Source organism: Streptomyces sp. NPDC088785 (assembly GCF_044750685.1).
Classification (GTDB): Bacteria; Actinomycetota; Actinomycetes; order Streptomycetales; family Streptomycetaceae; genus Streptomyces.
Genome location: NZ_JBIVKH010000004.1, coordinates 113,744 through 227,112, shown reverse-complemented (window position 1 = coordinate 227,112; position 113,369 = coordinate 113,744). Strand labels below are relative to the sequence as shown.

Below are 113,369 nucleotides of genomic sequence, written 5' to 3'. Positions count from 1 at the left end.
GCCCGGTGCACGAGGGGCCCGGACAGGAGGCGGACGACGACGCGTTGTTCCACATCGTCTACACCTCCGGCACCACCGGGAACCCCAAGGGCGTGCGGATCAGCCACCGTTCCGTGCGCGGCCGGCTGGAGTGGATGTGGAAGGACCACCCGTTCCCCGGGAACGCGGTGCTGGCGGTGCAGAAGTCGCCCGCGCTCGTCGCCTCGCCGTGGGAGCTGCTCGGCGGCCTGCTCCAAGGCGTCCCGTCGGTCGCGCTCAGCACCGAGGAACTCCTCGACCCGGTGCTGTTCGCCGGTGTCGTCGCCGAGGAGCGGATCACCCATCTCTTCCTCACCCCGCAGCTGATCGGCGGACTCCTGGAGGAGAGCGCGAAGCTCCCCGGCTCCCACCGGCCGGTGCTGGTGACCAGCGGTGCCGACAGCCTGCCGGTGCGGACCGTGCACCGCTTCCGGGAGGTCTGGCCCGACGCCACGCTCCTCAATCTGTACGGCATGACGGAGACCGCCTCCAACGTCGCCTCGTACGACACCGCCGCCCTGCCCGGGGACGCCGAACGCGTACCGGTCGGCAGCGCGGTGGCGGGCGCGTCCATCACCATCCGCGACCGGCACGGCCGCCGGCTGCCGCCCGGTGTCACGGGTGAGGTGTGGGTCTGCGGGCCGCCGCTGGCCCTCGGCTATGTCGGCGGCGACGGCGAGGACCGCTTCACCGTCGACGACCAGGGGGTGCGCCACTACCGGACGGGCGACCGGGGCCGCCATCTCCCGGACGGGGCGCTGGAGATCACCGGCCGCGCCGACAACCAGATCAAGGTGCGCGGCTACCGCGTGGAGCTGGAGGAGATCGAGTCCACCCTCCGCAAGGCGCCCGGCGTCACCGAGGCCGGGGCGTACGCGGACCTCGACGACGGCGAGCCGCGGATCGTCGCCTGCGTCACGGCCGATGAGGAGGTGAGCGTCGCGGCCCTGCGCGGATATCTGCGCGACCGGCTCCCCGACTACATGCTGCCGACGCGCATCCAGCAGCTGCCGCGGCTTCCGCTGGGCCCCAACGGCAAGCTGGACCGCGCCGGGCTGCGCACACTCGTGGCCGACATCGGACAGGAGCGGACGACGGGCTTCACGCCGTCCGACGCCACCGAGGCCGCCGTCGCGGCCCTCTGGGAGGAACTGCTGGGCGCTCCGCCCGCCGCGGCCGACCAGAACTTCTTCGACGCCGGAGGGCACTCGCTGCTCGCCGTCCGGCTCGCCAACCGGCTGGCGAAGACCGCCGGCCGGCGCGTCCCCCTGCGCCGCATCCTCGGCGCGCCCACCGTCGGCGCGATCGCCGCACTCTGCCGCGAGGCCAAGGAGGAGGAGCGAGGATGAGCACGTCCTGGCTGAGGATCCGCGACGAGAACCCGCACGGCGACCCGGCCGACACGCTGGTGGTCTGCTTCGCACCCACCGGCGCGCACGGTTCGACCTTCGCGGGCTGGCACGGGCGGCTGCCGCACGGCATGGCTCTGGTGCTGGTCACACCGCCCGGCAGGGGCATGCGGGTGGACGAGGAGCCCGTCGTCGACATGGCCGGGTACGCGGACGCGGTGGCCGCCGAACTGCGGGCGGTCGCGGCGGGCAGGCGGCTGGTCCTGATCGGGGTGAGTCTCGGCGCGCTGCTGGCGTTCGAGGTCTGCCGTCGGCTGCCGGATGCCGAGGTGCCGGTGGCGCGGCTGTGCGTGGTGGCCGGGCAGTCCCCGGGCGACTTCGCCGGTTCGGGCGGTGAGGTGACGCTCGACGACGCCCGCGCCTTCGCGACCGGGACCGGGCTGACGGACCCCGAGCTGCTGGCCGATCCGGAGTTCGAGGAGGTGCTGCTGCCGCCCGTCCAGGCCGATCTGATGCTCGCCGCCCACTACGCGGGCCGCGCGAGCGCCCCCCAGCACGTCCCGCTGCGCGCGGTGTGGGCCGTCGACGATCCGCACGTGCCGGAGGCCGCCGTCCGGCGGTGGCGCGAGTGGACCACCGCGGACTGCACGGTGCTGTCCGTGGAGGGCGGCCACTACGCCCACCAGGAGAATCCGGCGGCGGTCCTGTCCGCCTGCCTGGACGGCCTGTCCGGGGCCGCCGGTCCGTCCAGACGGGCCGTGCTCGGCAGCGGTGCGGCGGTCGTCTCGGGCACCGTGCTCGCCCTCGGGGCGACGGCGGCCACCGCCCCGAAGGCCGCTGCCGCCCAGCGGACGGCGGCACCGGCGGCGGGCGGCGGCGCCGGAGGCCGCGCCTTCGACGGCGATCCCACCGATCCGGTGGAGCTCGCCGTCGCGATGATCCGGCAGAACACGAGCAACCCCGGGGACGGCGCGATCACGCTGCCGTACGCGCGGATGCTGGAAGGGATCTTCCGCGCGGCCGGGGTCGCCACGGAGATCGTGCCCACCCCCAAGGAGGGCAACGTCCACTTCTTCGCCCGCGTCCCCGCCGCCGGCCGCGCGCGCGAGAAGCCCCTGGTCCTGCTCGGCCACTCGGACGTGGTCCCCGCGATCGGGGACGCGTGGACGCGGGAGCCGTTCGCCGGGGAGATCGTGGACGGCAGGCTGTACGGCCGGGGCGCCCTCGACATGAAGGGGGTCAACGCCGCGTTCGTCGCCGCCCTGTTGCGCCATGTCCGGCAGGGCACCCGGTTCGACCGGGACATCGTCTTCTGGTCCGACTGCGACGAGGAGCAGGGGCCGTACGGCGTCCGCTGGCTCCTGACCGAACACCCGGACACGGTGGAGGCCGGCGCGGTCCTCACCGAGGGCGGCTGGGTGCTCGACCAGCGGGACGGCAGAACGCCGATGATCGCCACGCTCACCTGCAACGACAAGCGCTCCCTGCTGTTGCGGCTGGAAGCGGACTCATACGCCACCCACACCTCCAAGCCGTTCGGCGGGCAGGCCGTGATCCGGCTGGGCGAGGTGCTGGAACAGCTCGGCGGCTGGCGGGCCGGCATCCGCCCGAACGCGCTGTCCCGGCTGTACTTCGCCGAGCTCGCCCGGGCGACCGCGGACCCGGCCCTGGCCGCCGCCGTACGGGAGATGCTCGACGCCCGCACCGAGGCGCGGCGCAACCGGGCGGGCAATACGGTCGTGCGGCTCAGCGACACGCCCGAGCTGCACAACGCGATGCTCCGCACCACCCTGGCGTTCACCTCGGCCAAGGCCGGCTACTACCCGAGCATCGTGCCGGGCACGGCGACGGCGGAGTTCCGGGCGGCGTTCCTGCCCGGTGGCGACGACCCCGGGCGGATCGTCGCCGAACTGCGCTCCCTGATCGGCAACCGGGCCACGCTGACGGTGGTCGGCAATCCCGGCGAGAGCGAGGAGCAGGCGGTCGACCGGCTGCGCGGCTATCTGGCGGTCCCGGACTCCCGCCACGACACGGACGTCTTCCGCGCCTGGCAGCAGGCGGTGCGCCGGACCCATCCCGGGGTGCGGGCCACCGCCTGCCAGTTCGAGGCGGTGACCAGCGCGGTGCCGTTCCGCGAGCAGAACGTGCCGGTCTACGGCATGTACCCGTTCACCGTGAACCGGGACATGCTCAAGCGGATGCACGGCACGGACGAGTACATCGGCGTCGAGGCCCTGCGGCAGGGAACGGAGACGGTCTACCAGCTCCTGGCGGGGCTGCGCGCCGGATCCTGAATCACCCGGTCCGGCGCGGGAGCGCGACGTACGCCGCGCTCCCGCGCCGTCCCGGCCGCTGCCGAGGACCGCACGGCCGACATCGTCCGCACGGGCAGCGAACGCGAGCAGGCGCTGGTCCGAGCGGACGAGGTGTTCGCAGGCTTCAGTCACGTGCTGGACGAGCCGCTCACCCGCACCCGCGCCGCGCGATCCCCGGCGACTGAGGACCGGAGCGCCGTATCGGCGGGCCACGGCGACCCTCCGGCCTTGACCGTCCGACCACCGCGCGCCATCGACCCCGCCCACAGCGCACCCGATCGGAGAACTGATGGACCTGTCGCTCGCGAGTCCTGCCCTGAAGATCCGTGCCACTGACGGGGACCTGCACGACCAGGCCGTTCAGCTCCGCGCGGTGGGTCCGTTGGTCCCGGTGGAACTTCCCGACGGTATTCCGGCCTGGGTGGTGACCTCGGACCGGCTGGGCCGCTCCCTGCTCAAGGACGCCCGGTTCGTGAAGGACATCAACGTCTGGGGTGCCTGGCAGCGAGGTGAAGTCCCGGACGACTGGCCGCTGTTGTCGGTGGTCGACACGCCGCGCAGCATGATCACCGTGGACGGCGCCGAGCACCGCCGGCTGCGCACACCGCTCGCCCGGACCCTGACCCCGGCCCGGGTCGCCGGGCTCCGCGACCAGGTGACCGCCATCGTCGCCGAACAGCTCGACCAGCTCGCCGCGGCCGCCGCGGGCGACGCGGACGGAACGGCCGACTACCGCACCGCCTACGCGTTTCCGATCCCGATGAGGGTGATCGGCACCCTGCTCGGCATCCCCACCGCATGGCACGACCTCCTCCGCGTCCGGTTCGAGGACTTCTTCAGTGAGACCGTCTCGCCCGACCGCAAGAGCGCCGCGGTCCTCGGGATCCGATCGATGATCGCCGAGCTCGTTACCCTCAAGCGCGCCGAACCCAGGGACGATCTGGTCAGCGCCCTGCTGGCGCAGGAGGGCGAGGAGTCGTACACCGAGGAGGAGATGGTCGGCACGCTGCTGGTGATGATCGGGGCCGGCCACGAGACCACCGTGCACGTCCTCGTCCACGGCCTGCGGGCCCTGCTGAACCACCCCGGCCAACGCCGGCTGCTGCACGAGCGGCCCGAGCTGTGGCCCGGTGCGATCGAGGAACTTCTGCGCTACGACGCTCCCGTCGCCACCTTCTTCGCCCGCTACGCCACCGAGGACGCCCGGATCGGCGACGCCGCCGTGCGTCGCGGCGATCCCGTGCTGCTCAACTACCTCGCCATGGGCCGCGATCCCGACCGCTACGGCCCGGACGCCGACACCTTCGACGTCACCCGCCGTCCCCAGGGCGGTCACACCAGCTTCGGGCACGGCCCCCACATGTGTCTCGGCGCTCCGCTCGCCCGCCTGGAAGCGTCCCTCGCGCTCCCCGCCCTCTTCACCCGCTTCCCCGACATCTCCCTCGCGGTCCCGGACGACGCCTTGGAGCGTTTTCCGTCACTGATGCTCAACGGCAGGATCGATGTACCGGTGCGGCTCGACCGGGGACCGGCGTGACTCCGGGCCACCCCGGTCCCCCATAGCGACAGCGCGCAGCGAACGGTGTGCATGCCCCAGCGGATCGACCGCCTGCGCGCCGAGGTTCAGCCTGTGGATCGCCGTGCTGACCCCGCACATCCGCGCAGGCGGCCGAACGCGATGTCACCCTCCACGGACTCCACGGCCTCCACGGGCTCCACGGGCTCCACGGGCTCCACGGGCCCGTACGAAATCCCTCAGTGGGTGTTCCAGTAGGAGACGGTGTCGGTCATGGCGCCGCGCAGGGCGCTGCCGGGCAGGCCGCCGGTCTGCGGGCAGCGGCGCAGGTTGTTCCGGTTGACCGCCTTGACCCAGCCGGCGCCGACCGAGGCGAATTGGTCGGTGCACCGTTCCGTGATGGTCCGGCACGCCCGGGGGGTGCCGGAGTCGGCGCACAGCTCGACGGCGAAGGCCTGCTTGTCGTCGATGCGGATGCGGTGCTCGTCGGGGAGGTTGACCCATGCGGCCGTTCCCTCCTGCGGCGCGGCGGGGGCGGCAGCGGCGGCGTGCCCGCCCAGAACGGCGGTCAGGCACAGCAGGCCAACGGCGGCGGAACGAGCGGCTTTTCCGAACATGGAGACCATCCAGTCGTAGTGGGGGGCGATAGCGGCGGACATCGCACCTTTGAGTACTGAATGTCCGCATTCGCTGTTCTAGCAGGATGCCGGATGGCGCGGAACGACGCTCGTCACGTGTCCGCGCTGCTCCCCGAGATCGTCGACGTCCTGGTCCGGCAGCTGCGGGACGGGGCGGCATCTGCTGTGGCGCCCCGAAGCAGTGGCGTGCAGCCGAACGCCGGTCACGCCGGTCGACGCCGGCGGCAAATCGGCGGTCAGTGCGCCGCGCCCGTGCGGTGTGGGCCGTTCGGGGACACCACCGGCCGCGACACGTCCGGACCTTTGATCACTATGCGTCATATGTGCTGCATTGATTGCTGATCGGTTGCGCGTCCGGCAGCCGGACCGGCCCCAGCGTCCGAGAGGAACTCCCATGCGTCTACGCCGTATCACCTGGCCACTGGCAATCGCGGTGGCAGCCGCGCTGCCCTCCGTCGCCCTGGCCTCACCCGCCGCGCCGGCGGCGCCCACCGACCCCGTGGACCCCTTCCAGGTGGTCTGCGCGGGCAGCCTAAGCAGCACCGCGGGCTCGGAGGCGTACGTGTGGAGCGCCACCCCCGGAACGGATCCCACCACGCTCCAGCGCTTCCACTACGCGAGCATCGGCGGTTGCAGCACCGGCCCCAAAACGGCCATCGGCGCCGAGGCGAAGACCGCGACCGAGGCGGTCACGGCCACCTGCGCAACCCCGTATCCCCTCACCGCCACGGAGACCATCACCTACGAGTGGAGCACCGGCCAGAAGTCCACCATCGCCTTCGACAGGGTGCTCAGCAGCGACGCGGTCTACCGCAACGGGCGCGCCATCAAGCAGGAGAGCAGGGGCACCGTCATCGACGGCGCCGGCAAGGGCAGGACCGCGGAGCGCCTGACCTACTTCACCCGCATCGCGGCCAAGACCTGCGGCGCCAAGGGCAGGTTCCAGCACCACGGGGACGTGGCGAGCTTCCGTATCAAGTGACCCCGTGGCCGGTCTCCGCCGATGCGCAGGGCGCTGACGACAGAGACAGCGGCCGGCATCGGCGCCGGTCGCCGTGAACGCCACCAGGTGCCGTCCGGCTCCCGCCGGCAGGCGGGATCGCCCGTGCCGCGGCGCAACACCCGCGGCGTGCGGGGGCGGGCCGTAGGGGGCGGGTCGTAGGGGGCGGGCGGCGCCCGGGTGCGGCAGGCCATGCCTGCCAGGTCGGGCCGTTCGCCCCCAGGCGCTGGTTGCCGTACACGGGAATACCCCCGGCCCGCTTGAGGAGACAGCGGTCCGGCCGGTGAAGAGCCGGCGCTGGTGCCGTGCGACGAGGTACGCACGGCACCGGACGCGGCCGAACGGATCCTCCGGGTCTACGACAGCGCCTCCGCCGCGGTGGCCGGGTGGCCGGGTGGCCCGTGGAACGGCTCTGCTCGGACGGGGTGACCGATCCGCACGCCCGCTCCTCCCGAGATCGTCTTTGCCCGTCCGTCGGTCCGGCGCCCGCCGCGGGCTGCCGCACTCCGCCGGACGGCCGTGTCCCGTGCCGGTCACCGGGTGATCCACCGGGCGGCGAGATCGGCGTTCGCCAGGTTCGTCTCGATGGCGTTGGTGTAGAAGTGCACGCCGTTGGTCAGGGGGCCGAGGAACAGCACGCGGTCGTTGTGCCGTCCGTCGGCACCGCGTACCCGCATGCTGGTGGGGTCGACATCGATGCCGCCCAGGGGGTGCGGGCTCAGCAGTCCCTGGTGGAGGCAGTCCTTGACCAGGTCGGATTCCAGGGTCCAGGCGGAGGTGCCGGGGCCAGAGGCGTTGACGAGATACGTGGGGTGGTGCACGGCGGTGCCGCTGTGCGTGCGGCGCAGCACGTCGAAGCCGCCGTCGGTCGCCGGCCGGATGTCGTAGGTGCCGCGCAGCGTTCGCAGGCGCCCGCTGCTGAGGAGGTCGGCCAGGAAACGGGCGTTGGGCACGGGCATGGGGTGCCGCAGCACGGCCCACCGGCCCATGTGGGCGCGCAGGAAGCGGGCCTTGTCGGCGAACCGGGCCCTGCGCCAGATGTCGGGCGCCAGCGGTGAGGTGGCGTCGAGCACCTCGTACCAGTGCGGGCGCGGTTGCCGGGCGCGCGCGAGATCGGCCAGCAGGGTCGGCACGACGTCTCCGCGGTCGGCGCTGAGCAGATCGTGCACCTCGTCCCGGCCCACCCGGTCGGTGAGTTCGTCGCGCAGGAGGCCCGCGAAGCGGGCGAGCGGCACGTCCTCGCCCAGGGCGTGCACGGCGCGCGCCGTGAGCAGGTAGGGCGTGTGCGGACGCAGGCGGCTGGGCTGGACGGCGGGCCAGCCCCTGCGGCGGGCGAAGGCGTAGAGCGGGCCGCGGTGTCCGGCGGCGCGCAGCGACAGGAGCGCGTCCACGGCGGTCAGTCCGGTCCCGATGACTCCGACGGCGGCGTCCTCGGGAACCGCGTCGGGGAAGCCGTCGACCCAGGGGCTCGGGGCGTAGTGCGGATGGCCCAGCAGATACCGGTAGGAGGTGGGGGGCAGGTCGCCGACGCACAGGACCGCGTGGGTGCAGGCGGGGACTGCCGGGCCCGGTCCCTCGGTGTCGACCTGGACGCCGGTGGGGGCGGGAGCGAGCCGGACGGCTTCACGGCGGTGGTACTCGACCCGCGCTCCGCTGCCGGCGGTGGCCGTGAGGGCGTCGGTGAGGCAACGGGCGAGGTAGGCGCCGTAGACGCGGCGTGGGACGTAACTGGCCGCCAGGGCTTCCGCGTCCGGATGGTCGGTCGCGGTCGCAGGCGGGGCCGAGGCCGGCGGATCGTCGGCGAGCAGGCCGGGAAGGGCGCGCAGGAAGTGGTCCGGGTCCCCGGGGTACAGACTCATGGTCTTGGCCTGCATGTTGAGGATGTGATCGCGCAGCGGTGTGCCGTAGGCGACGCCGAGGCCCGGGCGTTCCGCGCGGTCGATGAGGTGGATGGTGAGGGTGCCGCGGGAGCGGGCGCGGTGGTGTTGCAGGAGCCGCAGGGTCGTCATGATCCCTGACGCGCCCGCTCCGACGACGGCGATGCTCAGATGGGTGGGGGTGCTCATGCCGTGGGGGTCCTCGTCAGCCTGTGGTGCGGTGGGCCCGCAGGAGTGCGGCGGCGGCCCGTTCTACGTCGTCCCGGTCGGTCGCCCAGTTGATGAGGCACAGGCGCAGCACGGTGCGGTCCTGCCAGGTGCTGGGCGAGGCCCAGGTCTCGCCCTCGGCCTGGAGGGCGAGGGCGACGCGCAGGGTGCGGGCGTCGACGGCGTCGGCGTCCGCGTCCGCGTCGGACGGCGCGAAGGTGACGATGACCTGATTGAGTGAGACGTCGTTGACGACGGTGATCCCGGGTTCGGCCCGTAGTCGGGCGGCCAGCAGCCGGGCGTGGGCGCAGCAGCGGTCGACGAGTTCGGCCACGCCCTGGGCGCCGAGGGTGCGCAGCGCGGCCCAGAGCGGGAAGACGCGGGAGCGACGCGAGACTTCGAGCCCCCACTCGACGGGGTGGCGCTGGTCGGGCTGGAGTTGGAGGTAGGAGGCGTCCAGGGGCAGTGCGGCGCGGTGTGCCGTCGGGTCGGCGATGAGGGCGACGGCACCGTCGTAGGGGGTGTTGAGCCATTTGTGGGCGTCAGTGGCCCATGAGTCGCACAGTTCGACGCCGTCGGCGACGTTGCTGCGCAGGGTGGGCGAGGCCGCTGCCCACAGTCCGAACGCGCCGTCGAGATGCACCCAGCCGTCGGCGGCGTGCGTGGTCTCGCAGACGGTGCGCAGGTGGTCGATGCCTCCCGTGTTGATCTCTCCCGCCTGGGCGCAGACGATCAACGGGTGTCCGTCGGCGGCGCGGACGGCGGCGTCGAGCGCGGCGGGCAGCATCCGGGCCTCGGCGTCGACCGGGACGCGCTCGACGGCGCCGCCCAGGCCGAGGAATTCCAGGGACCTGACGACCGCGGCGTGCGCCGTGGCATTGATCAGTACGCGCACGGGCGGCGCTCCGTCGAGTCCGCTGGCGGCGACGTCCCAGCCGTGGCGGGCGAGGACTGTGTGTCGTGCGACGGCGAGGCAGAGGAGTTCCGCGTGGGTGCAGGCCGGTACGAACGCGGCGGAGGTCGCCGCGGGCAGGCCGAACAGGTCGACCAGCCAGGCCCGGCAGATGTCCTCGACCACGGCGGTGGCCGGCGAGATGTCGTGCACGATGCAGTTCTGGTCCCAGGCCGAGGTGAGCCAGTCCGCGGCGAGGGCGACCGGGAGGGTGCCGCCGACGACATAGCCGAGGTACCTGCCGTTCCCGCTGGGCACGAGCCCGCGTTCGACGCCTCGCGTCAACTGCTCCAGTACGTCGTGGGGTTGTTGCCCCTCGGCAGGGAGCGGGCCGCCGAGCAGCGCGTGCAGTTCCTCGTCGCCCGCGAGGGCGTGTACCGGGCGCTCGGGGAGACCGTCGAGGTAGCGGACGGCGTGGGCGTGCGCCGTGTCGAGCAGGTCACGGTAGCCGGCGGGCGAAGGCGTGCCGGGGCCGTGCAGGGGGGTGGGGGGCATGGGACCTCTCCTGAGGGCGGGTCGTGCGTGGGGGGGGGCGTGCGGGGAGCACGTTCGGTGAACGGTCCGGCATGGGCCGGAGGGTGGGGCGGGGAGCGGTTGGTGACCGGGGTGATCAGTGGTTCCCGGCCGTCTCCTTGACCATGAGTGCGGCGGTCTTCTGTGGCAGCGGGACGGTGGCGTGCCGGGTGAACCCGGCCTTCTCGAAGGCACGCAGAGCCATGGCGTTGGTGGCGTTCGGCTCGGCGAGGACGCGGCGCTCGGGCGGGCCCTCGCGGAGCAGGGCGTCGGAGACGGCGGCCAGCAGCGCGGGACCGTGCCCGTGGCCCCGGGCCTCGGGGTTGGCCAGCGCGATGTGCAGACCGACGTCCTCGGGGCGTGCCCCGATGTGGCGGGAGAGCGGGTCGTCGGCCACGCGGTAGATCTCCAGGTAGCCGAGGGTGCTGTTCCGGTGGGACACGAAACAGGGCCAGGACACGCCCAGGGCGAGCTGCCTGCGCAGCTCCTGCCGCCAGACCTGCGTGGGCCAGGCGCGGCCCCAGGCGTGGGCGATGTGCGGGGAGTTCATCCACTGGGCGAGAGTGTGGGCGTCGGCGGCGCCCGCGTCGGAGACCCGCAGCGCCCATGGGGCTTCCAGACCGGGTACGAGGGACGGAAGTGCGGCGGTTTCGGCGGGTACGGGACCGCCCGCGCCGTGTACGTGGTTGTCCTCGGTGAGCATGACCATGTGCGGGGTGTGGGTCCTCGCCTCCTCCTCGCCCAGCCGGATGTAGGAGGTGAGCACGATCTCGGCGCCGCGCGAGGCGAGCCGGGCGGCGGCACCGAGACCCACGACGGCGCCCGAGCCCGCCGGTGCGGGCAGTACATAGGTCTCCAGTTGCCGGCCGTCGGTCACATTGGTGAGCACGACGCGCTCCCCGACCCGTAGGTCGGCCGCGTCGAGCACCTCCGAGTCGACCTGGACCGCGTCGACGAACGTCTTTTCGGAGGCGGTGACGGTGGCACGGTGGATGAGGGAATGAATGTATTCGCGAGACACGCGGAACCTTCCTTACTCTGCCGGAATTCCCGCCCACACGAAAGGTGGACGGGAAATGAGTGAGGGGACCGGACCTTATTTCCCTGCTCCAACGAATCACCGGGGAATCCCGGACAGAAACTCAGAGATCCGCACACGTCCAGAAAAGACCGCCACAGCCAGGGCATATGCCTCAGCGTTCACCATCACCGAGAACTCTCACCCCGCGCACCCCACTGACGACGCCGCCCCGCTGCCTCCTCACCCGGAGAATCCGGCAGAGCAGCAATTATTGGCCACTCCTCTCCCGAGTCTCCTGATTCCGGGACGCGCAATGCCAGATCACGCCATGAGTGTCGAAACGAACCGGCCATATCGAATGGTTTGCGCGACGCGACCGTGGACACCGGCAGAGCGCTAGACCTCCGCGACATCCACGATCAGGTCACCGAAACCACCCCACAACCCGCCTCCCACCGGGCCGTCGCCACCTGGCATCAGGCGACCGCCCACGACCCGTCTCAGCGCGCGGGCGAGTAGGGCGTGGTGGCGGGGCGGCGCTCACCGTGGGCGTGCTCCCGTCGAGGCCGCCTGGTCGTCCACGGGTTCCGAGTCCGACCACGAACAGCACCCAGGCTCGCGACATCGCTGTGAACCGTGGCCACCGAGGATCCGGCGGCCGGGCCGGAGACGCCTTCGGCCCCGGCGCCGGCCCACGAGAGGAGGGCGGCGCCGGGGCCGGGAGCGGACACCCTGGACGCGGGGGTCAGTCAGGTGACCGGATGACGCGGGCGACGGCGACGCGGGTACCGGGCACGGCTCCGTGCAGGTGTCCGGCGGTGCCGCGGTCGCCGGGGCCGGTCATCTCGCGTGTCCGGCGGTTCCGGACCGTCGCTCTCAGGACCACTTCTCCGCGCGGACGAAGGAGCCCTGACGGCCATCGAGGCGGACCTTCAACGCGTGGCGGGTGTTGTTGACCGTGCCCCTGGCGATGATGTGGCCGTTGGGATTGCACCGCTTCCAGCCGCTGTCCGCGACCTTGCGCAGGTGGCCGCCGCCCAGATCCTCGAAGATGCGTACCTTCATCGAGGCACGCGTGTTGTAGCAGCGCAGGACCGCGCGCGTCGCCCTGCTCGGCGACTTGTAGGCCCCGGACTTCCAGTTGCCGTCACTCTGCGCGGGGACCCAGGAGTTGCCCCAGATCGTGTGCCAGCCGGCTCGTGCCGCGACGCCGGCTCCGGGGGCGGCCGTCGCGGGATGCGCCACGGCCAAGCCGGAGCCGAGTACCAGCGCAACGGCCGACAGTGTGAGGGACTGCTTGAAACTCATGGTCGAGGTTCCTTCCAGGTCGGACAAGTGACGGCACTGCGGTGCAGCGCCACGTCGGTCCGGCGATCGGCCCGACGACGACCAGTCCAGCCGTCCGCACCGTTGTTCAGCAGGCCCCCTCCGCCACACCGAACAAACACCAAGTGCCTGTTGGGAGGCCGGGGCAAGCCCTTGCCGGTGTCCGCGGCGACTTCCTAACGTGGCCACGACACGGATGGCGGGGCGCGAGGGGGCCGGTGCGATGGGACGTCGTGAAGCACCGCTGGATCCGGCCGAGGGGCCGGTACAGCGGTTCGCGGACGAGTTGCGCAAGCTGCGGCGCGAGACGGGCGGGCTGACCTATCGGGAGATGGCCCGCCGGGCCCATTACTCGGTGACCTCGCTGTCGCAGGCCGCGGCCGGGGAGCAGATGCCGTCACTGGCGGTCTCCCTGGCCTATGTGGCGGCCTGCGGCGGCGATGTGGCGGAGTGGGAGGGGCGGTGGCGCGAAGCGACCGAGGAGGCAGTGGTCCGCGACCGCGAGGAGGGCAGTGGCCAGGAGTCGCCGTATCAAGGGCTGGCCCGGTTCGAACCCGGAGACCACGAACGGTTCTTCGGCCGCGGCACGCTCGTGGAGCAGATACGCGAACTGGTGCTGACGCACAGCTTCGTCGCCGTTTTCGGCCCGTCCGGCAGCGGCAAGTCCTCGCTGCTGCGGGCCGGGCTGATCCCCGCGCTGCGCACTGAGGGCGCCTCACTGGCCGAGATCCGGGTCGTCACCCCGGGGGAGCATCCGCTGCGCACTCATCGGAAGGCACTGAGACCGAAGGATGTCGGCGGCGACACCGTCCTGGTGGTGGACCAGTTCGAGGAGGTCTTCACGCTGTGCCAGGACACACAGGAGCGCACCGGGTTCATCGAGGCCCTGCTCGCCGCCCGCCAGGCGGACAGCAGGCTGCGCGTCGTGATCGCTGTGCGCGCCGATTTCTACGGCCGCTGCGCCGAGCACCGCGAATTCGCCGACGCGTTGCAGGAGGCCAGTCTGCTGGTGGGGCCGATGAATCGCGCCGAGTTGCGCGAGGTGATCGTCCGACCGGCGCAGACGGCGGGGCTGATCGTCGAACGTGAACTGACCGCCCGCCTCGTGGAGGCCGTGGACGGCGAGGCCGGCGGGTTACCGCTGCTGTCCCACGCCCTGCGCGAGACCTGGCGCCGTCGCCGGGGCCGTGCGCTGACGATGGAGGCGTACGAGGCAGCGGGCGGCGTCCACGGCGCCATCGCGAAGACCGCCGAGGAGGTCTATGCGGCACTGTCGGCCGAGGACGCGGAGCTGGCCCGGCTGGTGCTCCTGCGGTTGATCACCCCCGGCGAGGGCTCCCCGGACACCCGCCGCCCCGTCGACCGTACGGAGCTGGACTTCGCCCCGGCGAAGCGGGTGACCGCGGTCCTCGACCGTCTGGCCCGGGCGCGTCTGCTCACCCTCGACGACAACACGGTCGACCTCGCCCACGAGGCCCTCATCACGTCCTGGCCCCGGCTCAACGGCTGGGTCGAGGAGAGCCGGGACCGCCTGCGCACCCATCGCCGTCTGACCGAGGCGGCCGGCGCCTGGGAGGCCCTGGCCCGCGATCCGGGGGCCCTCTACCGGGGCACGCGGCTGGTCACGGCGGACGAACACCTCGCCGACCAGCCGCTCACCTCCGTGGAGCACGCCTTCCTGAGTGCCGGCCGCACCACGCGCAGACGGGAGCTGCGGCGCCGCCATACCTTGCTGACCACCATCGCCACTCTCGTCGCCCTCGCTCTCGTGGCGGGCGTCACCGCCTGGCAGCAGTCCCGCACCAGCGACCGTCTCCACCGGGAGTCCGAGGCACGCCGGATCGCGGCGATGGCCGACAGCATGCGCGCTGCCGACCCGGTCACCGCGGCCCGGCTGAGCATCGCGTCCTGGCGACTCGCCCATACCGTGGAGACCCGCTCGGCCGTGCTGTCCGCGCTCAACCGCCATGAACGGGACGTCTTCACCGTCCCCGAACGCGACGACCGGCTCGCCGTCCGCCGTCTCACCGGCGACGGACGGACCCTGGTGTCGGCCACCCGCGACCACGTCCGCGTCTGGGACCTGCGCACTCACCGACTCATCCACACCTATCCGGGGCCCGGTCGTCTGTTGTCCGGCTCCTACCAGGACCTGATCGGCCCGGACGGCCGGACCTTGGTGCTGGGCGGCGAAAACGCCGTGACGTTGTGGGACATCCGCGCCGGACGGCCGACGGGACACCTGCGCGCGGAGATGGCCGACGACTTCAGCGGGGACGGACACAGTCTCATGGTCCGGGCCGGGCGCGGAATACAGGTCTGGGACGTACCGAGGCACCGGCTGCGGCTGCGTGTCCCGACGGGGGACGAGGGGGAGATGGCGTCGAGCGCCGTCATCAGCGGGGACGGGCGCAGGCTGGCGACCTGCGGCACCCGTCAGCCGTTGCGGATCTGGGACGTCTCCCGCCGTGCCCCCCTGCCGCTGCCCTGGACGGCCGGGTACAGCCGGAAGTTCTGCTCGCGGCCCGGGCTCGCCCTGTCGCGGGACGGCACCGCCATCGCGCTCGGGTCATCCACCGAGGTCCTTGTCCGGGACGTCGCCTCGGGGCGTGCCCTCGCCCGGCTGCACACGGAGGGGGTGGCCGACCTGAGGTTCAGCCGGGACGGCGAGTTCGTCACCGCGATCGACGAGGAAGGCCAGGTCCTTGTGTCACGCCTCGCGTCACCCGATGCCGCCCCCGTGTTCCGCCACACCCTGGTGAACGAGACGGCCGACCAGTACGCGGTGGACTTCACCTCGGGCGAGATCCGCTACCTCGACGGCTCGGGTACCGCCGTCCGGTCCCTGGCACTGGGCCCGGCGACCGGGCCCGGCTGGCGCCGGCAGACCGTGAACGACGCCCTGCTGTCGCGGGACGGTCGGACGTCGGCCGTCCTGAGCGCCCCGGCGGACGGCAGAGGCGACAAGGGTGTCCACCTGTGGGACACCCGGGCCGGCAAGGCCTTTGTGACCCTGCCGGACAAGCCGTGTCCCGTCGAGGCGGCCGACCCGGACGCAGCGGCCGACCTGCCTCTGGACCTGCGTGCCGACAAGGAGACGGGCAGGGTCGACGGCGAGGACCTGCAAGCGGCGTCGGTGCGCATGGACTGCCTCGACAGGATGGCGATGAGTGCCGACGGCCGCACCTTCGCGTACGCCCGGAGCGACGCTCTCCCGGCCCCCTCCGGACAGCCCATCACCATGTGGGACGCGTCGACACACCGCAGGCACGCGACCATCACTGTCCGACCCGACCGGGACGGACCGGCTGCCGTCGACGGATTGGCACTGAGCCCCGACGGCCGCACGCTGTACGTCTCCTGGAGCACCATGACACGGCAGGTCCTGGAGGTCTGGGACGTACCGCGCAGGACACGTCTTCGGACCCTGGACGACATTTCCGCACAGGGCATGGCCGTACGCGACGACCAGCGACTGCTCGTCACCGGGCAGGACCAAGTGATCGACCTGCGTACCGGAACGACGCGTTACCGCGCACTCGGCGACGCCATCGCTGATGTACTGGCCTTCAGCCCGGACGGGGCGCACTTCGCGGCGGGCGACGCTCGGGGACACGTCACGGTGTGGGACGGCGGTGTGCGCGATCGCGTGGGTGTGGCCGGTACGGGACCCGGCGAGTCCGTCACCGCACTCGTCTTCTCGCCGGACGGCGCCACGCTGGCGGTGGCCGGCAGCGGGGGCACCGTCCAGCTCTGGGACGTGGCCTCCAGCCGACCCCTCGGCTCCGCCTTCCCGACCCCCGGTGATCTGCCCCTCGCTATCGCCTTCGACCGGGACGGCACCACGCTGTACGCAGCCGGCTCGCACGTCCGGTTCCAGGCGTACGGCATCGCTCCAGCACACGTGGCCCGCCAGGTTTGTGACCGTATCGGCTCCGGGCTCTCCCCCACGGAATGGGAGGCGTACCTCCCCGACATCCCGTACCGCAAGACCTGCTGATCCTGCGCGCCCCGGCGCTCGCGGTGCGGACGTCGCTCGGGTCACCGGCAACCGGTCGGGGCGGACCCGGCGTGGGTCAGGCAGGATCCACGCCCCCGCCACGCTACGTGCGCCTCCCGACCAGGCCGCGCTTCCTGGCCTCCGCTTCGGCTTCCTTCCCGCCGCAGATTCCTCCGCTTCCTCCGCCTCGATCACGCGGTATACCCCGCCTCGACACGGTCGCGGGCGGTTGGTCCTCAGCGCGGGCTGCGGGAGCGTCACTCAGGCGTCCGGCGCCGAGCGGCTCCGCACCGGTGTCGTTCGGGATCAGGTCGGTGACCCGGCGGGCGAGGCCGTCTCCTCGCAGGGGATCTCGAAGTCGTGGCGCAGGTGGCCGACTCCGACAGCGTCGGGAGGTAGGTGCACCCCGTGACGGGCGTTGGTCCCGAGCTGGACCTGTCCGACTGCCCGGCAGCCGGCCCTGGCGGGCGCGGCCGGCTCTCCAGGCGACGCGGGGTCAAGCGGCGGGGCGGTGCGCGGCGGCTGCTCGTCGGTTCAGGGCCGGGGTGTCAGGTTTCCGCCCAAGCCGCCGGTCCGGGAATCAACTCGTCGGCCTCCGCCGTAGCCGTCGCCTCCACGTGCCGCTGCACCGTCATGACCTCCTCCGGCGGGACGAACCGGTAGCCGGCATTGCGTACGGTGCCGATCAGCGACTCGTCCTCGGGGCCGAGCTTGGCGCGCAGCCGGCGTACGTGGACGTCGACGGTCCGGGCGCCGCCGAAGTAGTCGTAGCCCCACACCTCCTGGAGCAGCTGGGCGCGGGTGAAGACCCGGCCCGGGTGCTGCGCGAGGTATTTCAGGAGCTCGAACTCCTTGAAGGTGAGCTCGAGGACGCGGCCCTTGAGCTTGGCGCTGTACGTCGCCTCGTCCACCGACAGGTCGCCGTTGCGGATCTCCACCGGGCCGCCCTGACCGAGCGGCGGGGCATCTGGCGCAATAGCGGCGATCGCGGACACCGGGCGGGGGGAGTCCGATGCCGAAGAATCACTGGCCCCGTCATCCGGCTTTCGAATCGACAGGCTCGACATGAACTGCTCGTAACGCCCGGCCGCCTCGGCCTGGTCGGACCACTGTTCGTCAATCGCCTGGGCTGCTGCCTCCAGACGCCTGCTGATGCTCATGCGTCTGCTCCTTCCTGCGTCTCGTCTCCGAGCATCTCCTTGAGTGTCCGACGGGCCTGGTGGACATGTGCGCGGACGGTGGCGGGCGCGGCACCCATGATCTGTGCGATCTCTTTGTAGGGAAGTCCGAACTGCTCACGCAGCGCCACCGCTTCCTGCTGACGGCGAGGCAGCTTTCGGATCGCGGCGAGAATGTCGAGACGCTGATCGCTGGCAGCAATCGGATCCGGGAGCCCCAACTGGGCATGCAGTGTTTCGGCATCGGTGGGCACGCCGTTGCGACGGCGCGCCGCACGGGCGTCCTGGAGCCTCTGGCCAGCTACTTTGAACAGCCAGCCGCGCGGTTGGTCCATTCGGCTCACACGGCCCCAGTAGGTATAGGCGCTGACCATGGTCATCTGCGCAGCGTCGTCCAGAACGCTCAACTCGGCCTCTAGCCAGACCAGATACCGGCGAACCATTGGCCAGTACTCCCGGAAGAACTCCTCAAAACCCGGCGGGCCGTGCCCAACCGTTCGGTCCGCATGCCGATCGCCATGAAGTGGGATCGGGTCCAGAGCAGTCACCGGCCGCCGTCCACATCCGCCGGGCCCTTGGTCGCCAGTGCCACTTCGTAGGTGCGGCGGCGGCCACGCTCATCCACCTCGTGCATGCGCCCGCCGTCGGGCAGACGTTCCAGCACCTCCACTGCGGTCGCCCTGCGCTCCCTCTCCGACGCCGCGGTCGCGCGCCCCTTCGCCAGTTCCAGCAGAACATCCCACAGGCCGGGGTGACCCCGACGGCTCGGCAATCTCATCGCCAGCCCTACGAGCAGCACCAGACCGGATCCGACCATCGTGGCAGCTCCGCCGTACATCTCAAGCCCCTTTTCGCCATGAACTGTTCGTCCGGGCTGCCCAGTGCGTCCTGTGCTCCGCCCTCATCACACATAAGGGCCGCGGGCCTCAAAACGTGTAGTGCGGACGACCGCAGGGGTGGCCGATGGCCGAACCGAACGAGACCGGACCGGTCCGTCCCGGCGAACTCGGCCTCAGCCGCCAGTCGCCCCGGCAGGACGACATCACTCACATGAAGATCACTATTGCTGAGTGGTTCGTCGCGAGCGTGTCCACCGAGTGGGTGGAGACCTTCTGGGGCGACCTCGAACCGGGGCCGCCGTCCATGGTCGTGATGAACGTGTCCAGGGCATCGGCCCATGCGCGCAACTGGCACTGGTGGTGTCGTACGAGTTCGTCGACGCCCGCGGGGCCGCCCGACGCACAGACCGCCCGCAGCTCCTCCCACTGCAAGCAGCTCTCCCGCAGCGCGTGTCGCTGGTCGGCGTAGGCGGCGAACGCCGACCGCGCATCCTTCGGCGCCCGCGCCGTCTTCCACCAGGTGAGGGACAACTCGCTCTCCGTCGTCACCCGGGAGACCGCCCCGGCGTGAACCCCGCCCCGCGCGACCGCCCGGACCACGTCCACGTCCCCGGAGCGCACTCCCGGCGGCGCCCCTGTCAGTGGACGACGGGCGCCGCCGCACCCGGGGACTCCGGGACGCCGAGGCGCCGGGCGTCCCGCTCCGGGCGCATGAACAGGGCCGCCAGCAGGCCGGTGACCAGCAGCAGGGCCGCCGTGCAGAGCCAGCCGTTCTCGTAGCCGGCCGTGGCCGTCGCCGCGCTGTCCACGATCCGGCCGAGCACCAGGGGCGAGACGATGCCACCGAGCGCGAAGATCGCCACCAGCGCGCCCAGCACGATGCCGCGCTGCGCGGGCGGCGTGATGCGCGCGATGGCCGTCTGTGCGGCAGTGATCATGACCAGGGCGAGCGCCATCGGGCCGAACATCATCGGAATCTTGATCCACGGCGTGTCGACGGTGGCGAACACGGTGACCGCCCCGGCCGAGGCCACCAGGAGCAGTCCGGCGCCCGCACCCGCCGGCAGCCCGCCGCCGCCGCGCCGGGCCCTCCTGCGGGCCAGCAGTCCGTGGGTCAGCAGGACCACGCCGTTGGCGACGGCGCCCCCGCCGACCGCGGCGGACGCCTGGTCGAGGTTCCAGCCCTCCACCGTCCGCAGATAGTCCGGCAGCCAGGTGAGTTTGGCGCTCATCACCCAGTAGCCGCCGAACGCGCCCAGGGCCGCGGTGACGAACGTGCCGGACAGGAAGACGGCCCGCAGCGGTACCTCCGCCGCCCCCGAACCCCCCGCGGCACGCGCGTCGCGGCCCACCGGTGGGGCCAGCGGCCCCTCCGTGCCCCTGACCCGCCACACCGCCGCCCACAGCAGGCCCGCGAGTCCGGCCGCGCCGAACGCCCAGCGCCAGCCGAAGTGGGAGATCACCGCGCCCAGGGTGGGCGCCGCCACCGCAACCCCCGCCGCCGCGCCCACCATCAGCACGGCCGTCGGCAGCGTACGGTCGCGCTGCTCGAACCAGCCGTGGACGTGGTGGACGGAGACCGGCGCCGAGGGGCCCTCGGCGAGGCCGAGCAGCACGCGGGTGGCGATCAGCGTTCCGAAGCCCGCCGCGCCCCACAGCATCGGCAACTGGGCGGCGGCCCACAGCAGGCCCATCACCAGGAGCAGCACCGAGGTGCGCACCCGCCGGGTCAGGAACGACACGCTCAGCGCGGAGAGCGAGAAGAGCCCGAAGAACGCGGCCTGGGCCGCGCCGAACTCCTGGCGGGTGAGCCCGAACTCCCGCATGATCTCCGGGCCGGCCAGCCCGAGGACGGCCTTGTCCGCGAAGTTCACCAGCATGAAGCCCAGCAGGAGCCAGGTCGTCGCCCATGCCGTGCGACCGCCGGCCGGCGCGGCTGTATGACCTGTGCCGCGCGTCGTCGCGGTCACCGCGCCCACGGTCACCCGCCCTGCGGTGCGGCGTCGTCGGCGGCGTCGGCGTCGGCGTCGGCGTCGGGCTGGCCGCAGCCGCAGCCGTCGTCGTCGACGACGCCCACGCTGATGGCTCCCGCGGCCCGTCGACGTCCTTCGTCGCTGCGGGTCAGCTCGGTGGCGACGTCGGTGCCCTCGGCGACGGCGGCGGATTCCGCGGCGGCCCAGTGGAAGACTCCGCGCGCCATCGTCGACGTCTCCCGCTCGGCCCGGCGGGTGAAGACCTCGGCCCGGATCCGGGCCACGTCGCGATCGGCCGGCGCGGCCAGTGCGGCGGTCTCGGCCAGGTGCGCCGCCAGCCGCAGCTCGCCGCGGGCGAGCAACCGCCCGGCCCGGTCCGCGAGGGCCCGTGCGCCGCCCGCGGCCTCGGCGAGTTCGGCGGCCAGTGCGGCCTCGGGGGCCGGCTTCAGATGGGCGGGGTTCTGGTCGTACCAGCCGCCCCACAGCCGCCACAGGTTGCGGACGACGAATTCCGGCTCGTCGTAGGCGGGGTGGAGGTACGGCTTCTCCAGCAGTCCGGCCGGGACCTTCACCCCGTGCAGCACCTCGTCGAGACGCGCGCCCGCGTTCATCAGGTCCCGGGTCTGGTCGCACAGGGATTCGAGGAGCGTCGCCGTGTCGCCGAGCGCCTGCCGGATGCGGTCGGCGCCGAGGATCGGCACGCCGTGTCCGGGGAGCAGGACCTCGGCGCCGAGGTCCTGCATGGCCCGCAGTGCCGCCGCCCACTCCACGGGGTAGCGCTGCACCTTCTGCGGGTTTCCGGCGTTGGGCGAGTTCCAGATGAACAGGTCACCGGTGCACAGCGTCCTCAGCTCCGGGATCCACACATAGGTGTGGTCGTCCGTCTCACCGCGGGCGTGCACCAGCTCGAAGGTCAGCTCTCCCCTGCGCAGGGTCAGCCGGTCGCGGTAGGTGGTGTCGGGATAGCGGTATTGCGTCGGCCAGTTCAGGGTGGGCACGCCGAACTGGCGGCGGTTGATCCAGGTGTTGTAGCCGGCCGTGTCCCGGTAGCGGTCGAAGCGGGCCACGACCGCTTCGTGGGCGACGACCTCCGGGCGCGTGGTGCCGCTGTCGGCGGCCTCCCGATCGAAGGGGTCCACACCGAAGACGTGGTCCACATGACCGTGGGTGTACACCACGGCGCTCACCGGGACCCGGGTACGGCCGCGCACCGCCTCGTGCAGCTGGGCCGCCGTGCGGAAGTCCCCCGAGTCGACCAGCACCAGACCGTCGCCGGTGTCGAACACCGACACGTTCGCGAAGGCCGGGAAGAATCCGGTCCGCTCGGCGACCCGGACGAGTCCGCCGCCGGCGAATTTCCCCGTGAAGTGGGCGAGCAGGGACTCCTCCCCGGACCAGACCCGGTCCGCGTACTCCATGTAACCGCTGGAACTGTGTTCCGTCATAACGTCCGGCTCCTTGTACGTCATCGCTGGGCCACGGCCCACGCACCCCGTGCGGCCCTCTGATGTCTGTAGAGTCTGCGTCCGGGCCGTGGCGGGGGACATCCGCCGCCTTCACAGTCGTCGACCTTCTGCGTTATGACGCGTCACATTGCCCCGGGAGGAACACCGGTGCCGAGTACTCCACCGCCCGCACCCCACGGCGGGCGGTCCGCGCTCTCGCCGACGGCGCGGGCCATCGCCGCCCGGTGCGAGGGCCGGGTCAACGAACTCGCCCGCCACATGGCCCGTGAGTCGTTCGAGCGGCTGCCCGGGTACCGCGAACTCCCCACCGACGTGAAGGACGTGGAGGTCGCCGCGACGGTCCGGCACGGGCTGCGCCTGTTCCTGCAACGCGTGCGCGACGGCGGGGACGGCTCCGGGGACTACCGGCTCTTCCGGGAACGCGCCGCCCAGCGCGCCGACGAGAGAATGCCGCTGCACACCCTGCTGCGCAGCCACTCCACGGGCGTCCACGTCCTCTGGCAGGCCCTGCGGGACGAGACCGGGGCCGGGGAGGAGGGCGCACTCCTGGAACTCGTCGACCTCCTGCTGCGCGGGCAGGAGGCCGTCATCGGCGCCGTGGCCGAGAGCTACCTCGACGAGCGGGCCGTGCTCCTCGCCGAGCACCGCGAACACCACCGGTCACTGGTACGGGGGTTGCTGGACGGCTCACTTCCTCCCGCGCGGGCCTTCGAGGAGCTGGGCCTCGAAGGCCCCACCCTCGTCGTCCACCTGCACACGCCGGACGCGCCGGGCGGCGGGGCGTCGGCCGTGACGGAGCGCCGCCGGGTGCGCCGTGTGCAGGCCGTCCTGGACCGCACCTTCGAGGCGGGGGCCGCGTCGCTGCTCGGCGCCGACGGCGGACAGGTGATCGTCCCCCGGGGGACGGAGGACCCCGGCGGCGCACGGTCCTGCGAGGAGCTGGCCGTGCGGCTCCGGCAGGTCTGCGGGGACGGTGTCCGGGTGGCCGCGCTCACCGCCGCCACCGCCCCGGAGGTGCCGGCCGCGGCCCGCACCGCCGCCCGCATCGTCCAGGTCGCCCGGGCCTGCGGCCACCCCGCCGGCCTGCACCGCATGGAGGACGTCCTGCTGGAGTACCACCTCTCCCGCCAGGACGAGAGCAGCGACCGCATCGCCGCCCTGCTCGATCCGATCGGCGACCGGCCCGAACTCGTGGAGACCCTGCGCGTCCACATCGAACTCCGGCACGACCGGCGCGGCACCGCGCACCGGCTCGGTCTGCACCCCAACACCGTGGACAACCGGCTGGCGCGGATCGCCGAGCTCACCGGCCTCGACATCGCCTCCCCGCGGGGCAACGCCCTCGCCCTGGCCGCCCTGCTGCTGCGTGGCGACGCACCCCGCTGACCGCCGCCGGTCCGGGGTGCCGACCGGGTGCGGCCGGAGGGGGCCGCGCCCCCCATTCCTATACCGGCATAGTTAGACCGTTATAGTTTGACCGGTATAGTTATTGGTTACGGACGAGAGGTCCCCCATGATCGAGATCCTGAACTCCGCGCGGGTCGAGCGGGCGAGGGACACCGGCGCCCTGGTCGGAGACATCCTGCACGCGCTGAAGCAGCGCAGCACGGTCGGGACGAACCTGCTGGACATCGATCGGTGGGCCAAGGAGATGATCACCGGGGCGGGAGCGCAGTCCTGCTACGTCGACTACGCGCCCTCCTTCGGGCGCGGCCCGTTCGGGCACTACATCTGCACGGCCGTCAACGACGGCGTGCTGCACGGGCGGCCGCACGACTACGCGCTGGCGGACGGGGACCTGCTGACGCTCGACCTCGCCGTGGCCAGGGGCGGGGTGGCGGCGGACGCCGCGATCAGCTTCCTGGTGGGCCGGGCCAGGCCGGCGGAGAGCGTGGCGATGATCGAGACGACCGAACGGGCGCTCGCCGCCGGTATCGCCGCCGCCAGGCCCGGAGCGCGCGTCGGGGACCTCTCCCACGCCATCGGGACGGTGCTCGGCGAGGCGGGCTATCCGATCAACACCGAGTTCGGCGGCCACGGCATCGGCTCGACCATGCACCAGGACCCCCACGTCGCGAACAGCGGACGGCCGGGCCGCGGATACACGCTGCGCCCCGGGCTGCTGCTCGCCCTGGAGCCCTGGGTCATGGCCGACACGGCCACGCTCGTCACCGACCCGGACGGCTGGACGCTGCGCAGCGCGACGGGCTGCCGGACCGCGCACACCGAGCACACCATCGCCATCACCGACGACGGGGCCGAAATCCTCACCCTGCCCGCGCACGCGCGCTCCTGAGGCGCGGTGGCGAGCCGGCCGGCGCGGCAGGCGGCCCACCGCCGGGCGGCAGTCGGCGAGCCGCCCGCCGCGCGGGCGGGTCGCCCTCGGTCCCGTCCGCCCACGGTGCGTTCACGCGGGAGCGGCCTGTTCCCGCTCGGTACGGAACGTCCCCGCCGGGGTGAAGGCGTCGGCGATCGGCCCGATGAGCGAGGCGAACCGACGGGCACCCGCGGCGCCGATCGGCGTCCAGAGCGCGGCGCAGTGCTCGTCCGTCTCCCGTTCGACGCGTTCGCGTGCCGCGGCGCCCGCGTCGGTGAGGGCGCCGTCGGCGTCGAGCCAGCCGCGCGCGGCCAGACGCGCCGTCGCCGCGCCCCACTCCCGGTCGTCCCACTGGCGGGTCGCCCGCACGAGAGCGGTCGGGAGGGCGCCGGTCGCGGTGTGCAGGACGAGGCAGTCGCACGGCCCGAGGCCGTTGTCGGCGAGGACGACGAGATGGGCGTCGCCGCGCCACTCGCGCACCACCGTGATCTGCTGCCACAGCGCGACCAGCGGGTCGGAGGGAAGCGCGACCGAGGCGTTCGCGGCGGCGAGCACCTTGCCCGCGTGGTCGGCTCCGGCGACGACCGGGTCGATCAACGAACGGGCCTCGCAGAGGCGGTCGTCGGGGAGCCGGGCGCCGGCGCGCCGCATGGCCCGTCCGACGGCCCGGAACCGGGCGGCCTGCCAACGCTCGGGCGGCGCGGCGTCCCACACGCCCGTCATCGCCCGCACCGCGCGCGGGCTGAAGTTGTAGAAGGCGGCGAGTGTGACCTGCCACGGGACCGGACCGAGCGCGGCGGACCGGAAGGCGAGATAGGCGGGCCCGCGGTCGGTCACGCCGAGCGCGGCCGCCTCCTCGGCGCTCTCGGGGGCGAGGTAGACGAACAGGTGGGCGGCGCTGACGGCGCGGCTGACGGCACGGACGGCGTCGAGCGGTATCGGGTCGGTGCGAGCGCTGTCGGGCAGCGCGTCGAGGTGCGTCACGGTGGTGCCTCCGGGAGTCGTGCGGCGTGGTCGGACGGTCAGGCGAGGGTTTCGGCGGTGGCGATCAGCACGGCGCGCCCGAGGGTGTGCCCGGCCATGGTGAAGCCGAGGACGGCCGGGGTGGCGTCGTCCGGCACACCCGTGACGGGTACGTCGAGGGCGTGCACCACGACGAAGTAGCGGTGCGGTCCGCGTCCGGCCGGCGGGGCGGCGCCGAGGTAGCGGGCCACGCGGGCGTCGTTCGGCAACTGGCGGGCGCCCTCGGGCAGTTGTGAGCCGGTGTCGTCCCCGGCGCCCTCGGGCAGTGCGGTGACGGTGGCCGGGATGTCGGCGACCGCCCAGTGCCAGAACCCGGATCCGGTGGGGGCGTCGGGGTCGTAGACGGTGACGGCGTAGCTCCGGGTGCCGTCCGGGGCGCCGCTCCAGGACAGCTGCGGGGAGATGTCCTTCCCGCCGGGCCGGCCGGAGGAGTGCTGCGCCGGCGGCCAGGCGGCCCCGTCGGCGACGGTGGTGCTGGTGAGGGTGAACGAGGCGGCCCGCGGCAGGCGGGCGAAGGGGTCGGTGTCGGGCACAGCGGTGGTCCTTTCCGGACGGCAGGGGCTCCGTCGCTTACAAAATCGACCGTAGCACGAATAATCGATTATCCAATGGATCGTCTAAGATGGCCGCATGACTCAGACGGCGCCCTCCTCGAACCCGCCGGGGAAGCAGATGCTCTCCGAGCAGGTCTACGCACACCTGCGGGACGCGATCCTGCGCGGGGACCACTCCCCCGGCGCTCCGCTCAAGCCGCAGGATCTCGCCAAGGAGCAGGGTGTGAGCCTGGCCGTGGTGCGCGAGGCGCTCGTGCGGGTCGTCGGCGAGGGGCTCGCCGACCGGCTGCCGAACCGCGGATTCGCGGTCCCGTCCTTCTCCGACCGCCGCTGGCAGGAGATCGCGGAGGCCCGCCGGACCGTCGAACCGGTCGTTCTGCGCATGTCCGTCGAGCGCGGCGACGTCGACTGGGAGGCCCGTGTGCGCGCCGCGCACCACCGTCTGGTGCGTACTCCGGCGTACGCACCGGAGGAGGGCGATCACTACACCGCCGCGTGGGCCGAGGCGCACCGGGCCTTTCACCGGACCCTGTTGGAGGGGTGCGGCAACCGCGCGCTGCTGGAGACCTTCGACCGGTTGTGGACCGCGAGCGAGCTGGCACGCCGCTGGTCGGCGCACCGCGACCCCGACCGGGACGGCGCCAAGGAGCACCGCGAGCTGGAGGCGGCGGTGTTGGCCCGCGACGCCGACACGGCGGCCGCGGTCCTGGTCCGGCACCTCACCCTGACGGCGGCCGCTCTGACCGACGAGCCGGGCCGGACCCCTTAGGGCATCCCCCGAGGAGCCGACGACCCGGCCGTCCGGGCCGTCCGGGCAGGGGTGTTCATGGAGGCCCGGCCGCCGATGGTGGCGCCGGTGACCCGGTCCGCCCCCGTCGGCCCGGCCCGGTACCGCACCCCTGCGGCAAACTGCCCGCACGACTCACACCACCGGGGCCGCCTGCGCCACCCCGATCGCCGCTGGCTGCGCACCCCCTCGACCCATCCCCACCGCCAGGCACGCACGACTGCGGGCCGCGCTGGGGGCCGGTGCCGCCGCCGGTGTCGCGGAGGTGTCGGCCGCTGCTCGCGCGGGCACGGCTCGACGGTCGCCCCGGAGATGTCCCGGCCGTCGGGTCCAGTGTTCGTCGTCAGCATCGCCACGTCCAGCCCGTCGGTCCGCGGCCGTTCGGACCCGCCGTACGGCGCCGCCCCCTTCCGGTAGCCGGACGCGAAAGTACCGCGTTCTCGCAGGTCACGGCGGAGAAGACGCATCGACGACGCACGCCACGCGCTCGCCGAGAACGTCACCGCCCGCATGGCGTGCCGACCCGACACCGCACGCGCGTGCTGGACTAACCGCCGCCGTCCGTGCGCCTGCGGATCGCCGCCCTCCCCCATACCGTCAGCCCGACGAGGGAACAGATGATCGCTCCACCTATCAGCGTGGGCACAGCTGCGATGAGGGCGAAGTTGAGCAGGAGCTCACACCAGCTCGGCTCTCCGCTTTCGTTCGTTACTCCCGTAGCCACGTCGGAGATGACGTTCGGCACGCAAGATCAGTTCCAGGTGGCGGTCGCGGAGTTGGCGGACCACCTTGAATGTATGGCGAGCGCACGCTCCGACGCGGACGCTGTCGAATTCCTGCGGCGGGCCCCGGCACCCGCTGGGGCGCCGGGATCCTCGTGCGGGCGGGGGTCAGTTCTGGGCGCGGTGGATCTTCCAGTCGGCCACGTTGGAGCTGCGGTTGTAGTAGGCGTTGGTGCACACGTCGTAGGAGGCGCCTTCGTCGGTGGAGCCGCCGTTGGTCTCCAGGAAGCCGCCGTTGCCGTCGAAGACGTTCCACAGCAGGACGGTGTCGCCGATGCGGACGTTTCCGCCGGCCGCGGGGGTGGAGGTCTGGGCGAAGATTCGCCAGCGTCCGGTTCCCTCGCTGCGGTCCTTGACCTGCGAGGTGGACACGTCCAGCTTGGCGCCGGCTTCGCGCTGGTCGGTCTTGGGGCCGTTGTTGGTGTCGAGGTAGCCGCCGTCCCCGCCGTAGAGGTTGCGCAGGTGGATGAGGTCACCGCTGAGGACGGGCTGCCCGGCCCCCTTGCCGGACGCGGAGGTGATCTCCCAGGTGCCGGTGCCCGCCGCGCGGGCCGGGGTGCCGGTGGTCGACACCCCGTACTTCGACCCGTCCCCCGGCCCGCTGCTGTTGGAGTCGAGGTAGCCGCCCCGGAAACCGCCGTAGCCGTTCTGCAAGTGGATCCGGTCCCCGTACTTGAGCTCGTTCGCCACTGAACGATCCCCTCCGCCGTACCGCGTCCCCGCAGCCGCTACCCCGGAGCGGGGAGACGATCAGCGAGGACCGCCAAGAACCTTCCTCAACTCGGCCCATAACGAACCTAGTTCGTGAATATGACTGAAACTCGCCTTCCGCTTTAAATGGCTTCTAATCGTACTTATCTGTGATTGTGGGGCACCCGGGCGCGCGCCCGGGTGCCCGCTAGCGGCCGGAGCGGTCGATGACGTTGCCGTTGGAGCAGTTGCTGTCGTGGTCGCCGGTCCAGTCGCCCAGTACGGGGACGACCGCCAGCTCCTGCTCGCAGACGGCGCCGGCGGTGAAGTTCCAGTTGTTCGCGGCGTTCACCCCGCCGTCGAAGTCGGCGTCGTCGTCGGCGTGGGCGGGGACGGCCATGGCAGTCGCCGCGAGGGCCATGGCGGCCACAGTGATGATCTTCTTCATGCCGCGACAACGACACCGGCCGGAAAGGGGCACGGTGGTATCGGCCCTTCGGGCGACACCGCCCGGCCTTCCGCACCTGTTGGTGAACCCTGACCCGGCGGGCGGGGTGTGCCCCGCTCAGTTCCAGGTGAAAAGCGCGTCTCCGGGGGCGACGTCGCCGGACTCGGCCACGCCGCTCAGCGCGTCGGCCTGGGCTTCCAGAGCCACGATCGGGGAGATGGGCGACTTGCCGGCGGCTTCGACCGCGGCCGGGTTCCACTGCACGATCCCCTGGCCGCGCTTGACCTTGTCACCCTTGTTCACCAGCAACTCGAAGCCTTCCCCGTTCAGTTGCACGGTGTCGATGCCGAGGTGGGTGAGGACGCCGTGGCCGTTCTCGTTGATCACGACGAAGGCATGCGGATGCAGCGAGACGACCTCACCGTCCACGGGGGCCACGGCCTGGGTCGTCTCACGCACAGGATCGATGGCCGTGCCGGGGCCGACCATCGCACCGGCGAACACGGGATCGGGAACGTTGGCGAGCCCGACAGCGCGACCGGCCAGTGGGGACGTCACGGTAGTCATGAGCGATACCTCTCCGAGAGACCAGAGGACCAGGCCCGAGGACCTGCTCCGACACTGCCCTGCCCAACGAGCGTGAGCGCCCGTGGACGCGGCAGGACCAGGGTTCGCCGGCAGGAGTGCGCGACGGTCGGGCCGGGCCTCGTCGCCGGGGTCGGCACCACCCGCCACGCCACCGTCGCCGTGACCCGGCTCACTTGATCAACCGATGGCGAGTACGTGCGGGAATCCGATCCGTCGCCGCCGACGATGCGCAGAGGACCTGTGTGATCTTCAGCGGCGGTGCGACCAGCAGCGGCGCCACGGAGGCCCGGCTGATGGCTGACTACGCGAAGTCGGTGCTCGCGTTCGACGGCGCGATGCTCCTCGAAGACCGAAGCGCGACGACGTGGGAGAACATCACGATGTGCGAGCCGGCGACGGCCGCCCGGGAGCAGTCCGGGGCGTTCGCGCCGCGCAGCTTGGCGTGGAGCACCTCGTGCAGCCGGGGTCACACCGGTCAGGTGAAGCGTTCCTCCGCCATTCCCGCCGCCAAGGTCGTACCGTCCGCCGCGTCGATCAGGAGGAACGAGCCGGTGCGGCGGGAGTCCGCGTAGGAGTCGAGGGCCAGGGGTTCCGCCGTGCGGATCGTCGCCACACCGATGTCGTTGGCGGTGAGCCGGGGCGGGTGCGGGTGGGCGGAGAGGTCCTCCAGACAGAGTCGTGAGGTGAGGTGCGTGACGACCGCCGTGACGGTGCGCGTCGTGTGCTTCAGCAGGACGCGGCGGCCCGGTTCCAGGGGGCTGTCGGCCAGGTGGCACAGGGTCGCCGTCAGCTCGCGCGTGACGCGGGGCGTGCGCGGGCCTGTGGTCAGCATGTCGCCGCGGCCGACGTCGAGGTCGTCGGACAGGCGCACGCTCAGGGACGAGCCGGCCGGGGCGGTGTCCACCGGGCGGCCGAGGACGTCCAGCGCGGTGACGGTGGTGACCCGCCCGCCGGGTTGCACGGTGACCGTGTCGCCGACGCTGAGGGCGCCGGTCAGCAGCTGTCCCGCGTAGTGGCGCTGTCCGGCGTGCCGGATGACCACCTGGACGGGCAGTCGGGCGGACGCGGTGGGCGTGCCGGTGTCGAGGGGGACGGTCTCCAGGTGTTCGAGGACGGTGGGGCCGCCGTACCAGTCCATGTGGGCGGACGGTTCGACGATGTTGTCGCCGACGAGGGCCGAGACGGGGACGGCGGTGACGTCGGGGATGCCGAGGCTGCGCGCGGTCGCGGCGAAGTGTTCCGCGACGGCGGCGAAGGCCGACTCGCGGTAGTCGACGAGGTCCATCTTGTTGACGGCGAGGACGACGTGCGGGACGCGCAGCAGGGCGGCGACGGCGGCGTGCCGGCGGGTCTGCTCGATGACGCCGTTGCGGGCGTCGACGAGGATCACGGCGAGGTCTGCGGTGGACGCGCCGGTGACCATGTTGCGGGTGTACTGCACGTGGCCGGGGGTGTCGGCGAGGATGAAGCGGCGGCGGGGCGTGGCGAAGTAGCGGTAGGCGACGTCGATGGTGATGCCCTGTTCGCGCTCGGCGCGCAGTCCGTCGGTGAGGAGGGCGAGGTCGGGGGTGCCGGTGCGGGAGATCGACTCCAGCTGGTCGGCGAGGACCGATTTGGAGTCGTGCAGGAGCCGGCCCACAAGGGTGGATTTTCCGTCGTCGACCGATCCGGCGGTCGCCAGGCGCAGGGTGTCGACGCGGGTGGCGGGCGCGTCGGGGCTGAGGGTGTCGGCCATGTCTAGAAGTACCCTTCGCGTTTGCGGTCTTCCATCGCGGCCTCGGACATCTTGTCGTCGGCGCGGGTGGCACCCCGCTCGGTGAGCCGGGACGCGGCGATCTCGGCGATGACCTTCTCGATGGTCGTGGCGTCGGAGTCGACGGCGCCGGTGCAGGACATGTCGCCGACCGTGCGGTAGCGCACTTGTCGCTTCTCGACCGTCTCGCCGTCCTTGGGCCCGCCCCACTCCCCCGCGGTGAGCCACATCCCGTTGCGGTTGAACACCTCGCGCTGGTGGGCGTAATAGATCTCGGGGAGTTCGATGTCCTCGCGGGCGATGTACTGCCACACGTCCAGCTCGGTCCAGTTGGAGAGCGGGAAGACGCGGACGTGCTCGCCGGGGGCGTGGCGGCCGTTGTAGAGCTGCCACAGCTCGGGGCGCTGGCGGCGCGGGTCCCACTGGGAGAACTCGTCGCGCAGCGAGAACACGCGTTCCTTGGCGCGGGCCTTCTCCTCGTCGCGGCGGCCGCCGCCGAAGACGGCGTCGAAGCGCTCGCTCTGGATCTTCTCGGTGAGGGGGACCGTCTGGAGCGGGTTGCGGGTCCCGTCGGGGCGTTCGCGCAGCACCCCGCGGTCGATGTAGTCCTGCACGGAGGCGACGTGCAGGCGCAGGCCGTGCCGGGCGACGGCGCGATCGCGGTAGTCGAGGACCTCGGGGAAGTTGTGCCCGGTGTCCACGTGCAGGAGCGGGAAGGGCGGCGGCGCGGGGGTGAACGCCTTCAGCGCCAGGTGCAGCATGACGATGGAGTCCTTGCCGCCGGAGAACAGGATGACCGGCCGCTCGAACTCCCCCGCCACCTCGCGGAAGATGTGCACCGCCTCCGACTCCAGGGCGTCCAGGTGGCTCAGGGCGAAGTAGTCCGTGGCGGCGCCGGCGGGTCGGCTGCTCATATCAGCCGCCTCTGCGCGAGCAGGTCCCACAGCAGCGCCGTGGACGTGTCGACGGACTGTTTACCTGCGGGGATGGTCAACTCGGGCTCCACGGGCGGCTCGTAGGGGTCGTCGACGCCGGTCAGGCCGGTGATGCGGCCCGCCCGCTGCTGGGCGTACAGGCCCTTCACGTCGCGTTCGGCGCAGGTGTCCACGGGGGTGCTGACGTGGACCTCCAGGTAGGTGGTGCCGGAGGCGCGGTGCCGTTCGCGTACGTGGGCGCGGCTGTCGGCGTAGGGGGCGATCACCGGGACGAGCGCGAGGATGCCGTTGCGGGCGAGGACCTCGGCGACGAGGCCGATGCGCCGGACGTTGGTGTCGCGGTCCTCGCGGCCGAAGCCGAGTCCCGCGCAGAGCGTGGTGCGCAGTTCGTCGCCGTCGAGCACCTCTGCCCTGCGGCCCTCCCGGCGGAGGCGGTCGGCGACGGCGTGCGCGATCGTCGTCTTGCCCGAGCTGGGCAGGCCCGTGAGCCACACGGTCGCGCCGCAGGTGCACCGTTGTTCTGCGTGAGGGGCTTGCCACTCCGTTTTCACCGGCATGTCGCTCTCTCCGATTCCTGCGGGGTCAGACCGCGGACAGTTCCTGGATCAGGGCGCGTACGGGGATGCGGGGGTCCTGGGCGACCGCTTCGAGGGCGCGGGTCCACTGCGCGAGGACGGTCGCCGCCTGTTCGGCGGTGAAGTAGTCGCAGGCGTAATCGGCGCGTACCTCCCAGCCCTGGCCGTCGGCGACGACGTACTGGAGCCAGTCGAACTTGGCGGCGGCGCCGCCCACGTGGACTCGCTCGCAGTGCAGGCCCGGGAGGTCGAGGCGGCTGGGGGCCTCGTCGAGGACGAGGCAGATGCGGCCGAGGTGGGCGCCGGACAGCACGCCGCGGGTGCGGGAGACGCCGCCGCCGAGCATGCCGTACGGCACCTGGCGGTGGCGCAGCACCTGGAGGAGGCCGCGTTTGGTGTCGGAGCACACCTCGTCGAAGGTGGCGTCGGCGGGGACGGTCAGGCGCACGGGCAGCAGGTCGGTCAGGCAGCCGAAGACGTCGTCGAGGTCCGGGTCGCCGCGCCGGGAGACGGGGGTGCCGAGGACGATGTCGTCGCCGCCGTGCGGGGCTGCGGCGAGGGCCGCCGTGCACACGCTCATCAGCACGTGCGGGGTGGTGCGCAGCGTGCGGGCGGTGGCGCGGACGGCGGCGCCGAGTTCGGGGGTGAGGGTGGCGCGCACGCAGCCGCAGGCCGTGCCGCGGCGGGCGGGCAGCTCCCTGGGGTGGGGCGGCAGGTGGGTCAGGGGGGCGGCGCCGTCCAGGTAGGCGTGCCAGAAGTCGAGGTCCTCGGCGGCGATGCCGGCGGCCCGGGTGCGGGCCGCGTGTTCGCCGAGCAGGACGGCGGGGGCGGCGAGTTCGGCGGGTGCGCCGCCGGTCTCCTGCGTGTAGAGCGCGGAGAGGTCGTGGTCGAGCAGGACCAGGGACGCGTCGTCGACGGCGACGTGGTGGATCTGGAGCAGCAGCACGTGCGTCCGGGGCCCGTGGTCGTACAGGGTGAGGCGGGCCGGTGCACGGGTCAGGTCGAGGGGGCGGCGCCCCTCCTCGCGCAGGGTGTCGTGCAGGGGTCCGCCGGGCCAGGCGGCCCGCTCCAGGGGCACCGTCAGGTCCGGGTCCACGCGCTGCACCGGACCGGAGTCGTCGAGGAGGAACGTGGTGCGCAGGACGGGGTGGCGGGCGACGAGGGCGGCCCAGGCGCGTTCCAGGGCCGGCACGTCGAGGGGGCCGCGGATGAGCTGCGCCCAGGTCTCCAGGAACGGTGAGGGCCGGCCGGCGAACTGTTCCGCGATCCAGATCGCCTCTTGTTCATAGGTCTGCGGGAAGGTGCGCATCAGCTCTGGCGCCGCCCTTCGAGCGCGGGCAGGTCGATCTTGCCGTTGTCGCGGCGCGGCAGTTCGTCCCACTGTTCGAGGCGGCCGGGGACGGCGTAGGCGGGGAGCAGCCGGGTGAGGTGTCGGCGCAGGTCGCGGGGGGACAGTTCGGTGTCCTTGGCGAGGGTGTAGGCGAGAGCGACGTGCTGCACGGTGCCCGCCTCGTCGGTGCGGGCGACGGCGGCGCAGGTGCGTATCTGCTCGACGGTGGAGGCGGCGGCCTCGATGTCGCCGAGTTCGATGCGGTTGCCGCTGAGTTTGATCAGCCGGTCCCGGCGGCCGTGGAAGTGGAGGACGCCGTGGTCGTCGAGCGTGCCGATGTCTCCGGAGCGGTAGGCGGGGCGTGCGGTGCCGTCGATGGTGAGGAGGGGGAAACGTTCGCGGGTGAGGGGCTCGTTCCCGAGGTAGCCGAGGGCGACGCCGGAGCCGAGGGAGACGATCTCGCCGCGTTCGCCGGGGGCGGCGCGGCTGCCGTCCTCGCGCAACAGGACGACGGTGGTGCCGGGGACCGGGGTGCCGGCCGGGATGCCGGCGGGTGCGGCGCTGTCGGCGGGGCTCATCCGGTGGACGGTGGTGAGCATGCAGTTCTCGGCGGGGCCGAAGCCGTTCCACAGCGGCAGGTCGGGGAAGTGCTGGAGGAACTTCTCGACGTGGCGCGGCGACTGCTTCTCGCCGCCGACGTAGAGGGTGCCCAGTCCCTCGAAGGCGCCGGGGTCCTCGTCGACGATCAGGTTGAACAGGGACGTCGTCAGCCAGATGGTGTCGATGCCCTCGTCGGTGACCAGGGCGCGCAGCCTGCTGGGCATCAGGTGGCTCTCCTCGACGACGACGCAGGTGCCGCCGGTGGTGAGCTGCCCCCACAGTTCGAAGGCGTACATGTCCCAGGCTGCGGGCGCCACTTGGGGAGTGCGGTGTCCGGGGCCGAAGCCGTCGAGGCCGCCGGGGCCGAACATGCGGGTGACGGCGCGGTGCGGGATGAGGACGCCCTTGGGGACGCCGGTGCTGCCCGAGGTGAAGAACACCATCGCCAGGTCGTCGAGGTCGACCGTGGCGGGGGTGAAGGGTTCGGCGTCGGCGCTCGCGGCGAGCGCGGCGAGGGGCTCGGGTTCCGCGGTGTAGGTGGTGCCGAGGTGTTCGGTGCCGGGTGTGCCGACGACGACGGGGCGGTCGAGCTGGTCGAGGATGGCGGCGATGCGCCGGACGGGCCAGCGCGGGTCCAGGGTGGCGTAGGCGGCGCCGCTCATCAGGACCGCGAGTTGCAGGGTGATGAGCTGGGCGCCGCGCGGCAGGAGGAGGGGGACGATGTCGCCGGGGCGGACGCCGTGGGCGGTGAGCCGGCGGGCCAGCACCGTCGCGGCGGTGTGCAGGGTGCGGTAGTCGGCGCGTTCGTCGCCGTGCACCAGGGCCACGTCGTGCGGGGCCGTGTCGGCGCACCGGGCGACCGCGGCGTGCACCGTGCGCAGGGGTGGTGCCTCGTGGGGGGCGGTCACTGGGCACCGAGCCGGATCTGCTCGGCGAAGTCGGCGAGTTCGTCGTGGTCGAGGAGCCAGGCGGGGTCGACGCGCAGGCCGAGCCGGCGTTCCAGGCGTGCGCAGATCCGGATGGCGGTCAGGGACGCGCCTCCGAGTTCGTAGTAGCTGTCCCGTCGTCCGACCTGGTCGATGCCCAGGACCTCCGCGATGACGGCGGCGGCCTCCTTCTCCAACTCGTCCGCCGGCGCTTCGTACGCCGCCTGGCACACGGCGTCGCGATTCTGGGTCACGGCAACTCCTGTTCGTCTGTCTCGTGTGCTGGTGCTGGGTGGTGCCGGGGTTACTGGGGGGCTCGTCCGGTCGCCGCCCCGTTCGGGTCATGCCGCCGACAGGACACAGAACTCGTTGCCCTCGGGGTCGGCCATCACCACCCAGTCACCGGTGTCGCGGAAGTCGCTGACGACACGGGCGCCGAGGGCGAGGGCCCGGTCGACCTCCTCGTCCTGCGTGCGTCCCTCGGGGCGCATGCAGAAGTGCATCCGGTTCTTCACCGTCTTGTCGTCGGGGACGAGGATGAACAGCACGGTGTAGCCGTGCTCGGTGACGATGTAGCACTCGTCCGATCCGGGTCGCACCCCTTCCTGCGGGGTGAACTCGGCCATCTCGCACCACCAGGTGGCCTGGGCGTAGGGGTCGTGCGCGTCGATGGTGGTGTGGGACAGCATGAGGGTCATCCGTGGTGCTCTTTCCTTGCGTGGGTGGAGAGGTGGTTCAGGCGATCGGTTCGGCGGGGGTCCTGACGCGGTCCTTCTCCGCGTCGCGCAGGGCCGCCGTGGTGACACGGGAGGCGAAGACGACGGCGGCCAGGGCCAGTCCGATGCCACATATGACGAAGGTGGACGACGGGCCGAGCCAGCGACCGAGACCACCGCCGAGCAGGGCGCCGACGGGGACCGCGCCGAGCACGATCAGCCGGTATCCGGCGGTGGCCCGGCCGAGGAGTTCGTCGGGAACGGCCGCCTGGCGCAGCGTGCTCACCACGATCTGGTTGAGGGCGGTGGCGATCGCCGCGACGAACATGAAGATCTCGCCGAGCACGATGCTGTGGCTGGTGCCGAGGACGATCCAGCTGGCGGCGGGCACGAGTGCGGCGAGCCAGGTCACCGGTCCCCCGCCGATGGCGGGCACGACCCGGGCGGCGATCAGGGAGCCGATGACCGCGCCCACGGCCGGCACGGCGATGAAGAAGCCGTACCAGGACTGCGACACCCCGAGTGGTCCGGTGGCCAGCAGGACCAGCAGGCCGCCGGTGGCGGAGGAGAACATGTTGATCGAGCCGGAGATGAACGCGACGCGGCGCAGCAGCCGGTGGTTCCAGAAATAGGTCCAGCCCTCCTGGATGCTGCGGACGACCTCGGCGGGGCTGTGCTTGGCGTCGCTGGTGTCGGCGGCGGTGGGCAGCATCCGGGGCAGGGTGACCGCGGCGAGACCGGCGAGGGCGAACAGGCCGGCGCTGGTGGAGAACACCATGACCGCGGAGAGCGCGAACAGGGCGGCGCCCGCGGTGGGCCCGACGAAGTTGTTGATCGCGGACTGGGTCGCGAACAGGCGTCCGTTGGCGCGCTCCAGGTCGCCGCGGCTCACCAGGCGCGGCGGCACGGTGAGCGCCGCGTTGTCGACGAGGGTCTCGGCGGTTCCGGCGAGGAACACGGCCACGTACAGCACCCAGATGCTGCGCAGGTCGGCGACGAGGGTGAGGACGAGCAGGCCGAACCCGACGGCGCGTATGAAGTTGCCGAACATCATGATCAGACGCCGGTCGATGCGGTCGGCGAGTGCCCCGGACGGCAGGGTGAACAGCAGCCAGGGCAGGAACTGGGCCACGGTCATGCCGGAGACCAGCAGCGGGTCCCGCGTCATGGTCACGGCCAGCAGCGGTACGGCGGCCAGCACCAGGCCGTCGCTGAGATTCGACAGTCCCTGAGACCACCACAACTTGGTGAAATCCCGGCCCAAACTCATGTCCGCTCCCTTTGTCGTTCTCGCCGAGTACCGGTATTCGGTGCGCGCCACAATTTAGTGACCCCGAGGATTCTGCGGGCCTGTTCAGCCGATCGGCTGTGACGGAAAGGCTGGCGTTTCGGCCCGGGTTGACCGATTTTCGCCCCCCAGTGCTTCCAGAATCCTCGTGTAGGGGGAAATCTGGTCCTGTTCATGGGCGAGCGCGGTCCGCTCCAGGTCGTCCGGCAGCTTTCCAGGCGCGCGCGGAGGGGCGCCGAGGGCGGAGGAATCGCTGGCGCCGGCGTGCCAGCTCCCGGTCGTTCCCCAGCTTTTGGGCGGCTCCTTGCGAAAGGAGAGCGATTCCGGCAGGAAGGTGAGGTCCATGGCCGCGCAGTAGCGCCGCATCTCGGTCCCGGGATCGCCGACCACCCGATCGCCGTCGACCAGGTGCATGGGCAGTCCCGCGCCGGTCACCGCCGAGACGATGTCCCACAGGTGCCCGAATCCCATGGCGGCGGAGGTCGCGTCCGCCTGCATGCGCAGGTGTGAGCGGACCGTGTCGGCCGGGTTGCGCACCATCGCGGCATGCCGGCAGCGACGCAGGAACGCCGCGTCGGGGGTGACCGCGTCGAACGCGAAGTCGGTCGTGTCCTTGAAGAAGACGGGTTCGCGGGAGGCGATGTCGGTGAGCGCCGCCATCACCTCCTCCTGGGTGGTGCACCGGCGGCCCGCCACATCGGCCTCGCCGAAGTCGCACACCCGGGAAAAGGGCTCGTGCAGCACCAGGAGGTCGCCCCGCTCGAACATGGCCCGTTCGAATGCGGTCGACCGGGAGCGGGGCACGCACCACAAGGCCAGCAGCATCGGTTCCTGCGTCACAGCGCCACCTCTCCCAGGGAATTGCTCAATTCGCGCAGGGCGGACCGCAGAATGCGGACGCCCCGGAGGTATTCGTCGATAAGGATGTGCTCGTGGTCCGTGTGATCCTGAGCGCAGTCGCCGGGGCCGTAGGTCGCCATGGGGACCTGCCAGCTCCGGCTCAGGGTGTTCATGTCGCTGGTGCCGGTCTTGAGCTTGTGGCCGGGGCGCATCCCCTCGGCCGCGATGGCCCGGGTGAGGGCCCGGACGCACAGGGAGCCGCGCGGCACGATGACGGCGGGCACGTCGTAGGCCGCGCTCACCTCGGTGTGCTCGCCGAGGACCGCGGCCACCTCCTCGGCCAGGGTGTCCGCGGCGACACCGGGCGGGGTGCGGAACGCCAGGGAGCACTCGCTGGAGAACGCGTCGAAGCGGCCGTTCCTGATGACCATGCCGACGTCCCGGAAGTTGGCGTTGCCCCGGGTGGCGTACCGCTCCAGCAGCCGTGCGAGTCCCCGGACGAGGACTTCGCTGGCCTTGGGGCCCGGTGTCGCGGTGTGGGTGCGGGGCACCTCGCACCGCACCTCCAGTTCCGCCAGGCCCTTGTAGCCGATGGTGACCGAGTCGGCGCCGCTGGGTTCGCCGACGATGACCGCGTCCGGCGCGGGCACGGTTCGGCGGATGTACTCGGCGCCGCGCGAGAGGAGGGTCTCCTCCTCGACCACGCCCACCCAGTGGACGCGTACGCCGAGGTCGCGGCTGCCGAGGGCGGCGACGAGCATCGCCGTGAGCGGCCCCTTGGCGTCCACCGCGCCGCGGCCGCGCACGAGGGTGTCGGTGTGCTCGAAGGCGACGACACCGGGGACCGTGTCCAGGTGGCTCAGGAGCATCACCGTACGGGGGCCCCGCCCGACCACGACGTGCACGTTGCCGACCTCGTCGATGTGGCTTTCGGCGCCGCGCTCCCGGGCGATGTCCCGCAGCCGGTCGGCCAGTTCGCGCTCGCTGCCGGAGACGGAGGGGATGGCGACGACCTCGGCGAGCAGGGCGACGGCCTCCTGCTCGGACAGCTCGCCCTCATGGACGTGGACCTGCTGGATGGTCACGGTGCGCCCAGCTCCTTCCCTATGAGAGTGCCGCCGCCGGCGAGTGCCCGGGAGACGGGCTCGTCGATACGGCCGTCGCAGACCTGGACCCGCGCCGCGCCGTTGTCGAGGGCCTCCAGGGCCGCCGCCACCTTCATCCGCATGCCGCCGCCCAGGCGCGGCAGCAGTTCCTCGGCGTCGTCGCGGGTGAGGGAGCCGATGACGGAGGCGGGGTCCTCCCGGTCGGCGAGGACACCGGGCGCGTCGGTCAGCAGCAGCAGCCGGTCGGCCCGCCAGGCGGCCGCGACGGCGCAGGCCATGCGGTCGGCGTCGACGTTGGTCGGCTCGCCCTCGGCGGTGATGCCGGGCGGGCACACGAGGGGCACCATGCCGGCGGTGTGGATTGCGTCGAGCAGGCGGGTGTCGACGCCGGTGATCCGGCCGGCCAGGTTGTCGCGCACCACGCGCACACCGGTGCCGACGACGGCCCGGATCGCCGCCTTGCGCCGCGTGCGCACCAGCCCGCCGTCCATGCCGGACAGGCCGACGGCGGTGACACCGCGGGCGGCGAGCTGCGCGACGATGCGGGCCTGGGTGCGGCCGCGCAGCGCCATCGTCAGCGCGGTCAGGGTCGGCGCGTCGGTGTAGCGGGTCACCATGCCGTCGGGGGCGGTCAGTGTGCGCCGGGGCAGGCCCAGTTCGCCGATGGTGTCGTCGATGTCCCGTGAGCCTCCGTGCACGACGGTAATGTGGTGCTCGCGCCACAGCGCGGCGATGTCGTCGGCGATCGACGTCCCGTTGTTCTGGAGGCTGCCGCCCCACTTCACGACGATTCTCGGTTTCGTCATACCGGGTGCAGCCCCGGGAACGTCAGCCCTTGTGTCTCGGGCAGGCCGAGCATGAGGTTCATGCACTGCACCGCGCCGCCCGCGGCGCCCTTCATCAGGTTGTCGATGCCCGCCATGACCAGGGCGTGGCCGCGGCCGTCGGTGGCGATGCCGAGGTCGCAGAAATTGGAGCCGAGCAGCACCTTGGGGTCCGGGTAGCGGTAGAGGCCGCGCGGGCTGTTCGCCATCCGCACGAACGGCTCGGTGCCGTAGTCGGCGCGGTAGAAGGCGATCAGCTCGCGTTCGCCGAGTTCGCCGGTGTCGACGGTGGCCAGCGTCTGCACGCCGCGGACCTGCGGGGTGGCGGTGACCGTCATGGACGCCTCCACCCCGAGCGCCTCGGTGATCTCGGCCTCGTGGCGGTGCCCGAAGGGGGCGAACACCCGCATCACGCCGCTGCGCAGGGCGTGCGAGCCCGCGGAGCCTCCGGACGCGCCCGAGCCGCTGCTGCCGGTGCGGGCGTCCACCCGTACCTCGCCGAGCAGTCCCCGTGAGGCGAGGGGGGCGAGGCTGAGAATGGCGCTGGTGGCCATGCAGCCGGGGACGGCGACGCGGTCGGCGTCGATGATCTGTTTGCGGTGCAGCTCGGGCAGGCCGCGGACGAACGCGCCGGCCCGTTCCCCCTCGCGTCGCCACCCGTAGTAGCGCTCCATGAGGTCGCCGTCCTCGATGCGGAAGTCGGCGGTCAGGTCGACGATCTTCGGCGCCAGGGCGGCGATCTCGTCGAGGAGTTCCACGGTCGTGCCGTGCACGCCGGCCAGGAAGACCAGGTCGACGGGGTCGAGCTCGGCGCGGGTCCGGTAGCGCAGGCCGCTGCCGCGCAAGGGGGGATGCGCGTTCTCCACGGCCTGGCCCGCGTGGGTGTCCGAGGTGACCGCGCTGACCTCCACGTCGGGATGGTGTACGAGCAGGCGCAGCAGTTCACCCCCGACGAATCCCCTGCCGCCCACCACTGCCACACGCTTCATACCGGTTCCTTCACGTCGGCGGTCTCGGACACACAGGTCTCGACGATGGCCGCGGCCACGTCGACACCGGTCACGCTCTCGAAGCCCTGGAACTCCACGCGGGAGTTCACCTCCAGGACCAGGTGGCCGCCGTCGGCGCTCTCGACGAGGTCCACTCCGGCGATCCGCGCGCCGACGGCGGAGGCGGCCCGCACGCACAGCCGGTCGATCTCCTCGCTCGGCGGATGCTGGGCGACGGAGGCGCCCCTGGCCACGTTGTTGCGCCAGTCGCTGCTGGAACGCACGATCGCGCCCAGGCACCTGCCGTCGACGACGATCCCCCGGATGTCGGGGTTACCCGGCTGCACGGCCTCCTGCACGATGACCGTCCTCAGCACCGCCGACGGCAGCGCGGCGCAGTGCTCCAGCACGGCGTCGGCGGCGTAGGAGTCGGTGATGAGGCTGACCCGGTTGCCCCAGGAGGCGCTCAGGGGCTTGACGACGGCCGGGTAGCCGAGCGACTCGATCGCCTTTTTGCCCGTCTCCGGGGAGGGGGCGAGCATGGTCAGCGGGGTGGGCACCCCGTGCTGGGTCAGCCGCAGGTACGTCGACCACTTGTTGCCGCACAGCCGTGTCGACGTGGCGTCGTTGAGCGGGTGCGCGCCGAAGGCCTCCAGCGACTCGGCGGTCAGGGCCGCGCGCTGGCTGGAGATCTCCCGGTTGAGCACCGTCATGCCGCTCAGCCGGGCGACGTTCTCGGGAGCGAAGGACATGGTGCGGGGATCCATCCGGACCGTGGCGATCTCGCGTCGCTCCAGCTCGGACAGGATCCGCCGCTCCTCGTAGCGGACGGTGGACAGGAGCAGGCCGACCGGCTGGGCCGGCGCCGGCGCCTGGGCGTGGTCATTCACCCCAGTCCTCTTCGGGCTCGGGCGCGATGGCCAGCTGGAGCGGGTCGGTGGAGTGGATCTCCAGTTCGGTGGCGCAGCCGGGGCAGTTGACGATCTCTCCCTGATAGCTGTCCTGCGGTATGTGCAGCGTGTCGGAGCAGCTGACGCACTGGGTGTCCATCGGGTTCGTCCTCTCTGGGTCGGGTCGGGACCGGGCCGGAGCCGGGTACGGCACGTCACCGCGGTTCGGTGACGAACTTGAGTACCTGCCGCAGGACGGAGTCGGCGGTCAGTCCGCTCGCCTCCAGCAGGGACGCGTGGGTGGCGGGCGGCAGGAACCCGCTGACGCCGACGGGCAGCCAGCGCACCCCGCTGGGGCCGAGCGCGGCGGCGAGCTGGGCGCCCATGCCGCCGGAGGTCCACGCCTCCTCCAGGGTCACCAGCCACCGGCAGGTGCCGGAGACGGCGCGCGCGGTCGCGGCGGCGGACTCGGCGTCGACGGTGTGCGCGTGGAGCACCTGGGCGTCGTGCCCCTCCTCGGCGAGCGCGGCGGCGACGTCGATGGCCACCGCCAGCATCTCCGGGCCCGTGGCCACCAGGCACAGCTCGCGGCCGGGGCGCACCTGTTGGGGCCGGCCGAGGACCGGCTCGGGCAGGTCGGGGAAGAGCGGCGAGTCCTTGCGGCCGAGGCGCAGATAGGTGGGTCCGTCGTACTGGAGGCACTGGTCGAGCAGGGATACCGTCTGGGCCGCGTCGGCGGGGACGACGACGCGCATGTGGGGCAGTGCGTTCATCAGCGCGAGGTCCTCGGTGGCGTGGTGGGTCGGACCGAGCCAGCCGCCGCTGGCGCCGCCGTGCGTGCCGACGACGCACACGCGGCGCCGCGGATAGGCGATGTCGAGCTTGATGAACTCGAACGCCCTGCTGACCGCGAACGCGGCGAACGTGCACACCAGCGCCCGGTGTCCGCAGTGCGCCGCGCCCGCGGCGACGCCCATCGCGGTGTTCTCGGCGATGCCGACGTTCAGGTAGGTCATCTCCGGTGTCGGTCTGATGCTGCCGGTGTCGGTGTCGACGACGAGGACGTCATGGCGGACGGCGAGGCCGGGCAACGCCTCGGTGAGGGCGGCGCGGGTGCTGCGGCGGGCCGGGGCGTCAGCCATGGCGGACCTCGTTCCCGGGGGCGGGCTGCGGGGCGCTGTGGCGCAGGCCCGCCCGCACGCGCCGCAGTTTGTCGGCGTCGAGCCGCACGAAGTGCGACACGGACTTGCCGGCGAGGGCTTTGACGCCCTGCGCCTTGACCGTGCGGCACACCACCGCCGTCGGGGTGTCGGGGGTGGTGCGGGCGGTGTCGAACGCCGCGCGCAGCGCGGGGAGATCGTGCCCGTCCACCTCGACGGTGTGCCAGCCGAAGCCGCGCCACCGGTCGGCGACGGGCGACCCGTCGCTCACGTCGCGGACCGCGCCGGTCTGCTGGTGACCGTTGACGTCGACGACCGCCACGAGGTTGCCGGCGTTCATCGCCCGGCCCACCTGGGCCGCTTCCCAGACGGTGCCTTCCTGGAGTTCCCCGTCGCCGAGCAGGACGTACGTGGTGGCGGCGGGCGTCGCCGACCGGCGCTGCGCCCAGGCGGTGCCGGTGGCGAGGGCCAGTCCGTGGCCGAGGGAGCCGGTGGCGAACTCGACACCGGGCACGGCCACGTTGCCGTGCGTGGCGAGTCTGCCCCCGGGCCGGCAGAAGGTGGTGATCTCGTCGCGGTCGATCAGACCCCGCTCGGCGAGGGTCGCGTAGAGGGCCAGTGCGGCGTGCCCCTTGCTGAGCACGAAGACGTCCCGCCCGGCGGCGCCGCCGGACCCGTCGGCGCCCTCGTGGCGCATCGTGTGGAAGTACAGCGTCACGAGGATGTCGACGCAGGACAGGGAGCCGCCGAGGTGGCCGCCTTCGGGGCCCGCGCACATCTCGACGATGTGTTCCCGCACCCGGTGCGCGCGCACCTCCAGCGGCACCGTCGTCGTGCTGTCGTCGGCCTGCGTCACTGGGCGCCGCCTTCCGCGAGACGGGCCAGGGTGCGACGGTGCGAGAAGACCTTCTCGATCACGTCGGCGAAGCTCTGGAGCAGCGGGCCCGCGTCCGGTGGCAGATGGCGCTGCTGCACGGTGAAGCTGCGGTCGATGACGTCCTGGGTGACGGGGCAGGACGGGTCCGGCTGCCGGACCAGGGGGCGCAGCGCGGGCTGGTCGGGCAGCGGCATCATCTGGTAGCGGGTCGCGGGCAGGCCCTCGGCCCGCAGCGCGCGCAGCAGGAGGCTGCGCGCCCCGGCGACCGGCACGCCGGGCAGCAGCCGGTCGAAGTCGACGACGAAGCGCAGGATGTGCCAGGCGTGCTCGTGCCCCTCCGGCTCCGTGGGACAGGTCAGGCCGTCCACGCCGCTTAAGCGGTCCAGGAACGCCGCCACGTTCTCGCGGCGGGCTTTGTGGTAGTCGGGAAAACGCTCCAACTGGCTGCTGGTGTAGGCCGCCTGAATGTTGTTGAGCTTGGCGTTGAAGCCCAGGCGGTGGCTGACGTAGCGGCGCGGGCGGTCGGGGCGGATCGTCTCGCCGAACTGCCGCAGCTGCACGATGCGGTCGGCGATCGCGTCGTCGTCGGTGACCACGAGTCCGCCCTCCCCGCAGGTGGGGAGGTTCTTGGTCATCTGGAGGCTGAAGGTCGCCGTGTTCCCGGTGGCGCCGCACGGCGTGCCCAGGTGCCGGGCGCCGTGGGCCTGCGCCGCGTCCTCGATGACGACGAGCCCGTGGTGGCGCGCGACGGCGTCCAGGACGGGCATGTCGGCGCTGAGGCCGTGCAGGTGGACCGGTACGACGGCCCGGGTGCGCGGGGTGATCCGTTCGCGCAGGCTGTCGGCGGACAGCGCGAAGGTCACCGGGTCCACGTCGGCGTAGACGGGGACGGCGCCGACGTGCACGACGGCCATGGCCGTGCCGACGAAGGTCAGGGCGGGCACCACGACCTCGTCGCCGGGGCGGATCCCGTGGGCGAGCAGGGCCAGTTCGATGGCGGTGGTGCCGTTGCTGACACCGACGCAGCGCCGTACGCCCAGGTGGTCGGCCCAGGACCGCTCCAGTTGTTCGACCGCGGTGCGCCCGCCGGTGCGGTCGGAGACGAAGAGGTTCGAGTCGAGCACGGACTGCACCGCGGCGCGGTCCGCGTCGGTCGTCCTGGGCCAGCTGACCGGCGGCTGGGCTTCCAGGACGGGTATGCCTCCGGCGAGCGCGAGCTCGCCTGCCAGACCCCCATGCATCAGTCGTTCGTCCATTCCCGGGTCAGGGCGAGTCGCCAGTCGACGGCCAGTTGTTCGTACGCGTGCCGCAGCTCCGCGCCGCGGCGCAGCGTGAGCTCCGGCAGGTCGGGCAGGTGCGGGGCATGGGCGCTGAGCAGCCGGACGTTGGTCCAGGCGCCGACGAGCCGGTCGGCCGACGCGGCGATGCGGGCCAGGTGCGGTCGCGGCGCGCGCCGGCCGGCCTCCTGGGCGAGCCGCCCGTGCAGGTGGGCCTGCGCCTGCATGGCCCAGCCGAACGTGTACGCGGGGCGCAGCGCCTGCGGGTCGGTGCCGCGTGCGGTCAGCCAGTCGACGAACCGGTCCAGGCCCGCCCGGCCGGTCCACACCCGGTCGGTGTCCGCCGCCGTGCCGTGCTCCCAGCGGTCGAGGTTGCCGGCCAGGGCGTGCTGGAGGCGCCGCCCGGTGAGCTCCTCGGGCGCGGACCGCACGGTCACGGTCAGGACCCGGCCGCCGATCTCGCGGCTGGAGAAGAAGACGTCCTGGGCGTCGGAGGGGTTCCCCGAGGTCCAGCTCTCCACGAGGTGGTGGGCGGCCAACCAGCCCTGGAAGTGCGGCGGTTGGACGTCGGAGACGTAGAACTCCGTCTCCCCCGCCGCCGTCCGCCGCCACGCCGGGACGACCACCAGGTGGGCGGCGTGCACGTCGCGGTAGGCGGGGCGGAAGGGCAGGTGGTAGTTGTCGACCGCCACGATGACGCCGGCGTGCCGGTCGATCAGGTCGATCAGGTCCTCGGCGCTCGATCCGGACGTCCACGCCGACGCGACGTCGTGGTACGGGCACAGGTCCGCGGCCACCCCCCGCTCGCTCTGCGCGGGCCGGTAGAACTCCTCGCACATCGCGTCGCCGGGGGCGAAGGCGAACTCACAGGGCAGGCCCATGACCTCGACGGGTGACAGGCCGTGTTCCAGCAGGACGCTGCCGAGGGTCGTCTGCAAGCAACTGAGCGGGTCCTCGTACCACTGGGGGTAGGTGCCGGTGACGCCCGACCATCGCGGGTGGCTCGACACGACGGCGTCGGTGAGGACGGGGCCGGGGGTGGGGAGCTGGGTCACGACCGGCCTCCCGCCGTGAGGAGTTCCGTCGACGGGCCCACGGCCTCGGACGGCCCGGCCAGGGTCAGCGCGAACAGGTGCACGGCCGGGTTCTCGGGCAGCGTCAGCGCGCCGAGCGGATGCCGTGAGGTGATGGGCACGCGCTGGCACCACAGGGTGATCCCGATGCGCTCCTGCACGTGGAACGGATAGTGGATGGTGTCGGTGCGCAGGGCGAGTTCCTCGCCGTAGTCCGAGCGTCCCTCCCACAGGTCGGACAGCGCGAAGCCGTCGCGGTCCACGTGCCCGTCCGCGAAGTGCCAGGTGATGACGTCCCTGACGCGTCTCTCTCCACAGCCTATGAGGTACAGCCAGTCCCACCGCCGGGCCGGGACCTCGATGCGCTGGCCCGCGCAGAGCACATTGTCGGGGCCGCCGCCGTCGAGCGGGGCGGTGCGCAGCGGGACCCCGTCGACGAGGAGCTCCAGCGGCTCGGGGCGCGCCGGCATCGAATTGCGCCAGACGTTCAGGCGCCCGTCGGCGAGGTTGCCCGGGGTCGTCGCCGCCTGGTTGTTGAGGTACGGCTCGAGCGCGAGCCTCGTGTGAACGGTCAACGGAGATCCTTCCGTACCAGGGCTCTGTGCTGCAGCCGGGGCTCGATGACGGTGAATCCGCAGGACTCGAAGGTGCTGACCCTGCCGTGGAAGCTGGACCGCTCGACTGCGCCACCGTCGACGCGATCGGCGCGGTCGGCGCGATCGTCTTCGGGATAGGCCTCGATCAGGTCGGCCTTCTCCTCGCGGGCCCACTGCACGGCCCGGTCGACCAGCAGCCTCACGTTGCCCTGGTGCCGCTGGTCGCGGGCCAGGTACAGACAGACGACGGACCAGATGCGCTCGGGGTCGTCGCCCTTGAGCAGCTTGGCGGCTCGGGAGCGCTCCAGGCGGGCGAAGCCGGGGCGCGGACCGACCCCGATCCAGCCGACGGGCCGGCCGTCGACGAGTCCGAGCACGCCCACCCGCTCGCCGCCGACGACAAGGTCGCGCAGGGCGTCCCGGCGTTCGGCGGTGCCGCACGCGGAGCGTTCCTTGGCCGTCATCCGGAAATACGTGCACCAGCAGTTCTCCACCAGCCCCTTGGGCTCGAAGAGTTCACCGACGACCGGCCAGTCCTGCGGTCCGACGACCTTCGTGACGAAATCGCTCATCCTTCTGCCTTCCTCGTCTCGGGCGCGTGCCCCACCAGTCCTGTCACTTCCAGGACACGGAAAGGGGCAGCGACACGACTCCGTTGAGGAAGTTCGAGACGAGGTGGCGCGGTTCGCCGTCGAGGGAGAACGACCGGACGCGCTCGCGCCACAGGTCGAAGAACGTGCGCAGGCCGAGCGCCGCGACGTGCTGGCCGATGCAGCGGTGCACGCCGACCCCGAAAGCGAGGTGCTGGTTGGGCGTGCGGTCCGGCCGGAAGGCGAACGGGTCGGTGAAGACGCTCTCGTCGCGGTTGGCCGAGGCGATCCACGCGGTCACCAGGGACCCGGCGGGCACGGCGGTGCCGGCGAGCGTCGTGTCCTTCGTGGTACGCCGCAGCACATGGTTGACGGGGCTCGCCCAGCGCAGCGCCTCGTCCACGAAACGCTGGTCGGTGCTCTCCTGCCCACGGAACCAGGACCACAGGTCGGGATCGCTCGCGAGGAGGACGAGAGTCTGGTGGACGGTCTGCGGCACGGTGGGATTGGCGCCCATCAGGAACGCGTAGGCGTTGAGCAGGGCCACGTCCCGCTTGTCGTCGGCGACCGCCTGGGCGGTGACGGGGCAGCGGCCGCTCACCGAGTCGTCGGGCGCCCCGTCCTCCAGGACGTCACCGAGCACCGTCATGATCGTGGTGTGGGCCTCGAAAAGGGCGAACCGCCGCTCGTACTCGGATCCGGCCGCCTCCACTCCCCCCATGGCGGCCACCGTCGCCCGCCCGGTGACGCCCCACTGCTCCCGCGGGATGCCCATGAGTTCACCGGTGATGGTCATGGGCAGCGTGATCATGGCGTCGCAGAAGTCGAACGCCTCCCGGTCGCGCACGGCGTCGAACAGCTCGGTCATACGGGCCCGGATGCCGCGCTGGAGGCGCAGCGAGGCCTGCATCGTCATCAGCGGCGCGAAGGGCTTCTTGACCGCCGCGTGCACGGGCGGGTCCGTCAGGTGGATCGCCGCGCCCGCCGCGGTGTCGCCGTCGCCGCGGACCGTCAGCATGGTGCTGTAGGCGGAGGAGTACGTCCCGTGGTCGGTCAGCACGTCACGGACGTCCGCGTGCCGGGTGGCGGCGTAGAACTCCTGCCCGTCCGGGGCCTGTTGCCGGTGCAGCCCCTCGCGGGAGCGCAGGGCGCTCCACACCGGGTGCATGGCACGGGCGGCGTACTGGCTCTCGTCGTACAGGTCGGGCAGGTCGGGCAGGTCGGACGGGTCGGGTGACGTCGGGGCCGGGACGTCGACGGGTGTGGGGGACATGCGCATCGGATGGCTGCCTTTGCGTGGAAGGTACGACACACGTTTCGAATCGGAGAAGGCGCGGGGGCCCGGAGGCCGGCGGGTCACTCGTCGGGGGCCGTGCCGCGGTGGTCGAGCGTGCCGAGGTGCTCCGCGCAGCGCAGGTAGTAGCGCGAGGCGACCGACCACTCGGTGATGCCCTGGGCGCCGAGCACCTGCATCGCGCTGCGCACGACCCGGACCAGGGCGTCCTCGGCCACCAGCTCGAAGCGGCGCAGCGGGCCCTCGGTGTCCGCGGTGTCCCCGGTGGTGCCGTCCTCGTCGGCGAGCTCGTGCAGCCGCACGCCGAGGGCGGTCAGCTCCGCGTAGCCGCGGATCAGCGGGAACATCAGCGCGTCGACGTCGACGAGCCGGCGGCCGAACTGCTCGCGGGCACAGGCGTGTTCCCAGGCGACGCGGAACAGCCCGATGCCGAGACCGAGGACGTATCCGGCCCGACGGATCCGGCACGGGCGGCAGGAGCAGTGCGGGGACGCGCCCGCACCGGCCCGCGTGGCCGCGGTGGGACAGGGCTGGTAGGCGTGCTCGTAGCCGAGGTAGCCGAGGGACAGGCTGAGGGCGCAGCCGACGGGCAGGCCGAGTCCCAGTCCTCCCTCGTCCTCGGGGAGTTCGGCCAGGTCGAGGCCGGTGTCGCGCAGCACGTCGGCGAGCGCGGTCCGCCTGCGCTCGGACGGGGCGAACAGCGGTGCGGCGCGCACGGCGGCACCTTCGGGTTCCAGCACGTCCAGGGCGGTGTCGACCAGTTCGTCGCCGAAGCGGTGCAGGATGTCCAGGCAGCGCCGCCCCGCGTCGACCTTGAGGTCGGCGGCGACGGTGGCCAGCATCATCTCCGAGGTCCCGGCGGACAGGGTGAGCCCCGGGGACTCGGTCAGGGCGGAGAACAGCTCCTCGCGGGTGAGGTCGTCGAGCCCGCTCGCGTGCTCCAGGCTGCTCCAGCGCCGCAGCACCTCATGTCCGACCTGCTGGCACGTCTCGCTCGTGTACAGCTTGGCGACGGCCGTGTCGGTGGCCTTCACGTCGGCGCGCAGGAACACCTCGGTGGCCGCGCGGGCCAGGGTGGTGGCGCACTCGACCTGGCCCTGGAGACGCTCCAGTCCCTCGGTGCGGCGGGTGTCGGCCCCGCGCAGCGCGCGCAGCCAGCGCTGGGCCCGTACGACGTGGTCGATACCGGTGCGTTCGATGGCCAGGGCCCCGTCGAGCAGGGCCCAGCCCTGGCCCTCCTCGCCGAGCATGCGCCAGCTGTCGACCTCCACGTCGCGCAGCCGTACCCGGCACATGCGTTCCCGTTGGACGGTGTCGACGAGTTCGACGCTCACGCCGTCGGCGGCCAGGTCGATGACGAACAGGGTGATCCCGTCGTACTTGTGTCCCTCCTGGGCGGTGCGGGCGGCGACCAGCGCGGAGCCGGAGATGTCGCTGTAGATGCTGAACACCTTGACGCCGTTGAGGACGTAACGGTCGCCGCGGCGTTCGGCGCGGGTGCGCAGAGCCGCGAGGTCGCTGCCGGCGCGCGGCTCGCTGTACAGGACGGTGGCGAACTCCTCGCCCCGGCTCAGGCGGGGCAGCAGCTCGCGCCGCAGGCGGGGCGAGCCGGACTTGAGGACGAAGTTGCCGACGATCTGGACGCTCAGGGCGTGCACGAGGTCGGGCAGTCCCGTGGTGCAGAAGCCTTCGAACAGTTCGATGGCCAGGCGCGTGGACAGGCCGGCGCCGCCGAACTCGACGGGCCAGTCGGGGGTGAGCAGACCGCGACCGCCCAGTTCCCGGTAGGCGGTGGCGATGGCGTCGGCGTCCATCCGCCGGGCACGGACGACGAGGTCGCGCCAGGCGGGCGCGGAAACCACATCGGCGAGCGCGGCGCGGAGGTCGTTCTCGTCGACGGGGGCGCCCGGGGCGACGGTGTCCACATCGGCGCTGGCGGTGGCGGTGTCCACATCGGCGGTGACGGCCGGGCGTGGGGTCGTGGCGGGTGGCGTGATGGCGGGTGCCGTGCCGGCGGCGGGTGCCGTGCCGACGACAGGCGTCGCACCCGCGGCGGGCGTGCTCACGCTCCTGACGACCTCTTCGATCGCGTTCACGTTGGCGCCGGGACGCAGTAGTCCGTAATGGTCGCCCGGCAGGTCCACGACGCGCACGCTGCCGGTCGTCACCGTGCGCCAGTCGGAGGTGAGGGAGGCGGCGGCGCGGACCGACACGACGTCCAGATCCCCGGGGGTGGGGGTCCAGGTGCCGATGAGGCGCCTGCCGTGGGCGAAGATCGCGAAGCGTTCGCTGAACGTGTCGAGGTCCATGCCGAGGACCGCCGCGGCCTCTTCCTCCGTCCCGACGGTGTGCTCGGCGTCGTCGCCGCCGGTGCGCCGGGCGTCGCGGACGAAGGCATTTAGCGCCTCGGTCTCGGTCCAGTGCGTGTAGTCCCTCTCGGCCCAGGTCGAGTCGAGGAGCACGACGGCGGGCCGCTGCCCCCGCTCGGCGAGCAGGCAGCCGGTCTCCCAGGCCAGCGCGCCGCCGAACGACCAGCCGCACAGCACGTCGACGCGGGGCGCGCGGTCGTCGAGGCGGTCGGTGTAGCGCCGCGCCAGCTCCTGCACGGAGGCGACGCGGCCGCCCTCGTCGAGCGTCTTCAGCGACGCCTCGAAGCCCAGGCTGTGGTGGTCGCCGAGCGCCTGGATGAGGGGGTGGTAGGCCAGCAGGCTCCCGCCGACCGGGTGGGTGAACCAGACGGTGGGGCCGTCGGTGTCGGGGCGGTGCAGGGTGAGCGGGCCCGACGGGTCGGTCTCGGACGCACGGGTGCGCAGGTAGCGGCTGAGCCGCAGCGCGTCGTCCGGCATGGTGGCTTCCTCGGCCTCGGGGGTCATGTCCGGCCTCACTCGGCGAGCAGTCGGGTGACGTCTTCTTCGGTCATCTGCTCGATGGCCTGCTCCAGCTCCTCGGGGCCGAGCGCGGCCAGCCGGGAGCGTTCGACCTCCAGGGCCATCCGCTGGACACTGGAGTCGGCGAAGAACACGGCCAGCGGAATCTCGGTCGCGAAGATCTTCTTGATCTTGGAGACGAGCTGGGCGGCCTGGAGGCTCGTCCCACCCAGGTCGAAGAAGCTGACGTTCTTGGCGAAGTCGGTGCGCCCGAGGATCGGTCCGAACGCCTTCTCCAGCATCTGTTGTTCGACGTTGCTGAAGCTCTGCGCCTCCTGCGCCTCGGGGGCGGCTCCCGCCCGGGGCAGGGCCTTCTCGTCGATCTTGCCGCTGGCGTTGATCGGCAACTCGTCGAGCAGGACGAACGCGGCGGGGATCATGGTGGACACCAGGTGGCGGCGGCAGTGCTCGCGCAGGGTCGTCTCGGTCGCCTCGCCGGCCGTGGCGACGTAGGCCACGACCTTCTTGCGGTCCTCGTCCTGCTGGACGCGGACGAACACGTTGGTCACGCCGCGCCCGGAGCGCAGGACGCTCTCGATCTCCCCGATCTCGATCCGCACGCCGTTGATCTTGACCTGCTTGTCGGCGCGTCCGGCGTAGACCAGGCGGCCGTCGGCGTTGTGGCGCACCAGATCGCCGGTGAGGTAGAGGCGGCCGCCGGGTCCGGGGGCGACCGGGTCCTCGATGAACCGGCGCTGGTTGTCCTCGTCGCGGTGCCAGTAGCCGCGGGCCAGGCCGACGCCGCCGATGGCCAGTTGGCCGATGACGCCCTGCGGGACGGGGAGGTTCTGGTCGTCGAGGACGTACGCGAGGTGGTTGTCCATCGGGCCGCCGATGGGCAGCGCGGCCGGCGAGAGCGGCTCGGTGAGCTCCTCGACGACGCTGGTGACGGTGCACTCGGTGACGCCGTACCCGTTGAAGATGCGGCGCCCGGCGCCCCAGGCCCGGACGAGCTCGTGGGAGAAGGCCTCTCCCCCGACGAACACGATGCGCAGGTCGCTCAGCGGCTCCGGGTCGAGCAGCTTCATCACCGAGGGCGGCAGGTCGGTCACCGTGACCCTGTGCTCCGCCAGGAACCGCTGGACGGCGGCCATGTCGAGCCGCATGGCGGAGGGTACGTAGTGCAGCGAGGCCCCCGACAGCAGGGCACCGAACATCTCGAAGACGGAGACGTCGAACCCACAGGACGCGAAGCCGAGGAAACGATCCTGCGGAGTGATCTCGAACAGGGTCCTGACGTTCTGGATGAATCCCAGGATGCTGTCGTGCTCGATGAGCACGCCCTTGGGTGTCCCGGTGCTGCCGGAGGTGTACATGAGATAGGCGACAGCGCTCCCGTCACCGTCCCCCGCCCCGGGCCCGCGCTCGCCGTCGGGGAGAGTGGCCGGCAGGGTGTGTTCGAGTCCCGGGGCGACACCGGCCGTGGTGTCGTCGCAGACGACCCGACTCAGCTCGGCGTCCTCGATGATCGCCTCGATGCGGCCCGGCGGGTTCATCGCGTCGATCGGCACGTAGACGGCGCCCAGACCGAGCAGCGCGAGGACGGTGGCGGGGAAGTCAGGGGAGGGTTCGAGCGCGACGCCCACCCGGTCGCCCCGGCCGATGCCCTCGGCCGCCAGGTGCGCGCTCACCGCGTTGACGCGGCGCAGCAACTCGCCGTAGGTCACGTTCTCCTGCGGCGTGCCGACGGCGAGGCGCTCCGGATGCGCGGCGGCGACCGCGCGGAAGTGGGCGTAGACGTTGCCCGTGGGGGCGGAGACGTCGGCGCCGCGTCCGCGTTCGGCCTGCACGGCGCGGGACTCCTCGTCCTCGGCCCACAGCTGCCGCAGGGTGCTGTCCGGAGCGGCGGCGGCGCGGGCGAGCAAACCGGCGAACGCCCGCTGCATGGTGGCGATCGTCGCCCGGTCGAAGATGTCCGTGTTGTACGCCGTGTGGATCTCCAGGTCGCCGTCCCGCGGTGTCACGGTCCAGGACTGGAAGAACTTGGCCGCCGTGGTGTCGGGCTCGTTCTCGACCGCGGTGATGCCGTCGAGCCGCAGCGGCTCCGCCCACTCGTTCATCGTCAGCGTGTACTGGAAGAGCGTGGAGCGCGAGGCGTCCCGCTGCACACCGGCGCAGGCGATGATCTCCTCCAGCGGCAGCCGGCCGTGCGCCTGCCCGTCGCGGAAGCGCTGCTGCACGCCCTGCAACGAGGTGCGGAAGGTCTCGGTGGGGTCGACCGCGCAGCGCAGCGGCAGCATGTTGATGAAGAATCCGAGGGTCCGCTCGCACTCGACCTCCCCCCGGTTTGCTGTGGGCATGCCAAATATGACGTTCTGGGAGCCCGAGTACCGCTGGAAGAGGGCGGCCATCGCCGTCGCGTAGACGGTGACCGGCGTCGTGGACAGGGTGGCGGCCAGTTTCCGTACCCGTGCGGCCAGTTCCGGGTGGACGGTCACGCACGCGGCGCCGGACGAGGTCACCTCGGGCGGCAGCGGGCGGTCGCCGGGGACGTCCATGACGTCGGCGCCGCTCAGCGTCTGCGACCAGTAGTCGACACTCTCCTGCCAGCTGCCGGCCTCCATGCGCTTGCGCTGCCACTCGCTGAAGTCGGCGAACTGGACGGCCGGGGATTCCACCTTCGGTAAGGTTCCGGAACGGCGAGCGTTGTACTCCTGTTCCAGTTCCTCGAAGAATATGGATGTCGACACCCCGTCGAAAATGATGTGGTGGACGACGAATCCGAAGTAGTGGAGGTCTTCCGAGACTTCCACGAGTGAAATGTTCCAGAGCGGGAAGACGGTGAGACCGATCGGTTCCGCGGCCAGCTCTTCCATCATTCTTAGGGCTTCGCTCTCGGACGCGGCGACCGTCTTGTCGACCACGACCTCGGGATTTTCCACGAACCCCTGGAAGTACTCGTCGTTCTCCACGAGTACATACGTCCGCAAGGCCTCGTGCCGCTGGACGATACTCGCGAAGGCGGCGGTCAGCGCCGCGACGTCCAGCGTGCCCTCAAGGCGGAAGATGAACTGGACGTTGTACGTGGATGTACCGCTCTGCAGCCGGTCAACGAACCACAAGGTGTTCTGCGAGTACGAAAGCGGAACGTTGTTGCGGTCCTGCCGGGGCCGCGGTCCGTCGGTGACCTTGGCACGTGCACGCGCCAACATGCTGGCAAGCGACTGCTTCCGGTCCGAAGCGGTACGGTCGTGCACTGTACTCACGCAAAGCTCCCTTGACGTCAATTGGCGCAACAAAGCAGCAGTTCTGCGGTAATCAGTGGTGCGGTCCACGGTCGCCACAAGTCGATGGCTCTTGAACCGAAGGACACCCTGCCCGACGTATCGGATTCGGTCAAGAGAGCAACGACCCGGAGTTCGGCCGACACATTCTTTCCTGTAGGTTCCCGAACCCAGCGATTTAGGCCGGGTGCACGCTAAACAGCACACTGCGTTATCGTCGGCAAGCTCCAGACGCTTCAAGATCGATTCCGCTTTCCGCGCCCTCTCCCCCGCCTCCCCTGTTCCCCCACAGTTTCTCCACGCCGTTCGGCCGGAAACGGAATATCCTCTTTCGCTTACTGGAGTGGTCGTTCGTGACGGGTGTGACGGGACGCGACATGTCGGCGCAGCGGACAGCCACTCCCGGGTGCCCGCGGGACACTGCGCAGAAAGGGCGGCGTAGTGGGGGATCGCTACCTGCGCCCGCCACCCGCACGGTGGACGAGCAGCCGGCTGCCGCGCCCGGGGGCGATCGCCCTTGAGGCCGTCACGGGTGAACCCCCGGGTCGGCACCGAGCTTCTTCGACGTTGCCCCTCCAAGGTGACGATGACCTTGGCCGATGGGGCTACACCGTGCACCTCGACCAGCCCGCCAGGTCGACCCCTTCGCCAAGGGCATGTCCCCCAGCGCGACCGCGGCCGTCGTCCAGCCACCCGCACCGGGCTCCTCCGCCAGCGTGCTCCTCAACTCGCGTATCACCGACAGTTCGAGGGCACGGACGAGCAGTACGAGGGGTGCCTCAGCTTCTTCGACGTCCGCGGTCCGGTCGGTGCGGGACATGACGCCGGTGACACAGGTGCCACGCCCGGCGTCGGTCGGGTAGCGTGCGAGCCATGTCGAGTCCTGAGTCAGACGAGGTGGGGGCTTTCGGTCACGCCGTCAGCCCCCTGAAGCCCTGAGCTCGTAGCCCTGTCGTTGCGCCGCATCCTGTGGTGGGACGACTTTGTCGTGGGGCTGGCCGCGGTGACGAGATGACCCTCTCGTGCTTCTCCTCACCTCGGAGCCTTCGATGTCTCTCCCGCTGTACCTGCTCGCTGTGGCGGTTTTCGCCATGGGCACCTCGGAGTTCATGCTCGCCGGCCTGTTGCCGGACATCGCCTCGGATTTCGACGTCACGGTCGCGACCGCAGGAGTGCTCACCTCGGCCTTCGCGATCGGCATGGTTGTCGGGGCGCCTCTTATGGCCGCGCTTGCCCGCGACTGGCCCGGGCGATCCAGCCTTCTCGCCTTCATCGTCACCTTTGCGGCAGCTCACGCCGCGGGGGCCGTCACCTCCAGTTTCACGGTCCTGTTGGCCACCCGGGTCGTCGCCGCGCTTGCGAACGCGGGGTTCCTGGCCGTCGCTCTGACGGCTGCCGCCACGCTGGTCCCGCTCGACAAGAAGGGCCGTGCGCTGGCCGTGCTGCTGTCGGGCACGACGGTGGCCACGATCGCCGGTGTCCCCAGCGGGTCGGTACTCGGCACGGTGTTCGGCTGGCGGGCCGCATTCTGGGCAGTCGCCGCTCTCTGCCTGCCCGCGGCTCTCGGTGTTCTGAAGGGCATCCCAGGGGGACGCGTGAAGGCCGAGGCGACGGGCGGGCCGGCCTTGCGGGCGGAACTCGCCCTGCTCACCAAGCCGCGAGTGCTCCTGGTCATGCTGCTCGGCGCGCTCGTGAACGCGGCGACATTCGCGAGCTTCACCTTCCTCGCCCCCGTCGTGACCGACACCGCCGGGCTGGACGAGCTGTGGATCTCCGTCGTTCTGATGCTCTTCGGTGCCGGTTCCTTCGTCGGCATCACCATCGCCGGCCGGCTGTCGGACCAGCGCCCCGGTCTGGTCGTCGCGGTCAGTGGTCCACTGCTGCTCGTCGGCTGGCCGGCCCTGGCGGTGCTGGCCGATCGGCCGGTCGCCCTGTGCACCCTCGTGTTCGTGCAGGGCGCGCTGTCGTTCGCCCTGGGCAGCACGCTGATCACCCAGGTCCTCTACGAGGCGGCACAAGCCCCCACGATGGCCGGCTCGTATGCGACCGCGGCACTGAACACCGGCGCCGCCGTCGGCCCCCTCGTCGCCGCGACCGCCCTCGGTACCGAGGCCGGTGGCCTCGGACCGCTGTGGGCGAGCGGACTCCTGGTCGGTGTCGCGCTGCTCATCGTCTTGCCCCTCCGCACTCGCGTCGCGATCAACCGAAGCGCCGGGGTGTCATACGACGAGGCCCTCACCGTCCCAGACCCCACCCGAGATCGTTGACACGGACACCAGAGGCGAACGCGCCCGCAAGGTGCCCGTCATCGAAGAGGTCCGCCCCATGGTCGCCCAGCGCGTCCTCGTCGCCGGACCCGACCCCGACGGCCGCCTGTTCACCGGCCGCGCGGCGGACGCATCGCCGCCGCCGTGCTGCGTGACGCCCACCCACTGGGACGACGTCTCACCCGCCTCGGCCGCGAACACCTGCGCCGCCCCCGTCCGCCCCCCCACATACGACTCAGGGGCCGTTTCAGATTTCTCTGAAACGGCCCCTGAGCTGCGACTTCTAAAGTCGGGACGACAGGATTTGAACCTGCGACCCCTTGACCCCCAGTCAAGTGCGCTACCAAGCTGCGCCACGTCCCGATACTCGCTGACCTGGGGTTTCCCCGGGCCGAACGCGCACCGAAACCATACCGCACTCGGGGCCGTGATCGCGCATCCCTCTGCGACGCGGGACACGGGTCCGGGGTTGACCTCAAGTTAACTTGAGGTTGCAGGCTACCGGGTATGGCGACAACGACAGAACGCATCGCGTACCAGTACACCGACCTCCCCCGGCTCATGCGGCTGATGACCGGCGACGAGAAGCACGGCCCCTCCGCCACCTCCACCCTCGACGTGCTGTGGGTGCTCTACGACAAGGTCCTGCGGGTCACGCCCGGGACCGTCGACGATCCGGGGCGCGACCGCTTCCTGCTGTCCAAGGGACACGGACCGATGGCCTACTACGCGGTGCTCGCCGCGAAGGGCTTCCTGCCCGTGGAGTGGCTCGGCGGCTTCGGGGAGTTCGCGTCGCCGCTCGGGCAGCACCCCGACCGGATGCTGGTACCCGGCGCGGAGATCGGCAGCGGCTCGCTGGGGCACGGGCTGCCGATCGCCGTGGGGACGGCGCTGGGGCTGCGCGCCCAGGGCCGCGTCGAACCCGCGGTGTGGACGCTGGTGGGCGACGCCGAACTCGACGAGGGCAGCAACCACGAGGCCATCGCCTTCGCCGGCGCGGTGGGACTCGACCGCCTGCGGACCGTCGTGGTCGACAACGGCTCCGCCACGTACGGCACCGAGGGCGGCATCGCCGCCCGGTTCGAGGTGGCCGGATGGTCCGCGGCGACCGTCGACGGGCGTGACCACTCCGCCCTGTACGAGGCGTTCACCGCCCCGCATCCCGGGCGGCCCCGCGTCGTCGTCGCGCGGGTCGAGTCGAAGTACTGAGCCCCCACCGTACTGAGCCACCCACCACTCAGCCGATCTCACCAGTACTGCCGAAAGGACGTCCACCGTGGACACCATGCGTGACCGTTTCGCCCCCGTCGTCTCCCGGATCCTCGACGAGGACCCGCGCGTCGCCGTCGTGCTCGCCGAGATCGGGCTCGCGCCGTTCCTGGAGGCCCAGCGGCGCCATCCGGACCGCGTGATCAACGTCGGCATCAGGGAACAGCTGCTCGTCGGGGCCGGCGCCGGGCTGGCGCTCGCCGGGATGCGGCCCGTGCTGCACACCTTCGCCAGCTTCCTGATCGAGCGGCCGTTCGAACAGGTGAAGCTGGATTTCGGGCACCAGGGGCTCGGCGGGGTACTGGTGAGCGTCGGCGCCTCCTACGACGTGTCGGGCGGAGGCTTCACCCACATGGCGCCCGGCGATGTGGCGCTGCTCGACACGCTGGACGGATGGGCCGTGCAGGTGCCGGGGCACCCCGACGAGGCCGAGGTGCTGCTGCGACAGGCGATCGGGGCGGGCGACGAGCGGGTCTACGTACGGCTCTCGATTCAGGCGAACCGCGAGGCCCTGCCCGTCGACGGGCGACACCTGCTCACCGTGCGCGAAGGGCGGCGGGGTGTCGTCGTCGCCGTCGGGCCGCTGCTCGACCAGGTGCTCGCCGCCACCGAGGGGCTCGACGTGAGCGTGCTCTACGCGACCACCGTGCGGCCCTTCGACGCCGCGGGGCTGCGGCGGGCCGTGGGGGCGGCCAGCCCTGACGTGGTGCTCGTCGAGCCCTACCTCGCCGGTACCTCCACGGCCGCCGTGAACGAGGCGCTCGCCGACGTGCCCCACCGGGTGCTCGGGCTGGGAGTGGGGCGGCGCGAGCTGCGGCGGTACGGCTCGGTGGACGAGCACGTCGCCGCGCACGGGCTCGACGCGGCGACGCTGCGCGGCCGGATCGACGGCTTCCTCGGCGCGGGCCTCCCCCGGATCCCCGCCTAGGGTCGGCCGTGTCCGGCGGCACGGTGGTTGCGGTGGTTCGGTGACGGCGATGGCTCCGGCGGCCCGGGCTCCTGAAGGGCGGGCGGCGTGATCTCGTGCGGCTCCGGCAGGACCGGTCGCGGTGTGCCCGGTGCGGGCACGGAGAGGACGGGCGTGGCGTCGGCGCGGACGAGGCCGCGGACGGCCGGGAGCAGGAGCAGCACGGCCGCGCAGCCGAGGGTGACGGCGCCGCCCGCCAGCAGGACGCGGTGCGTGCCGAAGGCGCCGGCCGCCGGGCCCGCGAGGGCCTGGCCCACGGGCTGCATGGCGAGGGACCCGGCGACGTCGTAGGCGTGGATGCGGTTGAGGACGTCGCGCGGGACCTGCGTCTGGACGCTGGTCGCCCACATCACGCCCCAGAAGGACATGCCCGCCCCGGCGACGACGCAGCCCGCCATCATCCCGGGGACACTCAGTCCGGCGCCGACCACGGCCGGGAACAGGGCGAAGGAGAACAGCGCGAGGGAACCGGCCCGGAGCATGCGGCGCGGGCGCAGTCGCAGCGCGACCAGGCCGCCGACGACCGTGCCCGCGCCGAGGGCGGAGTTGACCAGACCGTAGGCGCGCGGGCCGTGTTCCTGGGTGACCTGGGTGGCGACGAGCGGGACGGCCGGGCCGAAGGCCCCGATCATGAGCACGCACCAGACGGCGATGACGGCCCAGAGCCAGGTCCGGGAGCGGAACTCCCGCCAGCCCTGCACCAGTTCGGCGCGGAAGGTGGTGGCCGTGCGGGCGGGGCCGTCGTCGTCCGGGGGCACCGGCGGGAGCCTGAGGAGCAGCAGGCACAGCGCGCTCAGCGCGTACGTGCCGGCGTGGGCGGCGAAGACCAGGCCCGGGGAGACGAACGCGACGAGCATGCCCGCCACGGCCGGGCCCGCGAGCTGGGAGCTGGACTCGGCGACGCGGATCGCGCCGTTCGCCGCCTGGACGTCGTCGGCGAGGCGGGGCACGGTGCTCGCGACGCCGGGCTGGAACAGCGCGGCCGCCGTGCCGTTGACCGCGCCGATCACGCAGATCTCCCAGAGCACGACGTGGCCGGTGAAGAACATGACGGCGGCCAGCGCCTGGGTGACGAGCCGGGTGGCGTCGGCGCCGATCATGAGGAGGCGGGTGTCGAAGCGGTCCGCGATCACACCGCCGAAGATGACGAGACCGGCGAAGGAGGCGACGGACGCCGCCATGGCGAGGCCGACGGCGCCCGCTCCGTACCCGTACTGGAGCAGTCCGGCGGCGAGCGCGACGGGCAGCATGGTGTCGCCCAGCTTGGCGACGGCGCGCGCGGTGAAGAAGAGCCCGAAGTCCCGTGACCAGATGCCGCGTCGGCCGTGGCCCCGCGCTGTTGTGCCCCTCATCCCCGCCCCGGCTCCTCCCGCCGCGCCGCGCCGCCCGCTGCGGCGGCGCGTGCTCCTCCCCGACGCGGGGATGATGTCACGCGCTCCCCGCCCGCCCCACCCGATTTCAGTCCGCGGCGATCACGCCCAGTTCCGGGTGGGAGTCGAGAAGCCGGGGCGGTGCGGCCTGGCGCCAGGAGTCGGCGAGGATGTCGCGCAGCTCCTCCGTGTCGTCGAGCGCGGACAGCCGGACGCGCACCCACGCGGAGAACGCCTCGTGGTCGGCGACCCAGAACTTGCCCGGCTCGGCCCGCACCAGCTCGTCGCGCTCCACCTTGGGGCAGCGCACGGCGACCGACGTCTCCTCCTCGGGCAGCGTGGCGAACATCTTGCCCGCGACCCGGAACGTGGGCATGCTCCAGGCGGTCTTCTCCGTCGTGTCCGGCAGGGACAGGGCGATGGTGCGTACGTCTTCGGCGTCCGGCATGGGAGGAACCGTAGCCAAGCCCACTGACAACGGCCCCTCGGGGCGGGCTCAGGGCACGCGTTTGTCCAGCCAGGCGGTCAGGTCGGCCTGCACCTCGTCGCGGTTGGTCTCGTTCAGGATCTCGTGGCGGGCGCCCTCGTAGCCCTTCCAGGTCAGGTCCTCCACGCCCACGTAGCGCAGGTCCTCCAGCAGTTCGTGGACGAGGGTCATGCGCTGGTTGCAGGGGTCCTCGGTGCCGGACGCGATGTGGATCGGCAGGTCGGTGGGGATGCGGGCGAGGTTGGCGGGGTCGTTGACGCGGCGGACCGCGCGGACGAAGTCCAGGGACAGGCCCGTCGCGAACGGGAAGCCGCAGCGTTCGTCGGCGACGTACGCGTCGACCTCGGCCTCGTCGCGCGAGAGCCACTCGAAGCCGGTGCGGAGCTCGTAGGGGTCGTTGAAGGAGGTGAACAGGTCGCCGACGAAGGAGCACGGCGCCGCCCGGCCGTCACGCGCGATCTGCGCCTCCAGGTCCGCGATCGCCCGCTCGGTGTCGGCTCCGGGCAGCGAGCGGAAGGTCCCGGAGAGGATCAGGCCCACCAGGTCGTCGGCGTACCGCTGGGCGTAGTCGCGCGCGAGGAGGGAGCCGAGGCTGTGGCCCAGGAGGACGAAGGGGACGTCCGGGTGCAGGGCCCTGGCCTGGTCGCCGATGGCCTTCAGGTCCTCGATCATCGACACCCAGGCGTCGACGGTGCCGGGCTCGCTGTCGTCGGTGACGCCGAAGCCGCCGGTGGTCGCCGCCGTGGCGCCGTGGCCGCGATGGTCGGAGGCGATGACGCCGTAGCCGTGGGCGGTGAGGTGGCGGGCGAACCGGTCGTAGCGCAGGCCGTGTTCGGAGGCGCCGTGCGCGATCTGCACGAAGGCGCGCGGCCTGCCTCCGGCGGGCAGCCAGGTGTACGTGGCCACGGCCGCGCCGTCGCCGGTGCTCAGCGCGCTGGTGGTGTACGTCGGTTCGGCGGCGGTCATGGGCGGCTCCTTGTCGAACGGTCCGGCGGACTCGGTGCACGCCCGGCGGTGTGGTGGCCTGCACCTCCCCTGTCCCGGAGCTCTCCATTCATGCCGCACCCGAACAGAGGTACAGGAAGAGGTCGGGGCGGGGGCGCCGCCGCCCCGGTCAGGCCGCGGTCGCGGGCCGCCGCCCGGGCCGCTTGTAGTAGAGCGTCGTGGCGCGCAGCGCGCCGGTGGTGTCGGCCGCGTAGTCCGGGATGGTGCCGACCCGCTGCCAGCCCGCGGCGCGGTAGAAGCCCTCGGCGGGGCTGTCGGTCTCGGTGTCGAGGACGAGCAGGGTGATGCCGCGGGCGGCGGCGGCCCGCTCGGCGGTCTCCAGCATGACGCGGCCGAGGCCCCGGCCGCGGGCGGCGCTGTGCACCATGAGTTTGCGCACCTCGGCGCGGTGCCGGCCGTTGGGCATCCCGCCGAAGGCGAGGGTGACCGTGCCGAGGCAGCGGCCGTCGGTGTCGCGCACGGCCCAGACGGCGAGGTCGCCGCGGGCGACGGCGGGCGCGAGGCCGTCCCACCAGGCGACGGCCTCGGCCCGGGTCAGCCCGGCGAGGAAGCCGAGGGAGCCGCCGCCCGCGACGACGTCGAGCAGGAGATCGCCCAGGGGCGCCGTCCACGCCGGGTAGGCGTCGGGCGGCAGCGGGACCGGGGACGTCATGGGAGCACCACCACCAGGGCGTAGCGGACGGGTTCGGGGCCGGGGCAGTGGAAGTGGGTGGGGCCCCAGAGCCGGAAGCGGAGGCTGTCACCGGTGGCGAGGCGGTGGGTGACGCTGTGCACCGTCAGGTCCAGGACGCCGTCGAGGACCCAGATGTGCTGTTCGAGGCCGGGGACGGGCGGCCGGTCGTAGGCGATGTCGGCATACGGCTCCAGGCTGCCCTCGACGACCTCGGCGCGCAGTCCGGCGAGCGGCGGCGACACCGAGCGGCGCCGGAAGCCGCTGGCGGCGTCGTGCCAGACGGGCTGGTCGGCGGCGCGGACCGGCTGGGCCGGGGCGGACTCGACCTCGCTGAGGAGCTGCGACATGGTCCGCCCGTACACGGCGCACAGCCGGTTGAGGAGCGCCGCGGTCGGGCTGGTCTCGGCCCGCTCGGCGCGGGACAGGGTGGACCGGCTCACTCCGCTGCGCTCGGCCACCTCGCCGAGGGACCAGCCGTGCTCGGCCCGCAGTTCGGACAGGCGGGCGCCGAGTCTGGCGTCGACGGGGTCGGACTCTATGTCGGTGCCGCCGCTGCCGCCGCCGGCGGTGTCGCGCGGCTCACTCTCGCGTCTCATATTCGGCACGTTAACCCACATATGAAACAGGCAGGTTACGAGGATGTCCGGTTCAGGCCGCCGCGGCCTCGCCCAGCGCGTCGAGCACCGGGCGGATCAGCGGATGGTCCTCGGCGCCGTGCCGGACGGCGGCGAAGACCTTCCGGGTCGGCACCACCCCGTCGATCGGCCGGACGACGGCCTCGGTGAGGTCCATGCCGCGCAGCGCCGAGCGCGGCACCAGGGCGACACCGCCGCCCGCGGCGGCGAGGGAGACGACCGCGCGGAAGTCGTCGGAGAGGTGCTCGAAGCGCGGCGAGAACCCGGCGTGCTCACAGGCGAGGACCACCACGTCGTGGCAGGGGTTGCCGGGGTAGGGGCCGATCCAGGTGTCCTTGTCGAGATCCGCGACCGGCACCCACTCGGCGTCCGCGAGCCGGTGCGTGGCGGGCAGCACCGCGTCGAAGGGCTCGGCGTACAGCGGCACGCGCGTGATCCGGTCGTCGTCCGCGCCGGGCGCGCCCCGGTACTCGACGGCGACCGCGACATCGATCCGGCGGTCGAGCAGCATGGGCAGGCTGGCGTCGCCCTCGGCGTCCTGGACGCGGACGCGGATGCCGGGCGCGGTCCTGGCGAGGCGGGCCAGGGCGGGGCCGACGACGAGGCCGATCCCGGTCGCGAACGAGGCGACGGTGACCGTCCCCGCCGCGCCGGTGCTGTACGCGGCCAGCTCGGCCTCGGCCGTCTCCAGCTGGGCCAGCACGGCGTTGGTGTGCTTCAGCAGGATCTCGCCCGCGGGCGTGAGCCGCACCCCGCGCGCCCCGCGCTCGACCAGCTTGTGTCCGGTCTCCTGCTCCAGGGCCGTGAGCTGCTGGGAGACCGCGGAGGGGGTCAGATAGAGCGCGGCGGCAGCCGCCGTCACGGTGCGGTGGTCGGCCACCGCACGGAGGATGTGCAGCCGCCGCGCTTCGATCATGCCCTTATTCTCCCAAACCGGTCAGCCGAGCTGCGCGCGGGCATCGACGAAGGCGTCCACGGCGCGGTTCACGTCCTCGGTGGAGTGCGCGGCGGACAGCTGGACGCGGATGCGCGCCCGGTCCTGCGGGACCACCGGGTAGGAGAAGCCGATCACGTACACGCCGCGTTCGAGGAGCAGCTCGGCCATGCGGCCCGCGACGGCCGCGTCCCCGATCATGACCGGGGCGATGGCGTGGTCGCCGGGGAGGATGTCGAAGCCCTCCGCCGTCATCCGCGTACGGAACAGCTTGGTGTTCGCCGCCAGCCGCTCGCGCAGGTCCCCGGCGGACTCCAGCAGGTCGAGGACCTTCAGGGAGGCGGCGGCGATGACCGGGGCGAGGCTGTTGGAGAACAGGTAGGGGCGCGAGCGCTGGCGCAGCAGTGCGACGATCTCGGCGCGGGCGGCGACATAGCCGCCGGAGGCGCCGCCGAGGGCCTTGCCGAGGGTGCCGGTGATGATGTCGACGCGGTCCATGACGCCGTGCAGCTCGGGGGTGCCGCGGCCGCCGGGGCCGACGAAGCCGACGGCGTGCGAGTCGTCGACCATGACCATGGCGTCGTACCGCTCGGCGAGGTCGCAGATGTCGCCGAGGGGGGCGACATAGCCGTCCATGGAGAAGACGCCGTCGGTGACGACGAGCTTGCGGCGGGCGCCGGCCGCGTCGGCCGCCTTCAGCTGGGCCTCCAGGTCGGCCATGTCGCGGTTGGCGTAGCGGAAGCGCCTGGCCTTGGACAGCCGGATGCCGTCGATGATCGAGGCGTGGTTGAGCGCGTCGGAGATCACCGCGTCCTCGGCGCCGAGCAGGGTCTCGAAGACGCCGCCGTTGGCGTCGAAGCAGGAGGAGTAGAGGATCGTGTCCTCCTGGCCCAGGAAGGCGGACAGCCGCGCCTCCAGTTCCTTGTGGACCTCCTGGGTGCCGCAGATGAAGCGGACGGAGGCCATGCCGTAGCCCCAGCGGTCGAGGGCCGCGTGAGCGGCGGCGACGACCTCGGGGTGGTCGGCGAGGCCGAGGTAGTTGTTGGCGCAGAAGTTCAGCACCTCACCGGGGCGGCCGCCGCCGGTCACGCCGACGGTGGCGGACTGGGGCGTGCCGATGACCCGCTCGGGCTTGTGCAGGCCGGCGGCGACGATCTCGTCGAGGGTGGTGCGCAGGTCTGCGCGTACGTTGTCGAACATGCCGGGAGTCCTTCGGTCCTAGGGAGCCGGACGTCCGTGGGCGCGGGCAGTCCGGTGCGCTGGCTGGAGTCTGGTGCGCGGGCTGGAGTCTGGTGCGCGGGCGGCGGGAGGGTCAGGCGGTCCAGTCCAGGATGACCTTGCCGCCGCGGCCGCTCGCGGCGTCGTCGAACGCGGCGCCGAAGTCGGTGTACGCGTACCGGCCGGTGATCACCGGGGCGAGGTCGAGGCCGCCCTCCAGGAGCACCGACATCGCGTACCAGGTCTCGAACATCTCGCGGCCGTAGATGCCCTTGATGGTGATCATCGAGGTGACGATCCGGGCCCAGTCGACGGCGAACTCCTGCGCGGGCAGGCCGAGCATGGCGATCTTGCCGCCGTGGGTCATGTTGGCGAGCATGTCGCGCAGGGCGGCCGGGTTGCCGGACATCTCCAGGCCGATGTCGAAGCCCTCGCGCAGGCCGAGTTCGCGCTGGCCGTCGGCGATGGTGGTCCGGGAGACGTTCAGGGCGAGGCCGGCGCCGACCTTGCGGGCGAGGTCGAGGCGCTCGTCGCTGACGTCGGTGACGACGACGTTGCGGGCGCCGGCGTGCCGGGCGACGGCGGCGGCCATGAGCCCGATGGGCCCGGCGCCGGTGATCAGGACGTCCTCGCCGACCAGCGGGAAGGACAGGGCGGTGTGCACGGCGTTGCCGAACGGGTCGAAGATCGCGGCGACATCGAGGTCCACGGGGACCCGGTGCACCCACACGTTCGAGGCGGGCAGGGCCACGTACTCGGCGAACGCGCCGTCGCGGCCCACGCCCAGGCCGACCGTGGCGCGGCACAGGTGGCGGCGCCCGGCGAGGCAGTTGCGGCACTTGCCGCAGACCAGGTGGCCCTCGCCGCTGACCGTGTCGCCGACCGCGATGTCGGTCACGTCCCGGCCGGTCCCGACGACCTCGCCGACGAACTCGTGGCCGACGACGAGCGGGGCGCTGATGGTCGACCGGGCCCAGCCGTCCCAGGCACGGATGTGCAGGTCGGTGCCGCAGATCCCGGTGCGCAGCACCTTGATCAACACGTCACCGGGGCCGACGGACGGTTCGGGCACGTCCGTCAGCCACAGTCCCGGTTCGGCTTTCTCCTTGACCAGCGCCTTCAACGGTTCGGCTCCTGTCGTCGCGCACGCGGGCAGCACGCGGCCACCCGCGTAGCAAGCAGAGGGGATGGCGGCCGTCCTGCGCCGCCGCACCCGACTCTTCCTCACCAGGACTGCCCCGGTCCATCGAGGTTTTCTTAACCGCCGCCGCAGCTTTCCTACAGGCCACGGCCGCCCCGCCGCGCGGTCGTCCGTCAGGTGTGGGCGCCGTGGCCGCTGGCGGCGGGCTCCGCGTGCGCCAGCAGGTGCCGGACGAGGGTGAGCAGGGTCTGGATCCCCGAGCTGGAGATCCGCGCGTCGCAGCGCACCACGGGCACTCTGGGGTCCAGGTCGATGGCGGCGCGCACCTCCTCGGGCTCGTAGCGGTAGGCGCCGTCGAACTCGTTGACCGCCACGATGAATCCCATGCCGCGCTCCTCGAAGAAGTCGACGGCGGCGAAGCAGTCCTCCAGGCGGCGGGTGTCGGCCAGGATCACGGCCCCGAGCGCGCCCTCGGACAGCTCGTCCCACATGAACCAGAAACGTTCCTGGCCCGGCGTGCCGAACAGGTAGAGGACGTGTTCCGGGTCCAGGGTGATGCGGCCGAAGTCCATCGCGACCGTCGTCTCCACCTTGTTCTCGATGCCGTCGAGACGGTCGGTGTCGGCGCTGACCGTCGTGAGCAGCTCTTCCGTGCTGAGCGGGGCGATCTCGCTGACCGCTCCGACAAAGGTCGTCTTGCCGACCCCGAACCCGCCCGCGACCAGGATCTTCAGTGCGGTGGGGAACAGGTCAGAGCTGTCGTCGTAGTCCATCGAGCACTGCCTCCAGTAGGGACCGGTCAGTGGGGTTTTCGTGGAGCGTGGGGGGCTTGGCGGTGACCGCCCCGCTGTCGACGAGGTCGGACAGGAGCACCTTGGTGACGACGGCGGGGAGCTTGAGGTGCCCGGCGATCTCCGCGACCGACGTGGGCCGCGCGCACAGGTCGAGCGCCTGACCGTGCTCGGGCCCCAGGTAGCCGGGCGGGGTCGTCCCGGTCGCCCTGACGAGGGTGAGCAGATCGAGCGAGGTGGTCGGCCGGGTGCGCCCGTTGCTGACGGTGTACGGGCGTACGAGGCGGCCTGCCGCGCCGTCGAGCCACGGCCCGTCCTGCGGGGCCGTCACCCTCAAGTCCTCATCGCCGTGGGTTCGGCCGGGCTCTGCCGGGGCGCGGTCACCAGGTAGGGCCGCACGCTCTTGACGAGCATGGCCATCTCGTAGCCGAGGACGGCGGCGTCCGCCTCGCGTCCGGCGAGGACGGCGAGACAGGTGCCGGAGCCCGCGGTGGAGACGAACAGCAGCGCGGAGTCCAGCTCCACGACGACCTGGCGCACGTCGCCGCCGTCGGCGAATCTGGCGCCGGCGCTGCGGCCCAGCGAGTAGAGGCCGGAGGCGAGGGCGGCCATGTGGTCGGCGCTGTCGGTGTCCAGGCCGTGCACGGACTTGACGAGGCCGTCGGAGGAGAGGAGCACGGCGCTGCTGGTGTGGGGTACGCGCTGGACGAGGCCGCTCATCAGCCAGTCGAGATCGGACACTTGACCCGTCGGCACATCGCTCGCCATGGGGGATCGACTCCTTGGTGGACTGCTCGGTGTGGTGCTGGTGGTCGGGGACACGGGAGAGGCGGCGGTGGGGGACGCCGCGGGGGTGGGGGACGCCGCGGGGGTGGGGCGCGGGGGTCCGCCGGGTATCTCCCGTCGGCGGGCGCGCGCGTGGCGGGGCGTCATGCGCCGATCCCGCCCTGGTCCCCCGGGCCGCGGTACGGGATCTCGCGCGGGTCGGCCGCCTCGGCGAGGGTGATGCCGCGCTGGAACGCCGCCATCAGGCCGGGGTCGTGCCCGGCGGGCGTCTCGTCGTCCCGGCGGGGTGCGGGGCCGCCGCGTAGCTGGGGTGCGAGGTGTTCCTGGGCCCTGCGCCGCGGCAGCAGGGGCCGCCCCGGGCCGGCGGGCACCGGTCCGGCGACGGGCGCGAGCGGGGCCCGGCCGTTCTGCTCGGCGGCGGGGCGGTCCTCGGGCCGGATGCCGGGCACGGCCTCGGCCGGCGTCGGGCGGGTGCGGCCCGTGACGCGCTGCGGCAGGGGTGTGGGCCCGCCGGCCACGGCGGCGGGGGTCTCCGGCCGGGGCGGGCGGCGCGGTGCGGCGGGCGGCTGCGCGGGGACGGGCGGCGCCTGCCGCGCGGGCGCCGGGGCCGCGTCCGGGGTCCGCCGCTCCGGCGGCGGGGCCGGGGCCTGCGGCGCGGGCGACGGGGCCGCGGCGGTGGTGGCCGCGGGCTGGGGGCGCGGCACGCTGTCGGCGGTGGCCACGGGCTGGGGTCGCAGGACGCTGTCGGCGGTGGCCGCGGCGGTCGCCTTGCGTACGGGGGGTGTCCGTTCGCCCTCCTCGGAGCCGAGCAGTTCCTGCGGCAGGACGAGGACGGCCTGCACTCCCCCGTAGATGTTCGTCTGGAGGCGGCAGGTGATGCCGTGCCGGCGCGCGAGCTGGGACACGACGAACAGGCCGATGCGGCCGTCCTGGAGCAGGCTGGCGACGCTGACCTGGTCGGGGTCGGCGAGCAGGGCGTTCATCCTGTCCTGTTCGCCGACCGGCATGCCGAGGCCCCGGTCCTCGACCTCGACGGCGAGTCCGGAGGTCACCAGGTTGGCGCGGAGCAGGACCTGGGTGTGCGGGGCGGAGAACACCGTGGCGTTCTCGACGAGTTCGGCGAGCAGGTGGATGCAGTCGGCGACGGCGTGCCCGCTCAGGGTGCCGTCGACGGGCGGGACCAGCTTGACCCGGGAGTACTGCTCGACCTCGGCGATGGCGGACCGCATCACCTCGGTCATGGACACCGGGTGGCTCCACTGGCGCCGGGAGACGGCGCCGCCGAGGACGGCGAGGTTCTCGGCGTGCCGGCGGATGCGGGTGGCCAGGTGGTCGACGTCGAACAGGCCCTTGAGCAGGTCCGGGTCCTCGACGTCGTTCTCCAGCTCGTCGAGGATCGAGATCTCGCGGTGCACCAGGGATTGCAGCCGCCGCGCCAGATTGACGAAGACCTCGACCTTCTGCTGGCTGCCCGCCTGGCTGGAGAGCTGGGTGGCCTGGACGACGGCGGTGACCGCGACGTCCTGGGCGCGGGCCAGATCGGCGGAGAGCCGGTCGAAGTCGTCGGCGCCCGGCGGCAGCGCCTTGGGGGCCCGGCGCGGCGGCGGCCCCTCCCCCCTGCGCAACTGCTCGACCAGACCGCGCAGTTCCGCCTGGCCGCGGGCGCTGGCGCGGCGCAGCCCGACGACCCGGTCGTGGACGGCGGTGGCCGTGCGGTCGGCGGCGATCGCGGCGATCAGGACGCCGCCGGTGGTGACGACGCAGGCGCCGGTGAGCACCGCCCACAGCTCGGTGCTGGGCCGCACCCCGGTGGTGCGTACGAGGAAGATGACGGCGGCGCAGGCGCTGAGCGCCACCGCGAGCGGAGGCAGGACGGCGAGGCGCAGCAGCTGCGGCCGTATGTGGGTCTCCGCCGGTCGCGGTGCGGCGGCCCGCCCGGCCGGCTTGCCGTGCCGGCCGCCTTCACGACGGTCCGCGCGTGCGGCAGGCGGGCGAAGCTGAGACATGCGGCGTCCTCGGGCTCTCAGGTGTGGGGGTCTCGGTCCGGGCTGATGAGGGCACGTGGCGACGACCGGGCGTCGCTCGGCGGCCACTCACGGTAGTCGGCCCTGTCGTCGGCGCGATGGGCAGTTGGCAAAGTCGGGCGGTCGAGGTCCCGCTCTGGTATGAGTCGTCGCACGCCAGAGCGATATGTGGCGGGGTTGCGCCGCGCGCCGCCGCCCGGCCGGGGTCCGCGCGACGGCGACGGACTGTCAGTGACCGCGCGACGGCGCCGGATTGTCGGTGGCCGCGGGTACGGTCGGTTCCCATGACCACGAGATTCGACCTCACGCTCGACTGCGCGGACGCCACCGTGCTCGCCGCCTTCTGGAAGACGGCGCTCGGTTACGTGGACGAGCCCCCGCCCGCGCCGTTCGCGACGCGCGCCGAGTGGGTCGCGTCGTTCGGGCCGCCGGAGAACAACGAGGAGGACGAGGAGGACGACGGCGCGTGGCTGTGCGATCCCGACGGCGTCGGGCCGCGGCTGTCGATCCTGAAGGTGCGGGAGCCGAAGACGGCGAAGAACCGGCTGCACATCGACGTACGGGTACCGGGCCACGGCTCACCGGAGCAGCGCTGGGACCGCATCGTGGCGGAGGCGGAGCGGCTGGCGCGCGCGGGCGGCACCATCGAGGCGCGCTTCGACGGGCACCACGTGGTGATGACGGATCCGGAGGGCAACGAGTTCTGCGTGGCGGCGGATTCGCGGTCCGCGGGGTGAGGGGCGCCCGCGCGGACACCGGGTGAGCGGTGGCCGGGCGGCACCGGGCGAGAGGGAGGCCGGGCGGGCACCGGGCGAGAGGGGCCTGGCGGTCACCGGGCGAGAGGGGCCTGGCGGTCACCGGGCGAGGGGGGGCGTGCGGGCGCCGGATCCGCCGCGCTGGCACCGGGGTTAGCCTGGGGGTTTCGTTGGCAGAGAGGAAGAACTTGCTCACCAAGACCCTGCTCATCCCGACTCCCGACGGCCCGGCCGACGCCTTCGCCGTCTCCCCCGACGACGGTGCGCGGCACCCGGCGGTGCTCCTGTACATGGACGCCTTCGGGCCGCGCCCCGAGCTGGAGCGCCACGCCCGCGAGCTGGCGTCCCACGGCTTCTACGTACTCGTGCCGAACGTCTTCCACCGCAACGGCCCGGCGCCGCTGGTCGATCTCCCGGAGCACATCGACGAGGCCTCCCGGCCCGCGCTGTTCGAAACGCTGTGGCCGATGATCGAGGCGCACGGCGCGGAGCGCGCGCTGCGGGACGCGGACGCCTTCCTCGCGTTCCTCGCCGAGCAGGCCGAGGTGGCCGACGGCCCGGTGGCCACGGTCGGCTACTGCATGGGCGCCGCGCTGGCGCTGCGCACCGCGGCGGCGCATCCCGGCCGGGTGGCGGCCGTCGCCGGGTTCCACCCCGGGCCCCTGGTCACGGACGCGCCGGACAGCCCGCACCTCGGGTTCCCCGCGATCACGGCGGAGGTCCATCTCGGCCTGGCCGAGGGCGACATGACCCCCGAGTCGCTGGCACGGCTCGAAACGGCCCTGACCACGGCGGGGTGCACCGCGTCGGCGGAGATCTACCCCGGCACCACCCACGGCTTCACGATGGCGGACACCTCGGCCTTCGACGCGGACGGCGCCCGGCTGCACCGGGACCGGCTGATGTCACTGCTCGGCCGCGCGTGGGGACCCGGCGGGCAGCCGCGTCCCCGCCAGGACTGACGGCCGGGGCAAGGCTGACGGCCGAACGGGCCGAACGCGCCGAACGCGCCGAACGGACGCGCGGTCGCCGCCAATACGCCGGTTGACGGATGTACAGCCGCGGACGGCGGGCCGATCGTTGCCCTGGGCGTTCCTCGACCGCGCCGCGATCGAGCCGACCGGGAGGCGCCGCGCCGGGCGCCGCGCCTCCCGCGACGGCCTCCCACGACGGACCGGCGGGGCCGCGCCGCTCCACCGCGCCATCCGGTCCGCACCGCCAGCTGAGGGGAGTCGCGCAATGTCCCACCACGTCTCCGGCCTGGGGATCAGCCCCACGAGCACGGATCCCAGGAGCCACATCACCGATCTCTACGTCTTCCGGAGCCCCGAGGACGCGAGCCGAACGATCCTGGTGCTCGACATCAACCCGACCTCGCCGGTCACCGACGACGCCGTCGACCACGAATCGGTCTACGAACTGGGCGTGGACACCGACGCCGACGCGGTCACCGACATCGCCTTCCGCATCCGCTTCTCCCCCGTGCGCGAGCACGGGCAGACCGCGAGCCTGCGACGGGCGACCGGCCGGCGGGACGCGGCCGACCTCGACGCCGGGGAGACCGTCTTCCGGGACGCGCCGGTGACCTTCGGCGCCGAGCCGCGGATCACCGAGGCCGGCGGGTTCCGGTTCTTCGCCGGGCTGCGCAGCGACCCGTTCTTCGCCGACCCGGTCGGCGCGAGCAACAAGTTCGAGTGGACCGGCGAGGACTTCTTCGCCGACAAGAACGTGTTCGCCATCGTGCTGGACGTCCCGAACAGCGCGCTCGGCCCGAACCCCCGGGTGGGCGTCTGGGCCAGGGTCCTCGTTCCGCACGAGGGCCGGATGGTCCAGGGCGACCGGGCCGGACGGCCCGGGATCGACAACAACTTCAACCAGGACGACGACGACAAGCGCGTCTGGAACCAGCAGGAGCCGGCGAAGGACCGCGCGGGCTTCCTCGACAAGTTCACTCGCGTCTTCGAGCTCGCGGGCCACCCGAGGGACCGGGCCGCGGCGCTCGCGGAGAGCCTGCTCCCCGATCTGGTGACGTACGACAGCACGAGCGCCGAAGGATTCCCCAACGGCCGCACCCTGACCGACGACGTCATCAATCTGGGGGTCGCCCAGCTGACCGGCGGCGCGGTGCCCCACGACGGCCTGCGCCCGCACACCGACCTCCGCGCGGAGTTCCCCTTCCTGGGAACCCCGCACTAGGGCCCCTACCCCGCGACCGCCACCTCCGGCTCCCCCGCGTCCGTCAGCGGCCGGCGCCCGGACGGCCACGCGGCGGCCACGCGCCACCAGCGGCTCGCGGGCAGCGACGCGGCCGACGGCTCGAAGGGCTCGCCGGGGCGCGGCAGGGCGACCCGGGCGGCGGCGCGGCGGGCCGCGTCGACGGAGTGCTCGCCCGGCTCGGTCCACGGGTGCGGCGCCAGATTGAACGTCGCCCAGTGGATCGGCAGCATCGGGCCGGACACCGCGGAGCCCTGGAGGTCGAGGTGGGCGCGGATGCCCTCCTCGGGTGTCATGTGGATGTCCGGCCAGTACGCGGAGTAGGCCCCGATCTGGATCATGGTCAGGTCGAACGGGCCGTGCTCCGCGCCGATCTCCTTGAAGCCCTGGAAGTAGCCGGTGTCGCCGCTGTGGAAGACCCGGTGGTCCGGCCCGGCGACCACCCACGACGCCCACAGCGTGTGCTGCGCGTTGCGCACGCCGCGGCCGCAGAAGTGCCGCGCGGGGGTCGCCGTGAGGGTGACCCCGGCGACCTTCGTCTCCTCGTGCCAGTCCAGCTCACGCAGGCGGTCGGCCGGCACGCCCCAGTGCTCCAGGTGCGCGCCGACGCCGAGCGGCACCGCGAAGACGGTGTCGGTGTCGGCCAGCGCCTTGATCGTGGGCATGTCCAGGTGGTCGTAGTGGTCGTGCGAGATGACCACCACGTCGACCGGGCCGAGCGCGGCGAGCGGCAGCGGCGCGGGGTGCAGCCGCTTGGGGCCCGCGAAGGCGAACGGGGAGCAGCGGTCGCCCCAGACCGGGTCGAAGAGCACCCGCGCCCCGTCGATCTCGGCGAGCACGCTGGAGTGTCCCATCCAGGTGACGCGCAGGCCGCTCGCCGACGGCTTCGCGAGGTCGGCGAGGGTCGTGGGGTGCACCGGCACGGTCCCGGCGGGCGCCCGCAGGACCCGCTCCTCCTTGCGGAAGTAGACCTTCGCGAACTCGATCATGGAGCCGTCGGGGCGGGTGCGCGCGCCCTCCGGGTTCCGGAAGGAGCCGTCCGCGAAGTTCGGCGACCTCCGGATGCGCTCCAGGCGCGCGCCGGCGGGCTCGGCGCCGAAGGCGGCGGGTTGCAGTGAGCGCAGCCCGGAACTCAGTGAACGTGACACGGCGCCTCCCGGTTGATCGATCAGGGTTTCCATTATGTGCGGCCTCACCGACAACGCACGGCGCCCCCGGTTTGTCCCCGCGCCGGTCGACGCGCGTTGACAGGATTCCCGGCCGCTCCCGATACTGGCCCGGATACTGACTGGTCATTCAGTTAATCGACTGGAGGATCCCCGTCCCCGTCCCGCCCGCCACCTCCGAGGAGACCGCATGACGACCCCCGCAGCCACCACCGGTCCGCTGATCGAACTGACCTGGACCGACCACGTCAGCGGCCGCAAGGGCTATCTGGTCGTCGACCGGCTCGTGCGCGGGGTGTCCAGCGGCGGCCTGCGGATGCGTCCGGGCTGCACCCTCGACGAGGTGGCCGGGCTCGCGCGCGGCATGACGATGAAGGAGGCGCTGCACTACGACCCGCGGAGCCGCTACATCCCGCTCGGCGGCGCCAAGGGCGGCATCGACTGCGACCCGCGCGACCCGGCCGCGTACGGCGTCCTGGTGCGGTACCTGAAGGCGATGCGCCCCTACATCGAGTCGGTGTGGACGACGGGCGAGGACCTCGGGCTCAGCCAGGACCTGGTCGACGAGGCGGCGGCCGAGGCGGGGCTCGTCTCGTCGATCCAGGCGGTGTACCCGCTGCTCGACGACGAGGCGGCCGCGCGCGAGCGGCTCGCCGCCGCCTTCGCGGTCGACGTGGACGGCATCGGCCTCGACGCACTGGTGGGCGGCTGCGGCGTCGCCGAGTCGGTGCTGGCGGCGCTCGACCGCGCGGGCGTCCCGCACGCGGGCGCCCGGGTCGCGCTCCAGGGGCTGGGCACGATGGGCGGCGCCACCGCCCGCTTCCTCGCGCGCGCGGGCCTCAAGGTCGTCGCGGTCGCGGACCTCGGGGGCACGGTCGCCCACCCGGACGGCCTCGACGTGGAGGCGCTGCTCGCGGCCCGGGACGCGCACGGCACGGTGGACCGCTCGGCGCTGCGGGCCGGGGACCGTGACCTGCCGGGCGACGCCTGGCTCTCGGCCGACGCCGACGTCCTGGTGCCGGCCGCCGTGTCGTACGCGATCGACGCCGTGAACCAGCGGCGGATCACCGCCCGGTGGATCGTCGAGGCCGCCAACATGCCGGTCCTGCCGGACGCGGAGGCCCTGCTGGCGGAGCGCGGCGTCACGGTCCTGCCGGACGTGGTCGTCAACTCCGGGACGAACGCCTGGTGGTGGTGGACCCTCTTCGGCGACATCGGCGCCGACGCGGACGAGGCGTTCGCCCACACCCGGCGCGCCCTGCGCACGCTCGTCGACCGGACGCTGGCCCGCGCGGAGCGGGACGGGACGACGCCGCGGGCCGCCGCGCACGCGCTCGTCGCCGACCGGCTGCCCGTCCTCGCGGAGCGCTTCGGGTGGTACCGCTGACCGCGCCCGGTGCCCCTGCCGCCGGCGTTCGGCCGTACCGCGGGAGCCGGCCCGCCGGGCGCCCCGAGCAACTAGGGTGGCCCGGGTGACCAGAGTCCGGTTGAGCGTGGCGGAACGGCGCGAGGAACTGCTGCGGGCCGCCATCGAACAGATCGAGGCACGCGGTGTCGCCGCCGTGCGCATCTCCGACGTGGCCTCGGCGCTGGGGGTGAGCAACGCGCTGGTGCTGTACCACTTCTCGACGAAGGAGAAGCTCGTCTCGGCCGCGTTCACGCACGCCGCCGAGGACGACCTGGCCCGCCTGCGCAAGCTGCTCGGCCGGCGGACCACGGCGCTGAAGCGGCTGCGCGCGGCGGTGCGCTGGTACGCGCCCACCGGCCAGGCCAAGGGCTGGCGGCTGTGGATCGAGGGCTGGGCCGTGGCCCTGCGCGAACCGGCGCTGCGCGAGGTGACGGGCGACCTGGACCGGCGGTGGAAGGCGGCCCTCGCCGAGGTCGTCGCCGAAGGGGTGGCGGCGGGCGAGTTCAGCTGTCCCGACCCGATGGCCGCGGCGCTGCGCCTGACGGCCCTCCTCGACGGTCTCGCCGTGCAGATGACGACCTACGGGGGCGCCGTGTCCCGGGCCCGCACCCAGGAGTGGGTGGACGACGCGCTGGCCCGCGAACTGGGCCTGGAGCGGGCCCAGTTGACGTCGTCCGCCCGCTGACCTCGCCCGCCGTCACCGCAGTTCGTACACCTCGGTGACACCGACCTGGTCCTCGATCGTGCCGGGGGCCACGGGCACCTTCGCGGCGGCGTCGCCGAAGGCCGACATCGGCAGGGTGACGGGCCGCGCGCGGCCCTGGGAGTCCTCCCGCAGCGACACCAGGCGGCCGAGCCGGCGCCCGCTCAGCTTGGCGTACTGGACGGCCTTGCGGTGCGCGTCCGCGTGGGCGGCGGCGCGCGCGTGGGAGCGCAGGGCGGCCGGGTCCGCGACGTCGAAGACGACCCCGTCGACGCGGCCGGCGTCGCCGGTCGCGTCGGACACTGCCTGGAGCACGGCGCCGGTGCGCGCGAGGTCGCGGACGGTCACGGAGAAGGTCTGGGCGGCCTGGTAGCCGGTCACCTCGGAGGGGTCGCCGGGCTGCGGGCCGGAGGCCCGGACGGCGGTCAGGGAGAGGTTCTCGGTGCGCACGTCCCGGTCGGCGACGCCCGCCGCGCGCACGGCGCCGAGGAGCGCGTCCGCGGCGGCGCTCTGCGCGGCCAGGGCCTCCTTGCCGGTGGGCCGGGTGACCTCGACGCCCGCGGTGACGACCGCGAGGTCCGGGTCGGCGGTGGCCCGGCCCTCGCCGGTGACGGTCACCGTCGCCCGCTCGGGCGCCCGGGCCGCGCGGACGGTGGCCGGCGTCGCCGCGGGTGCCGCGGCGGCGGGCACCGCCGCCGTCCCGACGGCGAGCAGGGCGGCGGCGACGGCCACGCGATGACGGGTGCGTACGGGCATGGGGGCGGGTCCTTCCGTCGGGTCCGCCGAGAGGCGGGCAGCCGACATCCCAGCACCCGCACGGGCCCGCCGGCGGACGCCACTCCGCCCGGTCACCTCACCGGCTCAGGAACGGCCGGTCGGGGGCCGGTTCAGGAGGCGGACTGCAACTGGAGCTTGATCTCGTGCGGGTCGAGGACGCCCTTCGCCTGCACGCGGTCGCCGGAGGACTCGCCGCGCAGCCGGCGCCCGATCCACGGCACCAGGAACTCGCGCGCCCAGTGCATGTCGTCGCGCCGGATCGCGAACGTGCCGCGCGGCGGCAGCAGCGGCCAGCTCTGTTCCGGGTCGGCGGGCACCTCGATGCCCAGGGCCTGGGCGGCGCGCAGCGCGACGCGGGTGTGCCCCTCCGCGGCGAGGTGCAGCCGGTCGCCGTCCCAGGCCCTGCGGTCCTGGATGGACCGCAGGGACCACAGGTCGAGCATCACGCAGTCGTACCGGTCGGCGATGGCCCGCACGTGCATGTTGTAGGTGGCGATCTTGCCGCGCAGGTGCTTGAGGACGGCGACGTCACGGGTGTCGAAGCCGGTGGCGACCAGCACGGTGCCGGCGGCGCCGGAGAGCCGGGCCACGGCCTTCTCGAAGCGCTCGGCCACGTCGTCCGGGTCGGTGCCGGGACGGATGATGTCGTTGCCGCCCGCGACGAAGGACACCAGGTCGGGAGCGAGTTCGAGGGCGCGCGGGAGCTGGTCCTCGACGACCTGGTCGAGGAGCTTGCCGCGCACGGCGAGGTTCGCGTAGCGGAAGGTGTCCTCGGGCGCACGGTCGTCCAGGAGGACGGCGAGCCGGTCGGCCCAGCCGACGAAGGTCCCGCCGGGGCCGGGGTCCCCGACGCCCTCGGTGAAGCTGTCCCCCATCGCCGCGTAGGAACGGATCAGGCCGCCGTCCTGCGCGTGCGTCGCGTGGGCCGGGGTCGGTGCGTCCGTGAGTGCTCTCGATTCGTTTGCCACGACCACACATCTTTCACCCCGGCGTGTGACCTACGCGACCGTAACCAGGGGTTGACGAGTGGTGACAAACCACACCCGGCCCCCAGGGAATATCTGGGGGCCGGGTGTGGCGCACGGGGCGTACGGGGCGTGCCGTGGGTCAGCCGGTGACGCCGTGGCCGCGCAGGTAGGCGACCGGGTCGACGTCCGAGCCGTAGTTCGGGGTCGTGCGGATCTCGAAGTGCAGGTGCGGTCCGGTCACGTTGCCGGTCGCGCCGGACAGGCCGATCCGGGCGCCGGCCGTGACCGTCTGCCCCGCGGAGACGCCGACCGAGGACAGGTGGGCGTACTGGGAGTAGTAGCCGTCGGCGTTCTCGATGACGATCTGGTTGCCGTACGCGCCGCCGTCGCCCGCGGAGACCACGGTGCCGTTCGCGACGGCCTTGACCGGGGTGCCGGTGGGCACGACGAAGTCGGTGCCGGTGTGGTAGCCGCTGGACCACATGGCGCCGTTCGCGTGGTACGGCGTGCCGGCGGAGCCCTCGACGGGCATCGCGTAACCGCCGCCGGTGGTGGCGCTCGCCGGGGTGGCCGAGCCGCCCGCGCCGCCGAGGGTGAGCTTCGTGCCGGCCTTGATCAGGGACGCGTCGGCGCCGATGACGCTCCTGTTGTCCTGGTAGAGCCGCTTCCAGCCGCCCTCGACGTGCCGGTTCTGGGCGATCTTCGCGAGGGTGTCGCCGGACTTCACGGTGTACGTGGCCGGCGCGGCCCCGGCGGAGTCCGCGGCCTGCGCCCCGGTGGCACCGATGAGGGGCAGCGCGAGGGCGGCGCCCGAGACGGTGGTGAGGGCGGCGGCGCGGGTGGCGCGGCGGGTCTTCGGACGGCGGTGCTTCGCCTGTGCGGACATGGCGCTTTTCCTCTCCGTCGCCTGCGGGGTGAGCTGTCGGGTTCGGACGGGAGATGTCCGGCCGGATCCCGGGAAGGAGTCCGGCTGCACCCCGAGCCACGTCGGGAATTCCCTCGGCGGCGTACTGCCTGTGGGTCCCCCGCTCCTGCCGTCACGGGTTGTGGTGGGAACTCCGGGCGGCGGCAGGATTCGGCGTTCCGTCCGGTGTGATGGGTGACCGTAGGACAGGAATACGGGCCGCGACAAACAGCGCATTCGCCTTTCGGGATTCTGGTTGATCGTTTACGGGATTCCGCTGTGACCCTCTGTCGATGCCGCGCCTTTACCGGCGCCAATTCCTCCGGGAATTCCGCTCCCCGGCGATCGGGAGATCAACCACGCACCGTCACCGATATGAGCCCGCTCACGCACACGTACACAATCTTCCCCCACGTACGGATACTTGGTACTTAAAGGGGCAAAACAGACGGATGGTTGCCCGGGGAATCCATGTCGTATCGTCGGGTGCAGGCCCACCGGCGAGCGGCGCCGGCGCGCCCGATGCGGAGGAGCCCCACGTGACGCAGCACGCCCCGTCCACCGAGCCCGAACTGACCGCCGTGCGCAACTTCCGCGACGTGGGCGGCCTTCCGACCGTGGACGGCGGCCGCGTACGGCCCGGCGTGCTCTTCCGCAGCGGCCACCTCGCGCACGCCACCGCCGAGGACGCCGCGTTCCTGGCCTCCCTCGGGCTGCACACCGTCTTCGACTTCCGCAACGCGGCGGACCAGAAGCTGGAGGGCGCCGACGTCGAGCTGCCCGGCGTGCGCAACGTGAACCTGCCGCTGTCCGACCCGGCCGACGGCGCCGAGTTCTGGAAGATGGTGCGCGACGGCGACACCGACCAGCTGCGCGGGCTGCTCTCCGACGGGCGCGGCGCGCAGCGCATGATCACCTCGTATCGGAGCATCATCGGCGACCGCACCGCCGAGCACAGCCGGGTGCTGCACGCGATGGCCGACGACAGCACGCCGGCCCTGATGCACTGCGCGGCCGGCAAGGACCGTGCGGGCCTGTCCATCGCCGTGACGCTGCTCGCCGTCGGCGTCGAGCGGGACGCCATCGAGGCGGACTACCTGAAGTCGAACGAGCGGCACCGCCGCTACCGGGTCCGCCGCAACGGCACCGGCGCGGACGACGCCTACTCGGCCGAGGTGATGGAGCTGCTCGCGCCGCTCTTCGACGCCCGCGCCGAGTACCTGCACGCGGCCTTCGAGACCATCGAGCAGACGTGGGGCACCACGGACCGCTACTTCACGGAGGGGCTGCGGCTCGACGCGGCCGCCCGCGACCGGCTGCGCGAGCGCCTCGTCGACTGATCGGCGGCGCGGGGCCCCGTCAGCGGCTGCCGCCGAGCGTGAACAGCAGGTAGACGAACGCGGCGAAGGCGTGTCCCACGAAGACGTAGATCAGGACGCGCACCCAGATGCCGCGCGGCAGCTTGTCCTCGATGTCGCGGCCGCCCGGCCGTTCTGCGTCGCTCATGACATGCCTCCCAGGCACAGTGCGGTCGTCGGGCTCTGGAGCAGGGTGTGGACGAAGAGCAGGTCGGACCCGCCGCTGTCCGCGGCCGCGATGCGGTGCGGGGTGAGCGAGTCGAAGTGGGCGCTGTCCCCAGGACCGAGCCGGTGGGTCGTGTCCCCCAGGCGCAGCCGCAGCCGCCCTTCGAGGACGTAGAGCCACTCCTCACCGGGGTGGACGCGCACGATGTCGCCCTGCGCGCCGTACGGGACGTGCACGCGCAGGGCCTGCATGCCGCGCCCGGAGGCGCCGGCCTGGACGTAGGTCCAGCCGCCCGCCTCGGTGGCCTCCATGGTTCCGGCGCGCACGACGGCGTCGCGATCGGCGGGGGCCTCGCCGAGGAGTTCGGAGACCGTCGTACCGTAGGTGCGGGCGAGTGCGAGCAGCATCGGCAGCGAGGGCTGGCGCTGGCCGGTCTCCAGCCGGGAGAGATGGGCCGGTGACAGGCCGGCCGTGCGGGCCGCGGACTCCAGGGTGAGCGAGGCGCGGCGGCGCAGGGCGCGCAGCTGGGGCGCGACGGCGGGCAGCTCCGGGGGTTCCGGAGCCTCCTCGGGGAGGGCAGGGCTCATACCGTCGATTCAGCCAGAGCCCTGCCCCCGAGGCAAATTTATTGCCCCAGAGGCAAGTCCGCTGCGGCGATCGTGCCCCGGTCCGGTCAGCGGATGGCGACCGCCTGCTTCACCAGGGTCTTCCCGAAGTCCCACATCAGCCCACCACCGCCGTGCGCGTCGTCCATGACGGCGGTGAACGCCTCGACGAACCGCTCGACGTCCGCCTCGTCGATCACGAGCGGCGGGATCAGCTTGATGACCTCCAGGTGGTCCCCGGAGACCTGGGTCAGGATCCGGTGCTTCTGCAACAGCGGCACCACGACCATCTGCGCGAACAGGCCCTTGCGCGCGGCCTGCAACATCGTCCAGCGGCTGCGCAGCTTCAGCGACCGGGGCCTGCCGAACTCGATCCCGATCATCAGGCCGCGTCCGCGGACGTCGCTCAGCAGCTCGTAGCGGTCGATGAGCGCCGCGAGGCGGGTGCGCAGCAGATCCCCCATGGCCCGCGCGTTCGCGACGGTCTCCTCGTCCTCCATCACGGAGAGCACGGCGAGGCCGGCGGCCATGGCCTGCGCGTTGGAGCCGAAGCTCGCCGAGTGGACCAGGACCCGGTCCATGGACGAGTAGACCTTCTTGAAGATCCAGTCCTTGCCGAGCGTTGCGCCGACGGGCACGTAGCCGCCGGAGAGCGCCTTGGCGACGCACACCAGGTCCGGCTCGACGCCCTCGTCGTTCTGGTAGGCGTAGAAGTCGCCGGTGCGGCCGAGGCCGGTCTGCACCTCGTCGGCGATGAGCAACGCCTTGTGCTGGTGCAGGAGTTGCTGCGCGGCGCGCAGGTAGCCGGGCGGCGCCTCGTGCACGCCCTTGCCCTGGATGGGCTCGACGATGAGCGCGGCCACGTCCCCCTTCCCCAGCTCGCGCGCCAGCGCGTCGAGGTCGCCGAGCGGGACGGCGGTGTCGGGCAGCAGCGGGGCGAACCCGTCGCGGAAGCCGTCCTCGCCGTTGACCGACAGCGAGCCGGTGGTCAGGCCGTGGAAGGCGTGGGCGCAGTAGAGCACCCGCGGCTTCCCGGTGGCGAAGCGGGCGAACTTCAGCGCCGTCTCGACCGCCTCCGTACCGCTGTTGCCGAAGAACACCCGGTCCAGGTGCGGACTGTGGGTGAGCAGCTTCTCGGCGAGCAGTCCCGGCAGCGGCTGGCAGTCGAACCGGGTGAGGTCGGCGAGGGAGGCGTCGAGGACGTCGTGCAGCGCCTTGCGGACGACGGGGTGGTGGCGGCCCAGGCCCATGACGCCGAAACCGGCGAGCATGTCCAGGTAGTCGTTGCCGTCCGCGTCCCAGAAGTGGGCGCCCTCGGCCCGCTCGTAGACCTTGTCGAAGCCGATGGTGTGCAGCATCTTCGGCAGTTGGTGGTTGAGGTACTTGGCGTGCAGCTCGTACCGTTCGGCGCCGCGCTCGGCGAGCAGCGTGCCGAGGTCGAACTCCTTGCTCATGCGTGGTTCTCCTTGCCGGACTTCGAACTGAGGGAGGTGCTGATCCGCCCGGCGATCTCCACCGGGGTCAGCCCGATGTCGGCCAGCACCTCACCGCGCTTGGCGTGCGCGAGGAACTGCTCGGGGATCCCGAACCGCCGTACGGGGACGTCGACATCGGCGTCACCGAGCGCGAGGGCGACGGCGGAGCCGACTCCGGCGGCCCTGCTGTTGTCCTCGACGACGGCGACGAGTTCGTGCCCGGCGGCCAGCGGCGCGAGGGCCGGGTCGACGGGCTTGACCCAGCGGGGGTCGACGACGGTGCAGTCGATGCCGCGGGCGGCCAGCAGCTCGGCGGTCTGGAGGCAGACCGGGGCCATGACGCCGACGGACACGAGCAGCACGCGCGGGTGGTCGGACCGGTGGAGTACGTCGATGCCGCCCACCCGGTCGACGGCCGGGAGCACGGCGCCCACGGACTCCTTGGGGAAGCGCAGCACGGTCGGCGCGTCGTCCACGGCGACGGCCTCGCGCAGCTGGGCGCGGAGCTGGTCGGCGTCGCGCGGCGCGGCGATCCGCAGCCCCGGCACGACCTGGAGCACGGACATGTCCCACATGCCGTTGTGGGAGGCGCCGTCGACCCCGGTGACCCCGGCCCGGTCCAGGACGAAGGTGACGCCGCTCTTGTGCAGCGCCACGTCCATGAGGAGCTGGTCGAAGGCGCGGTTGAGGAAGGTCGCGTAGACGGCGACGACGGGATGGAGTCCGCCGGTGGCCAGCCCGGCGGCGGACACGGCGGCGTGCTGCTCGGCGATGCCGACGTCCCAGACCCGGTCGGGGAACTCGGCGGCGAACTTCGTCAGGCCCACCGGGTGCAGCATGGCCGCGGTGATGGCGACGACGTCCGCGCGCTCCCGGCCGATCGCGGCGATCTCGTCGCCGAACACCGACGTCCAGGACGGGCCGCCGGCGGGGGTGAGCGGTTCGCAGGTGAGCGGGTCCATCACGCCGACCGTGTGGAAGCGGTCGGCCTCGTCGGCGAGGGCCGGCTCGTAGCCGCGGCCCTTCTCGGTCAGGCAGTGCACGAGGACCGGCCCGTGGAAGCGCTTGGCGCGGCGCAGCGCGGACTCCATCGCGCCGATGTCGTGCCCGTCGATGGGCCCCACGTACTTCAGGCCCAGGTCCTCGAACATGCCCTGCGGGGCGAACGCGTCCTTGAAGCCCTTCTTCGCGCCGTGCAGGGACTCGTAGACGGTGTGGCCCACGACGGGGGTGCGCAGCAGCACGTCCTTGCCCCAGGCCAGCACCTTCTCGTAGCCGTCGGTCGTGCGCAGCGTGGCCAGGTGGTTGGCGAGGCCCCCGATGGTGGGCGCGTAGGAGCGCTCGTTGTCGTTGACCACGATGATCAGCGGGCGGTCCCGGGCCGCGGCGATGTTGTTCAGCGCCTCCCAGGCCATGCCGCCGGTCAGCGCGCCGTCGCCGATGACGGCGACGACGTGTCCGCGCTCCCCCTGCACCTGGCGGGCCTTGGCGAGTCCGTCCGCCCAGCCGAGGGCGGTGGAGGCATGGCTGTTCTCGACGATGTCGTGCTCGGACTCCTCGCGCGAGGGGTAGCCGGACAGGCCGCCCTTGCCGCGGAGCTTGCTGAAGTCCTGACGCCCGGTCAGGATCTTGTGCACGTAGCTCTGGTGGCCGGTGTCCCAGACGAGCCGGTCGACGGGCGACTCGAAGACCCGGTGGAGCGCGATGGAGAGTTCCACCACGCCCAGGTTGGGCCCGAGGTGTCCGCCGGTTCTCGCCACCGCGTGGATCAGGAACTCCCTGATCTCCACGGCGAGTTCTTCGAGCTCCTCCTCGCTCAGCGCCTTCAGATCGCGCGGCCCCCGGATGGTTTCCAGAATCGTCACGCTCGAGCCCCCTTCCTGGTCGAACCGACAGCCCTGCACTCAGCTCACGGTGACGTCGGGCGCGCCCGACGCGACGCCGTCCTTCTCCAGCTGTTCGGCGATCTTCATCGCCTCCTCGATGAGCGTCTCCACGATCTTCGACTCGGGGACGGTCTTGACGACCTCGCCCTTGACGAAGATCTGCCCCTTGCCGTTCCCCGACGCGACGCCGAGGTCGGCCTCGCGGGCCTCCCCCGGCCCGTTCACGACACAGCCCATGACGGCCACCCGCAGCGGCACCTCCATGCCGTCGAGTCCGGCGGTCACCTCGTCGGCGAGCCGGTACACGTCCACCTGGGCCCGCCCGCAGGACGGGCAGGAGACGATCTCCAGGCGCCGCTGCCGCAGTCCCAGCGACTCCAGGATCTGGATGCCGACCTTGCACTCCTCGGCCGGCGGCGCGGACAGCGAGACCCGGATGGTGTCGCCGATGCCCTCGGCGAGCAGCGCGCCGAAGGCGACGGCCGACTTGACGGTGCCCTGGAAGGCGGGGCCGGCCTCCGTCACCCCGAGGTGCAGCGGGTAGTCGCACGCGGCGGCGAGCTGCCGGTACGCGTTGACCATCACCACGGGGTCGTTGTGCTTGACGGAGATCTTGAGGTCGCGGAAGCCGTGCTCCTCGAAGAGCGACGCCTCCCACAGCGCCGATTCCACGAGCGCCTCCGGCGTCGCCCTCCCGTACTTCTGGAGCAGGCGGCGGTCGAGCGATCCCGCGTTGACCCCGATCCTGATGGGGGTGCCGGCGTCGGCCGCCGCCCGCGCGATCTGCTTGACCTGGTCGTCGAACTGCTTGATGTTGCCGGGGTTCACCCGCACCGCCGCGCATCCGGCGTCGATGGCGGCGAACACGTACTTGGGCTGGAAGTGGATGTCCGCGACGACGGGGATCTGCGACTTGCGCGCGATGGTCGCGAGCGCGTCGGCGTCGTCCTGCGTGGGGCACGCCACCCGCACGATCTGACAGCCGGAGGCGGTCAGTTCCGCGATCTGCTGGAGCGTGGCCCCGATGTCCGAGGTCCGTGTGGTCGTCATCGACTGCACGGACACCGGTGCGCCGCCTCCCACCGCCACCGGTCCGACCATGATCCGGCGGCTGGCACGCCGCTCGGCGATGGGTCGGACCGGTACCTCGGGGAGGCCCAGTGAGACGGGCTCTCCGTTCATGCCATGCTCACCCACGATTCCCGGCGACGGTCTCGGACATGGCGCGGATGGACTCCTTCAGCGACCCCATCGTGGCGAGCACGGCCGTCGGCTCGTACCCGCAGTGCGCCATGCAGTTGGCGCAGCGCGGGTCCTTGCCCCGCCCGTACGCCTCCCAGTCGGTGTCCTCGATCAGCTGCCGGTACGAGGGCACGTACCCGTCGCTCATCAGGTAGCAGGGCTTCTGCCAGCCGAAGAGCGAGTAGTTCGGGATCGCCCACGCCGTGCACGGGAAGTCGACCTTGCCCTCCAGGAAGTCCAGGAAGAGCGGCGAGTGGTTGAGCCGCCAGCGCCGCCGGTTGCCACCGGAGAACGCCTTCTTGAACAGCTCCCGGGTCTGCGTGACCCCGAGGAAGTGCTCCTGGTCGGGCGCCTTCTCGTACGCGTAGGCGGGCGAGATCATCATCTCGTCGACCTTGAGGTCGTCGTTGAGGTAGTTCATCACCTCGATGATGTTCTGCGGGGTGTCCGTGTTGAAGAAGGTCGAGTTCGTGGTGACCCGGAAGCCGCGCCGCTTGGCCTCCTTGATCGCCTCGACCGCCTCGTCGAAGACGCCTTCCTTGGCGACGGACTCGTCGTGACGCTCGCGCATCCCGTCGATGTGCACCGTGAAGGCGAAGAACGGCGACGGCTTGAACTTGTCCATCTTCTTGCGCATCAGCAGCGCGTTGGTGCACAGGAAGACGTACTTCTTCCTGGCCACCAACTGCCGCACGATCTCGTCGATCTGAGGGTGCATCAGCGGCTCGCCGCCGGCGATCGACACCATCGGCGCGCCGGACTCCAGCACGGCGCCGACGGCCTGCGCGACGGGCATGCGCTGCTTGAGCACGCCCGCCGGGTGCTGGATCTTGCCGCAGCCCTCGCACTTGAGGTTGCAGGCGTAGAGCGGTTCCAGTTCGACAATGAGCGGGAACTTGTCCCGCTTGCGGATCTTCTGTTCAGCGAGATACGTCGCAACCTTGATGGACTGTCGCAGTGGCATGGCCATCTGGGCTCACCTCCGAGGGAGCAGCAAAGAACGGTGCCATTCGAAAAAAGCGGGAAGGACGGCACGAAGGACGCGGAAAGCAGATAGTCCACCGCGCACCGTGCTGATTCTGACGAGTTCGTGTTCCGGGGCGTCGACGACCACCCGGACGGCCGCAACCGGGCGCTCTCCGGCCCCGACCGCCGTGCGCAGCGTGGCCGCCGACTCCATGTCGACCGCGATCGCGCCGGTGGCCAGCAGGTCGCCGCGCTCGTGGCCGCGGACGACGTGGTCGGAGCCGGTGAGCGGGCCGGTGTGCACGGTCCGTCCGGGCACGGCCCTCACCAGTTCCTCGACGAGCAGTTCCGTGTTCACGCACGGGGTGCTGCCGTGCCCGTCGCGGGTCTCCTGGGCCACGACGAGGTCGCCGGGGTGCATACCGGGCGCGAGCCCGGCGCAGAACCCGGTGGCGATCACCGCGGCCCCGCGCAGCCCCTCGTCGCCGAGGGCGCGGGCCGTCGCCCGCTCGGCGGCCCTGGGCCCCATGCCCGTGCGCAGCACGGTCACGGGAGTGCGCGCACCGGCCCGGCCGCCGGTGCGCAGCGCGAACTGCTCGATGCCCAGCGCGCAGGCGACGAGCAGCGCGGCGGTGTCCGGTGGGCGCACGGCCACCGGGTCGTCGCCCATCAGGCGTCCTTGAACGGCTCGCCGTGGACGTACCGGCCGAGCGCGGTCAGCGGGAAGACCTGCCGGTACAGGTGGTAGTTGATCGAGAAGTCCCAGGGGAAGCCGGTCCCGGTGAAGTACGGCTCGTCCCAGGTGCCGTCCTCGGTCTGGGTCTCGGCGAGGAAGGCGATCCCCCGCTCGACGGCCTTGGTGTCCCGCTCGCCGGCCGACAGCAGCGCCATCAGCGCCCAGGCGGTCTGCGAGGCGGTGGAGACGCCGTGCCCCTTCCAGTCCTCGTAGCGGTACGAGCGCAGGTCCTCGCCCCAGCCGCCGTCCTCGTTCTGGACCGACTCCAGCCAGTCGACGGCGCGGCGGATCGCGGGGTGCGTGACGGGCAGCCCGGCGGCGGTGAGCGCGGGCACCACGGATCCGGTGCCGTAGACGTAGTTGACGCCCCAGCGGCCGAACCAGGCCCCGTTGTCCTCCTGTTCGGCGAGCAGCCAGTCGACGCCGCGGCGGGTGCTCGGTTCGTGCGAGCGGCCCTCGATGGCGAGCATCTCGACGACGTGCCCGGTGACGTCGGCGGACGGCGGGTCGATGACCTCGCCGAAGTCGCAGAACGGCAGCCGGTTGGGGAACGGGCTGGTGTTGTCGACGTCGAAGGCGCCCCACGCCCCGTTCTTCGACTGCATCCCGAGGTTCCAGCGCACACCGCGCTCGATGGCCCGCTCCAGGCGCGCCTTGTCCGGGTGGTCGACCCGGCGCAGGGCGAGCACGACCTCGGCGGTGTCGTCGATGTCGGGGTAGTTGTCGTTGTGGAACTCGAAGGCCCAGCCGCCGGGCTCCAGCGCGGGCTTGCGCACCGACCAGTCGCCGGGCCGCTCGATCTGCTCGTCGATCATCCAGGTGGCGGCCTTGACGAGCGCCGGGTGGTCGCCGGGCAGTCCGGCGTCGGCGAGCGCGATGGTGGCCAGACAGGTGTCCCAGACGGGCGACTGGCAGGCCTCGATCATCCGCGAGCCGTCCTCGCGCCAGACCGCGAACCGGTCGAGGGAGGCGAGGCCGGCCTTCAGGACGGGGTGGTCGAGGTCGTAGCCGAGCAGGTGCAGGGCGATGACCGAGTAGACCGCGGGCGGCTGGATGCCGCCCCAGCAGCCGTCGTTCTCCTGCCGCTCGATGATCCAGCGCCCGGCCGAGTTGACGGCGGCCTTGCGCAGCCGCTTCAGGGCCACCTTCTGATAGCCGTGCATGAGCTTGTCGAGCCGCTGGAACGCGCCGTCCCAACTCACCACGGGGGCAAGGGGCTTGGCCGGGTTCGGGTCGCGGCTGTCGGTGTGCAGCTCGTCCAGCGCGAACGGCGCGGGCCGCACCGGGCGCTTCGCGGACACGATGGTGAGGGGCACGATGGTCTGCCGCGCCCAGCACCCGAAGTCGTAGATGTTGAGCGGCATCCACTTCGGGAAGAAGATGAGCTCGGGCGGGAGTTCGGGGAGGTCGTCCCACTTCCACCAGCCGAACAGGGCCAGCCAGATCCGGGTGAAGACGCGGCTCGCGGCGATGCCGCCGCGCTCGCGCACCCATGCGGCGGCCTTCGCCATGTGCGGGTCGTCCGGGGCGTCGCCGGCCAGCCGCAGGGCGACGTACGCCTCGATGGTGGTGGAGAGTTCGCCGGGCCCGCCGTAGAAGGTGGCCCAGGTGCCGTCGTCCCGCTGCTCGCCGCGGATGAAGAGCGCGGAGGCATCGGTGGTGGCCTGGTCGCGGATCCCGAGGAACTGCCGGAGCAGCAGGTCCTCGGCGTCCATCGTCACGTTGGTGTCGAGGTCACCCTTCCACCACCCCTGGGCGTCCTGCCGGGCGAGCAGGAAGTCCGTGGCGCGCTGTATGGCTCGGGTGGCGGCGTGGAGTGTCCCGGCCGCCTCGGGGGTCGTGTCGGTCAGGGGGGCAGTGGTGGCCGAGGACGCTTCGGGAGCTGCCGCTCCGGTGCTTCCGTCGGTCGTCGCTGTCATGGCTATCCCTTCGTGCAGTGGTTCATCTCTGCTGGGTAACCGTCGGCCGATGCCCTGGCGGGACACCGGCCGGCGACTGCGAGTCATATGCGGCCGATAGTGATCATCTCTTTCGTACGACGACGAAGTCGGCGAGCGCGGCGAACTGGGCGCGCACCGTGGCGGGCATCTGGACGGTGTCCAGGGCTTCGAGGGCGATCTTGTGCTGGCGCCGGGCCTCTTCGGCGGTCCACTCGCGTCCGCCGGCCTCGTCGATGAGGGCGGCGCGGGCGGCGAACTCCGCCTCGGAGAAGTTGTCGAAGTCGTTGTTCTTGGCGTCGGCGGCCAGGAGTTCACCCAGCTGCTCGGAGGCCGGGCCGCCCGCGGCGAGCGCGGCGACGACCGGCAGCGACTTCTTGCGCTGGCGCAGGTCGCTCCAGGTCTGCTTGCCCGTGGCGTCCGGGTCGCCCCAGATGCCGAGGAGGTCGTCGACGGCCTGGAAGGCCAGGCCCAGGTGGTAACCGTACTTCTCCAGGGCGTCGGCGGTGACGTCGTCGGCGCCGCCGAGGACCGCGCCGATGGAGGAGGCGCAGGCGAGCAGGGCGCCCGTCTTGTTGCCCTCCATCTCCAGGCACTCCTCGACGCTGACGCGCTCGCGGTGCTCGTAGGAGATGTCCTGCGCCTGGCCGTCGATCAGGGCGCGGGTGGCGGTGGTGAGGCGGCGGGTGGCGCGGCCGGCGTCCACGGAGGCGATCTCCAGGAGCAGCTCGTTGGCGAGGGCGAACAGCGCGTCGCCGACGAGGATCGCCTGGGCGGGGCCGTGCACCTTCCACACGGTGTCGCGGTGCCGGCGCTGCTCGTCGCCGTCCATCAGGTCGTCGTGCAGCAGCGAGAAGTTGTGGACCAGCTCGACCGCGACGGCGCCGGGGACGCCCACCTCGGGGGCGGCGCCGGCGGCCTGCGCGGAGAGCACGGCGAGCGCGGGGCGCACCGCCTTGCCGCCGTCGCCGTCGGCCGGGTTGCCCGCGGCGTCGATCCACCCGAAGTGGTAGGCGGCGACGGTGTCCATGGGCGGCGCGAGCCGCTCCACGGCCTCTTTCAGCACGGGCGTGGTCAGGGTTCGGCCGCGCTCGAGAAGCGCGGTCACGTCCACCGCGTCGGCAGCCTCTTCGGCCGAGGGCACAGGTGGCACAGTCTCTCCTTGATGTGGCGTTCCGGCCGTCGTCGACGGTCCGGCCGTCTGGGGCGTTTCTACCGAGGGGAGGTCGAGGCTCACGCCGCCTCCCGGAACAGATGGCCGCGGGGGCGGCCCTGTGCGGCGAGGGCCGCGTCCGCGGCGCCGACCCCGCTGCGCACCGCGCTCTCCATCGTCGCGGGCCAGCCGGTGGCGGTCCACGCGCCGGCCAGGTAGAGGCCGGGGGCGCGGGTGCGCGCCGACGGCCGCAGGGCGCCGGTGCCCGGGGCGGGCGCGAAGGTGGCGGTGCGTTCCCGGGTCACGAAGAAGTCGTGGACGCGGGCGCCGCGTGCCGCCGGGAGCAGCCGCTCCAGCTCGGGCAGGTAGCGCTCGCGCAGGGCGGCGACGGGCTCGTCGATGTCGTCCTGGGCGGCCGACTGGGAGACGGCGAGGTACTGCCCCCCGGCCAGGGCGGGGACCTCGGTGAGCCCGGACGCCTCGGTGCGGTCGAACACCCATTGCACCGGGGAGCCCAGCGCGGTGAAGAAGGGACGTTTGAGCACGGGGCGGTCGTAGACCACGTGCAGGTTCAGGATCGGTGCGGTGCCGAGGTCGAGCAGCCGCTCGGGGGCGTCGAGGGCGCCGTCCGGCAGCAGGTCGTGGGTCTCGCGCTGGGGCACGGCGAGGACGACGGTGTCGGCGGTGAGGAGCCGGCCGGACCCGTCGGGCCCCTCGGGAACCTCCACTGTCCAACGCCCGTTGTCGGTACGGGAGATGGAGGTGACTCGTGTCCGGAGCCCGATGGTCACGCCCGCGGCGTCGAGCGCCTTGCGGGCGAGCGTGTCGTGCAGGTCGCCGAGGGGCACCCGGGCCCAGCCGATGTCGGCGGCGCCGGGGTCGGACAGCAGGCCGGTCTTGAACACCATGGCGGCCAGCGCGAGCGAGCACTCGCCCGCCACGGCGTTCAGGGTGGCGACGCCGACCAGGTCCCACAGCGCGTCGACGGCCCGCCGCGACTGGCCGTGCTCGGCCAGCCAGGATCCGAAGTCCCGCTCGTCGAGCGCCGGATCGGCGAGGTCCAGGCCCTTGAGGGCGAGGGCGGCCCGGGCGACGTTGGCGCGTTCGGCCAGGGACAGGTGCGGGTACGTGGCCAGGCTCCGGGCCAGGTGCAGGGGCACGGGCAGCGCGCTGCGCCGCAGCCGTCCGAGCCGGTTGCGGTCCGCGTCGAGCACGGGCACGTCGAGACGGTCCTGGACCGGTGCGAGGTCGGTGGCGTCGATGCGGTCGAGGAACCAGCGGTAGGCGGTGCAGCAGCGCAGGTACACGTGCTGGCCGTTGTCGACGGTCAGGTCGCCGCGCCGGAAGGAGAAGGCGAGTCCGCCGAGCCGGGGGCGGCCCTCCAGGAGCGTGACGTCCATGCCGCCGTCGGCGAGGGCGAGCGCGGCGGTGATGCCCGCGAGCCCGCCGCCGACGACGACGGCGACGGGCTGTCGCGCCTCGTCGTCCGACGTCCGCGCGTGGCTGCTCATGCGCTCTCCCCCTCGGTGCGTCTGACGGTGCGTACGGCCGGCGTGTGGCCGGTTTCGACGGATGTGGCGACATCATGACCGGCCGTTGCCAGCAGGGACGCCGCGCCGCCCCGGAGGGTTGCCCGCCGTTTCGCGCTCTGTGCGCCGTCGAGACCGCCGCGCCCCGCGCCGCCCATCAGACGCGCCTCCTGAGCGCGGCGCGCGACGACGCGCGGGAGACGGTCCGCGCGTCGAGCCCGGACAGGCCGCGCACGGCGACGTACGCCTTCTCGTGCCCGGGCAGCGAGACGCGGCCGCGCAGCACGGCCTCCGGCTCGCGCTCGATGCGGTCGAGCAGGCGCCGGTAGATTCCGGCCATGGCGGCGACGCAGGCCCCGGAGCGCCGGTCGAGCAGCGGCAGCAGCCGGTAGCCCTCGGCGAAGAGGGCGCGGGCGCGCCGCACCTCGAAGTGGACCAGCCCCGCGAAGTCCGAGCCCGAGGGCGGCACCGCGGAGTCGAATCCGGCCGAGCAGCCGAATTTGGCGAGGTCCTCGGCGGGCAGGTAGGTGCGCCCGTCGGCGGCGTCCTCGCGGACGTCGCGCAGGATGTTGGTCAGCTGGAGCGCGAGCCCCAGGGTGTCGGCGTACTCGGACGCGCGCTCGGCGCCGCGGGCCCCCGGCTCGGTGCCGAAGACGCCGAGGGAGACCCGTCCGATGGCGCCGGCGACGCACCGGCAGTACACCTCCAGGTCGTCCCAGGTCTCGTACGTCTCGCCGCGCAGGTCCATCAGGACGCCGTCGATCAGCTCGTCGAGCCCGCCGAGCGGGATCGGGAACCGGTCGGCGGCGTGCGCCAGGGCGACGGCCACCGGGTCGGTGTCGTCCTCGGCGACCTCGCCGGCCCGGACCCGGGCGAGCAGTGCCCGGGTCTCGTCGAGCCGCTGCGCCTTGACGTCCGGCGGCAGCGTGCCGTCGCCGATGTCGTCGACGCGGCGCGAGAACGCGTACACCGCCGACATGGCCCGTCGCTTCGCGCTCGGCAGCAGCCGGATCCCATAGGCGAAATTGCGCGCCTGGTGTCCGGTGACGGTCTCGCAGTAGCTGTATGCGGCGAGCACCGGTGCCGACACGTGCTGTTCAGGTTCCACGGCCTTGCTCACCCCTCTCCTCGCAGCGTCGCTCCCACCTCGCGCAGCAGCCGGAGCTTGGTGGGCTTCGGTGGTCCAGGTAGGACGTCGTACTTCTCGGCGGTGATCGCGTGGACCGCCGCCTTCCCCCCTGCCACGAAACCGGCCAGCAGCAGCTTCAGCCTGCCGTGGACGCTACCCACCAGGGGGGTGCCTTCATTCAAGAGCCGCAGGGCGCGATCCGCTTCGTACGCGACCAGCGCGCGCACCGATGCGCCCGCGGTCGGTGCGGCGAGATCCGCTTCGGCGACGTGGAACTGTCTCATGTCCTCGGCAGGCAGGTAGATGCGGTCGCGGCCGAGATCCTCGGCCACGTCCTGGAGGTGTTCGACGATCTGCAGTCCGGTGCAGACCGCGTCCGAGCGGCGGATGCGCTCGGGGGTCGAGGTGCCGGTGATGGCGAGGACGAGGCGGCCCACGGGGTTGGCGGACAGCTCGCAGTAGGCGAGCAGGTCGTCGTAGGTCTCGTAGCCCGTGACGAGCTGGTCCTGGCGGTTCGCCCGGAGCAGCCCGAGGAACGGCTCGGGGGTCAGTGCGCGGCGGCGCACGGTGGGCTGGAGGGCGGCCAGCAGCGGGTGGCTCGGCGTGCCGTCGAAGACCTGGTGGAGGTCGGCCTCCAGGGCGTCCAGCATCACCAGCCGGTCGTCCGCCTGTTCGGGTGACACGCCGAGCCGGCGGGCGTCCGCGCCGCCGGGGGCGAGGTCGCCGTCGCCGATGTCGTCGACCAGGCGCGCGTAGCCGTAGACGGCCATCAGGTCGTCGCGCCAGGCGCGCGGGAGGAAGGCCGGGGCCACCGGGAAGTTCTCGTCGGCGGCCTTGTCGAGGGTGGCGTCCGCCGCGGAGTCCGGGCGCACACGGGAGGATGGGCTCACCGGGTGCGGTCCGCTTCCGGAACGACGGCGAAAGCCTCGTGGACCTGGAGAGTTTCCGTAGCCATTGCCGTCACATCTCCCGTTCTACACTGCGGACCCAATACATCCCATTTCGGACACGCCGCCCGGCCGTCCGCGCGGTTGAGCAGCCCCCCGATGAGCCGGGAGGCCGTGCATTATCGCCCCACTTGCCGCGATTCGGCACCGGTACAGCTTACGTTGTACAACGACGGCCGCCACGGCGGGGTGTTCTGCACATCACAACAACACACCGATTGGCGCCAAGATTCCCTGGCGGCAAGGAAGTTGACCTCTCCTTGACCATGATCGGGAATTACATGCAAATTACAGCCATCTCGGACGGGCGCGGTCGGCGACGCCGAAGGCCCCACCGTCAGGAGCCGGTGGGGCCTGGGTCGCCGGGGGCGGGTGCGCGGACTACTTGCCCGTGAACTTCTCGTACTCCTTGAGCACCTCGGCCGTCGGGCCGTCCATGCGCAGCTCCCCGCGCTCCAGCCACAGGACGCGGTCGCAGGTGTCGCGGATGGACTTGTTGTTGTGGCTGACCAGGAAGACCGTGCCGGCCTCCTTGCGCAGCTCGCGGATGCGGGCCTCGGAGCGCTTCTGGAACTTGCGGTCACCCGTGGCCAGGGCCTCGTCGATCATCAGGACGTCGTGGTCCTTGGCCGCGGCGATGGAGAACCGCAGCCGCGCCGCCATGCCGGACGAGTACGTCCGCATGGGCAGGGTGATGAAGTCGCCCTTCTCGTTGATGCCCGAGAAGTCGACGATGTCCTGGTAGCGCGACTTGATCTCCTCGCGCGACATGCCCATGGCGAGGCCGCCGAGGATGACGTTGCGCTCGCCCGTCAGGTCGTTCATCAGCGCCGCGTTCACGCCGAGCAGCGAGGGCTGGCCGTCGGTGTAGACCTTGCCCTTCTCGGCGGGGAGCAGGCCGGCGATGGCGCGCAGCAGCGTCGACTTGCCCGAGCCGTTCGAGCCGATCAGGCCGATCGCCTCGCCGCGGTAGGAGGTGAAGGAGACGCCGCGCACCGCGTGCACCTTGCGCACCCCGCGCTCCTCGCCGCGCTTGAGTATCCGGCTCAGCGCCGAGGTGGCACTGCCCTTGCCCGTCTTCGCGCCGTTGACGCGGTAGACGATGTGCAGTTCGTCGGCGATGACCGTGGGGATCGGGGCATCGGCGGTCCTGTCGAGATCAGCCACGGCCGTACCTCTCCTCTGACTTCCAGAAGTAGACGAAGCCACCGATGGCGACGAGCACGGCCCAGCCGAGGGCGACCGCCCAGACGTGCGGCGGCAGCCACTCGTGGGGGTAGCCGTCGACGAGCGCGTAGCGCATCAGGTCCATGTAGATCGCCGCGGGGTTCCACTGAAGGACGTCCGAGATCCACTGCGAGTGGTCCTTCAGCATGATCGGGATGGCGAACATGACGCCGGACGCGTACATCCACGTACGCATCACGAACGGCATGAGCTGGGCCAGGTCCGGGGTCTTGGCACCGGCCCTCGCCATGATCAGCGCCAGGCCGACGTTGAAGAGCAGCTGGAGCAGCAGCGCCGGGACGATCACCAGCCAGCGCAGGCTCGGATAGCTGCCGAACGCGCACGCCACGATGAACAGCACGATCATCGAGAAGAGCAGCTGCTGGAGCTGCTGGAGGGCGAAGGAGATGGGCAGCGAGGCGCGCGGGAAGTGCAGCGCGCGCACCAGGCCGAGGTTTCCGGAGATCGCCCGCACGCCCGCCATCACGGAGGACTGCGTGAAGGTGAAGACGAAGACACCCGTCACGAGGAACGGGATGTACGTCTCCTTGCCCATGCCCCGGTCGGCGCCGAGGATCAGGCCGAAGATCAGGTAGTAGACCGCCGCGTTCAGCAGCGGGGTCGCCACCTGCCAGACCTGGCCGAGCTTGGCCTGGCTGTACTGGGCGGTCAGCTTCGCCTGCGAGAAGGCGATGATGAAGTGGCGTCGGCCCCACAGCTGGCGTACGTACTCGCTCAGACCGGGGCGGGCACCGCTGACGGACAAGCCGTACTTGGCGGCGAGCTCGGCAGGGGAGAGCCCGTCGTCGGGTGACGGGGACGCGCTCACCGCGACACCGCCGTCATGCGTTGTCTCACTCACAGAAGGGAACTTTCGTCTACAAAAGCGCAGCCTGGTCGGGCATCGGCACAAGCAGAGGACATGTTTCGCCCCGCATGCTCTCAGAAAAGAGCTTGTCAGATCACGGGAGGTCGGCCCAGTCGGGTCAGCCGCCACACCGTGCGCCACCTCATGGGGCGCCGCGGACCGCAGGGACTGGTCCAGCCCTCCTTGAACCCGCCGAGCCAGGCCCTGAGGGCGGGGCCCGAGGGCCGGCGGGCCAGGGTGAGGAGCAGCCAGACGCCCAGGTAGACCGGGATCAGGGGCGCGGGCAGGTTGCGGCGGGCGAGCCAGACCCGGTTGCGGGCCACCATGCGGTGGTAGACCGCGTGCCGGGACGGGGCCGTCGTCGGGTGGTGCAGCACCATGTCGGCGCGGTAGTCGATCTGCCAGCCCGCGTCGAGGGCCCGCCAGGCGAGGTCGGTCTCCTCGTGGGCGTAGAAGAACTCGCCGGGCAGCGCGCCGACCTCGGCGATGACCCGGGTGCGGCAGGCGCTGGCGCCGCCGAGGAAGGTCGTCACGCGCGAGGAGCGCAGCGGGTCGGCGGCGCGCAGCCGCGGGACGTGCCGGCGCTGGGTCTCACCGGTGTCGGGGTCCGCGATGCGGAAGCTGACGATGCCGAGCCGGGCGTCCGCGGCGAACGCCTCGCGGCACTTCTGCGCGGTGTCGGTGAGCGGCAGCAGGCCGTCGTCGTCCAGGAACATCAGGATGTCGACGTCGCCGCCGGAGGGGCCGAACGCCTCGATGCCCACGTTGCGGCCCCCGGGGATGCCCAGGTTCTCGGGCAGCTCCACGGTCCGTACGCCCGCGGGGACCTCCGGCACCGGGGAGCCGTTGCCGACCACGACCACCTCGACCGGGTCGCCGTCCTGCTTGGCGACCGAGTCGAGGAGTGCGCGCAGCTCGGCCGGGCGGTTGCCCATGGTGATGATCACCGCGCCGACCGTCGGCCGCTGGACCCCCGTGCTCACTTCAGCCTGCTCGACGCGAGGATCGACACGAGGTGGAGCAGGGTCTGGAGGAGCGCGATGCCCGCCAGGACGGCCACCCCGAGGCGCGTGAAGAACAGGTCGCCGCGGACCTGGTCGACGATCGCGAGGACCAGGATGAGCAGCGACGCCTCGATGCCGAGGATGAGCCGGTGGAACTTGAGCGCGCCGGCGGCGCGGCGGGCCAGCGCCATGCCGGAGGAGCGCATCTCGGACGCGGACTCCTTGACCTGCTCCTTGCCGGTGGCCGCGCGGGCCAGGCCGACGAGGTCCGTCTCGGCCTTGATCATGATGGCGCCGAGCGCGGCGAGCGTGCCGAGGAAGGCCCACAGCCAGTCGATCCGGCCGGTGCCCCACAGGTCGGCGGCGCGCAGGCCGAAGCCGACGAGGACGGCCGCGTCGGTGAGGTACGCGCCGACGCGGTCCATCCAGACACCCGCCAGCGAGTACTGCTTGCGCCAGCGGGCGATCTCGCCGTCGACGCAGTCCAGCAGCAGGTACAGCTGGACCGCGATCACGCCGAGGACCGCGCCCCAGATGCCCGGGACGAGCAGCGCGGGGGCGGCCAGCACGCCGCAGACGGTCATCAGGTAGGTCAGCTGGTTGGGCGAGACCTTGGTGTTCACGAGGTGGCGGTCGACACGCAGCGAGACCTCGCGCATGTAGAGCCGGCCCATCCAGTGCTCACCGCTCCGGCGGTCCTTCACCCCGGCGGGGTGGACGACCGGGCGGAGCTCAGCTACCGATGGCTTTTGCATAGTCGGCGTAAGCGTCCCTGATCTGGTCGGTGGACAGGTCGAGATGTTCGAGGATCGTGTAGCGGCCCGGGCGGGTCTGCGGAGCGAACTCCACGACCTTGACGAACTCCTCCACGGTGAAGCCGATCTCCTCGGGCAGCACGGGCAGCCCGTGGCGGCGGAGCACCTCGGTCATGTACGCGGACTCCGCGTGGGCACCGCGCAGGTGCATGGCGAAGGCCGCGCCCAGACCGCACTGCTCGCCGTGGCTGGCGGCGCGCTTGGGGTAGAGGAGGTCGAAGGCGTGGTTGATCTCGTGGCAGGCGCCGGACGCCGGCCGCGAGTCGCCCGACACCGACATGGCGATACCGGTCATGACCAGGCCCTCGGCGAGCACCTGGAGGAACGCGTCGTCGCCGATGCCGCCGGGGTGGCGCATGACGGCCTCGCCGGCCTGGCGGGCCATGGCGGCGGCCAGGCCGTCGATGTCCTCGCCGCGCTCGCGGGCGGCCAGCTCCCAGTCCGCGACCGCGGAGATGTTGGACAGGGCGTCGCCGATGCCGGAGCGCACGAAGCGGACCGGGGCCTCACGGATGATGTCGAGGTCGATGACGACGGCGATCGGGTTCGGCACGCCGTAGCTGCCGCGGCCCGCGTCGTTGTCGAGGGTCGCGACCGGCGAGCAGAGGCCGTCGTGCGACAGGTTCGTCGCGACGGCGACCAGCGGCAGGCCCACCCGCGCCGCGGCGAACTTGCCGCAGTCGATGATCTTGCCGCCGCCGAGCCCGACGATGGCGTCGTAGCGGCCCGCCTTCTTGATCTCGTCGGCGAGCTTGACGGCGTCGTCGAGCGTGCCGCCGCCGACCTCGAACCAGTCGGCGCGGGGCAGCGAGGGCTCCAGGCGGGCGCGCAGCGCCGCGCCCGAGCCACCGCTGATCGCGATGGCCAGGCGTCCCGTGGACGACGAGATCCTCTGGTCGGCGAGGACCTTGGCCAGGTCGTCGAGCGCCCCCGGCCGGATGTCGACGACGACCGGCGAGGGGATCAGCCTCGTCAGTACTGGCACGCGATCTCCCGTGCCTTGGCGAGGTCGTCGTGGTTGTCGATCTCGACCCAGCTGACGTCGCCGATGGGCGCGACGTCGACCTTGAAGCCGCGGTTGACGAGCTCCTGGTAGCCGTCCTCGTAGTAGAGCTGCGGGTCGCGCTCGTACGTGGCCTTCAGGGCGTCGGCCAGCTCGTCGGCGGCCTCGCCCTCGATGAGGGTGACACCGATGTACTCGCCGGTGGCCTCGGACGGGTCCATTAGCTTCGTGATCTTCTGGACGCCCGCCTCGGGGTCGGCGACGACCTTCATCTCCTCGTCGCCGAGGTCCTTCACGGTGTCCAGGGCGAGGATGATCTTCTTGCCGTCGCCGCGGGCGGCGAGCAGCGTCTTCTCGACGGAGACCGGGTGCACGGTGTCGCCGTTGGCGAGGATCACGGTGTGCTTGATGGCGTCACGGCCGCACCACAGCGAGTAGGCGTTGTTCCACTTCTCGGCGACGTCGTTCTCGATCAGCGTCAGCTTCAGGCCGTACTTCGCTTCCAGGGCCGCCTTGCGCTCGTAGACGACTTCCTTGCGGTAGCCGACGATGATGCCGACCTCGGTGAGGCCGATCTCCGCGAAGTTCTTCAGGGTGAGGTCGAGGACGGAGAGCTCGTTCTCGGTTCCCTCGCCCACGACTGGCACGAGCGCCTTGGGGAGCGTCTCGGTGTAGGGGCGGAGCCGGCTGCCTGCGCCGGCGGCCAGGACGAGGCCGATCATGCGGGTTCTCCTTCATCGTGTACGGCGGGTGCTCCAGCAGAGACCCAGAAGCGGATGCTCTCGGCGAGCACCACGAGTGCCACGAGCACGGCGAGGGCCGTGAGCGCGACGGTGAAATCTGTGGGCGTGAGCAGGGCGGCCACCGCGGTGACCACCAGCGTGCGGCCCTCGTGTCCGCCGATCGCCCGCACCAGCCAGTGCGGGGGGGCTCCGGCGTCGCCACGGATGCGATACACCGTGTCGTAGTGATGGTAGGCGACCGCCGCCACCAGACCGAAAGCCGCGGGCAGGGCCCCGTTCACGTCCGCGCGGGCCGCGAGGACCAGGACGGTCAGGTACTCGCAGGCCCGGAACACCGGGGGTACGAGCCAGTCGAGCGCACCCTTGAGGGGGCGGGCGACGGCGAGCCCGGACGTGACGCAGTACACGGCGGCGGCCAGCACCGGCCAGCCGCTGCCGAACGGGGTGAAGGCGCTCGTGGCGACGACGGCCGCGCCGCCGAGCGCGGCGACGACGGGGGCCGCGGCGCCCTTGCCGACGCGGGCGACGGCCTGGGCGAGCGGCCCGGAGTCGGCCAGCTCGGCGAGGGCCTCGGCGGCGCGGTCGGTGCGCCGGGCGCGGCGGGTCAGGGAGCGCAGGACACGGCCCGCGGTGGTGTAGCAGGCGGCGAGCGCGCAGCCCACGAGCAGCACGTAGAAGGTGATGCGCGGGGTGGTGAGGGCGGTGAGGACCGCGATGAGCGCCCAGCGTTCGCCGATCGGCAGCACTATCATCCGGCGCAGCCAGACCGTCCAGCCGACGCTGTCGAGCTTGTCGGAGAGGGCGGCGGTGGGGCTGGTGTTGGCGCTGGCGTCGTGGTTCGCCTCGTTGAAGGAGAAGTCGACGACGTGCCGGCAGGTCTGGAGGACCATCGCGCCGAGCGCGAGCGCCCACACGTCGTCCCGGGCGGCGCCGCTCGCGTGCGCGGCGCCGAGTGCGAGGCCCGCGTAGTAGGCGTACTCCTTGGCGCGGTCGAAGGTCGCGTCCAGCCAGGCGCCGAGGGTCGAGTACTGCAACGAGTAGCGGGCGAGCTGCCCGTCGGTGCAGTCCAGGACGAAGGAGAAGAGCAGCAGCAGGCCCGCGGCGACGAAGCCGGGGCGGGTGCCGGTGGCCGCGCAGCCCGCCGCGACCAGCGCGGTGAGCAGCGACGCGGTGGTCACCTGGTTCGGGGTGAGGCCGCGGCGGGCGCACCAGCGCGCGATGTAGCGGGAGTAGGGGCTGACGCAGTGCGTGGTGAAGAACCCGTCGCGCGCCTTGACGGCGGTGCGCAGCCGGATCGCCTCGTCGTCGACGGCGGCCACGCGCTGGCGGGCCTCGTTGCGGGCCTGCGGATCGTGCGGCACGGCGGCGACGAGTTCGCCGAGGACGGGGCGGTGCACGGCGGTGCCGCCGGCCTCCAGGCTCTTGGCCACGGCGTCGGGGGCGATGCCGTTCTCGGTGACGGCCCGGTCCAGCGCCTGCCGGGCGCGGGGCTGTGCGGTGACCGCGCCGGGCACGGCGGAGGCGGCGAAGCGGGGGTCGGTGAGGCCGAGGCGCAGGGCGTGGGCATGGCCCACGAAGCCCGCGTCGACGACCGCGACGCGCTGGTCGCCGGGGACCGCCGCGAGCGCCGCCCGGGCGTCCGTGGCGTCCGGGGCGAGCCGCACGTCGAAGCCGAGTGCCCGCAGATCGCCCTCCAGGGACGACCCGGGGACCGGCTGACCGGTGACGATGGCGGTCGACAGACGAACTCACTCCTTGGGTGCCGACGCGAGCGCGCCGGGCTCATGCACGAAGGGGGGCGCCCCGCACCCTTGCACCCCTGTTCGCGGGGCTGGGCCGGGCGGCATGTCGGCAGAGGCTATCGGATGATCTGAAGCAGGCGTTCACCGCCTGTTTACGGTCCGATCAGCCCCTGTCCCACGCGGTCCGCGTTGCCGAGACCGCCCGGTCATCATTGTCGATCAAGGGGCCGGGCCACAAACCCGGGCCGGGGCGTGACCGGCTTAGGGTGGTGCGTCATGACATGGCTGATCACCGGCGGAGCCGGATACATCGGGGCACACGTCGCGCGGGCGATGGCCGCGGCGGGCGAGCCCGTCGTCGTGCTCGACAACGTGACGTCGGGGGTGCCCGACCGGTTGCCGCCGGAAATCCCGCTGGTGCGCGGTGCGGCGGCGGACCCGGAGCTGGTGGCCCGGGTGTGCGCCGAGCACGGGGTGGCCGGGGTCGTGCACCTGGCCGCGCAGAAGCAGGTCGGCGAGTCGGTCGAGCGGCCGGAGCTGTACTACCGGGAGAACGTCGGCGGGCTCGCCACGCTCCTGGAGACGGTCGCCGCGGCGGGCGTGCGCCGGTTCGTGTTCTCCTCGTCGGCGGCGGTCTACGGCAATCCCGACGTGCCCGTCTCGGAGCTGATCACCGAGTCGACGCCGTGTGCGCCGGTGAACCCGTACGGCGAGACGAAGCTCGCGGGCGAGTGGCTGGTGCGGGCGGCCGGGCACGCGCACGGGATGGCGACGACCTGCCTGCGCTACTTCAACGTCGCGGGGGCCGCCGAGCCCGCGCTCGCCGACACCGGTGTGTTCAACGTGATCCCGATGGTCTTCGACCGGCTGACGCGGGGCGAGGCGCCGCGGATCTTCGGTGACGACTATCCGACGCCGGACGGCACCTGCGTGCGCGACTACATCCATGTCGCCGACCTCGCGCAGGCGCATCTGGCGGCGGTGCGGCGGCTGTCCCGGGCGGACGTCAGCGGCGATCTGACCCTGAACATCGGCACCGGCCAGGGCGTTTCCGTACGCGAACTGGTGGATCTGATCGCGGACGTGACGGGCGACCGCAGGCCCGCGCTGGTCGAGCCGCGCCGGCCCGGCGACGCGGCGCGCGCGGTGGGGTCGTCGGCGCTGGCGGAGAAGGAGCTGGGCTGGTCCGCCGCGCACAGCGTGCGCGAGATGGTCGCGTCGGCCTGGGAGGGCTGGCGGCTGCGGCACCCCGGGGCGCACACCGGCTGAGGCCGCCCGCGCCGCGGGACCCCCGGGGCATCGCGTCCGCGCAGGTCACGGCGGTGGAAACGGTGTTCGTCGCCGTGTTTGCGGATACCCCCCACCCGTAGCTGACTGGGCTCGCCGCCCCGGTGCGGGGCGGCTCGGCGGGCCGACGCGGAGGACGGTGCGGGTTCCATGGGTGCCGGACACGATCACGGGCGCGGCCCGGGTGCCACGACGGGGACGGCCGCCTCCGCCCACCGGGGCCGGCTGCGGGTCGCGCTCGGCATCACGGTGACCGTGATGGTGGTGGAGATCGTCGGCGGGCTCGTGGCCGACTCGCTCGCCCTGATCGCGGACGCGGCCCACATGGCCACGGACGCGCTGGGGCTCGCCATGGCCCTGCTCGCGATCCACTTCGCGAACCGTCCGGCCGGCGAGCGGCGCACCTTCGGGTACGCGCGCGCCGAGATCCTGGCCGCCCTCGCCAACTGCCTGCTGCTGCTCGGCGTGGGCGGCTACGTCCTGGTCGAGGCGGTCCGGCGGTTCCTGGAGCCGGCCGAGACCGCCGGCGGTACGACGATCGTCTACGCCCTCGTCGGCCTGGCCGCGAACATGATCTCGCTCTCCCTGCTGGCGAGGGGGCGGGCGGCGAGCCTGAACGTGCGCGGCGCGTTCCTGGAGGTCGCGGCGGACGCCCTCGGGTCCGTCGCGGTGCTCGTCTCCGCGACGGTCGTCCTCACCACCGGCTGGCAGGCCGCGGACCCGATCGCCTCGCTCGTCATCGGCCTCATGATCGTCCCGCGGACGCTCGCGCTGCTGCGCGAGACGCTGGACGTGCTGCTGGAGTCCGCGCCCAAGGGGGTCGACATGGCCCTGGTCAGGCAGCACGTCCTCGCCCTGCCCGGTGTGGTGGACGTCCACGACCTGCACGCCTGGACCATCACCTCGGGTATGCCGGTGCTCTCCGCGCACGTGGTCGTCTCCGCGGAGACGCTCGACGCGCTCGGCAACGAGAAGATGCTGCACGCCCTCCAGGAGTGCCTGGGCGACCACTTCGACGTCGCGCACTGCACCTTCCAGCTGGAGCCCGGCGGCCACGCGGAGCACGAGGCCGGGCTGTGTCATTGATCACGCCGGGCGACCCGCGCGTCTGATGTGCGAGACATGCGGGACGCGGCGCGGAGCGTGACGGTCCGTCGCGTACGGCAGACTTGGGGCCAGAAGACCGAAGCGAAGGATGGGTATGCCGACCACACCTGCCACCGCGGCGAACAACGCGTCGAACGGCACCGGAGAAGCGATCTTGCTCGAACTCGTCGACGAGGACGGCAGGACGATCGGCACCGCGGAGAAGCTCGCCGCGCACCAGGCGCCGGGGCAACTGCACAGAGCCTTCTCGGTCTTCCTCTTCGACGAGCAGGGGCGGCTGCTGCTCCAGCAGCGGGCGCTCGGCAAGTACCACTCCCCCGGCGTGTGGTCGAACACCTGCTGCGGCCACCCGTACCCGGGCGAGGCCCCGTTCGCGGCGGCCGCCCGGCGCACCTTCGAGGAGCTGGGCGTCTCGCCGTCGCTGATGGCGGAGGCCGGCACCGTGCGCTACAACCACCCGGACCCCGACTCGGGTCTGGTGGAGCAGGAGTTCAACCACCTCTTCGTGGGGATGGTGCAGGCTCCGCCGGCCCCGGACCCGGAGGAGGTCGGGCAGATCGCGTTCGTGACCGCGCAGGAGCTCGCCGAGCGGCACGCGAAGGACCCGTTCTCGTCGTGGTTCATGACCGTGCTCGACGCCGCGCGTCCTGCGGTCAGGGAGCTGACGGGCCCCTCGGCGGGCTGGTGACGCTCAGGCGTCCAGGGGTTTGAGGGGCAGGGCGGCCCAGATCACCTTGCCCCCGCTCGCGGTGTGCTCGACGTCGCAGACGCCGCCCGCCTCCGCCGTGATCTCCCGTACGAGGAGCAGCCCGCGGCCACCGGTCTGACCACTGGTGGCCTCCAGGGCCGTCGGCCGGTAGGGGTGGTCGTCCTCCACGGAGACCCGCACCCACTCCGCGCCGACGGCGACCTCGACGGCCAGCGTCGGGGAGAGCAGGGCGGCGTGCTTGACCGCGTTGGTCACCAGCTCGGAGACGATCACCAGCAGTCCGTGCACCAGGTCGTCCGGGGCGGGCACGCCCTGCCGGGCCAGCAGGTCGCGCACCGCCCGCCGGGCCTGCGGCACCGACGCGTCGACCGCCTGCGCCGTGAACCGCCACACCCCCTCGTACGGCAGCGGCCCGCCCGCGGCATGCTCGGGGGGCGCGCTCCCGTGGTCGTTCATCGTCCGGTCCCCGCCCTTGCGCTCGATTGTCACCACGCTTCGAGTGTTGAGAGTCCGCTGGTCCGGACCGCCGGACTGACCAGAAGTCAGCGAGTATCGGCGGAATTCGACCGCTGTCGTGCGCTCGCGGCAGATGTGTGACCGAACCTGTCGCGGTTCTTCTTCTTTCGGGTGCTCTTCAGTTTGAAGTACGAGAGGCACCGGGCGACAGGGGCGGGCGGGGCCCTTCCTGATCGTCCGGCAGATGGGCTGGATACCATCCGCCGCATGTCCCCCGCACCGTCCCTCGCCCACTCGGTGACCGACGCGGTCGCCACCGTCGTCATCGACCATCCGGCCCGGCGCAACGCCATGACCGACACCATGTGGGCCGCGCTGCCGCCGCTGCTCGACACCCTGGCGGCGGACCCGGCCGTCCGCGTCCTCGTCCTGACCGGCGCGGGCGGCACCTTCTGCGCCGGCGCCGACATCTCCACGCTCGGCGGGGACGCGGGCGCCGCGCAGGAGCTGGCCGTCGCCGCCGAGGAGGCGCTGGCCGCCTTCCCCAAACCGACGCTCGCGGCGGTCCGCGGGTACTGCGTGGGCGGCGGCTGCCAGCTCGCGGCCGCCTGCGATCTGCGCTTCGCGGCGGAGAACTCGCTGTTCGGGGTGACCCCGGCCAGGCTGGGCATCGTCTACCCGGCGTCCTCGACCCGCCGGCTCGCGTCACTGGTGGGCCCGGCGACCGCCAAGTACCTGCTGTTCTCGGGCGAGTTGATCGGCACCGGGCGGGCGCTGCGCACGGGCCTGGTCGACGAGGTGACGGCCGAGGACGAACTGGACGCGCGGGTGGCCGAGTTCACGCGGATCCTCGTGGGCCGCTCACAGCTGACGCAGGCAGCCGCCAAGGAGTTCGCGGCGGGCCGCACCGATCGGGACGGGTACTGGGCGGAACAGGCGCGCGGCAGTGGCGACACCGCCGAGGGGGTCAGCGCGTTCCTGGAGCGCCGGGCGGCCCGCTTCCGCTGGACCGCGACACCCTGAGCCGGTCCGCGGAGCAGGGTCCCGGTGCGCCCGTACGCGTCCGCTCCCCCGCTCGCCACGCGTACCGACCGGTCGGTAACGTACGGGCATGACTCCTGACCCGCGCCTGCGCGCAGCCCGCCGCTGCCACAACGTGCTCAATCCGCTGCACTCCACGCACTACTTCTCGCCCGATCTGGCCCGGGAACTGGCCGCCGTCGGGGTCGCGGACCGCGACGGCGCCTACTTCGCGGCGCGGTCGGCGGCCATGGGCGCCGTCGGTGCCGGGACCGTGACGGCCGCCTTCTACAACTTCAAGCACGATCTGGTCGCCCGGCACGTGCCCGCCGTCTGGCGGACCGCCTCGCCCGCGCAGGTGCTCGCCGCACGCGCGCGTGCCGTCGACACGACGCTGCGCCGGCTGATCGGCGAGGAGACGCTCGCCTCGCCGGAGATGGCCGAGGCCGCCGCGCTCGCCCTGCGCGCCGCCGAGGCCGGCACGCGCCACGCCCGGCCGCTGTACGCCGCCCACGCCGATCTGCCGGTCCCCGACGAGCCGCACATGGCGTACTGGCACGCCGCCACGCTGCTGCGCGAGCACCGCGGCGACGGCCATCTCGCGGCCCTGCTCGGCGCCGGTCTCGACCCGGTCGAGGCGCTGGTCAGCCATGTCGCCACCGGCAAGGGCATGGCCCCCAAGTTCCTGCTCGCCACGCGCGGCTGGTCCCGCGCGGAGTACGACGCGGCGGCCGGGCGGCTGCGCGCGCGGGGCCTGCTCACCGCGGACGAGGACCTGACGCTCACCGAGGAGGGCGCCCGGCTGCGGTCCGGCGTCGAGGCGCTCACCGACGAGCTGGACCGGGCCCCCTACGAGCACCTCGGCGAGGTTGGCGTGGCCCGCCTGACCGAGCTGGCGACCGGCTTCGTCGGCACCGCGCTCGGCAACGGCGCCTTCCCGCCCGACCTCATCGGCAAGGCCGGCTGAGCCGGGCCGCGCGGGGCGCGCCGACCGGCCGCGCGAGACCGGCCGGCCGGCGCCCTGATCCCCCGTTGTCGGTGCCACCTGCCACAATTGCCGCGCAACCTCATTCGACTTAGGCGGTACGGGATCGTGGCGACACCCACTCTTGGGTCCATCGAAGGCAGGATCGCCGAGGAAATCGGCGTACGGGAGCGGCAGGTCAAGGCTGCCGTCGACCTTCTCGACGGCGGATCGACGGTGCCCTTCATCGCTCGGTACCGCAAGGAGGCGACGGAGTCGCTGGACGATGCCCAGCTGCGCACCCTGGAGGAGCGGCTGCGGTATCTGCGGGAGCTGGAGGAGCGGCGCACGGCCGTCCTCGACTCGGTGCGCGAGCAGGGCAAGCTGACCGGGGAGCTGGAAGCGCGGATCCTCGCCGCCGACACCAAGGCGCGCCTGGAGGACATCTATCTGCCCTTCAAGCCGAAGCGGCGCACGAAGGCGCAGATCGCGCGCGAGGCGGGCCTGGAGCCGCTGGCGGAGGGCCTGCTCGGCGACCCGTCGGTGGAGCCGACGGCCGCCGCCGCGGCGTTCGTGGACGCGGACAAGGGCGTCGCCGACCCGCAGGCCGCGCTCGACGGCGCCCGCGCGATCCTCGCCGAGCGGTTCTCCGAGGACGCCGACCTGATCGGCGAGCTGCGCGAGCGCATGTGGGTGCGCGGCCGGCTCGCGGCGAAGGTGAAGTCCGGCAAGGAGGAGGCGGGCGCCAAGTTCGCCGACTACTTCGACTTCGCCGAGCCGTTCACGGAGCTGCCCTCGCACCGCGTCCTGGCGATGCTGCGCGGCGAGAAGGAGGACGTGCTCGAACTCGTGCTTGAGCCCGAGGAGCCGTCCGGCGACGATTCCGGCACCGCGGCGCCCGCCTCCTCGTACGAGCCGCTCGTGGCCGACCGGTTCGGGATCCGGAACCAGGGGCGCCCGGGCGACAAGTGGCTCCAGGACACGGTCCGTTGGGCCTGGCGCACCCGTATCCTCGTCCACCTCGGCATCGACCTGCGGATGCGGCTGCGCACGGCCGCCGAGGACGAGGCGGTCAGGGTCTTCGCGGCGAACCTGCGGGACCTGCTGCTCGCCGCCCCCGCGGGCACCCGCGCGACGCTGGGCCTCGACCCCGGTTTCCGTACGGGCGTGAAGGTCGCGGTGATCGACGCGACGGGCAAGGTCGTGGCGACCGACGTCATCCACCCGCACGTCCCGGCGAACCGGTGGGACGAGGCCATCGCCAAGCTCGCGAAGCTCGCCGCGGAGCACGCGGTCGACCTCGTCGCGATCGGCAACGGCACGGCGTCGCGCGAGACGGACAAGCTCGCCGGTGAACTGATCACCAGGCACCCGGAGCTGAAGCTGACCAAGGTGATGGTGAGCGAGGCGGGCGCCTCGGTGTACTCGGCGTCCGCGTTCGCCTCCCAGGAGCTGCCCGACATGGACGTGTCGCTGCGCGGCGCCGTGTCGATCGCCCGCCGTCTCCAGGACCCGCTGGCCGAGCTGGTGAAGATCGACCCGAAGTCGATCGGTGTCGGCCAGTACCAGCACGACCTGAGCGAGGTGAAGCTGTCGCGCTCGCTGGACGCGGTGGTCGAGGACTGTGTCAACGGCGTGGGGGTGGACGTGAACACCGCGTCCGCACCGCTCCTCGCGCGCGTGTCCGGCATCGGCGCGGGGCTCGCGGAGAACATCGTGGCGCACCGCGACGCGCACGGCCCGTTCGGCAACCGCAAGGGGCTCAAGGACGTCGCCCGGCTCGGCCCGAAGGCGTACGAGCAGTGCGCGGGCTTCCTGCGCATCCGGGGCGGCGACGACCCGCTGGACGCCTCCTCCGTGCACCCGGAGGCGTACCCCGTGGTGCGGCGGATGGCGAAGTCGACCGGGGGTGCGGTCGGTTCGCTGATGGGCGACACCGGGACGCTGCGCTCGCTCCGGGCGGCGGACTTCGTGGACGACACGTTCGGGCTGCCGACCGTGACGGACATCCTGAAGGAGCTGGAGAAGCCGGGGCGCGACCCGCGGCCGGCCTTCAGGACGGCCACCTTCAAGGAGGGCGTGGAGAAGATCTCCGACCTGGAGCCGGGGATGATCCTGGAGGGCGTCGTGACGAACGTCGCCGCGTTCGGGGCGTTCATCGACATCGGCGTGCACCAGGACGGCCTCGCGCACGTGTCGGCCCTGTCGCGGACGTTCGTGAAGGACCCGCGCGACGTCGTGAAGCCCGGCGACATCGTGAAGGTGAAGGTGCAGGACGTCGACGTGCCGCGCAAGCGGATCTCGCTGACGCTGCGGCTCGACGACGAGAAGGCCGCGGGCCCGGAGCGCGGCGGGCGGGGCGGTGACCGCAAGCCGCCGCGGCAGGCGAATCGGCAGGGCGGCGGCCGGGGGTCCTCCGGCGGCGGGAACCCGGGCGGCCGGGGGAACGCGGGCGGCGGGAGCGCCTCGGGCGGCGGGGGCAAGGGGCGGTCCGCGCCCGCCCCGGCGAATTCCGCGATGGCCGACGCGTTGAAGAAGGCCGGGCTGGCGTAGCGCCGCTCGGCAGGCCCCGGACGGGGAACCGCGGGCCGGCGCCTGGCCGGGTCCGCGGTTCCCCGTCCGCGTCTACAGCTCGCTCACCCGGCCCGCGTCGACGGCCAGGTGCCGGGTCGTGGTGATCGCGTCGAGCATGCGGCGGTCGTGGGTGACCAGGAGGAGCGTGCCCCGGTAGGACTCCAGGGCCGATTCGAGCTGCTCGATCGCCGGCAGGTCCAGGTGGTTCGTCGGCTCGTCCAGGACCAGGAGGTTGACCCCCCTGCCCTGGAGCAGGGCGAGTGCCGCCCGGGTGCGCTCCCCCGGGGAGAGGGTCGCGGCGGGGCGCAGCACGTGCTCGGCCTTGAGGCCGAACTTGGCGAGCAGGGTGCGCACTTCGGCGGGTTCGGTGTCGGGGACCGCCGCGCCGAACGCGTCGAGCAGCGCCTCCGGGCCGTGGAACAGCGCGCGGGCCTGGTCGACCTCGCCGACCACGACGCCGGAGCCGAGCGTCGCGTGGCCCGCGTCGAGCGGGAGCCGGCCGAGGAGCGCGGCGAGCAGGGTGGACTTGCCCGAGCCGTTGGCGCCGGTGATCGCGACGCGGTCCGCCCAGTCGAGCTGGAGCGTGACCGGGCCGAACGCGAAGTCGCCGCGGCGCAGTTCGGCGTCCCGGAGCGAGGCCACCACCGAGCCGGAGCGCGGGGCCGCCGCGATCTCCATGCGCAGCTCCCACTCCTTGCGGGGTTCGTCGACGACGTCGAGGCGCTCGATCATGCGCTGCGTCTGGCGGGCCTTGGCGGCCTGCTTCTCGCTGGACTCGCTGCGGAACTTGCGGCCGAGCTTGTCGTTGTCGGTCGCCTTGCGCCGGGCGTTCTTGACGCCCTTGTCCATCCAGGAGCGCTGCATCTGGGCGCGGCCTTCGAGCGCCGCCCGCTTGTCGGCGTACTCGTCGTACTCCTCGCGCGCGTGGCGGCGGGCGACGTCGCGCTCCTCCAGGTAGGCGTCGTAGCCGCCGCCGTAGAGGTTGATCTGCTGCTGGGCGAGGTCGAGTTCGAGGACCTTGGTGACGGTCCGGGTGAGGAACTCGCGGTCGTGGCTGACGACGACCGTGCCGGCCCGCAGGCCGCGGACGAAGCCCTCCAGGTGCTCCAGGCCGTCCAGGTCGAGGTCGTTGGTCGGCTCGTCCAGGAGGAAGACGTCGTAGCGGGACAGCAGGAGGGAGGCGAGGCCCGCGCGGGCGGCCTGGCCGCCGGAGAGCGAGGTCATCGTCTGGTCGAGGCCGACCCGCAGGCCGAGCTGGTCCGCGACCTCCTCGGCGCGCTCGTCGAGGTCGGCGCCGCCCAGGGCGAGCCAGCGCTCCAGGCTCACCGCGTAGGCGTCGTCGGCGCCGGGGGCGCCGTCGACCAGGCCCTGGGTGGCCTCGTCCATGACGCGCTGGGCCTCGGCGACGCCGGTGCGGCGGGCGAGGAACTGCCGGATCGTCTCGCCGGGGCGGCGCTCCGGCTCCTGCGGCAGGTGGCCGACGGTCGCGGTCGGCGGGGAGAGCACGAGGTCGCCCTCCTCCGGGGTGTCGAGCCCGGCGAGCAGCCGCAGCAGCGTGGACTTCCCGGCTCCGTTGGCGCCGACGAGGCCGATCACGTCGCCGGGCGCGACGACGAGATCGAGACCGGCGAACAGGGAGCGGTCGCCGTGGCCCGCGGCGAGGTTCTTGGCTACGAGGGTGGCAGTCATCAGGGCGTCGATCCTAATGGGCCGGGGCGGGCGGGTCCGGGCGGGAGGTCCCGCGGGCGACAGATTTGATCACAGCATGACACCCGCGCGGGGGCGTGTTCGGCTACCGTCCCGGCGTGGACAGTGAGCTGAGCGGTGACGTGGTCGTGGTGGGCGGCGGGATCATAGGGATGTCGACGGCTCTGGTGCTGGCGCGGGCCGGACGCCGGGTGCGGGTGTGGTCGCGGGAGCCCCCCGAGCGGACCACCTCGGCCGTCGCGGGCGCGCTGTGGTGGCCGTACCGGATCGCCCCCGAGGACCGGGTCGGCCCGTGGTCGCTGCGGTCGCTGCGGCGGTACGAGCGGTGGGCGGGGCGCCCGGACACGACGGGCGTGCGGCTGGTCGACGGCGTGCACGACGGGGTCCGGCTCGACGGCCTCGGCGCGTGGGCCGGGGAGGTGACGGGGCTGCGGGACACCGCCGAGGGACTCGCGGCGCGGCTTCCGCTGATCGACATGCGGGTTCATCTGGCCTGGCTGCACGACGAATTGGCGGCGGCGGGAGTGGAGGTGGAGCGGCGCGAGGTGCGCTCCCTCGACGAGGCCGCCGGGGTGGCCGGGGTGGTCGTGAACTGTTCCGGGCTCGGAGCGCGGGAGCTGGCGCCGGACGCGTCGGTGCGGCCGGTGCGCGGCCAGCTGGTGGTCGTGGAGAACCCCGGCGTCCGCACGTGGTTCACGTCCGCCGAGGGCGGCTCGGACGCCACGACGTACTTCTTCCCGCAGCCGGGCGGGCGGCTGCTGCTGGGCGGCACCGCGCAGGAGGACGACTGGTCCCTGGAGCCGGACCCCGCGGTCGCGGAGGGGATCGTGCGGCGCTGCGCGACGCTGCGCCCGGAGATCGCGGGCGCCCGGGTGGTCGAGCACCGGGTGGGCCTGCGCCCGGCGCGCCCGGCGGTCCGCGTCGAGCGCGAGGCCGGCGCGGCGGGGGGCGTGCTGGTGCACAACTACGGGCACGGCGGGGCCGGGGTGACGGTCGCCTGGGGCTGCGCGGAGGAGGCGGCGCGGCTGGTCGAGGAGAGCGGCTGAGCCGGTGGAGGGCGGCGGCTTCGCGACCGAGGGAGATCGGGCGGGCGGGGACCGTACGCGGGGCCACCCCGGCTGCCGGCGGGGGCGGCCACGCGTGCGGTGCGGGCCGGGGCGGCGATGACTCCGCGCCCCGGCCGAGGCGGCCGCGCGGGCGCGCTCGGCACCCGGCCTTCTCGGCAGCGCGTGTACCCGCTCTCGGTCAGCAGTGGGTGACGGGCTCCGCCTCCGTCAGCCGGTAGGGCGCCCGGGCGTCGAGGAGGAGCACCGCGAGCGCCCGCTCGGACTGCCGCAGCGGGACGCGGGCGCCGTCGCCGGACGGTCGTACGCGGATGCCGTGGA

103 protein-coding genes, 1 tRNA gene and 1 riboswitch (2 of these 105 running past the window's edge) are annotated in these 113,369 nt (G+C 72.5%); of the genes, 26 read left to right on the top strand and 78 right to left on the bottom strand.

The features are described from left to right. The 3 genes from ACIP5K_RS15025 to ACIP5K_RS15015 all read left to right on the top strand — a co-directional run. Positions 1-1,367, top strand: the 3' portion of a protein-coding gene (locus tag ACIP5K_RS15025) for an AMP-binding protein (protein WP_401409498.1). Its footprint begins 388 nt before the window's first position; 1,367 of the gene's 1,755 nt are visible here — the last part of the coding sequence; the start codon falls outside the window, past its left edge; its stop codon occupies positions 1,365-1,367. Further along, complete coding sequence (locus ACIP5K_RS15020; protein ID WP_401409496.1) at positions 1,364-3,661, top strand: M20/M25/M40 family metallo-hydrolase; 2,298 nt, start codon at positions 1,364-1,366, stop codon at positions 3,659-3,661. The genes ACIP5K_RS15025 and ACIP5K_RS15020 overlap by 4 nt, the downstream gene beginning before the upstream one ends. Before the next feature lie 412 nt (positions 3,662-4,073). Beyond that, positions 4,074-5,219, top strand: a complete 1,146-nt coding sequence (locus ACIP5K_RS15015) for a cytochrome P450 (protein WP_401409494.1) — start codon at positions 4,074-4,076, stop codon at positions 5,217-5,219. Positions 5,220-5,437: 218 nt separating this feature from the next. Here the strand turns inward: ACIP5K_RS15015 and ACIP5K_RS15010 are convergent, their stop codons facing one another. Then, positions 5,438-5,857, bottom strand: coding sequence for a hypothetical protein (locus ACIP5K_RS15010; RefSeq protein ID WP_401409492.1), 420 nt, complete (start codon positions 5,855-5,857; stop codon positions 5,438-5,440). 373 nt (positions 5,858-6,230) lie between these two features. Here ACIP5K_RS15010 and ACIP5K_RS15005 point away from each other — a divergent pair, with 373 nt between their 5' ends. Next, positions 6,231-6,818 (top strand): hypothetical protein, encoded by a 588-nt coding sequence (locus ACIP5K_RS15005; protein WP_401409490.1) that lies wholly within the window; start codon positions 6,231-6,233, stop codon positions 6,816-6,818. Between the two features lie 551 nt (positions 6,819-7,369). Here the strand turns inward: ACIP5K_RS15005 and ACIP5K_RS15000 are convergent. The 4 genes from ACIP5K_RS15000 to ACIP5K_RS14985 all read right to left on the bottom strand — a co-directional run bounded on the left by ACIP5K_RS15000 (position 7,370) and on the right by ACIP5K_RS14985 (position 12,714). Next, positions 7,370-8,902, bottom strand: coding sequence for an FAD/NAD(P)-binding protein (locus tag ACIP5K_RS15000; protein WP_401409488.1), 1,533 nt, complete (start codon positions 8,900-8,902; stop codon positions 7,370-7,372). Between the two features lie 16 nt (positions 8,903-8,918). Continuing rightward, positions 8,919-10,367 carry a pyridoxal phosphate-dependent decarboxylase family protein gene (locus tag ACIP5K_RS14995; protein WP_401409486.1) on the bottom strand — a complete coding sequence of 483 codons (1,449 nt, stop codon included), beginning with the start codon at positions 10,365-10,367 and terminating at the stop codon, positions 8,919-8,921. A 115-nt stretch (positions 10,368-10,482) separates the two neighbouring features. Continuing rightward, entirely contained in the window at positions 10,483-11,406 is a 924-nt protein-coding gene (locus ACIP5K_RS14990; RefSeq protein ID WP_401409484.1) for an aspartate 1-decarboxylase, read from the bottom strand. Between the two features lie 876 nt (positions 11,407-12,282). After that, positions 12,283-12,714 carry a hypothetical protein gene (locus tag ACIP5K_RS14985; RefSeq protein WP_401409483.1) on the bottom strand — a complete coding sequence of 144 codons (432 nt, stop codon included), beginning with the start codon at positions 12,712-12,714 and terminating at the stop codon, positions 12,283-12,285. Positions 12,715-12,955: 241 nt separating this feature from the next. On the opposite strand from ACIP5K_RS14985, the gene ACIP5K_RS14980 reads away from it, so the two are divergent. After that, positions 12,956-16,732 carry a helix-turn-helix domain-containing protein gene (locus ACIP5K_RS14980; protein ID WP_401409481.1) on the top strand — a complete coding sequence of 1,259 codons (3,777 nt, stop codon included), beginning with the start codon at positions 12,956-12,958 and terminating at the stop codon, positions 16,730-16,732. A gap of 548 nt (positions 16,733-17,280) precedes the next feature. Here ACIP5K_RS14980 and ACIP5K_RS14975 read toward each other — a convergent pair. The 6 genes from ACIP5K_RS14975 to ACIP5K_RS14950 all read right to left on the bottom strand — a co-directional run bounded on the left by ACIP5K_RS14975 (position 17,281) and on the right by ACIP5K_RS14950 (position 22,167). Then, on the bottom strand, positions 17,281-17,892 hold the full coding sequence (locus ACIP5K_RS14975) for a winged helix-turn-helix domain-containing protein (RefSeq protein WP_401409479.1): 612 nt from the start codon (positions 17,890-17,892) through the stop codon (positions 17,281-17,283). Beyond that, entirely contained in the window at positions 17,889-18,458 is a 570-nt protein-coding gene (locus ACIP5K_RS14970) for an RNA polymerase sigma factor (protein WP_401409477.1), read from the bottom strand. Before ACIP5K_RS14970 ends, ACIP5K_RS14975 begins: the two co-directional genes overlap by 4 nt. Continuing rightward, a complete protein-coding gene (locus ACIP5K_RS14965) occupies positions 18,455-18,748 on the bottom strand; it encodes a hypothetical protein (protein ID WP_401409475.1) in 294 nt (97 codons plus the stop codon). The genes ACIP5K_RS14970 and ACIP5K_RS14965 overlap by 4 nt, the downstream gene beginning before the upstream one ends. A gap of 208 nt (positions 18,749-18,956) precedes the next feature. Then, a complete protein-coding gene (locus ACIP5K_RS14960; protein WP_401409473.1) occupies positions 18,957-19,298 on the bottom strand; it encodes a hypothetical protein in 342 nt (113 codons plus the stop codon). Positions 19,299-19,387: 89 nt separating this feature from the next. Further along, positions 19,388-20,719: an MFS transporter gene (locus ACIP5K_RS14955; protein ID WP_401409471.1), complete on the bottom strand. Its 1,332-nt coding sequence runs from the start codon at positions 20,717-20,719 to the stop codon at positions 19,388-19,390. An 11-nt stretch (positions 20,720-20,730) separates the two neighbouring features. Continuing rightward, positions 20,731-22,167 carry an alkyl sulfatase dimerization domain-containing protein gene (locus ACIP5K_RS14950; protein WP_401409469.1) on the bottom strand — a complete coding sequence of 479 codons (1,437 nt, stop codon included), beginning with the start codon at positions 22,165-22,167 and terminating at the stop codon, positions 20,731-20,733. A gap of 168 nt (positions 22,168-22,335) precedes the next feature. Between ACIP5K_RS14950 and ACIP5K_RS14945 the strand changes: the two genes are divergently transcribed. Together ACIP5K_RS14945 and map are read left to right on the top strand one after the other, a co-directional pair. Further along, positions 22,336-23,574 (top strand): PucR family transcriptional regulator, encoded by a 1,239-nt coding sequence (locus tag ACIP5K_RS14945; RefSeq protein WP_401409467.1) that lies wholly within the window; start codon positions 22,336-22,338, stop codon positions 23,572-23,574. Positions 23,575-23,701: 127 nt separating this feature from the next. After that, positions 23,702-24,484, top strand: coding sequence for a type I methionyl aminopeptidase (map, locus tag ACIP5K_RS14940; protein ID WP_401409465.1), 783 nt, complete (start codon positions 23,702-23,704; stop codon positions 24,482-24,484). 111 nt (positions 24,485-24,595) lie between these two features. Here map and ACIP5K_RS14935 read toward each other — a convergent pair whose 3' ends face one another. Continuing rightward, positions 24,596-25,489 carry a hypothetical protein gene (locus ACIP5K_RS14935; protein WP_401409464.1) on the bottom strand — a complete coding sequence of 298 codons (894 nt, stop codon included), beginning with the start codon at positions 25,487-25,489 and terminating at the stop codon, positions 24,596-24,598. 38 nt (positions 25,490-25,527) lie between these two features. Further along, a complete protein-coding gene (locus ACIP5K_RS14930) occupies positions 25,528-26,061 on the bottom strand; it encodes a YbhB/YbcL family Raf kinase inhibitor-like protein (RefSeq protein WP_401409462.1) in 534 nt (177 codons plus the stop codon). Between the two features lie 97 nt (positions 26,062-26,158). On the opposite strand from ACIP5K_RS14930, the gene ACIP5K_RS14925 reads away from it, so the two are divergent. After that, a complete protein-coding gene (locus tag ACIP5K_RS14925; RefSeq protein ID WP_401409460.1) occupies positions 26,159-26,851 on the top strand; it encodes a GntR family transcriptional regulator in 693 nt (230 codons plus the stop codon). A 908-nt stretch (positions 26,852-27,759) separates the two neighbouring features. Here the strand turns inward: ACIP5K_RS14925 and ACIP5K_RS14920 are convergent. From ACIP5K_RS14920 to ACIP5K_RS14910, 3 genes are all read right to left on the bottom strand, one after another. Next, positions 27,760-28,341 carry a hypothetical protein gene (locus ACIP5K_RS14920; RefSeq protein ID WP_401409459.1) on the bottom strand — a complete coding sequence of 194 codons (582 nt, stop codon included), beginning with the start codon at positions 28,339-28,341 and terminating at the stop codon, positions 27,760-27,762. Positions 28,342-28,549: 208 nt separating this feature from the next. Further along, entirely contained in the window at positions 28,550-28,789 is a 240-nt protein-coding gene (locus tag ACIP5K_RS14915) for a hypothetical protein (protein ID WP_401409457.1), read from the bottom strand. Between the two features lie 117 nt (positions 28,790-28,906). Next, complete coding sequence (locus ACIP5K_RS14910; RefSeq protein WP_401409455.1) at positions 28,907-29,356, bottom strand: PTS glucose transporter subunit IIA; 450 nt, start codon at positions 29,354-29,356, stop codon at positions 28,907-28,909. Between the two features lie 72 nt (positions 29,357-29,428). Between ACIP5K_RS14910 and ACIP5K_RS14905 the strand changes: the two genes are divergently transcribed. Both ACIP5K_RS14905 and ACIP5K_RS14900 read left to right on the top strand, forming a co-directional pair. Then, positions 29,429-29,554 (top strand): hypothetical protein, encoded by a 126-nt coding sequence (locus tag ACIP5K_RS14905; protein WP_401409452.1) that lies wholly within the window; start codon positions 29,429-29,431, stop codon positions 29,552-29,554. Between the two features lie 65 nt (positions 29,555-29,619). Beyond that, positions 29,620-29,949, top strand: a complete 330-nt coding sequence (locus tag ACIP5K_RS14900; RefSeq protein ID WP_401410205.1) for an ElyC/SanA/YdcF family protein — start codon at positions 29,620-29,622, stop codon at positions 29,947-29,949. Here the strand turns inward: ACIP5K_RS14900 and ACIP5K_RS14895 are convergent. The 23 genes from ACIP5K_RS14895 to ACIP5K_RS14785 form a co-directional block, all read right to left on the bottom strand. Further along, positions 29,853-31,112, bottom strand: coding sequence for a sulfate adenylyltransferase subunit 1 (locus ACIP5K_RS14895; RefSeq protein ID WP_401409449.1), 1,260 nt, complete (start codon positions 31,110-31,112; stop codon positions 29,853-29,855). The two genes, ACIP5K_RS14900 and ACIP5K_RS14895, sit on opposite strands and share 97 nt — an antisense overlap. Positions 31,113-31,114: 2 nt before the next feature. Continuing rightward, positions 31,115-32,044 carry a sulfate adenylyltransferase subunit CysD gene (gene cysD, locus ACIP5K_RS14890; protein WP_401409446.1) on the bottom strand — a complete coding sequence of 310 codons (930 nt, stop codon included), beginning with the start codon at positions 32,042-32,044 and terminating at the stop codon, positions 31,115-31,117. Continuing rightward, complete coding sequence (cysC, locus tag ACIP5K_RS14885) at positions 32,041-32,622, bottom strand: adenylyl-sulfate kinase (protein ID WP_401409443.1); 582 nt, start codon at positions 32,620-32,622, stop codon at positions 32,041-32,043. The genes cysD and cysC overlap by 4 nt, the downstream gene beginning before the upstream one ends. Positions 32,623-32,647: 25 nt before the next feature. Then, positions 32,648-33,949: a condensation domain-containing protein gene (locus tag ACIP5K_RS14880; RefSeq protein ID WP_401409440.1), complete on the bottom strand. Its 1,302-nt coding sequence runs from the start codon at positions 33,947-33,949 to the stop codon at positions 32,648-32,650. Then, positions 33,949-35,478 carry an amino acid adenylation domain-containing protein gene (locus ACIP5K_RS14875; RefSeq protein ID WP_401409437.1) on the bottom strand — a complete coding sequence of 510 codons (1,530 nt, stop codon included), beginning with the start codon at positions 35,476-35,478 and terminating at the stop codon, positions 33,949-33,951. The genes ACIP5K_RS14880 and ACIP5K_RS14875 overlap by 1 nt, the downstream gene beginning before the upstream one ends. Further along, positions 35,475-35,750, bottom strand: coding sequence for a phosphopantetheine-binding protein (locus ACIP5K_RS14870; RefSeq protein ID WP_401409434.1), 276 nt, complete (start codon positions 35,748-35,750; stop codon positions 35,475-35,477). The genes ACIP5K_RS14875 and ACIP5K_RS14870 overlap by 4 nt, the downstream gene beginning before the upstream one ends. A gap of 87 nt (positions 35,751-35,837) precedes the next feature. After that, positions 35,838-36,194 (bottom strand): VOC family protein, encoded by a 357-nt coding sequence (locus tag ACIP5K_RS14865; RefSeq protein ID WP_401409431.1) that lies wholly within the window; start codon positions 36,192-36,194, stop codon positions 35,838-35,840. Between the two features lie 37 nt (positions 36,195-36,231). After that, positions 36,232-37,482: an MFS transporter gene (locus ACIP5K_RS14860; RefSeq protein ID WP_401409428.1), complete on the bottom strand. Its 1,251-nt coding sequence runs from the start codon at positions 37,480-37,482 to the stop codon at positions 36,232-36,234. An 84-nt stretch (positions 37,483-37,566) separates the two neighbouring features. After that, complete coding sequence (locus ACIP5K_RS14855) at positions 37,567-38,340, bottom strand: sulfotransferase family protein (RefSeq protein ID WP_401409425.1); 774 nt, start codon at positions 38,338-38,340, stop codon at positions 37,567-37,569. Then, positions 38,337-39,425, bottom strand: coding sequence for a M20/M25/M40 family metallo-hydrolase (locus tag ACIP5K_RS14850; protein WP_401409422.1), 1,089 nt, complete (start codon positions 39,423-39,425; stop codon positions 38,337-38,339). Before ACIP5K_RS14850 ends, ACIP5K_RS14855 begins: the two co-directional genes overlap by 4 nt. Further along, entirely contained in the window at positions 39,422-40,252 is an 831-nt protein-coding gene (locus ACIP5K_RS14845) for a [LysW]-aminoadipate kinase (RefSeq protein ID WP_401409419.1), read from the bottom strand. Before ACIP5K_RS14845 ends, ACIP5K_RS14850 begins: the two co-directional genes overlap by 4 nt. Next, entirely contained in the window at positions 40,249-41,259 is a 1,011-nt protein-coding gene (gene argC, locus ACIP5K_RS14840; protein ID WP_401409416.1) for an N-acetyl-gamma-glutamyl-phosphate reductase, read from the bottom strand. Before argC ends, ACIP5K_RS14845 begins: the two co-directional genes overlap by 4 nt. Continuing rightward, complete coding sequence (locus tag ACIP5K_RS14835; protein ID WP_401409413.1) at positions 41,256-42,149, bottom strand: RimK family alpha-L-glutamate ligase; 894 nt, start codon at positions 42,147-42,149, stop codon at positions 41,256-41,258. Before ACIP5K_RS14835 ends, argC begins: the two co-directional genes overlap by 4 nt. Next, positions 42,142-42,309, bottom strand: coding sequence for a lysine biosynthesis protein LysW (locus ACIP5K_RS14830; protein ID WP_401409410.1), 168 nt, complete (start codon positions 42,307-42,309; stop codon positions 42,142-42,144). The genes ACIP5K_RS14835 and ACIP5K_RS14830 overlap by 8 nt, the downstream gene beginning before the upstream one ends. Positions 42,310-42,364: 55 nt before the next feature. Beyond that, positions 42,365-43,291 (bottom strand): transketolase family protein, encoded by a 927-nt coding sequence (locus ACIP5K_RS14825; protein WP_401409407.1) that lies wholly within the window; start codon positions 43,289-43,291, stop codon positions 42,365-42,367. Next, positions 43,284-44,165: a transketolase gene (locus ACIP5K_RS14820; protein WP_401409404.1), complete on the bottom strand. Its 882-nt coding sequence runs from the start codon at positions 44,163-44,165 to the stop codon at positions 43,284-43,286. The genes ACIP5K_RS14825 and ACIP5K_RS14820 overlap by 8 nt, the downstream gene beginning before the upstream one ends. Then, positions 44,162-45,427 (bottom strand): DegT/DnrJ/EryC1/StrS family aminotransferase, encoded by a 1,266-nt coding sequence (locus ACIP5K_RS14815; protein ID WP_401409402.1) that lies wholly within the window; start codon positions 45,425-45,427, stop codon positions 44,162-44,164. The genes ACIP5K_RS14820 and ACIP5K_RS14815 overlap by 4 nt, the downstream gene beginning before the upstream one ends. Further along, positions 45,427-46,518 carry a BtrH N-terminal domain-containing protein gene (locus ACIP5K_RS14810; RefSeq protein WP_401409399.1) on the bottom strand — a complete coding sequence of 364 codons (1,092 nt, stop codon included), beginning with the start codon at positions 46,516-46,518 and terminating at the stop codon, positions 45,427-45,429. Before ACIP5K_RS14810 ends, ACIP5K_RS14815 begins: the two co-directional genes overlap by 1 nt. Further along, positions 46,515-47,111 carry a hypothetical protein gene (locus ACIP5K_RS14805; protein WP_401409396.1) on the bottom strand — a complete coding sequence of 199 codons (597 nt, stop codon included), beginning with the start codon at positions 47,109-47,111 and terminating at the stop codon, positions 46,515-46,517. Before ACIP5K_RS14805 ends, ACIP5K_RS14810 begins: the two co-directional genes overlap by 4 nt. Continuing rightward, positions 47,108-47,704 carry a GNAT family N-acetyltransferase gene (locus ACIP5K_RS14800; RefSeq protein WP_401409394.1) on the bottom strand — a complete coding sequence of 199 codons (597 nt, stop codon included), beginning with the start codon at positions 47,702-47,704 and terminating at the stop codon, positions 47,108-47,110. The genes ACIP5K_RS14805 and ACIP5K_RS14800 overlap by 4 nt, the downstream gene beginning before the upstream one ends. 43 nt (positions 47,705-47,747) lie before the next feature. Continuing rightward, a complete protein-coding gene (locus ACIP5K_RS14795; RefSeq protein ID WP_401409391.1) occupies positions 47,748-48,995 on the bottom strand; it encodes a cytochrome P450 in 1,248 nt (415 codons plus the stop codon). 83 nt (positions 48,996-49,078) lie between these two features. Then, positions 49,079-51,889 carry an acyl-CoA dehydrogenase family protein gene (locus tag ACIP5K_RS14790; protein WP_401409388.1) on the bottom strand — a complete coding sequence of 937 codons (2,811 nt, stop codon included), beginning with the start codon at positions 51,887-51,889 and terminating at the stop codon, positions 49,079-49,081. An 8-nt stretch (positions 51,890-51,897) separates the two neighbouring features. Next, positions 51,898-55,095 carry an amino acid adenylation domain-containing protein gene (locus ACIP5K_RS14785; RefSeq protein ID WP_401409386.1) on the bottom strand — a complete coding sequence of 1,066 codons (3,198 nt, stop codon included), beginning with the start codon at positions 55,093-55,095 and terminating at the stop codon, positions 51,898-51,900. 1,121 nt (positions 55,096-56,216) lie between these two features. On the opposite strand from ACIP5K_RS14785, the gene ACIP5K_RS14780 reads away from it, so the two are divergent. Next, entirely contained in the window at positions 56,217-57,434 is a 1,218-nt protein-coding gene (locus ACIP5K_RS14780; RefSeq protein ID WP_401409383.1) for a Cmx/CmrA family chloramphenicol efflux MFS transporter, read from the top strand. Between the two features lie 289 nt (positions 57,435-57,723). On the opposite strand, the gene ACIP5K_RS14775 is transcribed toward ACIP5K_RS14780, so the two are convergent. Then, positions 57,724-57,797, bottom strand: a tRNA-Pro gene (locus tag ACIP5K_RS14775). Between the two features lie 144 nt (positions 57,798-57,941). Between ACIP5K_RS14775 and ACIP5K_RS14770 the strand changes: the two genes are divergently transcribed. Together ACIP5K_RS14770 and ACIP5K_RS14765 are read left to right on the top strand one after the other, a co-directional pair. After that, positions 57,942-58,643, top strand: coding sequence for a transketolase (locus ACIP5K_RS14770; RefSeq protein ID WP_401409379.1), 702 nt, complete (start codon positions 57,942-57,944; stop codon positions 58,641-58,643). Positions 58,644-58,710: 67 nt separating this feature from the next. Beyond that, positions 58,711-59,631: a transketolase family protein gene (locus ACIP5K_RS14765; protein WP_401409376.1), complete on the top strand. Its 921-nt coding sequence runs from the start codon at positions 58,711-58,713 to the stop codon at positions 59,629-59,631. Here the strand turns inward: ACIP5K_RS14765 and ACIP5K_RS14760 are convergent. The 12 genes from ACIP5K_RS14760 to ACIP5K_RS14705 all read right to left on the bottom strand — a co-directional run bounded on the left by ACIP5K_RS14760 (position 59,628) and on the right by ACIP5K_RS14705 (position 70,716). Continuing rightward, a complete protein-coding gene (locus ACIP5K_RS14760) occupies positions 59,628-61,022 on the bottom strand; it encodes an MFS transporter (RefSeq protein WP_401409374.1) in 1,395 nt (464 codons plus the stop codon). The genes ACIP5K_RS14765 and ACIP5K_RS14760 overlap by 4 nt on opposite strands. Positions 61,023-61,128: 106 nt before the next feature. Continuing rightward, positions 61,129-61,488, bottom strand: a complete 360-nt coding sequence (locus ACIP5K_RS14755) for an MmcQ/YjbR family DNA-binding protein (protein WP_401409371.1) — start codon at positions 61,486-61,488, stop codon at positions 61,129-61,131. A gap of 48 nt (positions 61,489-61,536) precedes the next feature. Beyond that, entirely contained in the window at positions 61,537-62,493 is a 957-nt protein-coding gene (locus ACIP5K_RS14750) for an alpha/beta fold hydrolase (RefSeq protein WP_401409368.1), read from the bottom strand. Positions 62,494-62,641: 148 nt separating this feature from the next. Continuing rightward, entirely contained in the window at positions 62,642-63,184 is a 543-nt protein-coding gene (locus tag ACIP5K_RS14745) for a GNAT family N-acetyltransferase (protein WP_401409365.1), read from the bottom strand. Continuing rightward, complete coding sequence (locus tag ACIP5K_RS14740) at positions 63,181-63,801, bottom strand: helix-turn-helix domain-containing protein (protein WP_401409363.1); 621 nt, start codon at positions 63,799-63,801, stop codon at positions 63,181-63,183. The genes ACIP5K_RS14745 and ACIP5K_RS14740 overlap by 4 nt, the downstream gene beginning before the upstream one ends. A 52-nt stretch (positions 63,802-63,853) precedes the next feature. Then, positions 63,854-64,756 (bottom strand): LysR family transcriptional regulator, encoded by a 903-nt coding sequence (locus ACIP5K_RS14735; protein WP_401409361.1) that lies wholly within the window; start codon positions 64,754-64,756, stop codon positions 63,854-63,856. 21 nt (positions 64,757-64,777) lie between these two features. Beyond that, on the bottom strand, positions 64,778-65,974 hold the full coding sequence (locus ACIP5K_RS14730) for a glycine C-acetyltransferase (RefSeq protein ID WP_401409358.1): 1,197 nt from the start codon (positions 65,972-65,974) through the stop codon (positions 64,778-64,780). A 112-nt stretch (positions 65,975-66,086) separates the two neighbouring features. Next, entirely contained in the window at positions 66,087-67,115 is a 1,029-nt protein-coding gene (tdh, locus tag ACIP5K_RS14725; RefSeq protein ID WP_401409355.1) for an L-threonine 3-dehydrogenase, read from the bottom strand. A gap of 191 nt (positions 67,116-67,306) precedes the next feature. Beyond that, positions 67,307-67,906: a GTP-binding protein gene (locus ACIP5K_RS14720; protein WP_401409353.1), complete on the bottom strand. Its 600-nt coding sequence runs from the start codon at positions 67,904-67,906 to the stop codon at positions 67,307-67,309. After that, on the bottom strand, positions 67,884-68,255 hold the full coding sequence (locus tag ACIP5K_RS14715; protein WP_401409351.1) for a DUF742 domain-containing protein: 372 nt from the start codon (positions 68,253-68,255) through the stop codon (positions 67,884-67,886). Before ACIP5K_RS14715 ends, ACIP5K_RS14720 begins: the two co-directional genes overlap by 23 nt. A gap of 2 nt (positions 68,256-68,257) precedes the next feature. Beyond that, positions 68,258-68,692, bottom strand: a complete 435-nt coding sequence (locus ACIP5K_RS14710; RefSeq protein ID WP_401409349.1) for a roadblock/LC7 domain-containing protein — start codon at positions 68,690-68,692, stop codon at positions 68,258-68,260. A 161-nt stretch (positions 68,693-68,853) separates the two neighbouring features. Beyond that, a complete protein-coding gene (locus ACIP5K_RS14705; RefSeq protein ID WP_401409346.1) occupies positions 68,854-70,716 on the bottom strand; it encodes a sensor histidine kinase in 1,863 nt (620 codons plus the stop codon). A 302-nt stretch (positions 70,717-71,018) separates the two neighbouring features. On the opposite strand from ACIP5K_RS14705, the gene ACIP5K_RS14700 reads away from it, so the two are divergent. From ACIP5K_RS14700 to ACIP5K_RS14690, 3 genes are all read left to right on the top strand, one after another. Then, positions 71,019-71,471 (top strand): VOC family protein, encoded by a 453-nt coding sequence (locus tag ACIP5K_RS14700; protein WP_401409344.1) that lies wholly within the window; start codon positions 71,019-71,021, stop codon positions 71,469-71,471. A gap of 206 nt (positions 71,472-71,677) precedes the next feature. Next, positions 71,678-72,451 carry a dienelactone hydrolase family protein gene (locus ACIP5K_RS14695; protein ID WP_401409341.1) on the top strand — a complete coding sequence of 258 codons (774 nt, stop codon included), beginning with the start codon at positions 71,678-71,680 and terminating at the stop codon, positions 72,449-72,451. Between the two features lie 277 nt (positions 72,452-72,728). Continuing rightward, positions 72,729-73,685 (top strand): DUF4331 family protein, encoded by a 957-nt coding sequence (locus tag ACIP5K_RS14690; RefSeq protein WP_401409338.1) that lies wholly within the window; start codon positions 72,729-72,731, stop codon positions 73,683-73,685. A 5-nt stretch (positions 73,686-73,690) separates the two neighbouring features. Here ACIP5K_RS14690 and ACIP5K_RS14685 read toward each other — a convergent pair whose 3' ends face one another. Continuing rightward, positions 73,691-74,884 carry an MBL fold metallo-hydrolase gene (locus tag ACIP5K_RS14685; protein ID WP_401409335.1) on the bottom strand — a complete coding sequence of 398 codons (1,194 nt, stop codon included), beginning with the start codon at positions 74,882-74,884 and terminating at the stop codon, positions 73,691-73,693. A 175-nt stretch (positions 74,885-75,059) separates the two neighbouring features. Between ACIP5K_RS14685 and ACIP5K_RS14680 the strand changes: the two genes are divergently transcribed. Together ACIP5K_RS14680 and ACIP5K_RS14675 are read left to right on the top strand one after the other, a co-directional pair. Next, positions 75,060-76,256 carry a Glu/Leu/Phe/Val dehydrogenase dimerization domain-containing protein gene (locus ACIP5K_RS14680; RefSeq protein WP_401409333.1) on the top strand — a complete coding sequence of 399 codons (1,197 nt, stop codon included), beginning with the start codon at positions 75,060-75,062 and terminating at the stop codon, positions 76,254-76,256. 85 nt (positions 76,257-76,341) lie between these two features. Continuing rightward, entirely contained in the window at positions 76,342-76,962 is a 621-nt protein-coding gene (locus tag ACIP5K_RS14675) for a TetR/AcrR family transcriptional regulator (RefSeq protein WP_401409330.1), read from the top strand. 12 nt (positions 76,963-76,974) lie between these two features. Here ACIP5K_RS14675 and ACIP5K_RS14670 read toward each other — a convergent pair whose 3' ends face one another. The 3 genes from ACIP5K_RS14670 to ACIP5K_RS14660 form a co-directional block, all read right to left on the bottom strand. Beyond that, positions 76,975-77,736 (bottom strand): SIMPL domain-containing protein, encoded by a 762-nt coding sequence (locus ACIP5K_RS14670; protein ID WP_401409327.1) that lies wholly within the window; start codon positions 77,734-77,736, stop codon positions 76,975-76,977. A 131-nt stretch (positions 77,737-77,867) separates the two neighbouring features. Beyond that, positions 77,868-78,653, bottom strand: a complete 786-nt coding sequence (locus tag ACIP5K_RS14665) for an SGNH/GDSL hydrolase family protein (RefSeq protein WP_401410203.1) — start codon at positions 78,651-78,653, stop codon at positions 77,868-77,870. A gap of 211 nt (positions 78,654-78,864) precedes the next feature. Beyond that, a complete protein-coding gene (locus tag ACIP5K_RS14660; RefSeq protein ID WP_401409325.1) occupies positions 78,865-79,611 on the bottom strand; it encodes a LysM peptidoglycan-binding domain-containing M23 family metallopeptidase in 747 nt (248 codons plus the stop codon). A 5-nt stretch (positions 79,612-79,616) separates the two neighbouring features. Next, a riboswitch (cyclic di-AMP (ydaO/yuaA leader) is annotated at positions 79,617-79,787 on the bottom strand. Positions 79,788-80,168: 381 nt separating this feature from the next. Here ACIP5K_RS14660 and ACIP5K_RS14655 point away from each other — a divergent pair. Next, positions 80,169-80,969 (top strand): tyrosine-protein phosphatase, encoded by an 801-nt coding sequence (locus ACIP5K_RS14655; protein WP_401409322.1) that lies wholly within the window; start codon positions 80,169-80,171, stop codon positions 80,967-80,969. 19 nt (positions 80,970-80,988) lie between these two features. Here ACIP5K_RS14655 and ACIP5K_RS14650 read toward each other — a convergent pair whose 3' ends face one another. From ACIP5K_RS14650 to ACIP5K_RS14560, 19 genes are all read right to left on the bottom strand, one after another. Then, a complete protein-coding gene (locus ACIP5K_RS14650) occupies positions 80,989-81,135 on the bottom strand; it encodes a DUF6126 family protein (protein ID WP_401409320.1) in 147 nt (48 codons plus the stop codon). Continuing rightward, entirely contained in the window at positions 81,132-81,740 is a 609-nt protein-coding gene (locus ACIP5K_RS14645) for a helix-turn-helix domain-containing protein (RefSeq protein WP_401409317.1), read from the bottom strand. The genes ACIP5K_RS14650 and ACIP5K_RS14645 overlap by 4 nt, the downstream gene beginning before the upstream one ends. An 86-nt stretch (positions 81,741-81,826) precedes the next feature. Then, positions 81,827-83,212 carry an aspartate aminotransferase family protein gene (locus ACIP5K_RS14640; protein ID WP_401409315.1) on the bottom strand — a complete coding sequence of 462 codons (1,386 nt, stop codon included), beginning with the start codon at positions 83,210-83,212 and terminating at the stop codon, positions 81,827-81,829. After that, the gene (dxs, locus tag ACIP5K_RS14635; RefSeq protein WP_401409312.1) at positions 83,209-85,098 is read right to left on the bottom strand and encodes a 1-deoxy-D-xylulose-5-phosphate synthase; all 1,890 of its coding nucleotides are present in this window, start codon (positions 85,096-85,098) and stop codon (positions 83,209-83,211) included. The genes ACIP5K_RS14640 and dxs overlap by 4 nt, the downstream gene beginning before the upstream one ends. 39 nt (positions 85,099-85,137) lie before the next feature. After that, positions 85,138-86,301, bottom strand: a complete 1,164-nt coding sequence (ispG, locus tag ACIP5K_RS14630; protein ID WP_401409310.1) for a flavodoxin-dependent (E)-4-hydroxy-3-methylbut-2-enyl-diphosphate synthase — start codon at positions 86,299-86,301, stop codon at positions 85,138-85,140. A 7-nt stretch (positions 86,302-86,308) separates the two neighbouring features. After that, positions 86,309-87,331, bottom strand: a complete 1,023-nt coding sequence (hpnH, locus tag ACIP5K_RS14625; protein WP_401409308.1) for an adenosyl-hopene transferase HpnH — start codon at positions 87,329-87,331, stop codon at positions 86,309-86,311. Positions 87,332-87,337: 6 nt separating this feature from the next. After that, positions 87,338-87,997 (bottom strand): 1-hydroxy-2-methyl-2-butenyl 4-diphosphate reductase, encoded by a 660-nt coding sequence (locus tag ACIP5K_RS14620; RefSeq protein WP_401409305.1) that lies wholly within the window; start codon positions 87,995-87,997, stop codon positions 87,338-87,340. Then, a complete protein-coding gene (gene shc / locus ACIP5K_RS14615; protein WP_401409302.1) occupies positions 87,997-89,982 on the bottom strand; it encodes a squalene--hopene cyclase in 1,986 nt (661 codons plus the stop codon). The genes ACIP5K_RS14620 and shc overlap by 1 nt, the downstream gene beginning before the upstream one ends. A gap of 103 nt (positions 89,983-90,085) precedes the next feature. After that, positions 90,086-91,144 carry a polyprenyl synthetase family protein gene (locus tag ACIP5K_RS14610; RefSeq protein WP_401410201.1) on the bottom strand — a complete coding sequence of 353 codons (1,059 nt, stop codon included), beginning with the start codon at positions 91,142-91,144 and terminating at the stop codon, positions 90,086-90,088. An 89-nt stretch (positions 91,145-91,233) separates the two neighbouring features. Beyond that, positions 91,234-92,664 (bottom strand): hydroxysqualene dehydroxylase HpnE, encoded by a 1,431-nt coding sequence (gene hpnE / locus ACIP5K_RS14605; RefSeq protein ID WP_401409300.1) that lies wholly within the window; start codon positions 92,662-92,664, stop codon positions 91,234-91,236. Positions 92,665-92,839: 175 nt separating this feature from the next. Continuing rightward, the gene (hpnD, locus tag ACIP5K_RS14600; protein WP_401409297.1) at positions 92,840-93,802 is read right to left on the bottom strand and encodes a presqualene diphosphate synthase HpnD; all 963 of its coding nucleotides are present in this window, start codon (positions 93,800-93,802) and stop codon (positions 92,840-92,842) included. Then, a complete protein-coding gene (gene hpnC, locus ACIP5K_RS14595) occupies positions 93,799-94,683 on the bottom strand; it encodes a squalene synthase HpnC (RefSeq protein ID WP_401409295.1) in 885 nt (294 codons plus the stop codon). The genes hpnD and hpnC overlap by 4 nt, the downstream gene beginning before the upstream one ends. Before the next feature lie 456 nt (positions 94,684-95,139). Further along, positions 95,140-95,925 carry an ABC transporter ATP-binding protein gene (locus ACIP5K_RS14590; protein WP_401409292.1) on the bottom strand — a complete coding sequence of 262 codons (786 nt, stop codon included), beginning with the start codon at positions 95,923-95,925 and terminating at the stop codon, positions 95,140-95,142. Continuing rightward, positions 95,918-96,847, bottom strand: a complete 930-nt coding sequence (locus tag ACIP5K_RS14585; protein ID WP_401409289.1) for an ABC transporter permease — start codon at positions 96,845-96,847, stop codon at positions 95,918-95,920. Before ACIP5K_RS14585 ends, ACIP5K_RS14590 begins: the two co-directional genes overlap by 8 nt. A 95-nt stretch (positions 96,848-96,942) precedes the next feature. Next, positions 96,943-97,788, bottom strand: a complete 846-nt coding sequence (locus ACIP5K_RS14580) for a glycosyltransferase family 2 protein (protein ID WP_401410199.1) — start codon at positions 97,786-97,788, stop codon at positions 96,943-96,945. Between the two features lie 44 nt (positions 97,789-97,832). Then, positions 97,833-98,612 carry a CDP-alcohol phosphatidyltransferase family protein gene (locus tag ACIP5K_RS14575; protein ID WP_401409286.1) on the bottom strand — a complete coding sequence of 260 codons (780 nt, stop codon included), beginning with the start codon at positions 98,610-98,612 and terminating at the stop codon, positions 97,833-97,835. Next, positions 98,590-99,657: an iron-containing alcohol dehydrogenase family protein gene (locus ACIP5K_RS14570; RefSeq protein WP_401409283.1), complete on the bottom strand. Its 1,068-nt coding sequence runs from the start codon at positions 99,655-99,657 to the stop codon at positions 98,590-98,592. The genes ACIP5K_RS14575 and ACIP5K_RS14570 overlap by 23 nt, the downstream gene beginning before the upstream one ends. Further along, entirely contained in the window at positions 99,645-100,397 is a 753-nt protein-coding gene (locus tag ACIP5K_RS14565; protein WP_361553677.1) for a phosphocholine cytidylyltransferase family protein, read from the bottom strand. The genes ACIP5K_RS14570 and ACIP5K_RS14565 overlap by 13 nt, the downstream gene beginning before the upstream one ends. Continuing rightward, positions 100,394-102,160, bottom strand: coding sequence for a DUF5941 domain-containing protein (locus tag ACIP5K_RS14560; RefSeq protein WP_401410197.1), 1,767 nt, complete (start codon positions 102,158-102,160; stop codon positions 100,394-100,396). The genes ACIP5K_RS14565 and ACIP5K_RS14560 overlap by 4 nt, the downstream gene beginning before the upstream one ends. A 276-nt stretch (positions 102,161-102,436) precedes the next feature. On the opposite strand from ACIP5K_RS14560, the gene galE reads away from it, so the two are divergent. The 3 genes from galE to idi all read left to right on the top strand — a co-directional run bounded on the left by galE (position 102,437) and on the right by idi (position 105,242). After that, positions 102,437-103,429 carry a UDP-glucose 4-epimerase GalE gene (gene galE / locus ACIP5K_RS14555; protein WP_401409279.1) on the top strand — a complete coding sequence of 331 codons (993 nt, stop codon included), beginning with the start codon at positions 102,437-102,439 and terminating at the stop codon, positions 103,427-103,429. A gap of 168 nt (positions 103,430-103,597) precedes the next feature. Then, positions 103,598-104,533, top strand: coding sequence for a cation diffusion facilitator family transporter (locus ACIP5K_RS14550; RefSeq protein ID WP_401409277.1), 936 nt, complete (start codon positions 103,598-103,600; stop codon positions 104,531-104,533). 115 nt (positions 104,534-104,648) lie between these two features. Further along, positions 104,649-105,242 carry an isopentenyl-diphosphate Delta-isomerase gene (idi, locus tag ACIP5K_RS14545; RefSeq protein ID WP_401409274.1) on the top strand — a complete coding sequence of 198 codons (594 nt, stop codon included), beginning with the start codon at positions 104,649-104,651 and terminating at the stop codon, positions 105,240-105,242. A gap of 3 nt (positions 105,243-105,245) precedes the next feature. On the opposite strand, the gene ACIP5K_RS14540 is transcribed toward idi, so the two are convergent. Beyond that, on the bottom strand, positions 105,246-105,755 hold the full coding sequence (locus tag ACIP5K_RS14540; RefSeq protein ID WP_401409272.1) for an ATP-binding protein: 510 nt from the start codon (positions 105,753-105,755) through the stop codon (positions 105,246-105,248). A 231-nt stretch (positions 105,756-105,986) separates the two neighbouring features. Here ACIP5K_RS14540 and ACIP5K_RS14535 point away from each other — a divergent pair, with 231 nt between their 5' ends. The 3 genes from ACIP5K_RS14535 to ACIP5K_RS14525 all read left to right on the top strand — a co-directional run bounded on the left by ACIP5K_RS14535 (position 105,987) and on the right by ACIP5K_RS14525 (position 110,256). Beyond that, complete coding sequence (locus tag ACIP5K_RS14535; protein ID WP_401409270.1) at positions 105,987-106,742, top strand: enoyl-CoA hydratase/isomerase family protein; 756 nt, start codon at positions 105,987-105,989, stop codon at positions 106,740-106,742. Between the two features lie 88 nt (positions 106,743-106,830). Continuing rightward, positions 106,831-107,706: a hypothetical protein gene (locus tag ACIP5K_RS14530; RefSeq protein ID WP_401409267.1), complete on the top strand. Its 876-nt coding sequence runs from the start codon at positions 106,831-106,833 to the stop codon at positions 107,704-107,706. Between the two features lie 126 nt (positions 107,707-107,832). Next, positions 107,833-110,256, top strand: coding sequence for a Tex family protein (locus tag ACIP5K_RS14525; RefSeq protein ID WP_401409264.1), 2,424 nt, complete (start codon positions 107,833-107,835; stop codon positions 110,254-110,256). A 72-nt stretch (positions 110,257-110,328) separates the two neighbouring features. Here ACIP5K_RS14525 and ACIP5K_RS14520 read toward each other — a convergent pair whose 3' ends face one another. Further along, positions 110,329-111,966: an ABC-F family ATP-binding cassette domain-containing protein gene (locus tag ACIP5K_RS14520; RefSeq protein WP_401409261.1), complete on the bottom strand. Its 1,638-nt coding sequence runs from the start codon at positions 111,964-111,966 to the stop codon at positions 110,329-110,331. Positions 111,967-112,082: 116 nt separating this feature from the next. Between ACIP5K_RS14520 and ACIP5K_RS14515 the strand changes: the two genes are divergently transcribed. Continuing rightward, a complete protein-coding gene (locus ACIP5K_RS14515) occupies positions 112,083-113,030 on the top strand; it encodes an FAD-dependent oxidoreductase (protein WP_401409258.1) in 948 nt (315 codons plus the stop codon). A 199-nt stretch (positions 113,031-113,229) separates the two neighbouring features. Here the strand turns inward: ACIP5K_RS14515 and ACIP5K_RS14510 are convergent, their stop codons facing one another. After that, positions 113,230-113,369, bottom strand: the final stretch of a protein-coding gene (locus tag ACIP5K_RS14510; RefSeq protein WP_401409255.1) for a M14 family metallocarboxypeptidase. It continues 1,144 nt past the right edge of the window; 140 of the gene's 1,284 nt are visible here — the last part of the coding sequence; its start codon lies off the right edge, out of view — the gene reads right to left on this strand; it ends in the stop codon at positions 113,230-113,232.

What these genes read in the sequence shown, in the direction of transcription:
- ACIP5K_RS14785 (WP_401409386.1), bottom strand. Translation starts at nt 55,095, where the DNA reads ATGTTGGCGCGTGCACGTGCCAAGGTCACCGACGGACCGCGGCCCCGG.
- ACIP5K_RS14860 (WP_401409428.1), bottom strand. Translation starts at nt 37,482, where the DNA reads ATGAGTTTGGGCCGGGATTTCACCAAGTTGTGGTGGTCTCAGGGACTG.
- ACIP5K_RS14620 (WP_401409305.1), bottom strand. Translation starts at nt 87,997, where the DNA reads ATGGGCGACGACCCGGTGGCCGTGCGCCCACCGGACACCGCCGCGCTG.
- galE (WP_401409279.1), top strand. Translation starts at nt 102,437, where the DNA reads ATGACATGGCTGATCACCGGCGGAGCCGGATACATCGGGGCACACGTC.
- ACIP5K_RS14735 (WP_401409361.1), bottom strand. Translation starts at nt 64,756, where the DNA reads ATGATCGAAGCGCGGCGGCTGCACATCCTCCGTGCGGTGGCCGACCAC.
- ACIP5K_RS14535 (WP_401409270.1), top strand. Translation starts at nt 105,987, where the DNA reads ATGTCCCCCGCACCGTCCCTCGCCCACTCGGTGACCGACGCGGTCGCC.
- ACIP5K_RS14895 (WP_401409449.1), bottom strand. Translation starts at nt 31,112, where the DNA reads ATGGCCGACACCCTCAGCCCCGACGCGCCCGCCACCCGCGTCGACACC.
- ACIP5K_RS14950 (WP_401409469.1), bottom strand. Translation starts at nt 22,167, where the DNA reads ATGACGGAACACAGTTCCAGCGGTTACATGGAGTACGCGGACCGGGTC.
- ACIP5K_RS14640 (WP_401409315.1), bottom strand. Translation starts at nt 83,212, where the DNA reads ATGAGCAAGGAGTTCGACCTCGGCACGCTGCTCGCCGAGCGCGGCGCC.
- ACIP5K_RS14705 (WP_401409346.1), bottom strand. Translation starts at nt 70,716, where the DNA reads ATGTCTCAGCTTCGCCCGCCTGCCGCACGCGCGGACCGTCGTGAAGGC.
- ACIP5K_RS15010 (WP_401409492.1), bottom strand. Translation starts at nt 5,857, where the DNA reads ATGTCCGCCGCTATCGCCCCCCACTACGACTGGATGGTCTCCATGTTC.
- ACIP5K_RS14880 (WP_401409440.1), bottom strand. Translation starts at nt 33,949, where the DNA reads ATGCGCACCTTCCCGCAGACCTATGAACAAGAGGCGATCTGGATCGCG.
- ACIP5K_RS14710 (WP_401409349.1), bottom strand. Translation starts at nt 68,692, where the DNA reads ATGGCGAGCGATGTGCCGACGGGTCAAGTGTCCGATCTCGACTGGCTG.
- ACIP5K_RS14915 (WP_401409457.1), bottom strand. Translation starts at nt 28,789, where the DNA reads ATGAAGAAGATCATCACTGTGGCCGCCATGGCCCTCGCGGCGACTGCC.
- cysD (WP_401409446.1), bottom strand. Translation starts at nt 32,044, where the DNA reads ATGAGCAGCCGACCCGCCGGCGCCGCCACGGACTACTTCGCCCTGAGC.
- ACIP5K_RS14530 (WP_401409267.1), top strand. Translation starts at nt 106,831, where the DNA reads ATGACTCCTGACCCGCGCCTGCGCGCAGCCCGCCGCTGCCACAACGTG.
- ACIP5K_RS14680 (WP_401409333.1), top strand. Translation starts at nt 75,060, where the DNA reads ATGACGACCCCCGCAGCCACCACCGGTCCGCTGATCGAACTGACCTGG.
- hpnE (WP_401409300.1), bottom strand. Translation starts at nt 92,664, where the DNA reads ATGAGCAGCCACGCGCGGACGTCGGACGACGAGGCGCGACAGCCCGTC.
- ACIP5K_RS14700 (WP_401409344.1), top strand. Translation starts at nt 71,019, where the DNA reads ATGACCACGAGATTCGACCTCACGCTCGACTGCGCGGACGCCACCGTG.
- ACIP5K_RS14520 (WP_401409261.1), bottom strand. Translation starts at nt 111,966, where the DNA reads ATGACTGCCACCCTCGTAGCCAAGAACCTCGCCGCGGGCCACGGCGAC.
- ACIP5K_RS14825 (WP_401409407.1), bottom strand. Translation starts at nt 43,291, where the DNA reads ATGGCTGACGCCCCGGCCCGCCGCAGCACCCGCGCCGCCCTCACCGAG.
- cysC (WP_401409443.1), bottom strand. Translation starts at nt 32,622, where the DNA reads ATGCCGGTGAAAACGGAGTGGCAAGCCCCTCACGCAGAACAACGGTGC.
- ACIP5K_RS14650 (WP_401409320.1), bottom strand. Translation starts at nt 81,135, where the DNA reads ATGAGCGACGCAGAACGGCCGGGCGGCCGCGACATCGAGGACAAGCTG.
- ACIP5K_RS14670 (WP_401409327.1), bottom strand. Translation starts at nt 77,736, where the DNA reads ATGCCCGTACGCACCCGTCATCGCGTGGCCGTCGCCGCCGCCCTGCTC.
- ACIP5K_RS14995 (WP_401409486.1), bottom strand. Translation starts at nt 10,367, where the DNA reads ATGCCCCCCACCCCCCTGCACGGCCCCGGCACGCCTTCGCCCGCCGGC.
- argC (WP_401409416.1), bottom strand. Translation starts at nt 41,259, where the DNA reads ATGAAGCGTGTGGCAGTGGTGGGCGGCAGGGGATTCGTCGGGGGTGAA.
- ACIP5K_RS14730 (WP_401409358.1), bottom strand. Translation starts at nt 65,974, where the DNA reads ATGTTCGACAACGTACGCGCAGACCTGCGCACCACCCTCGACGAGATC.
- ACIP5K_RS14845 (WP_401409419.1), bottom strand. Translation starts at nt 40,252, where the DNA reads ATGACGAAACCGAGAATCGTCGTGAAGTGGGGCGGCAGCCTCCAGAAC.
- ACIP5K_RS14750 (WP_401409368.1), bottom strand. Translation starts at nt 62,493, where the DNA reads ATGACCGCCGCCGAACCGACGTACACCACCAGCGCGCTGAGCACCGGC.
- ACIP5K_RS14815 (WP_401409402.1), bottom strand. Translation starts at nt 45,427, where the DNA reads ATGCATGGGGGTCTGGCAGGCGAGCTCGCGCTCGCCGGAGGCATACCC.
- ACIP5K_RS14800 (WP_401409394.1), bottom strand. Translation starts at nt 47,704, where the DNA reads ATGAGCGATTTCGTCACGAAGGTCGTCGGACCGCAGGACTGGCCGGTC.
- ACIP5K_RS14975 (WP_401409479.1), bottom strand. Translation starts at nt 17,892, where the DNA reads ATGAGCATCAGCAGGCGTCTGGAGGCAGCAGCCCAGGCGATTGACGAA.
- ACIP5K_RS14760 (WP_401409374.1), bottom strand. Translation starts at nt 61,022, where the DNA reads ATGAGGGGCACAACAGCGCGGGGCCACGGCCGACGCGGCATCTGGTCA.
- ACIP5K_RS14985 (WP_401409483.1), bottom strand. Translation starts at nt 12,714, where the DNA reads ATGAGTTTCAAGCAGTCCCTCACACTGTCGGCCGTTGCGCTGGTACTC.
- ACIP5K_RS14865 (WP_401409431.1), bottom strand. Translation starts at nt 36,194, where the DNA reads ATGACCCTCATGCTGTCCCACACCACCATCGACGCGCACGACCCCTAC.
- ACIP5K_RS14925 (WP_401409460.1), top strand. Translation starts at nt 26,159, where the DNA reads ATGACTCAGACGGCGCCCTCCTCGAACCCGCCGGGGAAGCAGATGCTC.
- ACIP5K_RS14580 (WP_401410199.1), bottom strand. Translation starts at nt 97,788, where the DNA reads ATGGGCAACCGCCCGGCCGAGCTGCGCGCACTCCTCGACTCGGTCGCC.
- ACIP5K_RS14660 (WP_401409325.1), bottom strand. Translation starts at nt 79,611, where the DNA reads ATGTCCGCACAGGCGAAGCACCGCCGTCCGAAGACCCGCCGCGCCACC.
- ACIP5K_RS14690 (WP_401409338.1), top strand. Translation starts at nt 72,729, where the DNA reads ATGTCCCACCACGTCTCCGGCCTGGGGATCAGCCCCACGAGCACGGAT.
- ACIP5K_RS14550 (WP_401409277.1), top strand. Translation starts at nt 103,598, where the DNA reads ATGGGTGCCGGACACGATCACGGGCGCGGCCCGGGTGCCACGACGGGG.
- ACIP5K_RS15005 (WP_401409490.1), top strand. Translation starts at nt 6,231, where the DNA reads ATGCGTCTACGCCGTATCACCTGGCCACTGGCAATCGCGGTGGCAGCC.
- ACIP5K_RS14685 (WP_401409335.1), bottom strand. Translation starts at nt 74,884, where the DNA reads ATGGAAACCCTGATCGATCAACCGGGAGGCGCCGTGTCACGTTCACTG.
- ACIP5K_RS14645 (WP_401409317.1), bottom strand. Translation starts at nt 81,740, where the DNA reads ATGAGCCCTGCCCTCCCCGAGGAGGCTCCGGAACCCCCGGAGCTGCCC.
- shc (WP_401409302.1), bottom strand. Translation starts at nt 89,982, where the DNA reads ATGACAGCGACGACCGACGGAAGCACCGGAGCGGCAGCTCCCGAAGCG.
- ACIP5K_RS14740 (WP_401409363.1), bottom strand. Translation starts at nt 63,801, where the DNA reads ATGAGACGCGAGAGTGAGCCGCGCGACACCGCCGGCGGCGGCAGCGGC.
- ACIP5K_RS14830 (WP_401409410.1), bottom strand. Translation starts at nt 42,309, where the DNA reads ATGGACACCCAGTGCGTCAGCTGCTCCGACACGCTGCACATACCGCAG.
- ACIP5K_RS14770 (WP_401409379.1), top strand. Translation starts at nt 57,942, where the DNA reads ATGGCGACAACGACAGAACGCATCGCGTACCAGTACACCGACCTCCCC.
- map (WP_401409465.1), top strand. Translation starts at nt 23,702, where the DNA reads ATGATCGAGATCCTGAACTCCGCGCGGGTCGAGCGGGCGAGGGACACC.
- hpnH (WP_401409308.1), bottom strand. Translation starts at nt 87,331, where the DNA reads ATGGCCATGCCACTGCGACAGTCCATCAAGGTTGCGACGTATCTCGCT.
- ACIP5K_RS14965 (WP_401409475.1), bottom strand. Translation starts at nt 18,748, where the DNA reads ATGTACGGCGGAGCTGCCACGATGGTCGGATCCGGTCTGGTGCTGCTC.
- ACIP5K_RS14910 (WP_401409455.1), bottom strand. Translation starts at nt 29,356, where the DNA reads ATGACTACCGTGACGTCCCCACTGGCCGGTCGCGCTGTCGGGCTCGCC.
- ACIP5K_RS14980 (WP_401409481.1), top strand. Translation starts at nt 12,956, where the DNA reads ATGGGACGTCGTGAAGCACCGCTGGATCCGGCCGAGGGGCCGGTACAG.
- ACIP5K_RS14565 (WP_361553677.1), bottom strand. Translation starts at nt 100,397, where the DNA reads ATGATCGGCCTCGTCCTGGCCGCCGGCGCAGGCAGCCGGCTCCGCCCC.
- ACIP5K_RS15000 (WP_401409488.1), bottom strand. Translation starts at nt 8,902, where the DNA reads ATGAGCACCCCCACCCATCTGAGCATCGCCGTCGTCGGAGCGGGCGCG.
- ACIP5K_RS14790 (WP_401409388.1), bottom strand. Translation starts at nt 51,889, where the DNA reads ATGACCCCCGAGGCCGAGGAAGCCACCATGCCGGACGACGCGCTGCGG.
- ACIP5K_RS14720 (WP_401409353.1), bottom strand. Translation starts at nt 67,906, where the DNA reads ATGGACTACGACGACAGCTCTGACCTGTTCCCCACCGCACTGAAGATC.
- ACIP5K_RS15020 (WP_401409496.1), top strand. Translation starts at nt 1,364, where the DNA reads ATGAGCACGTCCTGGCTGAGGATCCGCGACGAGAACCCGCACGGCGAC.
- ACIP5K_RS14575 (WP_401409286.1), bottom strand. Translation starts at nt 98,612, where the DNA reads ATGCAAAAGCCATCGGTAGCTGAGCTCCGCCCGGTCGTCCACCCCGCC.
- idi (WP_401409274.1), top strand. Translation starts at nt 104,649, where the DNA reads ATGCCGACCACACCTGCCACCGCGGCGAACAACGCGTCGAACGGCACC.
- ACIP5K_RS14795 (WP_401409391.1), bottom strand. Translation starts at nt 48,995, where the DNA reads ATGTCCCCCACACCCGTCGACGTCCCGGCCCCGACGTCACCCGACCCG.
- ACIP5K_RS14780 (WP_401409383.1), top strand. Translation starts at nt 56,217, where the DNA reads ATGTCTCTCCCGCTGTACCTGCTCGCTGTGGCGGTTTTCGCCATGGGC.
- ACIP5K_RS14745 (WP_401409365.1), bottom strand. Translation starts at nt 63,184, where the DNA reads ATGACGTCCCCGGTCCCGCTGCCGCCCGACGCCTACCCGGCGTGGACG.
- ispG (WP_401409310.1), bottom strand. Translation starts at nt 86,301, where the DNA reads ATGAACGGAGAGCCCGTCTCACTGGGCCTCCCCGAGGTACCGGTCCGA.
- ACIP5K_RS14755 (WP_401409371.1), bottom strand. Translation starts at nt 61,488, where the DNA reads ATGCCGGACGCCGAAGACGTACGCACCATCGCCCTGTCCCTGCCGGAC.